The sequence below is a fragment of the Amycolatopsis sp. WAC 01375 genome (genome assembly GCF_003947325.1).
GTDB lineage: Bacteria > Actinomycetota > Actinomycetes > Mycobacteriales > Pseudonocardiaceae > Amycolatopsis.
Window position 1 is genome coordinate 115,344 of record NZ_QHHW01000037.1, and the last position, 115,343, is coordinate 230,686.

At 69.0% G+C, this 115,343-nt stretch carries 91 protein-coding genes and 2 tRNA genes (2 of these 93 cut by a window edge); 63 read left to right on the plus strand and 30 right to left on the minus strand.

Annotation, left to right across the window (positions count from 1 at the left end; all coding sequences use genetic code 11):
• The 6 genes from DL991_RS26510 to DL991_RS26535 all read left to right on the plus strand — a co-directional run.
• A protein-coding gene (locus DL991_RS26510; protein ID WP_125787063.1) for a DUF6801 domain-containing protein crosses the window boundary here: on the plus strand, positions 1-931 show its 3' portion. The gene continues 185 nt to the left of window position 1, outside the view; 931 of the gene's 1,116 nt are visible here — the last part of the coding sequence; its start codon lies off the left edge, out of view; it ends in the stop codon at positions 929-931.
• Positions 932-1,271: 340 nt separating this feature from the next.
• Positions 1,272-3,500, plus strand: a complete 2,229-nt coding sequence (locus tag DL991_RS26515; protein WP_125787064.1) for a cation-translocating P-type ATPase — start codon at positions 1,272-1,274, stop codon at positions 3,498-3,500.
• 46 nt (positions 3,501-3,546) lie between these two features.
• Positions 3,547-5,430 (plus strand): serine/threonine-protein kinase, encoded by a 1,884-nt coding sequence (locus DL991_RS26520; protein WP_125787065.1) that lies wholly within the window; start codon positions 3,547-3,549, stop codon positions 5,428-5,430.
• A gap of 9 nt (positions 5,431-5,439) precedes the next feature.
• Positions 5,440-7,281 carry a serine/threonine-protein kinase gene (locus DL991_RS26525; protein WP_125787066.1) on the plus strand — a complete coding sequence of 614 codons (1,842 nt, stop codon included), beginning with the start codon at positions 5,440-5,442 and terminating at the stop codon, positions 7,279-7,281.
• 90 nt (positions 7,282-7,371) lie between these two features.
• Positions 7,372-7,446 (plus strand) — tRNA-Val (locus tag DL991_RS26530).
• A gap of 35 nt (positions 7,447-7,481) precedes the next feature.
• A tRNA-Val gene (locus DL991_RS26535) sits at positions 7,482-7,553 on the plus strand.
• Positions 7,554-7,692: 139 nt separating this feature from the next.
• Here the strand turns inward: DL991_RS26535 and DL991_RS26540 are convergent.
• The gene (locus DL991_RS26540) at positions 7,693-8,277 is read right to left on the minus strand and encodes a TetR/AcrR family transcriptional regulator (protein ID WP_125787067.1); all 585 of its coding nucleotides are present in this window, start codon (positions 8,275-8,277) and stop codon (positions 7,693-7,695) included.
• 87 nt (positions 8,278-8,364) lie between these two features.
• Here DL991_RS26540 and DL991_RS26545 point away from each other — a divergent pair, with 87 nt between their 5' ends.
• Entirely contained in the window at positions 8,365-8,784 is a 420-nt protein-coding gene (locus tag DL991_RS26545; protein ID WP_125787068.1) for a VOC family protein, read from the plus strand.
• Here the strand turns inward: DL991_RS26545 and DL991_RS26550 are convergent.
• From DL991_RS26550 to DL991_RS26565, 4 genes are read right to left on the minus strand one after another with little or no spacing between them, the layout of a single operon-like run.
• Positions 8,759-10,249: an MFS transporter gene (locus DL991_RS26550; RefSeq protein WP_125787069.1), complete on the minus strand. Its 1,491-nt coding sequence runs from the start codon at positions 10,247-10,249 to the stop codon at positions 8,759-8,761. The two genes, DL991_RS26545 and DL991_RS26550, sit on opposite strands and share 26 nt — an antisense overlap.
• On the minus strand, positions 10,246-14,448 hold the full coding sequence (locus DL991_RS26555) for a type I polyketide synthase (protein WP_125787070.1): 4,203 nt from the start codon (positions 14,446-14,448) through the stop codon (positions 10,246-10,248). The genes DL991_RS26550 and DL991_RS26555 overlap by 4 nt, the downstream gene beginning before the upstream one ends.
• The gene (locus DL991_RS26560; RefSeq protein ID WP_199754057.1) at positions 14,445-16,187 is read right to left on the minus strand and encodes a fatty acyl-AMP ligase; all 1,743 of its coding nucleotides are present in this window, start codon (positions 16,185-16,187) and stop codon (positions 14,445-14,447) included. The genes DL991_RS26555 and DL991_RS26560 overlap by 4 nt, the downstream gene beginning before the upstream one ends.
• A gap of 26 nt (positions 16,188-16,213) precedes the next feature.
• Positions 16,214-16,873 (minus strand): hypothetical protein, encoded by a 660-nt coding sequence (locus DL991_RS26565; RefSeq protein ID WP_125787071.1) that lies wholly within the window; start codon positions 16,871-16,873, stop codon positions 16,214-16,216.
• 447 nt (positions 16,874-17,320) lie between these two features.
• On the opposite strand from DL991_RS26565, the gene DL991_RS26570 reads away from it, so the two are divergent.
• From DL991_RS26570 to DL991_RS26590, 5 genes are all read left to right on the plus strand, one after another.
• Positions 17,321-18,355: an alpha/beta hydrolase family protein gene (locus DL991_RS26570; protein WP_125787072.1), complete on the plus strand. Its 1,035-nt coding sequence runs from the start codon at positions 17,321-17,323 to the stop codon at positions 18,353-18,355.
• The gene (locus tag DL991_RS26575) at positions 18,352-19,185 is read left to right on the plus strand and encodes an SDR family NAD(P)-dependent oxidoreductase (RefSeq protein WP_125787073.1); all 834 of its coding nucleotides are present in this window, start codon (positions 18,352-18,354) and stop codon (positions 19,183-19,185) included. Before DL991_RS26570 ends, DL991_RS26575 begins: the two co-directional genes overlap by 4 nt.
• Entirely contained in the window at positions 19,182-20,432 is a 1,251-nt protein-coding gene (locus DL991_RS26580; RefSeq protein WP_125787074.1) for a glycosyltransferase, read from the plus strand. The genes DL991_RS26575 and DL991_RS26580 overlap by 4 nt, the downstream gene beginning before the upstream one ends.
• A 225-nt stretch (positions 20,433-20,657) precedes the next feature.
• Positions 20,658-21,461: an LLM class flavin-dependent oxidoreductase gene (locus DL991_RS26585; protein ID WP_125787075.1), complete on the plus strand. Its 804-nt coding sequence runs from the start codon at positions 20,658-20,660 to the stop codon at positions 21,459-21,461.
• A gap of 156 nt (positions 21,462-21,617) precedes the next feature.
• On the plus strand, positions 21,618-22,601 hold the full coding sequence (locus tag DL991_RS26590; RefSeq protein WP_125787076.1) for a TerC/Alx family metal homeostasis membrane protein: 984 nt from the start codon (positions 21,618-21,620) through the stop codon (positions 22,599-22,601).
• A 111-nt stretch (positions 22,602-22,712) separates the two neighbouring features.
• Here the strand turns inward: DL991_RS26590 and DL991_RS43455 are convergent, their stop codons facing one another.
• The gene (locus DL991_RS43455) at positions 22,713-23,360 is read right to left on the minus strand and encodes a hypothetical protein (RefSeq protein WP_233598993.1); all 648 of its coding nucleotides are present in this window, start codon (positions 23,358-23,360) and stop codon (positions 22,713-22,715) included.
• Positions 23,361-23,688: 328 nt separating this feature from the next.
• Here DL991_RS43455 and DL991_RS26600 point away from each other — a divergent pair, with 328 nt between their 5' ends.
• Positions 23,689-24,471: a hypothetical protein gene (locus DL991_RS26600; protein WP_125787077.1), complete on the plus strand. Its 783-nt coding sequence runs from the start codon at positions 23,689-23,691 to the stop codon at positions 24,469-24,471.
• A complete protein-coding gene (locus tag DL991_RS26605; protein WP_125787078.1) occupies positions 24,468-26,135 on the plus strand; it encodes a serine/threonine-protein kinase in 1,668 nt (555 codons plus the stop codon). Before DL991_RS26600 ends, DL991_RS26605 begins: the two co-directional genes overlap by 4 nt.
• 42 nt (positions 26,136-26,177) lie before the next feature.
• Here DL991_RS26605 and DL991_RS26610 read toward each other — a convergent pair whose 3' ends face one another.
• Positions 26,178-26,972: a DUF2382 domain-containing protein gene (locus DL991_RS26610; RefSeq protein WP_125787079.1), complete on the minus strand. Its 795-nt coding sequence runs from the start codon at positions 26,970-26,972 to the stop codon at positions 26,178-26,180.
• Positions 26,973-27,350: 378 nt separating this feature from the next.
• Here DL991_RS26610 and DL991_RS26615 point away from each other — a divergent pair, with 378 nt between their 5' ends.
• On the plus strand, positions 27,351-28,952 hold the full coding sequence (locus DL991_RS26615) for an ABC-F family ATP-binding cassette domain-containing protein (protein WP_125787080.1): 1,602 nt from the start codon (positions 27,351-27,353) through the stop codon (positions 28,950-28,952).
• A gap of 4 nt (positions 28,953-28,956) precedes the next feature.
• Here the strand turns inward: DL991_RS26615 and DL991_RS26620 are convergent, their stop codons facing one another.
• The 3 genes from DL991_RS26620 to DL991_RS26630 form a co-directional block, all read right to left on the minus strand.
• Entirely contained in the window at positions 28,957-29,781 is an 825-nt protein-coding gene (locus DL991_RS26620) for a class I SAM-dependent methyltransferase (protein WP_125787081.1), read from the minus strand.
• 345 nt (positions 29,782-30,126) lie between these two features.
• The gene (locus DL991_RS26625) at positions 30,127-31,140 is read right to left on the minus strand and encodes a YdcF family protein (RefSeq protein ID WP_125787082.1); all 1,014 of its coding nucleotides are present in this window, start codon (positions 31,138-31,140) and stop codon (positions 30,127-30,129) included.
• A 102-nt stretch (positions 31,141-31,242) separates the two neighbouring features.
• Positions 31,243-32,862, minus strand: a complete 1,620-nt coding sequence (locus tag DL991_RS26630) for an ABC-F family ATP-binding cassette domain-containing protein (RefSeq protein WP_125787083.1) — start codon at positions 32,860-32,862, stop codon at positions 31,243-31,245.
• A 63-nt stretch (positions 32,863-32,925) separates the two neighbouring features.
• On the opposite strand from DL991_RS26630, the gene DL991_RS26635 reads away from it, so the two are divergent.
• The 3 genes from DL991_RS26635 to DL991_RS26645 all read left to right on the plus strand — a co-directional run bounded on the left by DL991_RS26635 (position 32,926) and on the right by DL991_RS26645 (position 34,742).
• Positions 32,926-33,282: a DUF6412 domain-containing protein gene (locus DL991_RS26635; RefSeq protein WP_125787084.1), complete on the plus strand. Its 357-nt coding sequence runs from the start codon at positions 32,926-32,928 to the stop codon at positions 33,280-33,282.
• 69 nt (positions 33,283-33,351) lie between these two features.
• Positions 33,352-34,152 carry a membrane protein insertase YidC gene (gene yidC / locus DL991_RS26640; protein ID WP_125787085.1) on the plus strand — a complete coding sequence of 267 codons (801 nt, stop codon included), beginning with the start codon at positions 33,352-33,354 and terminating at the stop codon, positions 34,150-34,152.
• A gap of 20 nt (positions 34,153-34,172) precedes the next feature.
• Entirely contained in the window at positions 34,173-34,742 is a 570-nt protein-coding gene (locus DL991_RS26645; protein ID WP_125787086.1) for a hypothetical protein, read from the plus strand.
• A 63-nt stretch (positions 34,743-34,805) separates the two neighbouring features.
• On the opposite strand, the gene DL991_RS26650 is transcribed toward DL991_RS26645, so the two are convergent.
• Complete coding sequence (locus tag DL991_RS26650) at positions 34,806-37,154, minus strand: excinuclease ABC subunit UvrA (protein ID WP_233598994.1); 2,349 nt, start codon at positions 37,152-37,154, stop codon at positions 34,806-34,808.
• A gap of 57 nt (positions 37,155-37,211) precedes the next feature.
• Between DL991_RS26650 and DL991_RS26655 the strand changes: the two genes are divergently transcribed.
• Positions 37,212-38,186, plus strand: a complete 975-nt coding sequence (locus DL991_RS26655) for a YafY family protein (RefSeq protein WP_233598995.1) — start codon at positions 37,212-37,214, stop codon at positions 38,184-38,186.
• A gap of 84 nt (positions 38,187-38,270) precedes the next feature.
• On the opposite strand, the gene DL991_RS26660 is transcribed toward DL991_RS26655, so the two are convergent.
• On the minus strand, positions 38,271-38,741 hold the full coding sequence (locus DL991_RS26660; RefSeq protein ID WP_125787087.1) for an Lrp/AsnC family transcriptional regulator: 471 nt from the start codon (positions 38,739-38,741) through the stop codon (positions 38,271-38,273).
• Between the two features lie 162 nt (positions 38,742-38,903).
• On the opposite strand from DL991_RS26660, the gene DL991_RS26665 reads away from it, so the two are divergent.
• The 5 genes from DL991_RS26665 (at position 38,904) to DL991_RS26685 (ending at position 51,874) form a co-directional block, all read left to right on the plus strand.
• Positions 38,904-42,353 carry an indolepyruvate ferredoxin oxidoreductase family protein gene (locus DL991_RS26665; protein WP_125787088.1) on the plus strand — a complete coding sequence of 1,150 codons (3,450 nt, stop codon included), beginning with the start codon at positions 38,904-38,906 and terminating at the stop codon, positions 42,351-42,353.
• A 324-nt stretch (positions 42,354-42,677) separates the two neighbouring features.
• The gene (locus DL991_RS26670; RefSeq protein ID WP_125787089.1) at positions 42,678-43,799 is read left to right on the plus strand and encodes an HAF repeat-containing protein; all 1,122 of its coding nucleotides are present in this window, start codon (positions 42,678-42,680) and stop codon (positions 43,797-43,799) included.
• Between the two features lie 111 nt (positions 43,800-43,910).
• Positions 43,911-44,807, plus strand: coding sequence for an aminoglycoside phosphotransferase family protein (locus DL991_RS26675; protein WP_125787199.1), 897 nt, complete (start codon positions 43,911-43,913; stop codon positions 44,805-44,807).
• 1,167 nt (positions 44,808-45,974) lie between these two features.
• Positions 45,975-49,271 carry a fibronectin type III domain-containing protein gene (locus DL991_RS26680; RefSeq protein WP_125787200.1) on the plus strand — a complete coding sequence of 1,099 codons (3,297 nt, stop codon included), beginning with the start codon at positions 45,975-45,977 and terminating at the stop codon, positions 49,269-49,271.
• Positions 49,272-49,450: 179 nt separating this feature from the next.
• Positions 49,451-51,874, plus strand: a complete 2,424-nt coding sequence (locus tag DL991_RS26685) for a glucan 1,4-alpha-glucosidase (RefSeq protein ID WP_125787090.1) — start codon at positions 49,451-49,453, stop codon at positions 51,872-51,874.
• Positions 51,875-51,941: 67 nt separating this feature from the next.
• Here the strand turns inward: DL991_RS26685 and DL991_RS26690 are convergent, their stop codons facing one another.
• Positions 51,942-53,144 carry a phosphatidylserine/phosphatidylglycerophosphate/cardiolipin synthase family protein gene (locus tag DL991_RS26690; protein ID WP_125787091.1) on the minus strand — a complete coding sequence of 401 codons (1,203 nt, stop codon included), beginning with the start codon at positions 53,142-53,144 and terminating at the stop codon, positions 51,942-51,944.
• A 254-nt stretch (positions 53,145-53,398) separates the two neighbouring features.
• On the opposite strand from DL991_RS26690, the gene DL991_RS26695 reads away from it, so the two are divergent.
• The 6 genes from DL991_RS26695 to DL991_RS44025 all read left to right on the plus strand — a co-directional run bounded on the left by DL991_RS26695 (position 53,399) and on the right by DL991_RS44025 (position 59,059).
• On the plus strand, positions 53,399-54,988 hold the full coding sequence (locus DL991_RS26695; protein ID WP_125787092.1) for a helix-turn-helix domain-containing protein: 1,590 nt from the start codon (positions 53,399-53,401) through the stop codon (positions 54,986-54,988).
• 450 nt (positions 54,989-55,438) lie between these two features.
• The gene (locus tag DL991_RS26700) at positions 55,439-56,371 is read left to right on the plus strand and encodes a hypothetical protein (RefSeq protein WP_233598997.1); all 933 of its coding nucleotides are present in this window, start codon (positions 55,439-55,441) and stop codon (positions 56,369-56,371) included.
• On the plus strand, positions 56,353-56,661 hold the full coding sequence (locus DL991_RS43460; protein WP_233598998.1) for a hypothetical protein: 309 nt from the start codon (positions 56,353-56,355) through the stop codon (positions 56,659-56,661). Before DL991_RS26700 ends, DL991_RS43460 begins: the two co-directional genes overlap by 19 nt.
• Positions 56,658-57,092, plus strand: coding sequence for a hypothetical protein (locus DL991_RS26705; protein ID WP_233598999.1), 435 nt, complete (start codon positions 56,658-56,660; stop codon positions 57,090-57,092). Before DL991_RS43460 ends, DL991_RS26705 begins: the two co-directional genes overlap by 4 nt.
• 210 nt (positions 57,093-57,302) lie before the next feature.
• A complete protein-coding gene (locus DL991_RS26710; RefSeq protein ID WP_125787093.1) occupies positions 57,303-57,641 on the plus strand; it encodes a type VII secretion target in 339 nt (112 codons plus the stop codon).
• Complete coding sequence (locus DL991_RS44025; RefSeq protein WP_158634451.1) at positions 57,638-59,059, plus strand: hypothetical protein; 1,422 nt, start codon at positions 57,638-57,640, stop codon at positions 59,057-59,059. Before DL991_RS26710 ends, DL991_RS44025 begins: the two co-directional genes overlap by 4 nt.
• A gap of 223 nt (positions 59,060-59,282) precedes the next feature.
• Here the strand turns inward: DL991_RS44025 and DL991_RS26720 are convergent, their stop codons facing one another.
• Positions 59,283-60,254 (minus strand): sensor histidine kinase, encoded by a 972-nt coding sequence (locus tag DL991_RS26720; protein ID WP_125787202.1) that lies wholly within the window; start codon positions 60,252-60,254, stop codon positions 59,283-59,285.
• Positions 60,255-60,513: 259 nt separating this feature from the next.
• Between DL991_RS26720 and DL991_RS26725 the strand changes: the two genes are divergently transcribed.
• From DL991_RS26725 to DL991_RS26750, 6 genes are all read left to right on the plus strand, one after another.
• Positions 60,514-63,264, plus strand: coding sequence for a LuxR family transcriptional regulator (locus tag DL991_RS26725; protein ID WP_125787094.1), 2,751 nt, complete (start codon positions 60,514-60,516; stop codon positions 63,262-63,264).
• 207 nt (positions 63,265-63,471) lie between these two features.
• Positions 63,472-65,019 carry a S8 family peptidase gene (locus DL991_RS26730; protein ID WP_125787095.1) on the plus strand — a complete coding sequence of 516 codons (1,548 nt, stop codon included), beginning with the start codon at positions 63,472-63,474 and terminating at the stop codon, positions 65,017-65,019.
• Positions 65,020-65,044: 25 nt separating this feature from the next.
• Positions 65,045-66,505: a trypsin-like serine protease gene (locus DL991_RS26735; RefSeq protein WP_125787096.1), complete on the plus strand. Its 1,461-nt coding sequence runs from the start codon at positions 65,045-65,047 to the stop codon at positions 66,503-66,505.
• Positions 66,506-66,532: 27 nt separating this feature from the next.
• Positions 66,533-68,062, plus strand: a complete 1,530-nt coding sequence (locus tag DL991_RS26740; RefSeq protein ID WP_125787097.1) for a S8 family peptidase — start codon at positions 66,533-66,535, stop codon at positions 68,060-68,062.
• Between the two features lie 323 nt (positions 68,063-68,385).
• Positions 68,386-68,592 (plus strand): heavy-metal-associated domain-containing protein, encoded by a 207-nt coding sequence (locus DL991_RS26745; RefSeq protein WP_125787098.1) that lies wholly within the window; start codon positions 68,386-68,388, stop codon positions 68,590-68,592.
• A gap of 20 nt (positions 68,593-68,612) precedes the next feature.
• Positions 68,613-68,810, plus strand: coding sequence for a CDGSH iron-sulfur domain-containing protein (locus tag DL991_RS26750; protein WP_233599001.1), 198 nt, complete (start codon positions 68,613-68,615; stop codon positions 68,808-68,810).
• 51 nt (positions 68,811-68,861) lie between these two features.
• Here DL991_RS26750 and DL991_RS26755 read toward each other — a convergent pair whose 3' ends face one another.
• Complete coding sequence (locus DL991_RS26755; RefSeq protein ID WP_125787100.1) at positions 68,862-69,143, minus strand: metal-sensitive transcriptional regulator; 282 nt, start codon at positions 69,141-69,143, stop codon at positions 68,862-68,864.
• Positions 69,144-69,320: 177 nt separating this feature from the next.
• Here DL991_RS26755 and DL991_RS26760 point away from each other — a divergent pair, with 177 nt between their 5' ends.
• Genes DL991_RS26760 through DL991_RS26775 form a run of 4 tightly spaced genes read left to right on the plus strand, consistent with a single transcriptional unit; the run spans position 69,321 to position 73,142 of the window.
• Positions 69,321-69,602, plus strand: coding sequence for a metal-sensitive transcriptional regulator (locus DL991_RS26760; RefSeq protein WP_125787101.1), 282 nt, complete (start codon positions 69,321-69,323; stop codon positions 69,600-69,602).
• 31 nt (positions 69,603-69,633) lie between these two features.
• A complete protein-coding gene (locus DL991_RS26765) occupies positions 69,634-69,840 on the plus strand; it encodes a heavy-metal-associated domain-containing protein (protein ID WP_125787102.1) in 207 nt (68 codons plus the stop codon).
• Between the two features lie 51 nt (positions 69,841-69,891).
• Positions 69,892-70,860: a hypothetical protein gene (locus DL991_RS26770; protein ID WP_125787103.1), complete on the plus strand. Its 969-nt coding sequence runs from the start codon at positions 69,892-69,894 to the stop codon at positions 70,858-70,860.
• Between the two features lie 26 nt (positions 70,861-70,886).
• The gene (locus tag DL991_RS26775) at positions 70,887-73,142 is read left to right on the plus strand and encodes a cation-translocating P-type ATPase (protein WP_125787104.1); all 2,256 of its coding nucleotides are present in this window, start codon (positions 70,887-70,889) and stop codon (positions 73,140-73,142) included.
• Between the two features lie 126 nt (positions 73,143-73,268).
• Here the strand turns inward: DL991_RS26775 and DL991_RS26780 are convergent, their stop codons facing one another.
• The 4 genes from DL991_RS26780 to DL991_RS26795 form a co-directional block, all read right to left on the minus strand.
• Positions 73,269-74,069 carry an alpha/beta fold hydrolase gene (locus tag DL991_RS26780; RefSeq protein ID WP_125787105.1) on the minus strand — a complete coding sequence of 267 codons (801 nt, stop codon included), beginning with the start codon at positions 74,067-74,069 and terminating at the stop codon, positions 73,269-73,271.
• A gap of 9 nt (positions 74,070-74,078) precedes the next feature.
• Entirely contained in the window at positions 74,079-74,579 is a 501-nt protein-coding gene (locus DL991_RS26785; RefSeq protein WP_125787106.1) for a DUF4396 domain-containing protein, read from the minus strand.
• Positions 74,569-75,126 carry a carboxymuconolactone decarboxylase family protein gene (locus tag DL991_RS26790; RefSeq protein WP_125787107.1) on the minus strand — a complete coding sequence of 186 codons (558 nt, stop codon included), beginning with the start codon at positions 75,124-75,126 and terminating at the stop codon, positions 74,569-74,571. The genes DL991_RS26785 and DL991_RS26790 overlap by 11 nt, the downstream gene beginning before the upstream one ends.
• A gap of 88 nt (positions 75,127-75,214) precedes the next feature.
• A complete protein-coding gene (locus DL991_RS26795; RefSeq protein ID WP_125787108.1) occupies positions 75,215-76,369 on the minus strand; it encodes an FAD-binding oxidoreductase in 1,155 nt (384 codons plus the stop codon).
• Positions 76,370-76,469: 100 nt separating this feature from the next.
• On the opposite strand from DL991_RS26795, the gene DL991_RS26800 reads away from it, so the two are divergent.
• Entirely contained in the window at positions 76,470-77,183 is a 714-nt protein-coding gene (locus DL991_RS26800; protein ID WP_125787109.1) for a GntR family transcriptional regulator, read from the plus strand.
• 15 nt (positions 77,184-77,198) lie between these two features.
• On the opposite strand, the gene DL991_RS26805 is transcribed toward DL991_RS26800, so the two are convergent.
• The gene (locus tag DL991_RS26805; RefSeq protein ID WP_125787110.1) at positions 77,199-78,875 is read right to left on the minus strand and encodes a hypothetical protein; all 1,677 of its coding nucleotides are present in this window, start codon (positions 78,873-78,875) and stop codon (positions 77,199-77,201) included.
• 139 nt (positions 78,876-79,014) lie between these two features.
• Here DL991_RS26805 and DL991_RS26810 point away from each other — a divergent pair, with 139 nt between their 5' ends.
• A complete protein-coding gene (locus DL991_RS26810) occupies positions 79,015-79,842 on the plus strand; it encodes a hypothetical protein (RefSeq protein WP_125787111.1) in 828 nt (275 codons plus the stop codon).
• 306 nt (positions 79,843-80,148) lie between these two features.
• On the opposite strand, the gene DL991_RS26820 is transcribed toward DL991_RS26810, so the two are convergent.
• Together DL991_RS26820 and DL991_RS26825 are read right to left on the minus strand one after the other, a co-directional pair.
• On the minus strand, positions 80,149-80,871 hold the full coding sequence (locus DL991_RS26820) for a dienelactone hydrolase family protein (protein ID WP_125787112.1): 723 nt from the start codon (positions 80,869-80,871) through the stop codon (positions 80,149-80,151).
• Positions 80,872-80,881: 10 nt separating this feature from the next.
• On the minus strand, positions 80,882-82,228 hold the full coding sequence (locus DL991_RS26825) for an MFS transporter (RefSeq protein WP_125787113.1): 1,347 nt from the start codon (positions 82,226-82,228) through the stop codon (positions 80,882-80,884).
• 328 nt (positions 82,229-82,556) lie between these two features.
• Here DL991_RS26825 and DL991_RS26830 point away from each other — a divergent pair, with 328 nt between their 5' ends.
• The 8 genes from DL991_RS26830 to DL991_RS26865 are packed head-to-tail and all read left to right on the plus strand — an operon-like array spanning position 82,557 to position 89,451.
• Positions 82,557-84,026, plus strand: a complete 1,470-nt coding sequence (locus DL991_RS26830) for a 2-hydroxymuconic semialdehyde dehydrogenase (RefSeq protein WP_125787114.1) — start codon at positions 82,557-82,559, stop codon at positions 84,024-84,026.
• Positions 84,023-84,814, plus strand: coding sequence for a 2-keto-4-pentenoate hydratase (locus tag DL991_RS26835; protein ID WP_233599002.1), 792 nt, complete (start codon positions 84,023-84,025; stop codon positions 84,812-84,814). Before DL991_RS26830 ends, DL991_RS26835 begins: the two co-directional genes overlap by 4 nt.
• Complete coding sequence (locus tag DL991_RS26840; protein ID WP_125787116.1) at positions 84,811-85,743, plus strand: acetaldehyde dehydrogenase (acetylating); 933 nt, start codon at positions 84,811-84,813, stop codon at positions 85,741-85,743. Before DL991_RS26835 ends, DL991_RS26840 begins: the two co-directional genes overlap by 4 nt.
• A complete protein-coding gene (gene dmpG / locus DL991_RS26845) occupies positions 85,740-86,747 on the plus strand; it encodes a 4-hydroxy-2-oxovalerate aldolase (RefSeq protein WP_125787117.1) in 1,008 nt (335 codons plus the stop codon). The genes DL991_RS26840 and dmpG overlap by 4 nt, the downstream gene beginning before the upstream one ends.
• Entirely contained in the window at positions 86,744-87,511 is a 768-nt protein-coding gene (locus tag DL991_RS26850; RefSeq protein WP_125787118.1) for a 2-keto-4-pentenoate hydratase, read from the plus strand. Before dmpG ends, DL991_RS26850 begins: the two co-directional genes overlap by 4 nt.
• A complete protein-coding gene (locus tag DL991_RS26855; protein ID WP_125787119.1) occupies positions 87,508-87,936 on the plus strand; it encodes a RidA family protein in 429 nt (142 codons plus the stop codon). Before DL991_RS26850 ends, DL991_RS26855 begins: the two co-directional genes overlap by 4 nt.
• Complete coding sequence (locus DL991_RS26860) at positions 87,933-88,454, plus strand: 3-hydroxyanthranilate 3,4-dioxygenase (protein WP_125787120.1); 522 nt, start codon at positions 87,933-87,935, stop codon at positions 88,452-88,454. Before DL991_RS26855 ends, DL991_RS26860 begins: the two co-directional genes overlap by 4 nt.
• Before the next feature lies 1 nt (position 88,455).
• On the plus strand, positions 88,456-89,451 hold the full coding sequence (locus DL991_RS26865; protein ID WP_125787121.1) for an amidohydrolase family protein: 996 nt from the start codon (positions 88,456-88,458) through the stop codon (positions 89,449-89,451).
• A 5-nt stretch (positions 89,452-89,456) separates the two neighbouring features.
• Here DL991_RS26865 and DL991_RS26870 read toward each other — a convergent pair whose 3' ends face one another.
• Positions 89,457-90,380: a LysR substrate-binding domain-containing protein gene (locus tag DL991_RS26870; protein ID WP_125787122.1), complete on the minus strand. Its 924-nt coding sequence runs from the start codon at positions 90,378-90,380 to the stop codon at positions 89,457-89,459.
• A 26-nt stretch (positions 90,381-90,406) separates the two neighbouring features.
• Between DL991_RS26870 and DL991_RS26875 the strand changes: the two genes are divergently transcribed.
• The 5 genes from DL991_RS26875 (at position 90,407) to yicI (ending at position 97,079) form a co-directional block, all read left to right on the plus strand.
• The gene (locus DL991_RS26875) at positions 90,407-91,582 is read left to right on the plus strand and encodes a carboxylesterase family protein (protein ID WP_125787123.1); all 1,176 of its coding nucleotides are present in this window, start codon (positions 90,407-90,409) and stop codon (positions 91,580-91,582) included.
• 283 nt (positions 91,583-91,865) lie between these two features.
• Positions 91,866-93,143 carry an ABC transporter substrate-binding protein gene (locus tag DL991_RS26880; RefSeq protein ID WP_125787124.1) on the plus strand — a complete coding sequence of 426 codons (1,278 nt, stop codon included), beginning with the start codon at positions 91,866-91,868 and terminating at the stop codon, positions 93,141-93,143.
• Complete coding sequence (locus tag DL991_RS26885) at positions 93,140-94,024, plus strand: carbohydrate ABC transporter permease (RefSeq protein ID WP_125787125.1); 885 nt, start codon at positions 93,140-93,142, stop codon at positions 94,022-94,024. The genes DL991_RS26880 and DL991_RS26885 overlap by 4 nt, the downstream gene beginning before the upstream one ends.
• Complete coding sequence (locus DL991_RS26890) at positions 94,021-94,833, plus strand: carbohydrate ABC transporter permease (RefSeq protein WP_199746693.1); 813 nt, start codon at positions 94,021-94,023, stop codon at positions 94,831-94,833. The genes DL991_RS26885 and DL991_RS26890 overlap by 4 nt, the downstream gene beginning before the upstream one ends.
• Positions 94,830-97,079: an alpha-xylosidase gene (yicI, locus tag DL991_RS26895; RefSeq protein ID WP_125787126.1), complete on the plus strand. Its 2,250-nt coding sequence runs from the start codon at positions 94,830-94,832 to the stop codon at positions 97,077-97,079. The genes DL991_RS26890 and yicI overlap by 4 nt, the downstream gene beginning before the upstream one ends.
• 81 nt (positions 97,080-97,160) lie before the next feature.
• Here yicI and DL991_RS26900 read toward each other — a convergent pair whose 3' ends face one another.
• Positions 97,161-98,168 (minus strand): LacI family DNA-binding transcriptional regulator, encoded by a 1,008-nt coding sequence (locus tag DL991_RS26900; protein ID WP_125787127.1) that lies wholly within the window; start codon positions 98,166-98,168, stop codon positions 97,161-97,163.
• A gap of 38 nt (positions 98,169-98,206) precedes the next feature.
• Positions 98,207-100,396 (minus strand): glycoside hydrolase family 3 C-terminal domain-containing protein, encoded by a 2,190-nt coding sequence (locus DL991_RS26905; protein ID WP_233599003.1) that lies wholly within the window; start codon positions 100,394-100,396, stop codon positions 98,207-98,209.
• Positions 100,397-100,650: 254 nt separating this feature from the next.
• On the opposite strand from DL991_RS26905, the gene DL991_RS26910 reads away from it, so the two are divergent.
• Both DL991_RS26910 and DL991_RS26915 read left to right on the plus strand, forming a co-directional pair.
• Positions 100,651-103,638, plus strand: coding sequence for a glycoside hydrolase family 3 protein (locus DL991_RS26910; RefSeq protein WP_199754059.1), 2,988 nt, complete (start codon positions 100,651-100,653; stop codon positions 103,636-103,638).
• Between the two features lie 38 nt (positions 103,639-103,676).
• Positions 103,677-104,372 (plus strand): hypothetical protein, encoded by a 696-nt coding sequence (locus tag DL991_RS26915; protein WP_125787129.1) that lies wholly within the window; start codon positions 103,677-103,679, stop codon positions 104,370-104,372.
• A 145-nt stretch (positions 104,373-104,517) separates the two neighbouring features.
• Here DL991_RS26915 and DL991_RS26920 read toward each other — a convergent pair whose 3' ends face one another.
• Positions 104,518-106,131, minus strand: coding sequence for a peptide chain release factor 3 (locus tag DL991_RS26920; RefSeq protein WP_125787130.1), 1,614 nt, complete (start codon positions 106,129-106,131; stop codon positions 104,518-104,520).
• A 245-nt stretch (positions 106,132-106,376) separates the two neighbouring features.
• Between DL991_RS26920 and DL991_RS26925 the strand changes: the two genes are divergently transcribed.
• Complete coding sequence (locus tag DL991_RS26925) at positions 106,377-107,831, plus strand: SulP family inorganic anion transporter (RefSeq protein ID WP_233599004.1); 1,455 nt, start codon at positions 106,377-106,379, stop codon at positions 107,829-107,831.
• Here DL991_RS26925 and DL991_RS26930 read toward each other — a convergent pair.
• Complete coding sequence (locus DL991_RS26930) at positions 107,815-108,225, minus strand: helix-turn-helix transcriptional regulator (protein WP_199746695.1); 411 nt, start codon at positions 108,223-108,225, stop codon at positions 107,815-107,817. The genes DL991_RS26925 and DL991_RS26930 overlap by 17 nt on opposite strands.
• 128 nt (positions 108,226-108,353) lie before the next feature.
• Here DL991_RS26930 and DL991_RS26935 point away from each other — a divergent pair, with 128 nt between their 5' ends.
• The 3 genes from DL991_RS26935 to DL991_RS26945 are packed head-to-tail and all read left to right on the plus strand — an operon-like array spanning position 108,354 to position 110,917.
• A complete protein-coding gene (locus DL991_RS26935) occupies positions 108,354-108,758 on the plus strand; it encodes an arsenate reductase ArsC (RefSeq protein ID WP_125787132.1) in 405 nt (134 codons plus the stop codon).
• Between the two features lie 33 nt (positions 108,759-108,791).
• A complete protein-coding gene (arsB, locus tag DL991_RS26940; protein WP_125787133.1) occupies positions 108,792-109,859 on the plus strand; it encodes an ACR3 family arsenite efflux transporter in 1,068 nt (355 codons plus the stop codon).
• Entirely contained in the window at positions 109,856-110,917 is a 1,062-nt protein-coding gene (locus tag DL991_RS26945) for an ArsO family NAD(P)H-dependent flavin-containing monooxygenase (RefSeq protein WP_125787134.1), read from the plus strand. Before arsB ends, DL991_RS26945 begins: the two co-directional genes overlap by 4 nt.
• A gap of 31 nt (positions 110,918-110,948) precedes the next feature.
• On the opposite strand, the gene DL991_RS26950 is transcribed toward DL991_RS26945, so the two are convergent.
• Entirely contained in the window at positions 110,949-111,803 is an 855-nt protein-coding gene (locus tag DL991_RS26950) for an alpha/beta fold hydrolase (protein ID WP_233599005.1), read from the minus strand.
• Between the two features lie 406 nt (positions 111,804-112,209).
• Between DL991_RS26950 and DL991_RS26960 the strand changes: the two genes are divergently transcribed.
• Positions 112,210-112,392, plus strand: coding sequence for a hypothetical protein (locus tag DL991_RS26960; RefSeq protein ID WP_125787136.1), 183 nt, complete (start codon positions 112,210-112,212; stop codon positions 112,390-112,392).
• Here the strand turns inward: DL991_RS26960 and DL991_RS26965 are convergent.
• Positions 112,375-113,706, minus strand: a complete 1,332-nt coding sequence (locus DL991_RS26965; protein ID WP_125787137.1) for an FAD-dependent oxidoreductase — start codon at positions 113,704-113,706, stop codon at positions 112,375-112,377. The genes DL991_RS26960 and DL991_RS26965 overlap by 18 nt on opposite strands.
• A 103-nt stretch (positions 113,707-113,809) precedes the next feature.
• Between DL991_RS26965 and DL991_RS26970 the strand changes: the two genes are divergently transcribed.
• Positions 113,810-114,655, plus strand: coding sequence for a GNAT family N-acetyltransferase (locus DL991_RS26970; RefSeq protein WP_125787138.1), 846 nt, complete (start codon positions 113,810-113,812; stop codon positions 114,653-114,655).
• Between the two features lie 378 nt (positions 114,656-115,033).
• Here DL991_RS26970 and DL991_RS26975 read toward each other — a convergent pair whose 3' ends face one another.
• A protein-coding gene (locus DL991_RS26975; RefSeq protein WP_125787139.1) for a hypothetical protein crosses the window boundary here: on the minus strand, positions 115,034-115,343 show its 3' portion. 62 nt of this gene lie beyond the right edge of the window; the window shows 310 of its 372 coding nt (coding positions 63-372); its start codon lies off the right edge, out of view; it ends in the stop codon at positions 115,034-115,036.

Here is a 115,343-nt window from a genome sequence, read left to right on the forward strand (position 1 = left end):
CGACTTCGAGGTCCCGACGGCGCCCGGCGGCACACTCACGACCTCCGGGCTGACCATCACCGTGACCGTGCCGGACAAGGCCGCTCGCGGGCTGAACCTGGTCGGCGCCGCCACCATCGAGGGCACCGCGGCTGCGGGCGTGACACTGGTCAACGGTGACGCGAATCCGCTCCCGGTGCGCCTCCCGCTGAACGTCGCCAAGACCGACCTCCCGCCGTCCGGCACATTCAGCACGGTGGCGACGGGTTCCGTGCCCACGATCACGCTGGCGAAACCGGGCAAGACCACCCTGACCATCGGCGACTTCACCACCCGCCTCACCCCGAAGAAGGCCGACGGCTCGTTCACCGGCATCGGTTCGTTCACTTCGGACTGCGCGCTCGACCCCGGTCAGGACCCGGTGCTGCTCTCGTTCGAACTCGGCGACAAGCCTGCCGGCCATCGATACACGGTCGCCGGCAAGACCGGACTCAAAGCACTCGGCACCGCCGCGCCGCTGGCCGGCTCGTTCGACCTGAGCCCCACCGCGGCCACGGTGTTCAGCGGCGGCCCGGTGTTCGACAAGGCGCACGCCGACTTCCGGCTCTTCGGCTTCCTGCCGGGCTCGGCGGATCTGGAGTTCGTCGCCGACGGACCGCAGGGCGGCGATCTCGCCGGGACCGGTTTCGTCGCACGGCCCCGCTTCACCGCCGTCCTGCCGCTCGTCACACTCGTCGGGATGCCGGTCAGCAGCGGGCCGGGCTGCCGGACGTCGGCCCCGTCGACGGCGGAACTGCGCACCGGTGACGGCTTCACCATGGCGGCGGGCGGCACGCTGACCGGAACCTATTCGCTGGCGCCCCTGACCGGCTGCGGCGCCTTCACCTCGTACGTGAGCTCGCTCGTCCAGGGCGACGGCAACACCTTCGACCTCACACTGACCCCGCGATAGTCACGCACCTGCGCTCGCGTGAAGTACATGAAGGACCCCTTCCTGTACCTAGGCGCAAGGAAGGGGTCCTTCATGTACCGAGGAAGTGCCCTTCACGCACAGAGGTTCGTGTGATTGGACGGACGACACGCGTGTCGTCCGTCCAGACACGCGAAACCGCCACGGCGCTCCGGCACCCGAACACTCACGACCGGCTCTCCCCGGCACCTGTTCCCACCACCACCGCAGTAGTCGGGCCGACGGCGGGTCCGGTTCCCGGCGGCGGTAATCTGCCTCGCGACACCACCGGACACCTGTTCCGCCACCAAGGAACCATTGGTGAACCCGGGAGTGCCACGAAATGACGATTTCCGCGCCGGAGGCCGCCGTCCGCACGGTGGAACTGACCGTATCGGGGATGACCTGCGCCGCTTGTTCGGCGCGGGTCGAACGCACGCTGAACAAACTGGACGGGGTGCGCGCGTCGGTGAACTACGCGACCGAGCGCGCCACCGTGCAGGTGCCCGAATCGCTGGCCGACGAAGTGCTCATCGAGCGGGTCCGCAAATCCGGTTACACGGCCGAGGTCCGCGGGGAAGAGGATCCGGACAGCGGCTTCGCCCGGGTCCGGGATCTCCGTCGGCGGCTGGTGGTCGCCGCGTTGCTGGCGATCCCGTTGGGGAACCTGTCGATCACACTCGCCCTGGTGCCGAGGCTGCGGTTCCCCGGCTGGGAACTGCTGTGCCTCGCGCTGGCCGTTCCGGTGGTGTTCTGGTCCGCACTGCCGTTCCACCGCGCCACGTTGCGGAACCTTCGCCATCGTTCGTCCAGTATGGACACCCTGGTTTCGCTGGGTGTGCTCTCGTCGTTCGCGTGGTCGGCGTGGTCCGCCTTCGCGGGCGGCTCCGAACCCGGGTACTGGATCGGCTTCGGCCCGACGGCGGCCGGCGCCGACGCGATCTACCTCGACGTCGCCGCCGGGGTGACCACCTTCCTGCTGGCGGGCCGGTACTTCGAAAGCCGGTCCCGGCGCAGTGTCGCCGGGCTCCTGGCGGCACTGGACGCCTTGGCCGCCAAGGACGTCCGGGTGCTGCGGGACGGAGCGGAGCGGATGGTGCCGATCGGCGAACTGGCCGTCGGCGAGCTGTTCGTGGTCAAGCCGGGGGAGTCGATCGCCGCCGACGGCGTCGTCCACGGCGGACTGTCCACTGTGGATGTCAGCGCGGTGACCGGTGAGCCGGTGCCCGCGGAGGTCGGTGAAGGAGACCGGGTCATCGGCGCTTCGGTGAACCGGGACGGCAGGCTGGTCGTCCGCGCGACCGCGGTCGGCACGTACACCCAGCTCGCCCAGATGACCGCGCTGGCCGAACGCGCGCAGGCCCGCAAGGCGGCGGTGCAACGCCTGGTCGACCGGATCTGCGCGGTGTTCGTCCCCGCCGTGCTCGGCGTGGCGGTGGTGACGCTCGCGGTCTGGCTGCTCGGCGGGGCGCCCGTCCGCGAAGGTTTCGCGGCCGCCGTCGCCGTCCTCATCATCGCTTGCCCGTGCGCGCTCGGGCTGGCGACACCGACCGCGCTCATGGCAGGGGTCGGCCGCGGCGCCCAGCTGGGCATCCTCATCAAGGGACCCGACGCGCTCGAGGCGAGCCGCACGGTGGACACCGTCGTGCTGGACAAGACCGGCACCGTCACCACCGGGAAGATGACCGTCACCGCGTGCCGCCCCGCCGACGGGTTCATTAACGGCGAGCTACTGCGGTTCGCCGGAGCCGTGGAGTCCGGTTCAGAGCACGCCATCGCGGCGGCCGTGGTGACCGCGGCGAGGGCCGAACTGCCGGACCTGCCCCCTGTCGAACGCTTCGCCGCCCTGCCGGGGCTCGGTGCGAAGGGCGAGGTCGAGGGGCACGAGGTCCTCGTCGGCAACGCGCGGCTGTTCGCCGAACGGGGGATCACCGTCCCCGGCGGCTTCACAACGGCGGACGGCGCCACGGCGATCCTCGTCGCCGTGGACGGCAGGGTCGCCGGACAGCTGGCGATCCGGGACGTCGTGAAGCCGTCGGCGCGGGCCGCCGTCGACGCCTTGCACGCGCTCGGCCTGCGGACCGTGCTCCTGACCGGTGACAACGAAACCGCCGCTCGCGTGGTCGCGGACGAGATCGGCGTCTCCGACGTGCGCGCCGGCGTGCTGCCCGCGGAGAAGGCGGCGGTCATCGAAGAACTGCGGGCCGGGGGAGCGCGGGTCGCGATGGTCGGCGACGGGATCAACGACGGTCCGGCGCTGGCCACCGCGGATCTCGGCATGGCGATGGCACAGGGCAGTGACATCGCGTTGCGCTCGGCCGACATGGTGCTGGTCCGCGAAGACCTGCGCGTGGTCCCCGACGCCATCCGGCTCGCCGACCGGACCCTGCGGATCATCCGGGGGAACCTGGTCTGGGCGTTCGGCTACAACGTCGCCGCGATCCCGCTGGCCGCGCTGGGCCTGCTGAACCCGCTGATCGCCGGTGCCGCGATGTCGCTGTCCTCCGTGCTCGTCGTGTCCAACAGCCTCCGGCTCAAGGACTTCGGCCGCGCGGACCGACGCGCTGCGTGACACTTCCGGGTGGTTTTGTACCATCGCCCCGGACAAGGGGGCCTTCGTGAAGCCGTTGAACACCGGCGAACCCACCGGCGTGGGGCGCTACCGGGTGTTCGCCGCGCTCGGTGAGGGCGGGATGGGCCGGGTGCTGCTCGGGATCTCCTCCGACGGGCGCCTGGTCGCGATCAAGCAGGTCCACCCGGGTTTCGCGCACGACCCCGGCTTCCGCGAGCGGTTCCGCCGGGAGGTCGAAACCTCCCGTCTGGTGTCCGGCGCGTACACCGCCCCGGTCATGGACGCCGATCCGCACGCGCCGACACCGTGGCTGGCCTCGGTGTTCGTCCCGGGACCGGCCCTTTCCGACGCGGTCTCCGCGGGTGGGCCGCTGCCGCCGATGGCGGTCCGGCACCTCGCCGCGGGGCTCGCGCTGGCGCTGGGCGACATCCACCGCGCCGGGCTGATCCACCGGGACCTGAAGCCGAGCAACGTCATCCTCGCCGGTGACGGCCCCCGGGTGATCGACTTCGGGATCGCCCGCGCGGTCGAAGGCGACTCCGAACTCACGCACACCGGCGCCGTCATCGGTTCGCCCGGGTTCATGTCGCCTGAGCAGGCCGAGGGCAAGCCGCTGACCGCGGCGAGCGACATGTTCTCGTTCGGCGCGCTGCTGGTGCTGGCCGCGACCGGGAAGAGCCCCTTCACCGGGACGTCCACTCCGCACACTCTGTACAACGTCGTGCACGTCCAGCCCGATCTGCGATATCTGGCGCCGGAGCTGCGGCAGATCGTCGAGCCGTGCCTCGCGAAGAACCCGGCGGACCGGCCGTCCCCGGCCTGGGTGCTGGAGCGGCTCGGCCCGATCCCGCCGGTGACCAGCCCGTGGCCGCCGGTGGTGTCGCACCTCATCGAGACACAGCAGGCCGAAGTCCGGCGGCTGCTGAACCCGCCTCCGCCGAAGCGATCCCGGCGCGGCCTGTACGCCGGACTGGCCGCGGCCGCCGTGGTGCTGCTGGCCGGTGGCACCGTCGCGGCGGTCTCGCTGTCCGGGGAAGACCCGCCTCCGGCCGCCATCGCGCCGAGTTCCTCGCCGCAGCCGGACGAACCGGTCGCCACCCCGGTCAACCAGGATCCGCTCGGCCCGGACAACCTGCGCCGGGTCGACCTGTGCAAGGTGCTCGCGGGCCGGGACGTGCCGGGGTTCGGCAAGCTGAGCACGGAGATGGACATTCATTTCGACTCGTGCACGTACTCCTCGCCCACGGGGAAGTGGCTGGACCTGGAGATCGGCGGCGATCTGGTCGAAGGCGTGGCGGGCGGTGAGCTCGAAGGGCTTCCGCTGCGCATCAAGGGCTCCGACGACGCGTGCGCGGTCGCCGTCCCGGTCGCCGGCCTGCCGAACACCAAACTCAGCGTCGACGTCAACTCGATGTCCACAAAGGACGAGGCGTGTTCGGTGGTGAAGGCCGCGCTCTCCGACGCGGTCAAGCGGATCCGTGCCGGAGGCCACGAGCGCGCGCTTCCGGCGGGCACCCTGGCTCCACTGGACCCGTGCGCGCTGCTCGGACCGGCGACCACGGACCGGCTGATCGGCCCGGTCGTCGAAACGATCCGCGAACATCTGCACCAATGCCGGTACGACACGACGGGCAGTGTCCGGCTGAGCTTCGTGCGGGCGTACCCGCCGGCCCAATCGAAGGACTCGTACTACACGGAGACCGCCACCCTGGATCTCGGCGGTGCCAAGGTGTACCTGGCGAGAAGGGACGACGGCGCCGCCCGCTCGACCTGTTCGCTGACCTGGCAGCATCGGTCCGTCAGCGACCGCGACGGGGAGAACGTCGAGCTGACCGTCGGGACCAGCGGTGCCGAGAAGACCGCCGAGCAATCCTGCGAGAAGGCGAAGGCCTTCGCCGGGGCGTTGTTGCCGAAACTTCCGAAACCCTAGGGCTGACCAGTGAAACCGTTGAACCCCGGGGAACCCCGGCAGATCGGCCCGTACCGGATCATCGCCGAGATCGGCGAAGGCGGTATGGGGCGCGTCGTGCTCGGCCTTGCCCCGGACGGCAGGCTCGTCGCGGTCAAGCAGTTGCACGCCCAGTTCGCGCACGATCCCCGCTTCCGTGAACGGTTCCGGCGTGAGGTCGCCACGTCGCGGCTGGTCTCCGGCGCCTACACCGCCGCCGTCATGGACGCCGACGCGGAAGCGGAAACCCCTTGGCTCGCCTCGGTCTTCGTCACCGGCCCGTCGTTGAAGGAGGCCGTGGACGCCGCCGGACCGCTGCCCGCCGAGTCGCTCCGGGTGCTGGCGTCCGGACTCGCCGCGGCGTTGACGGAGATCCACCGTGCCGGGCTGATCCACCGGGATCTCAAGCCCAGCAACATCATCCTGACGAGTGACGGACCCAGGGTGATCGACTTCGGCATCGCGCGGGTGGCGGAGGAGGCGCAGGAGCTCACCGGGACGGGCGCGATCATCGGATCGCCCGCGTTCATGTCGCCGGAACAGGCGGGCAGCGGGCAGGTCACCGGCGCGAGCGACGTGTTCTCCCTCGGCGCGATCCTGATCATGGCGTCGACCGGACGCGGCCCGTTCACCGGCCCGACCGCTCCTCAGACGCTGTATAACGTCGTTCACGGCGCGGCGGATTTCAGCGCGGTTCCGGACGAGATCCGGCGGCTCGCCGAACCCTGCCTTGCCAAGGATCCGGCGCGACGGCCGACACCGGAACAGATCCTGGACTTCCTCGGCCCGGTCCCGCCCGGCGCGGCGCCATGGCCGCCCGCCGTGCACGCCCGGATCCAGCGGCAGGACGCCGAGGTGCGCTCGGTGCTGGCGCTGCCGTTGCCGTTCTTGCGGCCGACGCCGAAGAAGATGGCACCGAAGACGAAGAAGATCCTGTTCGGCGCGCTCGCCGCGGCCGTCCTGCTCCTGATGTCGGCGATGGTCGCGCTCGGTCTCACCATCGCCGACCACGCCAAGCCGGAGAACCCCGGAACGACTTCGCTGTCGGCGACCGACGCACTCGGCCCGGAACGTCTGCGGCTCGTGGACCCGTGCAAGGTGCTCGCCGGCCGGTTCGTACAGGAGTTCGGCACGCTGAAACCGGACACGCATCTGACCCACCCGGCCCGCTGCAAGTACACCGGTCTCAACGGCGTCACCTTCGAGCTGCGGCTCGGCGAGGGCGTGACCGCCGGCAGCCTCGAACGGACCGACCGCACCGTCGAGGGACTTCCGTTGCTGCGCAGCACGATCAGCGGCGGATGCGACTCGGTCGCGCAGCTGCCGGCAGACCGGCGGCTCGGTGTCGTCGTCTCCCATCTCGGCCGGGACGGCGATCGCTGCAAGGGCGCCGACGACATGCTCACGGCCGCCATCACCCGGCTGCGCACCCACGAGGCCGACCGTGGCGGCGACCCGGCGAGCATCCTGCCGCTCGACCCGTGCGCGGCCGCCGATCCGGCCGTGCTCGGCAAGAACATGGCAGGCGCGAAGGCGGCTCCGCGGACCTTGCGGATCTGCGAGTGGGAGGGCGGAGGGGACACGCTGACCGTCGAGTTCCAGCGGGGTTCGTACGCGCCCGAAGGTTCGCCGGTGGACCTCGGCAGCGGAGTCACCGGCGACATCCGGGAGTTCGGCGGCTCGAACTGCGCCGTGACGTGGCAGCACCGTCCGCTGCCGGACCGCGAGGCCGAACACGTCGCCGTCCGGCTGCTCGCGCGCGAGGGCGGAAGCCCCTGTGACCGGGCGAAGGAGATCGCGGTCTCGGTCGCCTCCAAGCTGCCGAAACCCTGAGCCGACCGGGTGCCGATCGCGAAGGGGAACCCCTGTGCGCGCCCGGAAACGGGTCCGCTAAGCTAGCTTCAGTACGAACAACTTCACCACGCGCGTTTAGCTCAGCGGGAGAGCGCTTCCCTGACACGGAAGAGGTCACTGGTTCAATCCCAGTATCGCGCACCAGGTTCACTTCCCCGGTGAACCGAGGTTCGTACCGCGGGCGATTAGCTCAGGGGGAGAGCGCTTCGTTCACACCGAAGAGGTCACTGGTTCGATCCCAGTATCGCCCACCGCAGTGAAGGCCCCACCCGGCTCGGGTGGGGCCTTTCGCGTTGCGTGGAGACGCTCACCGGTCCGTGAAGGCCTCCTTGAGGGACCCAGGGTCCCTCAAGGAGGCCTTCACGGACCGACCACCTGACACGACACGCCTCAGCGCAGCGACTCGATCATCGGCGTGAGCGTGTCCATCGTCGCGGCGAGGTCGGTCTTCGGGTCGGGGGAGTGGGCGAGCCAGACGGCGGCCTCGTTCATCGCGCCGGAAAGCAGGCGTACCAACGGTTCCACGGGCCGCTTCGCGAGGACGCCCTCGGTCATCAGTCCGGTCAGCGCTTCGGCGAGGTGCCGGGCGGAGGACTCGGCGTCCAGCTCGCGCCAGTCCTGCCAGCCGACCACCGAAGGCCCGTCCAGCAACATGATCTGCTGGATCTCCGCATCGGTCGCCGCGGCGAGGAACGCGCGGCATCCGGCCAGCAGTCCCGCCCACGAGTCCGGCGCGGCGTCCGCGGCCCGCGCGATCTGCTCGCCGACATCGTGCTGGACGACGCCGAGCACGTGCCGGAACAGGTCCGCCTTGCTGCTGAAATGGTGGTAGAGCGCGCCTTTGCTCACGCCCGCGGTCTGCGCGATGGTCTCCAGCCCGACCTTGCCGTATCCGTGCTCGGCGAACAGTCGGCGGGCGGTGGCGGTCAACGCCTCCATCGTCTCTTCGCGCTGCTGCTGTTTCGTGCGGGCCATGACCCGATCTTGACATACCGACCGTCGGTTGGCTAACGTCGAAAAACAAACCGACGGTCGGTATTATTCACGAGACAAGGCGGCACCATGCGTCTGACCAGCTTCTATCCCGTTCTCATGACCGAGAAGATCGCCGAGACGAGGGACTTCTACTGCGGCCACTTCGGCTTCGAGCTCACCTTTGAGGCCGACTGGTACGTCAGCCTCAAACGCGGCGAGTGGGAGCTCGCGATCCTCGCTCCCGGGCACGACACCATTCCCGCGGGGGCGGGCAAACCCGTGCAGGGACTGTTGCTGAACTTCGAGGTCGAGGACGTCGATGCCGAACACCGGCGGCTGGTCGTGGATGCGGGGTTGCCCGAGGCACGTTCCTTGCGCAGCGAGGAGTTCGGGCAGCGGCACTTCATCGTCGCCGACCCCAACGGCGTGCTGATCGACGTGATCCAGGAAATCCCGCCGACCGGGGAGTTCGCCGAGCAGTTCACCGACGACGCCCGCCCGCGCTGACGAGGACTGCCACCAAGAACAGTCCACACGCGACGGCCGCTGACACCTGAAGCCCGGTGGTGCAAGCGATCCGAGCGGCGTCGAGCAACTCGCCGGCCAAACGCGACGTCAAGCCCGCGGCAGCCGCTTCGGCTTGAGCGGGCCCCGACAAGGCGAGCACCCGCGCCGGTTCGGGCACCCCGGCCGGGACGGCTAGGTGCCCCGCGTACACCGCGGCCGCCAGGGAACCGAAGACCGTCGTCCCGAAACCGGCGCCGAGTTCGTAGCCGGTCTTCTCCACCGCCGCGGCGCCGCCCGCCTGGTCCGCCGAGGTCGCCGAAAGGAGGGTGTCGGTGCTCGAAGTGAGCGCGAGCGCCATACCCAGCCCCAGTCCCGTCATGCCGATGCCGAGCAGCACCGGCGACGTCAGCGCGACCGAACCCGCCGCCGGGGCCAGCAACGACAACGCCGTCACCGCGAACCCGGCCGTGCGGACCCGCGCGTTGCCGAGCCGTCCCAGAAGGGAAGGCGCCACGACGCTGCCGACGGCCGACGCGCCCAGCACCAGGAGCAGCCGGGACGCCGCCGCCGTCGGCGAGAGACCGAGCACCACCTGGAGGTACTGGGCGAACAGCAGACCGAGCCCGACCAGCGTGCTCATCACCAGCAGCACCCCGCCCACCGCGGCCCGCACTCCCGGCCGCCGGAACAGGGTGAGGTCCAGTAGCGGCGGATCGGTCCGGCGCTGGCGGCGCAGGAACAGTCCGATGAGGACACAGCCGGTCACGCCCGAAACCGCGGCCGTCATCCAGGAACCCGGCTGCCCGACGGCGAACGCGATGCCGAGGACACCACCCGCCGCGAGGGCGGCGCTGAGCGCGTCCCACGGCCGCCGCCCCGGCGGGTTGCGGGGGAGCCACCGCAGCGCCAGGACCACCGCCGCCAGGATCACCGGCGGGTTCAACAGGAACGTGGCCCGCCAGCCCCATGCCTCGACGAGCACCCCGCCGAGGATCGGCCCGAACACCGAGCCGGTCCCGGCGATCCCGCTGCACACCGCGATCGCCGTTCGACGGTGCCGCTGATCCGGGAAGAGCTCGCGGAGCAGCGACATCGTCACCGGCATGATCATCGCGCCGCCGCAGCCGAGCAGCGCGCGGAAACCCAGCAGTACCGGGACGTTCGGCGCGAACGCGCAGCCGAGCGACGCGACCCCGAACACGACGTACCCGGAGACCAGCACACGCCGTCGCCCGTACCGGTCGCCGAGGGTGCCGAACGGCAGCAGCAGTGGCGCGGCGGTCAGCGGGTAGATCGCCACGATCCACACCTGTGCCGCCGCGCCGGGCCGCAACTGCCGGACGAGGTCGGGCAACGCCACGTGCAGCACGGTCGCGTCCACCGCCACGAGGAAGAGCCCGGCACCGAGTACCGCCAGCAGCGGCCAGGCGCGGATGACCGCTCGCTCGGCCCGGGCCGTGGTCACAGGAGTCCCGTCAGATGCCTCGCGACGACGTCGACGTGAGGCGGGTCGACCACCGACAGGTGATGCGCCTCGACCGGCACGATCTCCAGCCCTGGGCACAACTCCGCCCAGCCCGCCGCGAGATCCGTGCGCGAATACCGGGGTTCCATCGCCAGCCCGGCCGCGTACTGTTCGGTCGCCCGGTAGAGCACGACGCGGCCGTCGTAGCGGCGGGGCGTACCGCGTTCGGCCGCCAGCGTGTCCAAAAAGGACTGGCGTTGGTGCCGGAGCACGCCGGGGCTGAGCAGGCCCGCTTCGGCGACCCGCCGCATGGTCAGCTCGATCTGCTCCTCTTCGGGCAGCGGCGCCAGCTCCTCGTGCCCGAGTCGCACTTCGCGGCCGTAAGTCCCTTCGACGTAGCCGGTGAACCGCAGGAACCGCCGGGCGGACGATGCGCGCGGATCGAGATCCGGCTCCGGAAGCGGAAGCATGGTGTCGATCAGCGCGACGAACTCGACCTCTTCGCCTTCCTCGGCCAGCCGCGCGGCGACGCCGTAGGCCAGCGCCCCGCCGAACGACCAGCCCGCCAGCCGGTACGGCCGGTCGCGACCCTGTTCCCGTACCAACGGCAGGAGCTGTTCGACGCGTTCCTCGATGCCGACACCGGGGACGCGTTCGAATCCGACGCACGGCACCGAGGTGGGGAGCCGGTCCAGCAGCGGCCGGTACACGGTGCAGGTGCTGCCTCCGGGGTGGAACAGCAGCAGCGGCGCGGCCCTGGTTTCACCACGAGTGAGGACGTGGACCGGCCCCCGCTCCTCCCTCGTGTCGAGGACGGCGCGGGCGACGTCGGCGATGGCCGCGAGGGAGTCGTGCCGCCGGAGTTCGGCGGCGTCGACGGGCGTGTCGAGTTCGGCGCCGAGCCCCTCGGCGAGCAGCTCGGCCAGCCGGTCCGGGGTGCCGGTCTCGGTCAGCCGGACCTGCGTGCCGCCCGCGTCGGTCCCGGTGTGCTCCTGCCACAGGCGCAGGACCAGGCGGTCGGCCGCGTCCCAGGCACGGCCGCGGGCCGGGAGCGGTTGTTCGTCCTCGCGCGGCGTGAGGTCGCGGCTGAGATCCGCGAGAGTGGCACCGCGAAGCACGCCGACGGCGTCGGGTTCGGTGCCGAACTCCCGGCGGACGGCCTCCCGGATCCGGTTCGCCATCAGGGAGTCCAGTCCGAGTTCCACCAGCGGGACGTCGGCGTCGATACGGTCGGGCCGCAGTCCCATGACGGCGGCGACGATCTCGGTCAGCCGGTCACCTCCGCCACTCCGTACGGGTTCGGGTTCCGGCGTGCGCGCCGCGAACGACGGCGGTTCCCCGGCGGCGGTGTACCAGTGCCGTTCGTGCCGCCACGGCATCGGAGGGACGTCGACCAGGCGGGCGCCGTCGTCCGGATCGGCGGGGGTGATCCGGGTACCCGCGCAGTACAGTTCGGCCGCCGCGGCGCCCAGCGCGCGGACCTCGTCCTGGCCCCGGCGCAGCGTCCCGGTGACGACGGCGTCGTGGATCCCCTCGGCTTCGAGCGTCCTCGCCACCGAACCCCGCAGGATCGGATGCGGCGACACCTCGAGGAAGACGCGGTGCCCGTCCGCGGCGGCGGCCGCCACGGCCTGCCGGAACCGCACCGGACGGCGCAGATGCGCGGCCCAGTACCCGGCGTCGAAGTCCGGCAGCTCTCGCGGATCGGGGAGAACCGTGTCGTACCAGGACACCGTCGGACGGCGGCCCCCCAGCTCGTCGAGCGCCTCCCGGAGCGCGGGCAGGATGGGGTCGACGCGGGCGGAGTGCCCGGCGACCTCGACCGGCAGCAGCCGCGCGGTCAGGCCGGCGGTTTCGAGTTCCGCGACGAGCAATTCGAGCACGGTCGCGTCCCCGGCGACGGTCAGCTGACCCGGCGCCGATTCGACGGCGAGTTCGATGTCCGGGTACAGGTCGAGTTCCTCCGGCGCCAGTTCCACCGCGGCCATCGCCCCTCCCCGGCCGATGGTGCCCAGGAGCCGGGCGCGGGTCGCGACCAGGTGGACGGCCTCGTCGGGGGTGAGCACGCCGCTCACCACGGCGGCCGCCGCGGAGCCGAGCGAGTGCCCGACGACGGCCGCCGGCCGGACCCCGAGCGCCTCCCATTGGGCGGCCAGCGCGAGCTGCGTCCCGAAGATGGCGGCCTGGGTTCCGGGCAGCGAAAGCGGCTTGGCGCTGGTGAGCAGGGCGCGCAGCGATCGGCCGGTGTGCTCGGTGAACAGATCGTGGAGCTTGTCGACCTGGGCGGCGAAGGCGGGCTCGGCGGCCAGCAGCCCGCGTCCCATCCCCGCCCACTGGGAGCCGTGGCCGGAGAACACGAACACCGGGCCGTCGCCGCTCCGCGGGGTGCCGGCGACAGCGCCCGCGGGCAGTGGATCGGCGCCGGTGCCGACGGCGCGCAGCAGCACCGCGAGCTCGGCGGTGTCCCCGGCGACGACGGCGGCGCGATGCGGTCCGCCGTTGTCGCGCCGGAACAGCGTGTGGGTGACGTCGGCGAGGGAAAGCGACGGCGTGGCTGAGGACTCCAGCCAGTTCGCCAGCTGGGTCGCGCGTTCGGTGAGACGGTCGCGGGTACGGGCGGCCAGCAGCCCGATCCGGACGTCCTTGCGATCCGGGGACGGTTCCAGGGCAGGGGCCTGTTCGAGGACGACATGCGCGTTGGTCCCGCCGAACCCGAACGCCGACACCCCGGCCGTGGCGCGGCCGGACCGGCGTGGCCACGGCGTCGGTTCGGTCACCACCTTCAGGCGCAGATCGTCGAACGGGATGTGCGGGTTGGGGGCGGTGAAGTGCAGCTGGGGCGGCAGTTCGTCGTGGGTCATCGCGAGCACGACCTTGATCAGCCCGGCGATCCCCGCCGCCGCCTCCGCGTGCGCGATGTTCGTCTTCACCGAGCCGATCAGCAGCGGGGCGTCGGCCGGGCGGTCCTTACCGAGGACGGCGCCGAGGGAGCGGGCCTCGATCGGATCGCCGAGCAGCGTGCCGGTGCCGTGCGCCTCGATGTAGTCCACAGTGGACGGATCGAGCCGGGCGCCGTGGTACGCCGTGCGCAGCATGTCCTGCTGGGCGACGGGGTTCGGCGCCGCCATGCCCTGGGAACGGCCGTCGGAGTTGACCGCGGTCGAGCGGATCACCGCCAGCACCCGGTCGCCGTCGTACTCGGCGTCCGCCAGCCGCTTGAGCACGACGACGCCGCAGCCTTCGGCACGCGCGATCCCATCGGCGCCCGCGGCGAAGGTCTTGCACCGGCCGTCCGCGGCCAGCAGTCCCGCGGCGGCGAACGCGGCCGTCGGCCCGGGCAGCAGCATGAGGTTCACCCCGCCCGCGAGCGCCAGATCCGCCTCGCCGTCGCGCAGCGCGCGCACCGCGTGATGCACCGCGACCAGCGACGAGGAGCAGGCGGTGTCCACCGCCATACTCGGCCCGCGCAGGTCGTAGACGTAGGAGAGCCGGTTGGCCGAGATGCTTCCGGCCGCACCGGTCGCCGTCCACAGGTCGACCTCGCGACCCGCCATCGTGAGATGCCCGTAGTCGTGGGTGGAGATCCCGGTGAAGACGCCGGTCCGGCTGCCGCGCAGGGAAGCCGGGGCGATCCCGGCGTGTTCCAGCGCCGCCCAGGCGACCTCCAGCAGCATCCGCTGTTGAGGGTCCATTGTGGACGCTTCACGCGGGGTGATGCCGAAGTGCTCGGCGTCGAAACCGGCCACGTCGTCCAGGAAACCGCCGACGATCGGCGCCGCGTCGGCGTTCCACCGGCCCGGCGGCGCGGTCCGGACGGCGTCCCGTCCGCTGCGCAGCAGGTCCCAGAACTCGTCGAGGCCGTCCGCGCCCGGCCAGCGGCAGCCGAGGCCGACGACGGCGATCGGGTCGGTCCGGCGCCGGTCCGTGCCCGGCGATTCCGGTTCCGGTTCGGCACCACCGGTCAGGGAGCGGGCCAGGTGGTCGAGGGTCGGGCTTTCCCACAGCAGGGTCGCCGGAAGCGGGGTGCCGAGCAGGTTTTCGAGATCGCCTGCGATACCGACGGCCTGGCGGGAGGACAGGCCGTAGTCGCTGAGCGGACGATCGGCTTCGAGCCGCGCCGGGTCGACGCCGATGTGTTCGGCGACGGTGTCGAGCAGCCAGCGGCGCAGTGCGGGGGTGTCGAGCGTCGGGTTTCTCATCGCACCAAGGCCTTTCCGTAGTCGCCTGCGAGGTAGCGGTCGCGGCAGGCGGCGCGCGCGATCTTGCCGCTGGAGGTCCGCGGGACCAGCCCCGCCGGAACGAGCACGACGGCGCGCAGTGCGAGGCCGTGCGCGTCCGAAACAAGTCGCCGGATCACCGCGGCGAGCGCCCGTTCGTCGTCGGTGGTGAGTGCGGTGTGACCGCGGTGCTCGGCGACGACGACCGCGGCTTCGGTGTCGGTGCCTTCGACGGCGAACGCGGCGACACTGCCGGGACGGATGTCGCGGTCGGCCGACGCCGCCGTCGCTTCGACGTCCTGCGGATAGTGGTTGCGGCCGTCGACGATGAGCAGATCCTTGATCCGGCCCGCGATGTAGACCTCGCCGTCGTGCCGGACGCCGAGGTCGCCGGTGCGCAGCCACGGCCCGTCGGGCAGTCCACTGTGGTTCCCGGTCAGCCGGGCGCCGAAGGTTTCAGTGCTCTCCAAGGGTTTCTGCCAGTAACCCGCGCCGACGTTGGGCCCGTGGACCCAGATCTCACCGACCGAGCCGTCTTCCAGCGCGACACCGGTTTCCGGGTCGACCAACGCGACGTGCTGGCCTACCGGGACGCCACAGCCGACCAGCCGGAGACCGGTGTCCGCCTGGCGCGCCGTCCCCGCGCCCAGCGCGGCGCGATCGAACGTCGTGACACGCGGGGGAGTGGCGGGGCCGGTGGTGACGAAGACCGTCGCCTCGGCCAGCCCGTACGCGGGACGCGTCTTCTCCGGCAGGTAACCGGAATCGGCGAAGGCCGCGTGGAACCGGTCGAGAACGCCCGCGTTGATCGGCTCCGCGCCGTTGACGATCGCGGCCACCCGGTCGAGGCGGAGTTTGGCGCGGTCCTCCTCGCGCACCCGGCTCGCGGCGTAGTGGAACGCGAAGTTCGGGGCCGCGCTCCAGCTCTTGTTGTGGTCGCCGAGCAACTCCAGCCAGCGCACCGGGCGCTCGATGAAGGCCAGCGGATCCATCAGCACCGACCGCATGCCCAGCGCCAGCGGCGTGATCAGGCCGAGCACGAGACCCATGTCGTGGAACAGCGGCAGCCACGACACCGTTGTCCCCGCCGGATCCATGCCGAGCCCGCGCACCGCCTGGCTGACGTTGGCCAGCACGTTCGCGTGGGTCAGCACCACTCCCGCCGGGCTGCGGGTCGAGCCGGACGTGTACTGCAGGTACGCCACATCGTCGGGTGCCGGCGCCGGGGCGGGCCACGCGCGGGCCGGCCCCGCGACGGGCTTGTCGGCCGTAACGACGGCGACGCGCTCGCCGCCGGGCAGACCGGCCAGGAACGCGCGGACCGCGTCCTCGGCCGCGGTGGTGGTGATCACCGCGGTGGGGGAGCAGTCGGTCAGCACCGCGGCGAGCCGTCCGGCGTGCCCAGGCAGCCCGGGGTCGAACAGCGGCACGGCGATCGCGCCCGCGGTGATCGCGCCGAGGAACGCGACGACGTACTCGGCGCTCTGCGGGCACAGCACCGCAACCCGGTCACCGGGCCGGACGGGCAGCGCCCCCGCGACGGCGTCGACGCGCTCCTGGAGCTGTTTCCAGGTCAGGGTCCGCCGCCGCCCGGCGCGGTCGGTCGCGAAGTCGGCGAAGGTCACCGCGGGCCGGTCGCCATCGGTGTCCGCCCAATGCCGGAGGCAGGCGGGGAGGGTGGGGCCGGCCGTGGCGGGCAGGTTTTCGGGGGCCAGGGACATGGCTTCTCCTCAGGGGGTCGGGGGATTCAGCGGCCGAGCGGACCGGCGGCGTGCCGCCAGGCGGCCACGGCGAGGGCGTCGAGATCGAGGCCGGTGGTCCCGGCGTCACGAAGCACGACCAGTACGTCGTCGGCGGCGATGGCGACGGTGCGCAGACGCAGTCCCGGCAGTTCGGGGGGCTGTCCGGGGAGCGTCAGGAGTTGTTGGTAGGAAAGGGTTTTCGCGCCCGGAACGGTGGGAGCGGGATGGACGGTGACGGTCGACACCGCGGTACCGGCCGCGTCGTCGACCGTCACCTTCGAGCACCGCCCGGCCTGCGCGGCCCATGCCGTCAGATCGGGCGGGTTCGTCGTGCGCGCGACGAGTTCGGAGACCTGCCCGCCGGGTACGACGGACTGGAAACCCTGGCCGGTGGCGTCGGTGCCGACCAGTCGGCCGTGTACGACGTCCTCGCAGCCTCCGACGTCGACCCTGCTCTGCGCGCGGTCCGAAGTGGACAATGTCGAAGTCAGGTCGAAACCGTCGCGCGCGGACGCGTGCGGGACGGTCTCCGGCGGCAGCAGCGCTGCGGGGGGAACGGCGAGTGCAGGCGGCGCGGCGGCCGCCGGTATCGATTCTCCCGGTGCTCCGGAAATGGTCGCCACCGCGGCGGCGGAGACGACGAACGCGCGAATTCGGGCAGCCATGAATAGCCCTTTCGGAAGGGTCCTGATGGAGTCGCGGTCCCCTCGGTGGGACGCAGGCGCCGGGGTCACGTCAGTGGACGCCGAACCCGGGCGGCACGACGAAGGCTACGACGGGAAATCGAATACCGGAAGGTGTCAAGAGAACGTAAATGTCCTTCGTGTACAGGCGGTGACCTGCGGCTTCCGGGATATTCGCTGGTGCATGAGCCGGTTTGGTACCACCGTGCCACAGTCGCTCACTGTCCGTGAGTGGCGGGTCACCCTGATGGGGGAGGTGGGGGCATTTCTTGTTTCCCTGGCATTCATATTGTCCTCCCGGATTGTGGACAGGACAATTGCCTGGAAGGGTCCCGTCCGCTTAATGTGTCGACACCTCCGGATTTCATTTGCGGGTAATCGCCGTCACATTTTCGAATTCGATCGAACGACCGGGACAAAGGATTGCGTATGCGCACTACTTCGAGGCGGCTGCGGGCCGTGGCGTCGCTGGCGGCCGTGGCGTGTTTGCTGCCCGCCCCGGCGCGGGCCGAGAGCGGTGTCCCGGACGTCCGCGCCGACGACGGTTCGCACGTCGTCGCGCAGACCACTGTGGACGGTGACCCGCGGATGCTGGATCTCACCGTGCGCTCGGTCGGCGTCGGGAGCTACGCGATGGTCCGGCTGATCCTGCCGTCGCGGTGGGCCGCCGAACCGGACCGCAAGTGGCCTGCCGTGTACCTGCTCGCCGGGGAGACACGGCTGCAGGACTATCGCGGCTGGACGGCCAACACCGACATCCGGAAACTCGCCGACGACTCCGGCGTGATGGTGGTGATGCCGGGCTCCGGTTCCGCGGGGTTCTTTTCCGACTGGTGGAATTACGGCAAGGATGTCGTGCTCGACCAGTGGGAGACGTTCACCGCGGTCGAGATCCCGCAGCTGATCGACCGCGGCTATCGCGGGGACGGACGGCGGGTCGCGGCGGGGCTCTCCCTCGGCGGATACGGCGCGGTGGAACTCGCCGCCCGGCGGCCGGGAGTGTTCCGCTTCGCCGGGTCGTTCAGCGGCAATCTCAACCCCACCGGCCCGTACGGCGAGCTGCTGACCAGCGCGATCGTCGCTTCGGCCCGGCAGGATCCCGAAGCGCTCTGGGGCGACCGACGGCGCGAGGCGTCCCGCTGGGACGCGCACGATCCGCTGGTGAACGCCGACCGCCTGCGCGGCACCGAGCTGTACCTGTCGACGGGCAACGGCCTGCCGGGACCGTTCGACGGGAAACTCCCGGTCGACGTGCTACCCGGCGCGATGCTGCTCGAATTCCTCTGCGCCGGCCAGACCACCGCGATGGCGGACCGGCTGAACCGCCTCGGCGTCCCGGTCAAGACGGATTTCTACGGGCCGGGCACGCATCACTGGGCGTACTGGCAGGACCAGCTGCACAAGACCTGGCCGTTGATGCTGAGCGCGCTCTCGGCGCCGGCGAAGGCGGGGGAGGCGTCGTGACCCGTCCGTCCTTTGTGGTCACCGGTGCGTCGAGCGGGATCGGCAGGGCCTGTGTGACCGAACTCGTCCGGAGGGGCGCCCATGTCTGGGCCAGTGTGCGCACCGACGCGGACGAAACGGAACTTGCTCGCAGGTACGGCGAAGCGGTCACCGTGCTGCGGATGGATCTCCGGGACGCGGCGTCGATCGCGGCCTGTGGGGAGAAGGTCGCGGCGGCGGGGCCGTTGCGGGGCTTGGTGAACAACGCCGGGATGGCCAGGCCCGGACCGCTGGAACACGTGCCGCTCGAGGATTTCCGGCAGCAGCTGGAGGTCAACGTCACCGGTCAGCTCGCCGTCACGCAGGCGATGCTGCCCGCACTGCGTGCCGCGTCCGCCGCCAGGGTGGTGACCGTCGGATCGATGGGCGGGCGCATCGCCGGGCCGATGGTCGGGCCGTATCACACGTCGAAGTTCGCCCTGGTCGGTTTGACCGACAGCCTGCGCGCCGAACTGGCCCCGTCCGGGATCGGCGTCGTCCTCGTCGAGCCCGGCGCGGTCGCCACGTCGATCTGGCCACGCGCCCGCGCCGCCGCCGAGGAGGTGCGCGCCGCCCTTCCGGAGGCCGCGCGCGAACGGTATGGGGCGCAACTGGAAGAGGCCGAACGCAGCGCGGAGCGGTCGGCGCGGAACGGTGTGCCGCCCGAGCGGGCGGCGCGGGTCGTGGTCCACGCGCTGACCGCACGGCGTCCCGCGCCGCGATACCTGGTCGGCCGGGACGCACGTGTCGCGGCGGTGCTGGCGAACCTGCCGTTCCGCCTCCGCTACCGGTTGACGGCGGCGAAGCGGTGACCCGGCTCGTGGTGATCGTCGCTCCCGGTTCGCGGGGCGACGTCCAGCCGTGTATCGCCTTGGGGCGTGGTCTCGACGGTGATCGGGTACGCGTGCTGGCGGCCGAGCGGTTCCGGACGCTGGTGACCGGGCACGGCCTGGACTTCGCGCCGCTCTCGGCCGACCCCGGCGAGGTCCTCGGTTCGGCCGGTGGACGCGAATGGACCGAGGGCGGGCGCGATCCCGCGACCTTCCTGCGTGGACTGCGAGGTGCGCTGGCCCCGGTGCTGGAGCGGCTGCTGGCCGACGTCCACCGGGGGGCGGAGGGAGCGGACCTCGTGCTCGCCCCGACGCTGGGCTTCCTCGGCGCGCATCTGGGCGCCTCGTTCGGCGTCCCCGACGTCGAACTGCACTATCAGCCCAGCGTGCCGACGGGGGCGTTCGCGCATCCGCTGCTGCCGTGGGCGGCCAAGACCGGGCCGTGTGGCCGCCGGTTGAGCTTTCGCGCTGTCGACACCGTCGCGTGGCAGGTGCTGCGTCCCGAAGTGAACCGGTGGCGGGAGCGGTCGCTCGGCCTGCCGAGGGCAGGCATACGCGGGCCGCGCCGGGCGGAAACCCCGGTGCTGTGCGGATTTTCCGACGCCGTGGTGCCCCGGCCGAACGACTGGCCAGCCAGGATCCACGTCACCGGGTACTGGTTCCTCGACACCCCCGCCGAGTGGCGGCCGGACCCGCGCCTGCGGGACTTCCTCGCCTCCGGGCCACCACCGGTGTACGTCGGTTTCGGCAGCATGCGGCCGTCGGAGGCGGAGCGGACGTTCGCCGCCGTCCGCACGGCGTTGCGCCGCGCGGGGCTGCGCGGCCTGCTCGGCACCGATGCCGTGGCCGACGAACACGATCTGCTGACGATCGGGGACGTCCCGCACGCGTGGCTCTTCCCGCGCACCGCGGCGGTGGTGCATCACGGAGGCGCGGGCACGACCGCGGCTGCGTTGCGCGCGGGCGCCCCGTCGCTGGTCTGCCCGGTCTTCTCCGACCAGCCCTACTGGGGTGACCGGGTCTCCCGGCTCGGCGCCGGACCACGTCCGCTCCCGTTACGGGAACTCACCGAGGACTCCTTGACCGCGCGGCTGCTGGAACTGTCAGGCAACCTCCTGTTCCGCCGCGGCGCGCAGTACGTCGCCGGCCGGTTGCGCGACGAGGACGGGGTGGCGCGAGCCCGGGAGGTGCTGCGGGAAGGTTCTCCCTTTCTCCGCCGGAAGGCGTGATTCACGTGTCCAGACACGGAACTCGCGTGATCGGAGGCGTAACTCACGTGATTGGAGGCGTAACTCGGTTGAGGCCGGACCGCACGAGTCTTCCGGCTCCGCACACGTGAGTTACGGCTTCAATCACGCGAGTTGCGGCTTCAATCACGCGAGTTACGGCTGGAGACACGCGTGTGCCGTCTTGGAGCACGCCGTGGCTGGGGATTTCCTCGTACGGTCGCAGGCATGAACCTGCGCTCAGCACTTTGGCTGCCGATCTTCGACGAACTGGCCGATCCGGTGATCATCGCGCGCCTCGCCGCCGAGGCCGAGGAGGCGGGCTGGCACGGTCTGTTCGTCTGGGACCACGTCCGCTGGCGCGAGCCGGTGCGCGCCGTCGCCGATCCGTGGATCACCCTCGCCGCCGTCGCCTCCGCCACCGAGAACCTCGTCTTCGGTCCGATGGTCACGCCACTGGCCCGTCGCCGCCCGGTCAAGCTCGCCCGCGAGACGGCCACCTTGGACCGGTTGGGTGACGGACGGCTGATCCTCGGCGCGGGGCTCGGCAGCGACCGCTTCGGCGGGGAGTTCTCGAAGACCGGCGACGAGCCGGACGACCGCAAACGCGGCGAGATGCTGGACGAATCGCTCGAGATCCTCACCGCCGCCTGGTCCGGTGAGCCGGTGCGGCATCACGGCGCGCACTACACGGTCGACGACATCACCTTCCTGCCTCGTCCCGCGCGCCCGATCCCGGTCTGGCTGGCGGGCTTCCCCGGGAAGACGAAGCCGATGCGCAGGGCCGCGCGGTACGACGGGTTCTTCCCGGTGCACCTGCCGCACGCGGACGAGTTCGCCGAAGTGGTCGAGACGATCACCGGATGGCGCCAGGACACGGAGAAGCCGTACGACTTCGTCATCGGCGTCCCCGCGGGCACGGATCTCGCGCCGTACGAGCGGGCGGGGGCGACCTGGTGGATGGCCGAATTCCCGTGGGACGACCTGTCCGTCGACGTGGTGCGCGGTGTGCTGCGGGAGGGCCCCGCTTGACCCGGTCTTTAATAACTCTTTACCAAGTGCGATACTGGACCGGCGAGGGGAGTACTTCCCAAGGGTCTGCCCGGTCAATACGGACACTCCGCTGTGTCCCCGGGAGGCCGCCCATCGGGTGAAGGAGACCTCGAACTTCGAGTTCGAGGAGGCTTCATGCCCGAGTCCGTGGCAACCGTGGGATCACCGGGGTTGTGGGCGATCAGCATCGCCGTCCTGCTGGGACTGCTCGTCGCCGATTTCGCCGTCACCCGCCGCCCGCACGAGGTGTCGATGCGGGAGGCCGTCGGCTGGTCGGTCTTCTACTTGGCGCTCCCGGTCGTGTTCGGGCTCTGGCTGTGGCTCGAGTTCGGTGGCGGCCAGGCGCTCGAGTTCATGACGGGTTTCGTCGTCGAGAAGTCCCTGTCGGTGGACAACCTGTTCGTCTTCATGCTGCTGCTCGCCGCCTTCGCGGTCCCGCCCGCCGTGCAGCAACGCGTGCTGCTGTACGGCATCGTGGGCGCGCTGGTGCTCCGCGGCGTGTTCATCGCGGCCGGTGCCGCGATGCTGTCGGCCGGCACCTGGGCGTTCCTCGTTTTCGGCGTGATCCTGCTGGTCTCGGCGCTCAAGATCCTGCGCGAGGCCATGTCCGACGGCCCGGCCGAGATGGATCTCTCGCAGCTGCGGTCGGTCCGGTTGCTGCGCAAACTGATGCCGGTCACCGACGACTACCGCGGCACCCGGTTGACCGTGCGTGAACACGGGCGCCGTGCGCTCACCCCGCTGGCCGTCGTGGTCGTCGCGGTCTTCGCCACCGACGTCGTGTTCGCGGTCGACTCGGTGCCCGCCGTCTACGGCATCACCGAAGACCCGTACCTCGTGTTCGCCACCAACGCCTTCGCCCTGATGGGGCTGCGTGCCCTGTACTTCGTGCTCCATTCGGCGCTCGCGAAGCTGATCCACCTGAACCACGGCCTCGCGATCATCCTCGCCTTCATCGGGGTGAAGCTGGTCCTGCACTGGGCACACGGGATCTGGCCGGAGGTGCCGCAGATCCCGACGCCGGTCTCGCTGGGCGTGATCGTCGCCGTCCTCGTCACGGTCTCGTTCACCAGCCTGTACGCACGCCGTCGCGAAGCCGCCCGGATGGCAAAGGAGTGAGCGATGATCACCGGACTAGTCGTCGGCTTCCTGATCGACGTGGCGGTCGCCGCCCTCTTCCTCGCCGCGTTGCTGCTGGTCTTCGCGGCGATGCGGCCACCGCGCTGAGGGTCAGGGGAAACGGATCACGGTGATCCCGGCCAGCACGAAGAACACCAGCACCACCATGGTGCCGCTGTGCCCGCCGGACGAACTGGTCACGACCTGCTCGACGGCGCCGGTCAAGCGCACGCCGCAGTCCGCGACGACGGTGTGTTTGCCCGCCTCGATCCGGGTGAACTCCACATCCGCGGTGAAGGCGCCGGTGCCGTCGGCGTAGGCGCCGCCGACGCGCTCGCCGTCCGACGTCAGGGTGACGCGTTCGCCGGGGGTGCAGCCCTTGCCCGTCGCGGACAGCCTGTCGCCGGGCTGCACGCTCGGGCGGTCGAGGACCAGGTCGTTCGGCCCCGGCGGCGGGCTGCTGCTCGACGAAGGGACGCCGGTCGGCGGCGGGGGAGTGTCCGTTGTGGACGGCGGTGTCGTCGTGGGCGGGGTCGTCGTGGTGACCGGGGTGGTCGGTGTGGTGGTCGTCCCCGGCCGGGTCGGTGTGGTCACCGGGACGGTCGGCTTCGTCGTCGGAGGCACCTTCGTCGTCGGCGGCGCCGTGGTCACGGTGCCGGTCACCCGGAAGTTCGCGCCGCCGGTCAGCGGCTGACCGGTCCGCGCGTTCGTGCAGGTGCCCGAGACCGCGTGACTGCCGGGTGTCGCGTTGCCCGGCACCGTCGCCGCCACCTGTCCGCTGGGGGCGCCGACCGACGTAATGGCCGCCCCGTCCCACGAGAAAGAAATCGGTCCTTTGCACGGGGAGAAATTCCAGGAAATGGTGAAAGAACTCCCCGCGGGGCCGCTCGAAGGTTTCAAACCAACCGTGGACTGATAAGGGGACTGCTGCGCGTTTCCCGCTCCCACCTGGGAAACCAGGAACAACAACCCGGTCACGATGCCGAATATCAGGCGAACCATGATACGCATTGGGACGTCCCTCTCCGGTAAGTACTCGCTGTAGCATTCCGGACCAGTCGGATTACGCAAACAGGGGATGCGCAAAATGGGACGTGTCATCGCGGCAGGGGTTGCGTTGGGTCTTTGCGCGGTCCTCCTCGGCTCACCACCGGCCAGTGCGGACGGTGCCGGCAGTGCCAGGCTCGACCTCGCGGTCACCCTGGACGACCGGCCGATCACCAACGCCACGGTCATGATCGACCCGGCGAAGCAGATCGAACTGACCGTCACGGCGACCAACAGCGGCGGGACCTCGGTCAAGGTCCGCAGCGTACGGGTGTCCGGCGTCGCGCTCGCTCTGACGTTCTTCGCCTATGACACCACGGCACCGTTCGAAGTCCCCGCGCACAGCCGGGTCACGCGGACCTTCGTGCTGGACATGGCCGACCTGTCCGGCCAGGCGATCGGGCTGCTCCCGTCGACCGTCGAACTGCTGGACGCCCAGCGGGGCACGCTCGGCGAGGCGTCCACGGTCGCCGACATCCGTGGGTCCTTCTGGTCCGTCTACGGCGCCTTCGGGCTTGCGATGCTCGTGCTCACCGTGCTGGCGTGGCTGACCGCCCTGCTCGCGCTCGCCCGCCACCGCCTCCCCGCCAATCGGTGGCGCCGCGGCCTGCGCTTCCTGCCCGCCGGTTTCGGGACCGGACTCGTCGCCGTCGTCTCGCTGTCGGTGCTGCGGCTCGTCCCGCCGGAGCCGTCGATCGAGATCCCGGTGGTCCTCGGCGCCGCCGTCCTCGCGTTCCTGCTCGGCTATCTGACCCCGCATCCGGCGCCCGGTGCCGACGAGACGGTGCGCTTTCCCGATGCCACCAAGGAATTCAACCGATGAGCGCACCCGTCGAGGTCGTCGCCGCACTGCCGCAGTACGAGATCGGGGCCGCGATCGGCCAGGGCGGGATGGGGGTCGTCTTCGCGGGCGTCCACCGTTCGCTGCGCCGTGACGTCGCCATCAAGCAGCTGCCGTGGGACGTGCTGAACCACGCCGTCAGCAGCGAGCTCTTCGACCGTGAAGCGCGGGTGCTGGCCAGCCTCGACCACCCGCACATCGTGCCCGTCTACGACTACGTGCGTACCGGTCGCGAGCACCTGATGGTGATGGAACGCCTCGACGGCGGCACGGTGCACAGCCGATTCCGAAGCGGGGCGATCAGCGGGGAACAGGCCTGCGCGATCGGGCTGGCGACGCTGGCCGGACTCCACGCGGCGCACGAAGCCGGCGTGCTGCATCTCGACGTCAAGCCGAAGAACTTGCTCTTCACCACGCAAGGCGTGATGAAGGTGGCCGACTTCGGCATCGCGAAGGTGATCAGCGAGGGCGCCACCCTCGTCACGCACGGCGGCGAAGTCCTCGGCACACCCGCCTACATCGCACCCGAGCAGGCGATGGGCAACGCGCTGAGCCCGGCCGCCGACGTCTACTCGACGGGCACGGTGCTCTACGAGCTGCTGTCCGGGAAACTGCCGTTCGACAACACCCGCGGCGCGATCAGCATGATGCGCCAGCACATGTTCACCGATCCGCGCCCGATCGAGGGCGTGCCGTCACCGCTCGCCGACGTCGTCATGCGCGGCCTCGCGCGCGAACTCGACTCTCGTTACCGCGACGCGGAAACCTTCGCGGCCGACCTCGCGTCGGCCGCCACCGCCGTGTACGGGCCGGGCTGGCTGGAACGCTCCCGGGTGCCGGTCCGGCACCTCACCCCGCGGGTGATCTCCGCGCTCAGCACGCCGGTCCCGGCCGGGGACGGCCCGACACGGCCGGTGCACCGCGCCACACCGGATCCGACGCTGTCGGCGACCCGCGCGAGCTTCCAGCCGGCGTCCCGGTCCGGTGCGGTGCTCTGGTTCCGGCTGGCCGCGGCGGCCGCCGCGATCGCGCTCGTGGTGCTCACCCTGCTCACGCCGGAACGGCTGCCGCACGAGGCGACAACGGTGAGAATCGACGGTGCCGCCGCCTCGTCGGCGCCCGTGGACCTCAGCAAGACGTTGACCGTGATCGGTGAGGGCAGTCCGAGACAGGTCACCCTGGACCTTTCGGCCGCCGGGATACCGCTCGGATCCGCGTCGGCGGTGCCGAAACCCGACGGTGACGGTTTCCGTGCCGACCTTCGGTTCCCCGGACTCACCCGCTGGATCGCCGGGGGTGCCGTCACCGCGACGATGACGGCGGACGGCGTTCCGCGGGCCTTCACGGTCGTCACCCGGCAGCATCCGCTCGCGAGCGCGCTCGGCGCGGGCAGCCTGATCCTCGCCCTGTTCGCGTTGGCGTACTTGGAATCCGGGTTGCGGACCATTCGCAACGGTCATCGGTGGCGGGGCGCGCTCGTCGGCGGGCCGATCCTCGGCCTGCTGTTCGGCGCGACGGCGTGGCTGTGCGTCTCGGTGCTGCGAGTGCACGAGCCCGCGGTGTCGTTCGGCGTCGGCTGCTCGATCGCGGGCGCGGTGGCGACGGGCTTCGTGGTCGCCGCCGCACGCGCCCGGCGCGCACGCTGAAACCCCCGGGGGCGGCCGTCGATGGCCGCCCCCGCTCAAGGGTCACGACTTGCGGTGCTTGCCCTCGTCGTCCGTCACCTCGAACTGTTCCTTGCGCACCTTGCCGGAGATCGTCTGGTCCTCGGTGACGGTCTCGGTCTTGAGCCTCGCCCGCTCGACCGCGACGGTTTCCTTGTTCACCACCGGTTTCTCGGCGTGCAGTACGACTTCCTGTTCGTCCTCGGTGATCTCCGCCCGCTCGCCGCCCGGCTTCGTGATCGGTTCCCGTTCGATCCGCACTTCTTCGTGGCTGACCGGAACGGTGACCTGCTGCTCCTCGGTGACGACGTACTTGCGCAACCGGACATGGCCGGTCTCGACCTGCTCGGTGCCGACGTTCAGCCGCTCCTCGGAGCGCGTCATGGTGGGCTCGCTGTCCCGATCCTTCATACCTGCGCCCGCGTTCATCGCGGCCTTGTCGCGACCGGTGCCGCCAGGTCGCGCCTGCGCCCGGTCGTCCATCCGGCCGTCCGGCGACGTCCGCGGCATCGGCAGCCCGTAGTGCTTGTAGAGCTGCGCGCTCTCCTCCGCGGACAGGTGCCCGTCGGCCTCGATCCGGGGCGCGTCGGTGACGGCGTCCTTGTCGACGCGGACGTGCACGCCGTCGCGGTCCGCGTGAGCGCCCGAGAGCGGGACGAAACTCTCCTTGGTGCCGAAAAGACCCGTCTTGACGGTGATCCACTCCGGCTGGCGGGTCGCGTCGGCGAGATAGACGTTGCCGACCTTCCCGAGTTTGTTCCCGGTCGGGTCGACCACGGCGCTGTCGATGAGTTCCTGCGGCTGCATGGTCTTCGCCATCGGCCTTCTCCTCTCGAACGATGCTGCTGAGAAGTCCACCGTCAGCCGGACCGGTGATCACGGCAACCGCCGTGGTGCACCTGTGGGCGACCCTCGAAAGTGGTGGTTTGAAGGCGCTCTCACGGGCTAGGAACGGCGTGTCGTCGCAGGTGGAAGGGGGTCTGCGTGGCGTGACCGCCGGGTCCGGATTGGTGCGAAGGTGTGGATCTCCCGCCGTCCGAAAATCGGCTGCGGGGAGCTGCGGACCTGGCCTACCCTGGTGATCGTGATGCAGCAACTGCTGTTCCTCTGAGGAACGACGCCTCCACCGGTACCGCGAGCCGCGGTACCGGAGTTCGTTCTTCCTGCTCATCACTTTTCGCTGGAGGCAGTTCCTTCATGTCATCCCCTCTTTCGCCCGCGCCTGTGCGCGCGGCGCATGTCCGCCTGTCCGGCGTCCACCTCTCCTTCGGGGGACGGCCCATCCTTTCCGGGGTCGACCTCGCCGCCGCCGCCGGTGAGCGTGTCGCCATCGTCGGGGAGAACGGTCGCGGCAAGACCACCCTTCTCCGGGTGCTCGCCGGCGACCTCGCCGCCGACCGCGGCGAGGTGCACCGCTCGGGTTCGGCCGGTGTCGCCGACCAGCAGATCCCGCTCGGCGCGAACGACACCGTCGGCGCGTTGATCGACCTCGAACTGGCCGCCGTCCGCGCCGCGCTGGCTCGCCTGGAGGCCGCCACCGAGGCGCTCAGCGACGGCCGTCCCGGCGCGGACGACACCTTCGCCGCCGCACTGGAGGAGGCCGAGGCCCTCGACGCGTGGGACGCCGACAGGCGTGTCGAAGTCTCGCTGGCCGCCTTGAACGCCGTCGACGACCGCGATCGTCCACTCGGGACACTCTCGGTCGGGCAGCGGCACCGGGTGCGGCTGGCCTGCCTGCTCGGCGCGGGGCATCCCGTCCTGCTGCTGGACGAGCCGACCAACCACCTCGATGCCGCCGGACTCGACCACCTCACCGAACGGTTGCGCGCTCACCCTGGCGTGGTCGTCCTGGTCAGCCATGACAGGGCGTTGCTCGCGGACGTGGCCACCACGGTGATCGACCTCGATCCGTCGAGTGACGACCGGCCGCGGGTCTACGGCGGTGGTTACGCCGCCTACGTCGAGGCCCGTCGAGCCGAACGTGCCCGCTGGGAAGCGGCGCACGCCGAACAGATCGCCGAACGGCAACGCTTGGCGGACGATCTGTCCGCGGCGCGGAACCGGCTGCGCGACAACTGGCGGCCGCCCAAGGGCACCGGCAGGCATGTCCGGGCCACTCGCGCGCCGGGGCTGGTCCGCGCGGTCCACCGGCGGCAGGAAGAGCTGGCCGGGCACGTGGTGGCGGTTCCGCCGCCGCCCGCCCGGTTCGCCATGCCCGAACTGCCGTCGCACGGCGGCGCGACGCTGCTCCGTGCCGCCGGGGTGACGGTGGCCGGACGGCTCACGCGATCGGTCGATCTGGCGCTGGAAAGCGGTGACCGGCTGGTGATCACCGGCCCCAACGGCGCGGGTAAATCGACGCTACTGGCCGTACTGGCCGGGGAACTGGAGCCGGGAACCGGCACGGTCACCCGTTCCCGGTCGGCGCGGATCGGCAGGCTGGGGCAGGAGTCCGACCTGCCTGCCAGGCGGACGGCGATCGAGCTGTACGACGAACAGCTCGCCAGGGCCGGGATCCCGGGGCCGGGGCTGGGCGAGCTGGGTCTGCTCTTCGGCTACGACCGGCACCGTCCGGTGGCCGAACTGTCGGTCGGTGCCCGGCGACGGCTGGACCTGGCACTGGTGCTGGCCTGCCGTCCGCACGTGGTGCTGCTGGACGAGCCGACCAACCACCTGTCCGCCACGCTTGTCGACGAGCTGACCGCCGCACTCGAGGTGACTCCGGCCGCGGTGGTGATCGCCACGCACGACAGGCAGCTGTCGCGGGACACCGAGTCCTGGCCGAGGCTCGCGCTGTGAGCCGTCAACCGCGGTGGGCGACGGTGTAGCGCACGGTCTGCGCCAGCACCACGCTCCCGTCGTCGGGTTCGCGCAGCGGCTCGAGCTCCGCGAGCACGGCCCGGCGCACGGCGTCGAGGCGGTCTTCCGGGATCAGTTCCCAGAACATCCGCTGGCCGTGCGACCAGGACCAGGTGATCCAGTGCCCGGGGTCGGCGAACTTCACCGGATAGACGCGTTCCACGGACGTGACACCGGTGAAGCCAGCCGACTCCACGGCCTGGCCGAAACCCTCGACGGTGGCGAACAGGCCGGACCTGACGGCCAGGGTCCAGGCCAGCTCCGGCGGTACGAACGGTTTGAACACCTCGCGAACGGCCGCCCACCGAGGATCGTCGGCGCCGAACGTGGTCACGCCCATCCGGCCGCCCGGCGCGAGCAGACGATGCCACGACCGCAGACCGGCGACCGGATCCGGCAGGAAGAACACCACGAACGACGCGAGGAGGACGTCGAACGCGGCCTCATCCAGTGTCGGTTCTTGGGCGTCCATAAGGGAAACCGAGGCGTTGGCTCCGCGATCCTCGATATCTTTCGCGGTGCGGCCGATCATTTCCGCGGACAGGTCGATACCCAGCACCGATCCGCCCGCGCCGACCCGCTCGGCCGCCGGGAACAGCACCGCGCCCCGTCCGCAGCCGACGTCCAGCACCCGCTTACCGGGGACGAGCCCGACCCGGTCGAGCAGCTCCGTGGCGAACACGCCGAAGAAGTCGACGCCGAGCGCGTCGTAGGTCTCCGCCGTCCGGTCGAACAGCCGCGCCATCGCCTGCCGCGTGTAAGCGCTCATGCGCAGGACGATGCCCCGGCGAAAACGGCGTTGTCAAACGGATGCCGGGGTTTTGTCAGGTCGCTCCGGTCGGTGATGCCGGGAATTCGTTCCGGCGTCTCAATTCTTCGGGAGGGCTGCGGGGCCGGCCCCTCAAGTCCGTGAAGGCCTCCTTGAGGGACCCAGAGTCCCTCAAGGAGGCCTTCACGGACTTCCGGAGGGCCTGGTGTCACCAGGGATCACAGTGGCGGGTAGTGAGGGCCTCCATCACTACCCTCAAGGTAGGTAAGGAGGCCTTCACGGACAGGGTGAGCGCCGACCCAGGCGCCACTTTTGTCTTACCCCTCCACAGAACGAACCAAAGACTCACGCCCAGGCGCGCGACACTTGCGAAAGAACGATGAGTCCGCAGAAGACCAGGTTCTTGTACTTGTGCTCGACCAGGATGGCGACGAATTCGCGGATGGTGGCGCTCGGCCAGAAGTACCACGCCGTCGGCGACCCGATGACCTGGCCGTTCACCTTCGCGCGGCGGGCGATGAGGGCGGCGCGGAGCACGTGGAAGTTGTTCGTGACCACTGTGCAGCGGTAGCCCGGCTTGCGCTGCTCCATGATCTCGGCGCTGAAGGTGAGGTTCTCGAAGGTCGTCCGTGACCGGTCCTCCAGGAGGATCCGCTCCCTCCCCAGCCCGTTCTCGACCAGATAGCCGGCCATGGCGTGGGACTCCGGCAGGTCCTCGTCAGGCCCTTGCCCGCCCGAGGTGACCACCATCGGCTCTCCGCCGCGGCGGGCTTCCGCCTCCACGACGCGTTCGGCCCGCTTCAGGCGGCCGGCCAGCAGCGGTGGCACCTGATGACCGTCCAGCAGTCCCGAGCCCAGCACCACGACGAAGTCCACGCCTTTCTCGGTGCGGATGCGGCCGTAGACGATCGAGTACAGGAGAAAGCAGACGAAGAGGAACGAGACGTAGACGACGATTCCGTTGAGGCTGCCGCGAAGGATGTCGAGCGGCTCCCACGCCAGTTGCGTGACCGTCGCGTTGAACACGATCAGTGCGCAGATGCCGACCCCGGTCAACAGCGACAGCACGTTGGCCAGCCTGCGTCCTTCGCGGCGGAGCATGGTGATCCCGTTGCAGATCAGGAAGATCGTCAGCGCGAGGACCGTCGGGATGATCAGCAGGATCACGCCGACCGCGACGAAGCCCGCCGCCTCCGACGACACCGAGGCGAGCAGCGCGATGAAGGTCACGCCGAGGAACAGAAGCGCGAAGAAGAGGTAGAAGCCGTTCCGCAGCCGGCGCCGGTCGCGAAGGAAGCTCACCAGGAAGGCCGCGCAGCACAAGGCCGCGATGGCGAAGGGAATTGCGGCGGCCCTCACGAGATCTCCAGCCTTCGGACGATGCGGCGGCATTGAATCATATGACGCGGACACCTGTGGTGCCGTCGGTGGGTGTGTCGCCTTTCCTTGCCCGACAGGGTGTTACCGCGCCCGCTGCACCGGCCGCTCGTCCCACACCGGTTCCGGCGTCTCCCGCACCTGCCCGTCCGAGCCGAACACGAGGAACCGATCGAACGAGCGCGCGAACCACCGGTCATGCGTCACCGCGACAGTGGTGCCTTCGTACGCTTCGAGCGCCAGTTGCAATGCCTCCGCCGAGGCGAGGTCGAGGTTGTCGGTCGGCTCGTCCAGCAGCAGGATGGTGGCGCCGCCGATCTCCAGCAGCAGGATCTGGAACCGCGCCTGCTGGCCGCCGGACAGCTTCTCGAACCGCTGGTCGCCCTGGCCGTCGAGTTCGTAGCGGCGCAGGATGTTCATCGCGGGCCCGCGGCTCCGCGCGTAGCCGGTCCAGAGGATGTCGACGAGCGTGTGCCCGAGCAGTTCGGGATGGGCGTGTGTCTGCGCGAAATGGCCGGGGATGACGCGGGCGCCGAGTTTCCACAGTCCGTCGTGCGCGACGTCCTCGCCCGCCAGCAATCGCAGGAAATGCGATTTGCCGGAGCCGTTCGAGCCGAGCACCGCGACCCGTTCGCCGTAGAAGACCTCCAGGTCGAAGGGTTTCATCAGGCCGCGGAGTTCGAGCCCCTCGCAGGTGACCGCGCGGACACCGGTCCGGCCGCCGCGCAGCCGCATGGTGATCTTCTGTTCACGCGGGGGAGCGGCAGGCGCTCCGGCCTCCTCGAACTTGCGCAAACGTGTCTGTGCGGCGTGGTAGCGCGAAGCCATTTCGTCGCTGCGCGCGGCGTACTGACGCATGTCGGCGACGAGCTTCTTGAGCTGGGCGTGCTTTTCGTCCCAGCGGCGGCGGAGTTCCTCGAAGCGTTCGAAGCGCTCCGCGCGTGCCTGGTGGTAGGTGTCGAAGCCGCCGCCGTGCACCCAGACGTCTCCGCCGGCGGGCCCGGGTTCGACACTGACGATCTTCTTCGCCGCCCGCGCGAGGAGTTCCCGGTCGTGCGAAACGAACAGCACGGTCTTCTGGGTCTCACGCAGCCGCTCTTCCAGCCACTGCTTGCCGGGGACGTCGAGGTAGTTGTCGGGCTCGTCGAGCAGGAGGACGCCGGAACCGCCGAGCAGCAACGCCTCCAGCACCAGCCGCTTCTGTTCGCCGCCGGACAGGGTGCGCACCTCGCGCCAGCGTGCCTTCTCGTACGGCAGGTTGAGCGCCGCCGTCGTGCACTTGTCCCACATGACTTCGGCCTCGTAGCCGCGTGCGTCACCCCAGTCGCCGAGCGCCTGGGCGTACGCCATCTGGCTCGCTTCGTCGTCGCGTTCCATCAAGGCGAGTTCGGTCTCGTCGACGGCGCGGGCGGCGGCGCGGAGCGCTTCCGACGACACGGACACGAGCAGGTCCCGCACTGTCCGTTCGTCACGCACCGATCCGACGAACTGGGGCATCACGCCGAGCCCGCCGCTGATGGTCACCGAGCCGCCGTCGGGTGTGATTTCGCCCGAGATCAGCCGCAGCAAGGTCGTCTTGCCCGCCCCGTTGGCGCCCACGAGCGCGCAGACGCTGCCTTCCCCGACCCGGAACGAGACGTCGTCGAGGAGCAGGCGCCCGTCGGGTAGGTAGTACTCGACGTGCGCGACTTCGACGTGGCCCATTTCGACAGCCTGCCCGCGGCCGCCGGAATCACGCAACGCAATATCTCCGGTAGTGTCGGTGACGTGGAGCGAACCTACTTCGGCGTGCGGCTCAAGCTGATGCTTGCGCTGTTCCTGCCCGAGTTGTTCGTCGTGCTCCCGGTCGTCGGCGGGGTCAACCCGCTGAGCCTGGCCACCGCGCTGACGGCGTCGGTGGCGGTCGCCAACCCGCTCGGGCTGGCCGCCGCCCTCACCGCGTCGCTCGCCGTCATCCTGCTCGCGCTCGCGGCGCATTTCCGCCTCGAACCGGCGGCCGCCGCGATGAAGGTGCGCGCCATCAGCCTGCGCGAACGCGCGCAGCTGTACTTGAGCCTGCGCGATCCCGACGCGCGTGGCCGCGTCCGTCCCCGAGCTCCGTCACCGGGCATCGTGGCTGCCTGATCTCTCCTCGTTCGAAGGTGAGGCAGTCACTCCTGCCCATGCACCTTCAACCGACGGAGTGACCCGGTCATGTTCGATGTCTTCCTGTACCCCGTTTCCGCCATTCTCTGGTTCTGGCACAAGGTTTTCGGCGCCATTTCGAGTCCCGACTCGGGCGTGGCCTGGGTGCTGTCCATCGTGTTCCTCGTCTTCACCCTGCGCCTGCTGCTGGTCAAACCCGCTCTCAGCGCGCTGCGGGCGGGCCGCCGCATGCAGGCGCTCGCGCCGCGGATGCGGCAGCTCAAGGAGAAGTACGGCAAGGATCGCCGGCGGATGGCGAAAGAGATCCAGAAGCTGCACGCTGAAACCGGGGTGAGCCCGCTGGGCGGTTGTCTCCCGGCACTGATCCAGCTGCCGGTGTTCCTTTCCCTGTACTGGGTTCTGCGCGATTTCACCCCGGGAGCCGCGTCGAACCACGTCTTCGACCGGGCCGGGGTGGAGTCGTTCCTGAACGCCGACCTGTTCGGCGCGAAGCTCGGCAACTGGCTTTCGCAACCGGCGGCGGAGCTCGCCGCGTTCGGCACCGATCACGTCCACATGATCGCCGTCGGGGTGCCGTTGATGCTGATCGCGAGCCTGGCCACGTTCTTCTCGCTGCGCTCGGGACTCACCCGGCAGACCGCGACCGCCCCCGAGACGGCGGGGATCGCCAAGCTGATGATGTACCTGGCGCCGGTCGGCATGCTGGTCTCGGGATCGTTCTTCCCGGTGCCGATCGGCGTGCTGTTGTACTTCCTGGCCACCAACGTGTGGACGCTGGGACAGCAGCATTTCCTCACCAAGATCGTCGACAGGGCGGCGATCGAGCAGCGGGGGACCGGTCCCGCGTGACAGGGTTTACCCTCTGCCGGATGAAGATCCGGACGGCAGCGCCCATTCGAGCGACCATGGCGCTTGTCGCCGGCTGCCTGCTCGCGGCATGCGGTGCGAATCCGCCGGAGCCGGCGCCCGCGCCGTCGACGGCGGCCCCGGCTCCGACCGGTCCGGATCCCGCCCTCGTCTCCTGGGCGGGCGGCTACTGCGGCGCGGTCAAGGACATGCAACTGATCGTCTACACCCTGGCCAAGGGGTTCGAGATCAAGACCGAGGCGGATCTGCCGAAGGCGGCGGCTTCGCTGACCAAACTGGACACCACGCTGGCGGCGGCGATCGGAGGACTGGAGAAGCTGCCACCGGCATCCCCGCCGGCGCAGGAGGCCAACACGCTCTCCGCCGGAGAGCTGGACTTCTACCGGAAGCTGCGGAAACAGGTCACCGAGTCGCTGGCGCTGCTTCCGAAGGGCGGGGTCGACTACGCCCAGTCTTCCCTCCAGGTGATCGGAATCGACTTGGTGTCGCACAGGTCCGTCGTCGAGACCGGTAAGATTCCCGGCCTCGACGCGGCGATGAAGGCCGACAAAGCGTGCGAGCTTGTCGGCTAGATCACGGAGAATCTGGCGAAGAACTGTTCGGTACCGGCGTGTCGGGCAAAGCCGAATCGGGAATCATCGCGCTCGCCCGGGAACTGTTCCCGGGCGGGTGGGTGTTCCCGGCGCCGTCCGGCGCCGGGAACGCGTTCGCAGATGACGGCCGGTGAGCGACGCGGAGTCCTCGGCCAGAGCCGACGGCGTGCCCTCGAACACGACCGTCCCGCCGTCGGCGCCCGCGCCCGGTCCGATGTCGATGACGTGGTCGGCGTGCGCGATCACCCGCTGGTCGTGTTCGATCAGGACGAGCGTCGCGCCGCCGTCGACCAGCTCGTCGCAAAGGGTGAGCAGCCGGTCGACGTCGCTGCCGTGCAGTCCGGCGGTGGGTTCGTCGAGGATCAGGCGCAGTTCGTCCGCGGGACCCGCGTCGGCGAGGTGACGGGCGAGCAGCAGCCGCTGCCGTTCGCCGCCGGACAGGGTGTCGAGGCTCTGCCCGATCGTGAGGTAGCCGAGCCCGACCCGGTCCAGCCAGCGCAACCGCTGCGCGATGGGGGACCCCTCGCCGAACAGGGCGGCGGCGTCCGACGGGTTCATCGCCAGGACATCGGCGATGGTCCGGCCGCTCAGGCGCGCGTCGAGAGCGGCCGGGTTGAACCGGGTGCCGCCGCAGGCGTCGCAGGCGGTCTGGACGTCGTCGAGGAACGCGAGATCGGTGACGATGACGCCCTTTCCCTTGCAGACCGGGCAGGCTCCCCGGCCGTTGGCGCTGAACCACGACGGATTCTTTCCCGTGGCCTTGCCGAAGGCTTCGCGGACGGGTTCGGCGACACCGAGCACCGTGGCGGGCGTGGAGCGGATGCCACCGCGCAGCGGAGCCTGTTCGACGACGAGGAAGTCGGGATGCCGCCGGGGAAGCTCGCCCGTGATCAGGGTGCTCTTTCCGGAACCGGCGACACCGGAGACGACGGTCAGGACGCCCAGTGGAACGTCGACGGTGACGTCACGGAGGTTGTGGCTGCGGGCGCCGGAGATCGTCACGGCCCCGCGGGCGGTGCGGGGCCGCTCGCGGAAGTGAAGCGGGGCAGCGAGAATCCGTCCGGTTTCGGTGGCGGCCGTGGTGAGCTCGCGGGGGTCGCCTTCGAACTGGACGCGTCCGCCGCCGTCGCCGCCGGACGGTCCGAGATCGATGACGTGATCGGCCGCCGCGATGACCGCGGGATGGTGTTCGACCACGAGGATCGTGTTGTGCGCGTCGCGGAGTTCGGCCAGCAGTTCGAGCAGCCGGTGCACGTCATGCGGATGCAGGCCGGTGCTGGGCTCGTCGAACACGTAGCAGACGTCGCTGAGCGCGCTGCCGAGATGGCGGACGATCTTGACGCGCTGGGCTTCGCCGCCGGAAAGCGTCCTCGATTCCCTGGAGAGGCTGAGGTAGCCGAGGCCGACGGAATCCAGCGCGTCGAGGCGTTCCTTGATCGCCTGCACCAGCGGCGCCACCGACGGATCGCGTACCGCCGCGACGACGTCACGCAGCTCGCCGACCGGCATCGCCGACCAATCCGCGATGGACCGCCCGTCGATCAGGCTGCCGCGCGCGGCTTCGGAAAGGCGGGTTCCCTCGCACTCCGGGCAGACGCCCCGGCTGACGACCCCGGCGAGTCCCTCCTGTTCCTCGGCGGTGAGGCGCGACGGTGTCTTGCGCAGGTACGAGTCCCGCAGCCGCGGGACGATGCCGTCGAAGACGCCGTGCTTGGGATAGTCGGAGCCGGGATCGTCGAGGCGTAGTCCTTCGGCGTGCAGCAGGGTTTCGAGCTTCGCCGCCGGTAACCGTCCCAACGGGACATCGGGGTCGACGAGTCCGGCGTGGACGAGCCGTTTCCACCGGTAGGTCCCGGGGGCGAAGGTCGGGAAGCGCACGGCGCCTTCGCGCAGGCTCCGCGAGCGGTCGAGCAGCCGGTCGAGATCGATGTCGTCGACCATGCCGAGCCCTTCACAGCGCGGGCACATCCCGGCGGGATCGTTGAACGAATAGGCGGGCGAGAAGCCGGCGCCCGGCTTGCCGAGGCGGGAGAACAGCAGGCGCAACAGCGGCCCGATGTCGCTCGCCGTGCCCACGGTGGATCGCGCGTTCCCGGTGAACCGCCGTTGATCGACGATCGTGGTGAAGACCAGCCCGTCGATCCGGTCGACGTCGGCGGGCGGATGCTGGGGGAGCCGGTTCCGGACGAAGGCGGGATAGCTCCCGGTGACCAGGCGCTCGGCTTCGGCCGCGATCGTGTCGAACGCCAGCGACGACTTCCCCGACCCCGACACGCCGGTGAACACGGTCAGCCGGTGTTTCGGCACCCGCACGGACACGTCGCGGAGGTTGTTCGTCCGGGCTCCTTCCACCGTGATCCACCGGCCACGCTCATCTCGAACTTTCGCCATGAACCGAGGCTACGATGAGATGTGGCCGGTTTACGGCCACAATTAGCGGGAGGCGTCATGACGGCACCACGGGAACGGATGTTGCGGCTGTTGTCGCTCCTGCAGTCCGGCCGCCAGTGGCCCGCCGCCGAACTCGCGACGGCCATGGAAGTCCCGCCTCGCACGCTTCGCCGGGACATCGACCATCTCCGTGGCCTGGGCTATCCCGTGGAGAGCAGCCGCGGCCCGGGCGGCAACTACCGTCTCGTCGCGGGCACCGCGCTGCCGCCGCTCATGCTGGAACACGACGAGGCCATCGCCACCGTGCTCGGGCTGCGGCTCGCCGCGGCGGGCGGCACGGGCGTCGACCTGACCGCCGAATCGGCGGACCGCGCCGCCGCGAAACTCCGGCGTGTCCTGCCCGCCGCGCTGCGAAAACGGACCGACGCGATGCTCGCCGCGGTCGAGTTCGGGACCGGCGAACCACCGCGGGTCACTCAGGACGTCCTGAACGTCCTTGCCGCGGCGATCGCGGCTCGCCGGTGCCTCGAGTTCGCGTACACGGCGAAGGGCGGCCCGTCGTCGCGGACGGTCGAGCCGATGCGCCTCGTCCAGCTCGGCAGGCGGTGGTACCTCTACGCGTGGGACCTCGGCAGACGGGATTGGCGCAGCTTCCGCCTCGACCGGATCGCCGAGCCGAAGTCGGCCGAGGTGGCCTTCGAGCCCCGCACCCTGCCCGTGGACGACGTCGCGGCTCATCTCCAAGAACGCTTCCACAGCCCGAAATCGCTCCGGATCACGCTGACCCTGGACGTCGGCGCGGAGGAGGCCGCGGCCCGGCTCCACCGGATCGACGGGAGTTTCGAAGCCCTCGGCGACCACCGCTGCCGCTATGTCGCGTACGTCGATTCCTTCGAATGGCTGGCCGTCGTGCTGACCCTCACCGACATCGAGTTCGCGGTGGAGGAACCGGCGGAGTTCGGGGAGTACGTCGCGCGGACAGGGGAACGGCTGGTCCGGGGAAGCAAGGGGCCAGACGGCGATCACGCGTGATCAGAGGGCGATCACGCGTGATTGGAGGCGTAACTCGCGTGATTGGAGGCGTAACTCGCGTGATTGGAGGCGTAACACGGCGGCTCAGGTGTCGCCGGGGTGGGGCCACTGCTGCCCGCGTGTCCAGGAGTCCAGGACCATCAGGGTCTTCGTGCCCGTCACCTGGTGGTGCCGCCGGATCTCGTCGATGGTCTGCTGCAGGTGGCCCATGTCCCGCACCCGCAGCCAGACGAGCGCGTCGGGGTCGCCCGCGATGGTGAACACCGCCTGGGCCTCGGGCATCCGGGTGGTGGTGCGGACGATCTCGCCGACCTTCGTGGTCCCGGTGAAGCGTAGTTCGGTGAACGCCTCGATGGCCCAGCCGAGTTTGGCGTGGTCGATCTGGACGGTGTAGCCGACGATGACGCCGGCCTCCTGCATGCGGTCGATGCGGCGTTTGACCGCCGCGGTCGAGAGCGTGACGCGGGCCCCGATGTCGCCGAGGGTGCGCCGGGCGTCCTCCCGCAGCAGTTCGAGGATTTCGCGATCGGTCTCGTCGATGAGCTGGTCCGCCATGAGCCAGGATGGTACGCAGACGCAACAGATATCGGCCAGCGGTCAGGATGGGCCGGATCTTTTGCGTGCTGTTGGTCAATAGACTGCCGCTTGTTGCGGCGGCCCGCGCGGTCGGGTCTCCTGTCGTGACATCGCACGGGGGTGCCGAAGGAGGCAGGTCTGGTGGAGCAGTTCACGTTGGAGGACCGGTATCTGCGGGAAGACGGCACCGTCTACCTCAGCGGGGTCCAGGCCCTGGTCCGGATGCTGTTCGACCGGGTGCGGCACGACCGCGCCGCCGGGGCGTCCCCCGCCGTGTTCGTCTCCGGCTACGAGGGTTCCCCGCTGGCCGGGTACGACCTCGAGCTCGGCCGCCGCTCCGTCCTGCTCGAGAAGCACGACGTCGTGCACCGCCCCGGCCTGAACGAGGAGCTCGCCGCGACGGCGGTGATGGGCAGCCAGCTCACCGCGTCGGTCGGCTCGTCGCGCGGCGGCGTCACCGGCTTCTGGTACGGCAAGGCACCCGGTCTCGACCGGGCGACCGACGCCCTGCGGCACGCCAACCTCGCGGGAACCGATCCGGCGGGCGGCGCGGTGGCGCTGGTCGGCGACGACCCGAACGCCAAGTCCTCCTCGGTGCCCTGCGCCTCCGAGCTCGCGCTGGCCGACCTGGCCATGCCGGTGTTCTTCCCCGCCGACTCGCAGGACGTGCTGGACTTCGGCCTGCACGCCGTCGAGCTGTCCAGGGCGAGCGGGCTCTGGTCGTCGATGAAACTCGTGGCGAACGTGGCCGACGCCGCGGGCACCGCGCACGTCCGGCCGCGGTGGACGGCGCCGGAGCTGGCACTGCCCGCCTACCGGCACAAGCCCAGCTCCCGGCTGCTCGGCACCACGTTGATGGCGCTCGAACGCAGCCTGTACACCGAACGCCTGCCGCTGGCCGTCGAGTACGTGCGCGCGAGCGGGATCAACCGGATCGTCCAGGAAGGACCCGCGGACCGCGTCGGCATCGTCACCGCCGGAAAGTCCTATTTGGACCTGATGCAGGCGCTGCGGCTGCTCGGCCTGGACGCCGACGCGTTGTCCCGGCACGGGATCCGGATCCTCAAACTCGGCGTCATCCACCCGCTCGAACCGTCGATCGTCCGCCGGTTCGCCGACGGCCTGAGCGAGATCGTCGTGGTGGAGGAGAAGCGTTCCTTCGTCGAGTCGGCGATCAAGGAGGTGCTGTACGGCACCGCCGGCGCGCCCGCCGTGCACGGCAAGACCGGTCCGGACGGCCGCACCCTGTGCACCGAACTCGGCGAACTCGACCCGGACGCCATCGCCAGGGTGCTGGCCGCGCGGCTGAGCGAGCACCACGAGATCCCGTCGGTGACCGAGTGGCGCCAGCGACGACGCCGTGAGCGCATCTCGGTGCCGTTGCTGACCAGGACGCCGTACTTCTGTTCCGGCTGCCCGCACAACTCCTCGACCAAGGTGCCGGAGGGCACGGTGGTGGGCGGCGGCATCGGCTGTCACGCGATGGCGTTGTTCATGGAACCGGAACAGGTCGGGGACGTGGTCGGCCTGACCCAGATGGGCGGCGAGGGCGCGCAGTGGCTCGGGATGGAGCCGTTCGTCGACGCCTCGCATTTCGTGCAGAACATCGGCGACGGCACGTTCACCCATTCCGGCAGCCTGGCGGTGCGGGCCGCGGTGGCCGCCGGGGTGAACATCACCTACAAGATCCTCTACAACGCGACCGTCGCGATGACCGGCGGACAGGACGCCGTCGGCGGGCTGCCGGTGGAGCGGCTCGCGTCGCTGCTGCTGGTCGAAGGCGTCGCCAAGGTGGTCGTCACCAGTGACGAGCCGAAGCGGTTCCGCGGCGTGCGGCTGCCCGACGGCGTCGAGGTCCGGCACCGCGACGAATTGCTGAGCACCCAAGAGGAACTGGCCCGCGTTCCCGGGGTCACGGTGCTCATCCACGACCAGGAATGCGCCGCGGAAAAGCGCCGCAAACGCCGTCGCGGCAAGCTGGAGACCCCGGCCGCCAAGGTCGTGATCAACGAGCGGGTGTGCGAGGGATGCGGCGACTGCGGTGAGAAGTCGAACTGCCTGTCCGTGCAGCCGGTCAGCACCGAGTTCGGCCGCAAGACCGCGATCCACCAGTCGTCGTGCAATGTGGACTATTCGTGCCTGGCGGGCGACTGCCCGTCTTTCATGACGGTGCTGCCCACCGGGCGCAAACACCGGGCGCGGCTCGCGGAGATCACGGCGGCCGAACTGCCGGAGCCCGAGACCACCGGCACCGACTTCACCGTGCGGATCACCGGTGTCGGCGGGACGGGCGTGGTCACCGTCGCGCAGATCCTCGCCACGGCCGCCGTGATCGAGGGCAGGCAGGTCCGGACCCTGGACCAGACGGGGCTCGCGCAGAAGGGCGGCGCCGTCGTCTCCGATCTGAAGATCACCGCGGAGCCGACACCACAGGCCCCGAAACTCGCGGCCGGGGAATGCGATCTCTACCTGTCCTGTGACGTCCTCGTCGGCGCGGACCCCGCGAATCTGACGGTGACCGACCCCGGCCGGACCACCGCGGTGGTCTCCACGACCGAGGTGCCGACCGGCCGGATGGTCGTCGACACCACCGTGTCCTTCCCTGACGCGGCGGCCGTGCGGGGCGCGATCTCGGAGAGCGCGGCGCGCACCGTGGCGCTCGATGCGCGGGCACTGGCGGAAACCCTGTTCGACGACGACCAGTTCGCCAACATCCTCCAGCTCGGCGCGGCACACCAGACCGGCGCCATCCCGCTGGACGCGGCCAGCCTGGAACGCGCGATCGAACTCAACGGCGTCGCCGTCGCGGGCAACCTCCAGGCGTTCCGGCGCGGCAGGCAGCTCGTCGCCGATCCCGACGGACTGCACGCCGCTGTCGCCCCTCCCGCCGTCGCCGCGACCCCGGCCCCGTCGGCGGCCGCCCTGCGTGCCCGCGCACTCGTGCACGCGGAGCCGGGTTCGGAACTGGCGCGCCTGCTGGACATCCGCGTGCCCGAACTCGTCCAGTACCAGGACGCTCGCTACGCGCGGGAGTACGCCGAGTTCGTCGAGCGCGTCCGGGTGCTGGAAGGGGAGTCGACCGCCGTCACCGAAGCGGTGGCCCGCAACCTGCACAAACTGATGGCCTACAAGGACGAGTACGAGGTCGCGCGGCTCTCGCTCGATCCAGCCGTGCTCGCCGGGATCGAGGCGGAGTTCGGGGTGGGCAGCCGCTACGCCTACCGTCTGCACCCGCCCGTGCTCCGCGCGCTGGGGATGAAGCGGAAGATCGCACTGGGCCCGAAGTTCCGCCCGGTGTTCGTCGCGCTGCGTGCCGCGCGGAAACTGCGAGGCACGCGCTGGGACCCGTTCGGCAAGGCACACGTCCGGAAGGTGGAGCGGGAGCTCGTCACGCAGTACCGGGAAACGATCCTCGCCGCTTTCGGTACCGAGGGCGCCGATCGCGGCAGGCTCCTGGCGCTGGCCGAGTTGCCCGATCTGGTCCGCGGCTACGAAGACGTCAAACTGGCGAACGTCGAGGCCTACCAGAGGGAACAGTCCGCGCTCCTCGCCGGGCTCGTGCCGGGAGAGCGGCTCGGCGTGAGCGGCTGACGGATTCAGGTGTTGAGGAAATCGCGAACTTTGTCACCATTTTATGTTTCCGGCAGCGTTTTCCGGGTTCCGCGCGGTTCTTGTATCACGAATTTGCGTGGTTTCGAGGACGAGACAACCGGATAGCACTATTCGCGTACAGGCCACAAGGGTTGACTTCCCGGCGGAATCGGGTCGGCTGTTCGTGTGTAACGACATCACGACGCGAGCAATTCGTGAAGGAAATGCATTACTGTCGCATCGGGGGCTGCACATCGCATACCACCGGATCGGGATTGGGGAGTCATCGTGCTGAGAAATCGTGTGCCGACAGGGCGAAGACGGATGTTGTCGCTGGTAGCGGCGGTTGTGGTGATCACGGGCGCGGTGACGGGGACCGCGCGGGCCACCCCGGTGGGGCCGGTGGATCTCGGGACGTTGCCCGGCGACGACGAGAGCACGGTCCTGGCGGTCAACGAGGCGGGGGAGATGATCGGCCTGTCGTTGTTCGGCCCGACCCCGAAGCGCAGTCATCCGGTTCGCTGGAGCGCGGACGGTCAGATCATGGCGCTGCCCACACCGGGCGGCACCGAGGGCCAGGTGCGTGACATCAACAGTCTCGGGGTTTCGGCCGGCTACGTGCTGACAGCGACCACCGCCGTGCCGGTTCGCTGGGACGCGGCGGGCCAGGCGACCGCGCTGCAGCTTCCGCCGGGCTACCACAACGCCACCGCGTGGGCGATCAGCGACACCGGCGTCGTCGTCGGCAACTGGCTGACGCCGGACAACCACTATCACGGCTTCCGCTGGGATCCGGATGGCGTGGCCACGGATCTGGGTACGTTGCCCGGCGAGACCTGGAGCATGGCCGAGGGCATCTCCGCCGACGGCACCATCATCGTCGGCAGCGCCGTCCGCTCCGCGGCGAACCAGGCCGTGCGGTGGGTGAACGGAGGGCCGATCACCGAGCTGGCGCCACTGGGCGCGAGCAGCGGGGCGAGCCGGATGAACGAGGACGGGGTCGCCGCTGGAACCATGCGCCAGGCCGGCGGGACGCCGATTCCGGCGAAATGGGACCGGGACGGCGTGGTTCACCCCATGGAATGGCCCAGCCCGCACTCCGTCTGGGTCTACGGGATCAGCTCCACCGGCTACGTGGTCGGTTCCGGCTATCTCAACCCGCCTCGCCGCTCGGCCGTGATCTGGGATCCCGCCGGTGACGTCGCCGTCCTCGCCGACGACGGCCTCGGCGCCGACGCCGAAGCGGTCAACGCGCAGGGCACCGCGGCGGGCACCTTCCAGAGTCAGGCGACGGTCTGGTTCCAGAGCGGGGAACGCAGGCAACTCGGCAAGCTGCCCGGCGGCACCCGCAGCCAGGCCTACCGGATCAGCGACAACGGCCGCGTCGTCGGTGTCGCCGGCACCGCTGCCGGAAAGTCCCACGCGGTTTACTGGACACTCGACTAACGTCTCGGCGATCCCGGTCGCGCCTGCCAAGTTGCTCCTCGGCAGGCGCGACCGGTCAAGACCTCGTCGACCAAGGATGTCGTGTTGAGCAGTACGCCGGATCTCGGTCCGATGCCGCGGCGAGTCGCCGTCGACGTGGCGCAGGTGCGTGGACTGGTCGCCGAGCAGTTCCCTCGGTGGGCCGGGCTCCCGATTCGGGTCGTGGCCGAATCCGGTTGGGACAACGTCACTTTCCGGCTCGGCGAGGAAATGGTGGCGCGCCTGCCGAGTGCGGCCGAGTACGCATTGGCGGTGGACAAGGAACAGCGGTGGCTTCCTGCTCTCGCGCCCAGGCTGCCGCTGCCCATTCCCGTGCCGCTGGCGAAGGGCCTGCCCGGCGCGGACTACCCGTTCCCGTGGTCGGTTTACCGGTGGCTCGACGGCGAACCCGCGAGCGCGGGCCGTATTTCCGACCCTGTCCGGTTCGCTCTCGACCTGGCCGGTTTCCTGGCGGCGTTGCGGAAGGTCGATGCCGCGGAAGGTCCACAGCCGGGCAGGCACAATTGGTTCCGGGGTGCCACCCTGCGCACCTATGACGCGCCTGCCGAGCGCGCACTCACGGCGCTGGACGGCGACATCGACGTCGGCTTGGCCCGCGAGATCTGGCAGACGGCCTTGGACGCTCCTTGGGACGGAGCGGACATTTGGTTCCACGGCGACGTCGCGCCGGGGAACCTGCTGCTCGACGGCGGGGAACTGGCGGCCGTCATCGACTTCGGGACCTGCGGTGTCGGCGACCCGTCCTGCGATATCGCCATTGCCTGGACCTTGCTGAGCGCCGACGGCAGGCAGGCTTTCCGCGAACGGCTTTCGGTCGACGACGCGGCGTGGGCGCGAGGGCGTGGTTGGGCTCTGTGGAAGACGCTGGTCGCCTGCGCGCGGACCAGAGGCCGCGCCGACGAGGAAGCCGCGGACGCGCGGCGCGTTCTGGGCGAGATCTTCTCGGAGCCTTCCGGCATTGAGGGGTAAGGCAAACGTGGCGTATGGGTCACCGCGCTCACCGGTCTGGGAAGGCCTCCTTGCCTGCCCTGAGGGGCCGGTGGCGCTCCTGGTGATGTGAACGGACATCGTCGACTGTCCGGAGGGACTTCTGCCAGGGTCATGAGTGGCGATTCGGCTTACTCGCGGAATGAGTCAAGACTATGAGTGTCCACAAGGGACACCTCCGAGTCGTGAAATGCCTGGTTTATGCCTACGTAGTCGCAAGGATGGGGCTTCACGCGCTGTCGCTGTAGCGCTGAGGCACACGGTGGCGTTCCTGCCCGCCCGTGGCAGCGGGGCCCGCCTCGGCCCGGGCTGATGCGGGCCGGCGTGTAGTGAGGGGCTCCTTCCCTGCTCTCAGGGTAGGGAAGGAGTCCTTCACGGACCTGCGATCCCGACCCGCCCGCCACTTGGTACCTAGCTTCAGTGCTTCCGATGGCCTGGCGTCGAACTCGCATGTCGTGAAGGTGCCCTTTGAGACGATGATCGTCTCAAAGGTGCCCTTCACGACATCTCCACGGACCGGGGCCTGGCACCAACCGCGGCCGGAACCCATGCAGGTACCTAAGACACCTTTGGCTCTAACCGTCATTGCCACTCACGACCCCACGTAAGGTGCCCAAAAAGGACACCGTCGTCGCGGAATGTTCCTTGCGGACCGGTTATGCAACATTGCCAGAACCCTGTCCTCAAGGCGGTGAAGGGGTCCTTCGCTGGCGGCGGGTGATGCGTGGCGAGGCGTGGTCATCGCCCGGTCGCGGATATCGGCGGGCCGGATACAGCCAACCTCCGACCCGACCGCGCCCCTGTTGGCGAGTAACCACCTTCGACGACGTGATGACGGACGTTTTGGACGCGCGGCTGACAGATTCGCGAAGGGCGAATCGATCGCGTGTGACAAAGACATCGAATGGTCTCACGGGCTTTGTGATTTTGCTTGCCTGGCGTGCCCGGCGGGTGTGTTAATTCCCTGTGGCATAACCGTAAACGTGCACATGCGCCCGCTGAAGATGAACCCCGCTGAAGCGGGTGTCATTCGTTTTCGGCGATTTCGGCGAGCGTGGTCTATGTGTTGGAGAGGGACCTGTGAAACACAGAAGACGTAGTCGAAGACTGGCCACTGGGGGCATCGCCGTCGTCAGTACGGCGGCCTTGGTGGCGCTGGGTCTCACGATAGGCTCGGGCACCAGTGCCGCGGCTCCGGGTGAGCTCACCCAGAATTACTCGTGCCCATTTCCGTTGATCGGTGATCAGAACGTTTCGGTCACCATCAAGACCACCCAGCCTTCGACGATCGAGGCCGGGAAATTGACGCCCGCCATCGAGATCACCGCCGTGTCCAACGCGGGCAAAACGGCGACCGAGGGCCTTCGTCTCGTCGGCGCCGAAACCATCAAGGGCACCGCGAAGGCGACCTCGACCGTCACGATGCCCGGCAGCCAGGGCACGATGACGGTGAAGGTCGACTCCGACGTGCCGAACCAGCCCATTCCGCCGGTGGGCAACGACCTCGTCGTCAACGCCACGGGCAGCGCTCCCGCGCTGCGGTTCGACCAGCCGGGCACCGCGTCGCTCGCCGTGACCGGCCTCCAGCTGGTGATGACCCCGCTCAAGGCCGACGGAACCCCGACGGGCCTCGGCACCTTCACCTCGGACTGCGTCCTCGCGCCGGGGCAGGAGACCGTCCTCCAGACCTACACGGTGACCGGTTCGCCGGTCGCCCCGGAAGCCGTTGTCGGCACGGGTAATCACCCGCCGCTGCGGCAGATCTACAGCTGCCCGTTCCCGTTGATCGGCAACCAGGACGTCACGGTCGACGTCAACGCGACGCTGCCCGACACGATCCCGGTGGGCCAGTTCACCCCGAAGATCGACATCACGGCCGTGTCCAACGCGGGCAAAACGGCGACCGAGGGTCTTCGTCTCGTCGGCGCCGAAACCCTCAAGGGCTCCGCGCTGGCCACCTCGCTGGTCTCCAGTCCGCAGGGACATCTCGCGGTCGGCGTGCCGACGGCCATCCCGCTGCAGCCGATTCCGCCGAAGGGCAACGACCTGATCGTCAACGCGAGCGGTTCCGCGCCGGCGTTGCGGTTCGACCAGCCGGGAACGGCGACGCTTTCGGTGCACGATCTGGTGCTGACCATGACGCCGTTGACGGCTTCCGGTGCGGAGACCGGCCTCGGCACGTTCGTCGCGGACTGCACTCCGGCGAACGGTCAGGCCAACGTCCTGCACACCTTCACCGTCACTCCCGCCGCCGACACGGCCGCTCCTTCGGCGCCCGGTGCCGTGACGGTCGGTGAAGTGACTCAGGACAGCGTCGCGTTGTCCTGGGGCGCCGCCACCGACAACGTCGGCGTGGCCGGCTACGACGTCTACGCGGGAGCCGATCTCGTCAAGTCGGTGACCGGCACGTCGGCCACGGTCGACGGCCTGACCCCGGACACGGAGTACGCGTTCACCGTCAAGGCCAAGGACGCGGCGGGCAACGTCTCGCCCGCCACCGCGCCCGCTACCGCCAAGACCGCGAAGGCTCCTGACACACAGGCGCCCACGACACCCGCGAACGTGCACTCGACCGGAACGACCCAAACCAGCGTGACGCTGGCCTGGGACGCTTCGAGCGACAATGTCGGTGTCACCGGCTACGACGTACTGAAGGGCGCCGAGGTCGTCACGTCGGTCACGGAACCTCAGGCCACGATCGACGGTTTGACGGCCGATACCGAGTACGCCTTCACCGTCGTCGCGAAGGACGCCGCCGGTAACGCGTCGCCCGCCAGCGCCGCGGTCACGGCGAAGACGCAGGCCGCGCCCGACACGCAGGCGCCCGGTGTGCCGGGCAACCTGCACGCGACCGGTACCTCGGCCTCCAGCGTCGGCCTGGCGTGGGACGCTTCGAGCGACAACGTCGGCGTTGTCGGTTACGACGTCTACAGCGGCACCACATTGGTGAAGTCGGTGACGGAGGCCAACGCCACGGTCGACGGTCTCACCGCCGACACCGAGTACAGCTTCACTGTCGTCGCGAAGGACGCGGCAGGGAACAAGTCGGAGCCCAGTGCGCCGGTGACCGCTCGGACGGCCACGGTCCCGGACACCGAAGCACCTGGTGTCCCGGCAGGTCTCGCCGCGGCCGAAGTCACCCAGTCCAGCGTCGCGCTGTCCTGGAACGCGTCGAGCGACAATGTGGGCGTTGTCGGTTACGACGTCTACAACGGCACCACGTTGGTGAAGACGGTGGCCGGGACTTCCGCGACCGTGGACGGTCTGGCGCCGGGCACGGAGTATTCCTTCACCGTGGTCGCGAAGGACGCCGCGGGCAACGCGTCGGCTCCCAGCGCCGCGGTCACGGCGAAAACGCAGGCCGCGCCCGACACGCAGGCTCCTGTCGCGCCGGGCAACCCCCGTTCCGCCGGCACCACGCAGACCAGCGTGAGCCTCGAATGGAACGCGGCGACGGACAACGTGGGCGTCACCGGTTACGACGTCTACAACGGCGGCACCTTGGTGAAATCCGTGACCGGGACTTCCGTGACGGTGGACGGTCTCACCTCGAACACGGAGTACTCGTTCACCGTGGTCGCGAAGGACGCGGCGGGCAACATGTCGACCCCCAGCGCCGCCATCACCGTCCGGACGCAGGCCGCGCCCGACACGGAGGTGCCCGGTGCGCCGGCCAATCCGCGTTCCACCGGGACCACGCAGACCAGCGTGAGCCTCGCGTGGGATGCCGCGACCGACAATGTCGGCGTCACCGGTTACGACGTGTACAACGGCAGCACCTTGGTGAAGACCGTGACGGGGACTTCCGCGACCGTGGACGGTCTCGCCTCCGACACGGAGTACTCGTTCACTGTCGTGGCCAAGGACGCCGCGGGGAACAAGTCGGCCGCGTCCTCGCCGGTCACGGCGAAAACCCAGCCGAACACGTCTCCGGTCGTCAAGTACAGCTACGACCTGACCGGCAAAACGCAGCTGAAGAAGCTCGCCGGCCCGATCGACCTGCGTGGCGGTATCAACGCCGCGATCACGCTGGCGAACGGGACCTTCGACGCGGACCTCACGCTGAACCCGACGAGCGCGAACCTCACGCTCTGGGGCTTCGTCCCGGTCAACGCGAAGATCGAGTTCGCGTCGGCGGGCAAGACCACCGGCACGCTGGCGGCCGGGGTGCTCAAGTCGACCTCGGCGGTGACCGTCAAACTGCCGCGGATCAGCATCTTCGGCTTCCCGGTCTCGGCGAGCCCGGCCTGCCAGACGAAGACGCCGGCCCAGATCCCGCTCCAGTCGAAGGCCGGTTTCGACCCGCTGGCCGGTGGCAAGCTCACCGGTTCCTACACCCTGCCGCCGTTGCAGGGCTGCGGGTTCCTCAACGACATCGTCAGCGGTGTCGCCTCCGGTCCTGGCAACACGGTGGAGGTGAACCTCAAGCCGCGCCCGGTCGGCTGATCCCTCGGAAACCCTGATCCGGCCCCGTCGCACCTCGCGGCGGGGCCGGATCCATGACCGGACCACCCTCGCGATTGGTCCGGGTTACTCCGATCGGCCCTGCCGGTGAAGACGGACAGCGAATAAGTTGCCGCTAACAACAAATCCTGCCGTCGATGAAGCCTGTGGGAAGGATCGACATGAAATCTCCGAAGCGGCGTCGCGCGACAATCGCGCTGGTGACCGCGGCAGCTCTCGTGGCACCCGTGCCGGCGAGCGCCGCGCCGCTGGCGGACGCTCCCGGCGCGCCGGGCACCGGGGCGGCCTGGACGACCGGGGGTAAAGAAGGTTTCGGGACCGCCACCGACGCCGCGTCGAAGGTGTGGTTCACCCTCGGCCAGGGCATCAGCCACGAGATCTATTACCCGACCGTGGACGTCGCCAACGTCCAGGATCTGCAGTACGTGGTGTCCGACGGCGCCGGTTTCACCCAGCTCGAACGCGATCACACCACCAAACAGCTGGTGCTCTCCGATCCGCGTTCGCTGAGCTACCGGCAGATCAACACCGCCACCAACGGCCGTTACCGGATCACCAAGACCCACACCGCCGACCCGGCCCGGTCCACCGTGCTGATCCAGACCCGGTTCGAGGTGCTCAGCGGAGGCCCGCTGCAGTTGTACGCGCTGTACAACCCGTCCCTGAACAACAGCGGCATGGGGGACACCGGCGCCACTTCCGGCGGGCAGCTGGTCGCTTCGGACGGGCCGGTGTCCAGCGCCTTGGCCGCTTCCACCGGTTTCGTCAAGGCGACCAGCGGCTACAGCGGGTCGGCGAGCGACGGCTATGTCGACCTGAGCGGTGATCACGTCCTCGGCACGCAGTACGACTCGGCCTCCACGCCGGGGAACCTGGTGCAACTGGGGCAGATTCCCGTGGGCACCGACACCACCTTCACCCTCGCGGTCGGTTTCGGAGGCGATCGCGGCGCCGCGTCGGCGAACGCGTCCGCCTCTCTCACGGGTGGTTTCGCGGCGGCGGAAACCGCGTACCGGTCCGGCTGGAACGGCTATCTGGCTTCGCTGGCCGCGGTGCCCCGTTCGATCACCGGAGCCGGCTTGACCACGCAGTACAACGTCGCGCTCATGACCCTCAAGGCCCACGAGGACAAGACATATCCGGGAGCGAACGTCGCGTCGCTCACCAATCCGTGGGGTGAGGCTAAGGACGCGAACACCACCGGGGACTGCGGATACCACGCCGTCTGGTCCCGCGATCTCTACCAGGTTTCGACCGCGCAGATCGCGGCGGGCGATTCGGCGGCGGCCAACCGTTCGGTCGACTATCTGTTCACCGTGCAGCAACGGCCGGACGGCTCGTTCCCGCAGAACACCCGGCTCGACGGCACCAACTGCTGGACCAGTCTGCAGATGGACGAGGTCGCCTTCCCGATCGTGCTCGCGTGGCAACTGGGCCGGTTCGACGCGGGGATGTGGGCGAAGGTGAAGAAGTCCGCGGACTTCCTCGTCGCACGCGGCCCGTCCACCCCGCAGGAACGCTGGGAGGAGAACGGCGGCTACTCGCCCTCCACCATCGCCGCGGAGATCGCCGGGCTGATCTGCGCCGCCGACATCGCCCAACGGAACGGGGACACCGCCGGCGCCGCTCGGTACCGCGAAACCGCCGACCGGTGGCAGTCGCAGGTCAGCGCCTGGACGTTCACCAAGTCCGGGCCGCTCGGTGACGGCTGGTACTTCCACCGCATCGACGGCAACGGGAATCCCGACGACGGCCAGAACATCTTCCTGCAGAACGGGGGCGGCAACCACGACGAGCGCTCCATCATCGATGCCGGCTTCCTGGACCTCGTGCGCCTTGGCGTGAAACCGGCGGCGGATCCGGACGTCGCCGCCTCGCTACCCGAGGTGGACTCGACGCTCAAGGTGAACACCCCGAACGGTCCGATGTGGTACCGGTACAACCACGACGGGTACGGCGAAACCGCTTCCGGCGGGCCCTACACCGGTGCCGGTGTCGGACGGCTGTGGCCATTGCTCACCGGTGAACGCGGCGAGTACGAACTGGCCAACGGCCGCCAGGCGACAACGCATCTCGCCGCCATGGCCGCCGCGGCGAACCCCGGCTATCTGATCCCCGAACAGGTCTGGGACCGGCCGAGCACGGGTGGCTTCACCTTCGGCGAAGGCACCGGCGGGGCGACGCCACTGGCCTGGTCGATGGCGCAATTCGTCCGGCTGGCGCACTCGATCGACGCGGGTGCCCCGGTCGAGACACCGTCGGTGGTCAAGCAGCGGTACAGCGCCGCTTGCACCGGTGTGTCGGCGAAGTTCACGGTGAACGCCACCACTTCATGGGGCCAGAACATCTTCGTCGTCGGCGACCGCGCGGAACTCGGTGCGTGGAATCCGGCGAACGCCGTCCCGATGGCCTCGGCCGACTATCCTTTGTGGACGGCGAATGTCACGCTGCCGAAGGATGCCGCCTTCCAGTACAAGTACATCCGCAAGGAAGGCGGCAACATCGTCTGGGAATCAGGGGCGAATCGTGCCGGTACCGCTTCGGGTGGCTGCACGCTGGCGCTGAACGACACCTGGCGGCCCTGACCCTCTCGGTCACTCGGGCGCTCAGCGTCTCCAAGGTGACATCGGAGACGCTGAGCGGTTCCCCTCTTTACCCTTCGGCAGGGTCGGGCTCGTTGGGTGGGAGCATCTTCACGCAGTCCGCGGGGGACTCGATCTCCTCGTCGGCGGCGTCGGCCACCTGCTCGAAGTTCTTCACGAAACTCCGGTAGATCCCGTCGTTGTCCAAGATCCGGATGACGTTCTCGTCGTTCTCGTGCAAGGACGGGTTGTTGAAGTTCTGGCTGCCGGTGAAGACCACCTTGGTGCCCGGCTTGAGATAGTCGCCCTCGATCATCATGTTCTTCTCATGGATGCCGTGCTCGTTCCCGGCTTTGAAGCCGCGAAGCCGCACTCGATCCGGCTGCCCCTTCATCAGCGTTTCACAGGCGCCCGCGGTCATCCGCAAAGCGACGATGTCCACGGTGCAACCCAGGGCTGCCAGGAACCGCAGCCGTTCGATGATCTTCATCCGGGTGAGTGACCATACCCCGATGCGGATCTTGCTCTTCTCCGACAAGCAGCCGACCTCCTTCAAGGAGTTCTCGACGGTGTCGTTCCCCTCGTCCTTGAGCCTCGGGTAGAAGTAGCTCTTGGTGTTCCCGGTGACGACGGGCGGGTTGGCTTCGTAGTAGTCGGGGTTCGCCGTTGCCCCCTCCGCGACCTTGCGCAAGTCGGTGAAGTAGTCGTTGTACCTGGCGAACAGGCCGGCGTTCCCGACGTCGGTGTAATAGCTGTTCCAGCCACCCTTGCCGCCCGTCGTGTTCTCGCTGAAGTTGGCCGATCCGGTCGCGACCACGGCCGCCGCGCCCAGCGTTCGCTCGAACAGGAAGAACTTGTTGTGCATCGCGTTCCCGCCGTTGCACCCTCGGCCGTCCGCGCAGCTCTTCGCCCACGATTTCTTGTCGCCGGTCTTCTTCAGCCGGTTCTTCAGGTCCTGGTAGTTCGGATGACCCGTCGCCCGCCCGTTGACCAGGACCTGGACATGGACGCCACGTTCCGCCGCTTCCGCGAGCGCGTCCGTGATCGGCTCGTCCCGCAGAAGGAACTGCGCGGTCCTGATGGTCGAGTTCGCGGGTGCGCCATCGATCAGCTTTCGCAGGTGCTCGACGATTTGCCCGCCGCCCGGAGTGTTGAAGTCCGCTCTGGTCGTCAGTTGTGGCGGCGCGGACGCGGCGGCGGCCGGGACGCCTGCCGCGCCCGTCATCAGCAGCGCGGCCGCCAGCGCGCCGATCCGTTTCCCGTGCGGTTTCATGTCGATTCCTCCCCTGTATTGCCTCCGGGGCCACGCTGCTCAGCGCGACGTGTCCAGGCAAGCGAAAACGCCAGGAACGAGACGGTGGGATGAAATCCGGCCTCTGACCTGCGATGACGTCGGAGCCGGGAGATGTGATCACGTGAACCCACGGCGATGGGAGGCGGGCGGTGGGACACTGTTCTCCGTTCAGGGGCTCCCGGCAGGCGGCTGAATCGGGAGACCGGCACGGCACGCGGAGGGGGCTCAGCGGTATGGCGAGCGAGGCGGTTGCCGCGCTGACGGCACTTCTCAGCGAGCGGAAACAGCAAAGCGGGCTCAGCTACGAACTGCTCGGACGCAAGGTGCACCTGAGCCGGTCGACGGTGCACCGCTATTGCACCGGGCGAAGTGTTCCCACGACGTTCGCGCCGATCGAGGCGATCGCGACCGCGTGCGGGGCGGACCGGGAGGAACTCGCGAAGCTGTACCGACTGTGGGAGCGCGCGGACCTGGGCGACGCCGCCATCCCGGACGTCGTCGTCCGGCACACCGACGCGCCGTCGGACACGCGGACGTCGCCCGGGCGCAGGCGGCCACTGGCGAACCTCGCGCTCGTCGCGGTCCTCGGGGTCGTCCTGCTCGCCGGGGGCGCCATGGCCACCCCGACCGATCGGCAGGCACCCGCCACGATCCAGGCGTCGATGTGGACGAACGCGCCACGCACCATCGATCCGGAATTCGTCGGGGTGACGGCGAATTCGAACACCGGGCGGATGCCGTCCTTCGAGGTCGGGTCCGTCCGGTTGTGGAACACGCGCACCCGGTGGCAGAACCTGGAGCCGACTCGCGGCCGGTACGACTGGAACACGCTCGAACGGCTCGTGACCGGCGCCCGCGGCGCAGGACTCCCGGTGACCCTGACCTTCGGCGGCACCCCGTCGTGGGCGAGCCCGAACAGCCCGAAATCGGTCTACACCGACGACTCTCGCTCCGGCCCGCCCGACGACCTCGCGGATTGGGAGCGTTTCGTGCGCACCGTCGTCGAGCAGTACCGCGGCCGGATCGACGCCTACGAGTTGTGGGACATGGCCAATCACCAAGACTTCTTCAGCGGTTCGACGGCGCAACTGGTGGAGATGACCCGCCGGGCGAGCCAGGTGATCAAATCCGTCGACCCGGCCGTGACCGTGGTGTGCCCGTCGATGGGCGAGCTCTGGGATCCCGTGGCGTTCGACAAATTGCGGCAGTTCGCCAAGCTCGGCGGTTACGACCATTGCGACGCCGGCGCGGTGAAGCTGGCTCCCCGCAACGACTCCGACCCGCCGGAGACGATGCTGCCACTGGCGAACGAGATCGAGAAGGCACTGCACGAGGCCGGTGCCGGCATCAGGCTCTGGAGCACCGGCTCGGCGTACGACGTGAACAGGCAGCGGCCCGTGGACGCCGATCGCGGCGCGCAGCACGCGGTCCGGTTCTTCCTGTCCGGGCTTTACGCGCAATACCGCCGCATGTACTTCTACAACTGGGGCAGCGCCAAGATCCCCATCGTGTTGCAGCCCGTCGGCGGCCCGCACACGAAGGCGGCCCGCCACGTGGAGCGCCTGCACCGGTGGCTGGCGGGCAGCCGGATCCATTCCTGCGGGCAAGGTCGCACGGCCGGGCTGCCCGATCACCTGTGGCAGTGCCGGTTCGATCAGGGCGGCCGGACGTTCCTGATCTGGTGGACCATCGACCGGTCCGCGCGGATCCCGGCGGCCCACGGCACCACCTCGGTCGAACAACTCGACGGGACGAGCGCGCCGGTCACACCCGGTGCCGACGTCACCGTCACCGGGAGCCCGGTCCTGCTCAGGCTCGCTTGAGAGCAGTGCGTCGGACACCGCGACGTAGATGTGGCCGGACGCGAATCACGGGAAATCTCCGCTTGCTCCACGTACTTACCTGCTCGAGCCAGCACGAAAACCGCCGGATCGCGAACACTCGACCGGCCTTGAGCTCCTGGCATCGACCCTCAAGGCAGGCAACGAGGCATTCACGGACCGACTAACGCCGCTGGATCCATACGCCACCTGCCTTCCGCCGCGAGTCGTTCGTCTGAACACGTGTGCCGTCCGTCCGATCACGCGATAACGCCACCCGCGCCGACTGGACGTCCGAGACATGACGACACCTACGTGAATACCGGACAAAACGGCGAATTCCGCACCGAGAGCGCCACTCCGTGTACTCCATTCCAGTGATGTGACATTTCGCGGCAACCTGTCAAACTTCAGCTACGTCGAAGGGGTACTTCCGGAGCAACAGGGGGACGGATGGGGCAGGGGTTCTCAGTCGAGCCGGCCGCGGTGCGCGCGCTCGGAGACCTGGTCCTGCGGGCGGGGGCGGGCGTCGACACCTATCGCCAGTGGTTCGACCGCCTGGTCGGCGCCGGAGCCGGATTCGACACCGAAAGCGGCGAGGGCTTTTTCGCCGCCGCCTGGCCGAAACTGGACGAGTGGCAGCGCACGGCGCTGAGCCAGACGCGGTTCGCGGCCGATCTCGCCGCGGGCGGCGGACACGAACTGCGCTGTGTGGCGCACTGGTACGGCGTGGTGGACGCGCGGGCGGCGGAATTGCTGGACCGGCTCAACCCGGAGCCCGACGCCGCACGGGTCCCCGCGGACGAGGTGCGTGACCCGGCCGGTGCCGCGGCGTTCCGCGACGCCCTCCCGGTGGGTTACGGCGGGCCCGATCCGGCGGCCGTCGCCGACCCGGCCTGGTGGCCGGTGAAAGCCCAGGCGGAGCGCGAGAAACTGCTCGATCTCGGCGGATCCCTCGGCGACGTCGCCGAGGTGATCAAGATGCTCACCGGTTCCGACAAGGACTTCATCACCATGATCGCCGACCTGCTCGTCGGTGACTGGACCGTGCTGCAGCGGCAGGCGGTGCTCTACAACGACGCCGCGCTCGGTCTGGAGAACACCGCGGTCAACATCGACCAGGGCCGGTTCGGGATCCAGGGCGCGTGGGAGGGAGAGGGCGCCGACCGGGCCAAGAACTGGCTGGTCGACTACCGTTCCAGTCTGCTGCAGCTGGCTCGGTACTTCCGTGGCGCGAGCCTGGCGATCCAGGCGCTGGCGAAGCTCGCCTACCACCTGATGCAGGAGATCCGGCACGGCTACAGCTCGGCGATCGACATCGCGCTGCTGATCCTCACCAAGGGCAAGAAACTCGGCCTGGAAAAGGGATGCGCGTCGTGGAGGTGATCAGCGAAGCGCTGTCCCAGCTCGGCCGTCGAGGCAAGCTCGTCGAAGTCGTGAAGGAAGGCGAGATGCTGGACATCATCCATCTCGTGCTGTCCTTCAACGAGATCGTCGGGATCATCCAGACGCTGATCAGCGCCGCGTACGGGCTGGCGCACATGTTCGCGGGGGAGAAGGCCCTCGACGAGGTGCTGGAAACCACCATCGCGATGGGCGATCCGCCGCAGTGGCCGGAGGGCTACGAGCACCGGGACGCCGAATGCCCGGCCAAGCGCAAGCGGGTGCTGCTGTGACGGGAGAACGCGCGATCCACGATCCGTTCGACTCCGCCGAGGGGGACCGGGCACGGCAGACGGTCATGCGGCTGCTGGCGGCGACCGGCGGCGCCGCCGGGGACTTCGCGGGCGAGGTCGTCGCCGGTCGACGGCAACCGTACGAATTGCTGGCGCACGGCCCGGTGCTGGACGAGTTCGTCCAGGAGGCGCGAGGCTGGTGGCAGGTCATCGACGCGCTGCCCGCCGAGGATCGCCGACGGCTGGCAGCGGAAGCCTGGACGTCCTTGGAACGGCAGGTCGGCGAACTGGCCACTATGGACGTCGACGCCGTCGTCGCCGAACTCGAGCAGCTTTCCGCGGTGGCACCGGATCCACCCGCGCCGAGCCGTCCGCCTCGCGACGACGAGGACGACGATTGGTCCGAGAGGTCTTATCTGGAGCCACTCTGACAAAGGACCGTGCCCTTTCGTGCAAGGAACACTGTCCCTTCGCACAGAGCTTTCTCGCGGGCGGGAGCCCGATGGCATCGTGGCCGCGTGAACTCCCCGGCCCCGACGGATGGCGAGCGTTTTCCGTTACGTGCCAACGTCGAAGGCCGGGTGACGATGGTCAAGCGGAAGCGGCGTGCCCGAATACGGGACGTCTCGAAGGGGTGACGGATGAACTTCCAGGTCGTACCGGCGGAAATCGGGAAACACGCGGCGAACGTCGACGGGATCGCCGAGCGGCTGGGCACCGTGCTGGCGGCGGCGAACACCGCGGCCATGTCCGACGAGGCCTACGGTCTGATCTGCGCGTTCGTCCCGCCGTTCATCAATCCGGCGGAGGAGAAGACGATCGACTCGATCAAGGCCGCGATCGACGGCGTCCGGGCGACCGCCGCCAACCTGCGCACCGCCGAACAGTCCTACACCGGGCAGGACGCCGCGGGCGTCGACATGTTCAAACAGTACGAGGCCGTGATCCCGGCGACTCCGATGGAGAAGGCCGCGCGATGACCAACCCCCTTGTCGCCACACCGAAGGATTCCACCACCGCGGTGTCCGGCGTTCCCCTGCTCGAATCCGCGACCGAACTCAAGGCGTCCATCGAAAGCGGTGACTGGGCGTCCGTCGCGGTCGGCGCGGTCGGCACCGCCATGGACGCGGTGTCCGCCGCCCTCGACCCGTTCGGCACCATCCTCGCCGCCGGGGTCGGCTGGCTGATGGAGCACGTCGGACCGTTGAAGGAAGCGCTCGACGCGCTCGCCGGAGACCCGGACGAGATCGCGGCGCACGCCGAGACCTGGCAGAACGTCGCCGAGGAACTCGGCACGCTCAGCGCCGACCTCGACGCGATGGTCGTCGCCGAAACCGCGAACTGGGCCGGTGACGCCGGTGACGCCTACCGCACCAGGGGAGCGGATGTCGCGGCCCTGATCGGTGCCTGTCAGCAGGCCGCCGGCGGCGCGTCCTCCGGCACCCGGATCGGCGGTGAGGTGGTCACCGCGGTCCGCACCCTGGTCCGCGACACCATCGCCGAACTGATCGGCAGGCTGATCAGCTGGGCGCTGCAGGTGCTGGCGACGCTCGGCCTCGGCATGACCTGGGTGCTGCCGCAGGTCACCGCCGCCATCGCGAAGACCGCTTCCAAGATCGCCACCGTCGTCACCAAGCTGGTCAAGGCGATGAGCGCGCTCGCGCCGCTGATGAAGAAGGCGAAGAACATCTTCGCCGAAGCGGAAAAGGCGCTCCGTAAGATCGACACCGGCAAGACCGGACCGGCCGGGAAACCCCGCGGCCCGAAACCGGGCGGCGAGTACAGCGGCACCCGCGGTGGAGGCGGTGGAGGCAAGGGGAAGAAGCCCCAGCCCCAGCCCCAGCCGCAACCCGATCTTTCGCCGAACCTCGGGAAGTTCGACGAGCTCACCCAGGCGCAGAAAGACGCCGCGCTCAAGATGAAACGGTGGATCCTCGACCACAAGGACAGCGGCCAGTTCGGTGCCTGGCACAACAGCGTGGACAACGACAAGCTCAACTCGCTCGGCTTGGGGAACAAGCCCACCCCCGGCCCCGGCTCGACCTGGGGCGGCAGGATCTACGGGAACCACGGTCAGGCAGGCGGCAAAGTCGGGAACGAAGGCAGGCTTCCGCACAACGGCAAGGTGAGCGGCAGCAACAAGCCCGCTGATCAACCGTTCGGTCCGGACGGTAAGCCCACGAAACCGTACGACGGCAACTACTACGAATTCGACGTTCACCCGACACCGAAGTACGAGAACAAGAAACCCATCAGGGACGCTGACGAGTACACGGACTTCAACGGGAAGCCGTTGCCGGACAACCAGAGGCCGAAGCCGGACCGCATCGTCAAGGACGACAACGACAAGTTCTATTACGCGCCGGGTCACTACGACAAGTTCTACGAGGTCCCTTGATTTCCGCCGAGTGAAGGGCCCCGGCGAATCTCGCATACCTTCTGGTCGAGTGGATCGTGACTGGCGATTCGGCTAGGGCAAAGGTGTCGCGCCGTCGAGCGACCTGACCGCCGGGCGAGCAACGTTCACCGGTCCGTGAAGGCCTCCTTGAGGGACCCAGAGTCCCTTAAGGAGGCCTTCACGGACCGACCACCCGACACGACACTTGGAGCCGCACCGAGCGTCAGTGACACTCGGTGGTGAAGCAGGCGCGGATCGTGGTGCCCTGCGGGCCGGTGTGGACGCGCACGAGGTCGGACAGATGGTTGACCAGCAGGAGCCCGCGGCCGCGTAGCTGGCCGGGGGAGGCGGGCCGCCGTCCGGCCAGCGGGTCGGTCAGGCGGCCGGTGTCGTGGACCTCGCAGACCAGCCCGTCCGCCTCGGACCAGATGCTGAGCCGTCCCTGCCCGCCGCCGTGGTCCACGCTGTTGGCCAGGAGTTCGGCGACCACGAGCTGGACGTCCGCCACTTGATCGTCGGTGAGGCCGGCACGCTGGGCCTGATCACGGGCCACGGCGCGAGCGTGGGCCAGGGACGCGGCCTCGCCGGTGACGGCGTCGAGGATGCTGTACCCGGCCGTCTCGGTCAGGGCCGGTTCGGGCAGCGGGGTGTTGTACCCGGTGATGATGCGGTCGGGGTCGTAGCGGGTGCTGGCGCGCTCTCCGGTGGAGTCGATCAGGACCGGGTGGGTGGCTTCGGCGTCGGACAGGGCGCGGGCGTCGAGGCGGGTGACGTCGTAGGGGCAGAGAATGGTGACTTCGCGGCCGGTGAACGCGTGGTTGATCAGCGCCTCGTGTTGGGCGCACGCCGGGTACTCCAGCTCGGACCGTTCGGCCCAGATGGGCTCGCCGATGATGCGGACCCGCCGGGTGGTGTGGTCGTCGGCGAAGGCACGGAGAACGCCGGGGATGATCCGGCCCGGGTTGCGGCCTTCCTCGGTCATGTCCAGCAGTCGTACCCGCTCGGCGTCCTGGCCCAAGGCGGTCCGCAACAGTTCGAGATTGGGGCCGGGCACCGAGACCGCGACCGGCTCGCCGCTCTCCAAACCCTGCTGGATGAACGGGACAGTGCCCGCCAGGTAGTCGTCCGGCCCCTGGTAGAACAGCGCCGGGTGGACGAACGGGTCGGTGCCCGTCGCTGTCGTGGTCGCCTTCACCTTGACCGGGTACCCCCGTTCAGGAGGTTGACGCACGGCGCGCCACCGGCATGTCCCAACCCTGCTCCCACACTGACCCCGTACTGCAGACTTCTCCGTACCCAGTCTAGTCGCGGCGATACCGGGGCACGTCCGCCCTCGGCTACGGGAGCAGTCCCAATCACTACGTGCCCTCACTTATTGCGCACAAGCTGGCGACCACTGCGGTCCGGGGTGATGCTTGCCAGCCGGGGTCGTTCACGCTGAAGTAAGGGGCGCCGTGGTGGAACTGTCCTGGGTGGAACGGGAGATCGCCAAGCCGTTCGCCTTCGTCGTGGTCGAAGGCGAACCCGGTTCCGGTAAGACGGAGCTCCTCCGCCGGGTGGCGCGTTCCTCGGCTGCTCAGGAGCGGACAGTGATCGAGCTCCGTTGCGTGCGGGTGCCCGATCCGACGCCGCTCGCACCGCTGCTCGACGCGCTGGGAGCCGCCGCGGACAGGTGGACGGGGATGGCCGGTCGGCTGTCGCCGCTCGCCGGGGTCCTGCACCCCTTGCTCCCCGAACTCGGCGCCTTACTGCCGGAGCCGATCGGCTCCGATCGCCACCTGGTGCACCGTGCGCTCCGCGAACTGCTGACCTTGCCGGAGCGCACCGTCCTGATCGTCGACGACGCGGACGAGGCCGACGAGGAGACCCAGGACTTCCTCCGCCTGCTGGCGGCCCGGCCGTCCGAACGGCTGGCCGTCGTGACCGCCTCCGCCCTCCGGCTGCAGCAACGGATCCTGCGCGATGTCTGGTGGCCTCCCCGTTCCGGGGTGACGGCGCGATGCACCCTGAAGCCGCTGCGGATCGCGGACGTCGTGGCGAAGACCGGTTCGCGCGAGCTCGCCGAGCGGGTCCATCGCCGGACCGGCGGGGTGGCCGCCGCGGTCACCGCGGTCCTGGAGGCGATCTCCGGACTCGACGCGCAGGCCGCCGTGAAGCTCTCGGAGAAGGTCGTCCCCGCCGCCTGGGCGGCGGACCTCGCCGCGAGGTTCGCGGTGCTGGAGCGAGGCGCCGCGGCGGTCGTGGCGGCCGCGGTGATCCTCGGCAGGCCGGCGGGCGGCATGGCGCTCGCCGCCGTGGCGGGCTCGGACGGCGCCGGAATCGTCGACGACCTGCTCCAGGCGATGGCCGCGGGGTTCCTGCGTGACCTCGGGAACGATCGTTACGCGGTGCGCAGTCCGCTGGTGGCGGACGCGGTCCGCGCCGCCGTCCCGGGCCCGCGGCGGTCTCAGTTGCACTCCGGCGCCGCGCGGCTGCTTGCCTGTTCGGACGAGCCGGAACCGCGGAGGGTCGCGTACCACCACCGGGAGGCCGGTGAGCTCGACGAGTGGGCGCGGTATGTCTCGGAATCCGTGGACCAGGCGGCGGCCGAGGGCAGGCCGGACGAAGCCGTGCGGTTGCTCGAGGCCGCGCTCGGGGACTCCGCTCTCTCTAGGGCACGCAGGGAGAACTTCGCCGTCCGGCTCAGCCGGGAGACCGCATACGGACTGATCGGCGAATCCACGCTGCGGCTGCTGCGCACGGCGGCGCACGACTGGCCGATGAGCAAGGCCGCTCGCGGCGAGATCCGGATCAACCTCGGCCGGGTCCTGATCAACCAGGTCGGGCAGGTCGACGCGGGCCGTTCCGAGATCGAGCTGGCCATCGCGGATCTCGACGGGCGGCGTGCGCTCCTCGCCCGCGGGCTGATCACCTTGGCGCTTCCGCACATCGGGCCGGTGCCGGTCGAGGAGAACCTACGCTGGCTGGACCAGGCCGAACAGGCCAGCAAAGGCACCCGCGACGTCGAACTGATCGCCGCGGTCACCGCGAACCGGGTGTCCGGCCGGATGCAGGTAGCCGATCCCGGGGTCTGGCAGGACGTCGGCGCGCTTCCGGCCTCGCCCCGGTCCGCCGAGGTTCGCAGGCAGGTCAGCCGGACCTACATCAACCTCGCCGACGCGGCCGCCTGGAACGGGTACTACCCGGTGGCGAGGACGTATCTCGCCACCGCCCGTCGGCTGGTCCACGACGAGGAACAGCCCTATCTGGAAGCGCTCGCGGCGGGGACGGACCTCCGGCTCGACGTCGCGATGGGCATCTGGCCGGAGGTGGAGGCCGAGGTCCTCGGTCTGGTGGGCCGCGTCGGCCAGGACAGTTCGCTCGCCGCGGAACCCTTGCTCGCGCTGGCTTGGTACCAGCTGGGCAACGGACGTCGCAAAGAGGCGTCACGGAACTTCGACACCGCCTTCGCGCTCGCGGCCGGGAACGTGCCGCAGCGGGCGTCGGCGTTCGCGGGGCGGGTGGCCATCCTCCTCGCGGCCAAGGAACTTCCCGCCGCCGCGCGGCTCGCGGAGAGCGGACTCGAGAGCGTGCGCCGAAAGAACAACTGGGTCTGGGCGGCCGAACTCCTCCCGCCCGCCGTCCGGGTTCTCGTCGACAGAGGGGAGACCGACGCGGCGGAACGCCTGGTCGCCGAGTATCAGGAGGGGATCGCCGGACGGGACGCGCCGCTCGCCCATGCGGCGGCTCTCTTCTGCCGGGGGCTGCTCGCCAGGGCCCGGCCCGCCGACGCGGTCGAATTGTTCAGCCAGGCGGCGTTGTCCTATCAGGCTTTGCCGCGCCCCCATGCCGCCGCCGGTGCGAGCGAACTCGCCGGTGAGTGTTATGCCGAACTCGGCGACCACCGGAAACTGCTGGGCGCGTTGACCTCGGCCGAAACCATCTACCGTTCCCTGAAGTCGGTCGCCGACGCGCAGCGATGCCGCCGGATCCTGGCGCGCCACGATCCCACCACTCCGTCGCGTGGTCGCCGTGGCTACGGGCAGGCCCTGTCTCCGCGCGAACTCGAAGTGGCGCGTCTGGCCGCGCAGAATCTCAGTAACCGCGAGATCGCGGAACGGCTTTTCCTGTCCGCGCGAACGGTCGAGGTCCATATCAGCCGGGCGTTGAACAAGCTCGATCTGCCTTCGCGGGCGGTGCTCAGCGAGCATTTGTCTCGCTTATGAACCAGTGAACGACTCCGATTTGGCCTCGTCACGTATTTTTTCTTTGATGAGGTCACTTATTTAATGGGCTTACGGCACTGATTATAGAGACTTTGACATTTAATTGAGTAGTCCGCCGAACGTGATACTTATTGTTCTCGCCTTCCGGATAACTCACTGTTGTCACCACGTCTCCGGTGTTGATTCCCCACTTTCAGGAGTGACTAGATGCGTGAAAGTCTCCGCCAAGGAAGGGCTGTGGTCATTGCCTGCCTGGCACTCGCCCTCGGCTTACCGGCAGTACCCGCCCTTGCCTCGCCTGCCGGGCCCATTGTCCAGGCGTGGCCGCCGGACGCGATTCCAGGTTCCTATCTCGTCACTTTGAAGACCGGGCCGTCGCCCGCCGCCGAGGCTCGGTCGCTGGCGGCGGAATACGGCGGGCAGGTCACCCGCACCTACGACGCCGCGCTGCGCGGTTTCGCGGGCCGGATGACCGAAGCTCAGGCTCGGCGGCTGGCCGCGGATCCGGCCGTCGCCTCGGTCGAACCGGACGGCCTCGCGCACGCGACCGAGACCCAGAACGATCCCACCTGGGGTCTCGACCGAGTCGACCAGAAGGATCTTCCGCTCGACAAGAAGTACGACTACGCCAACAAAGGCGACGGTGCCACGGTCTACGTGCTCGACACGGGGACGGACTACCGGCAGTCCGAGTTCGGCGGGCGCGCGAGCAGCGGTTACGACTTCGTCGACAACGACAGTGACGCCTCGGACTGCCACGGCCACGGTACGCACGTCGCCGGAACCGTCGGCAGCACGACCTACGGTGTCGCGAAAGGCGTGAAGATCGTGGCCGTCCGCGTGCTCGGCTGCAATTCCAGCGCGCCGTGGTCGACTGTTGTGTCCGGTATCGACTGGGTCACCAAGAACGCCAAGAAGCCGGCGGTGCTCACGATGAGCATCGGCGGCGGCGCGACGTCCACTGTGGACCAGGCAGTCCAGGGCGCGGTCCGGGCCGGGATCACCGTCACGGTCGCGGCCGGCAACGAGGGGCAGGACGCCTGCAACGTTTCGCCTGCCCGGACCCCGGAAGCGGTCACGGTCGCCGCGAGCGACATCCAGGACAAGCGGTCGATCTTCAACTCCTCGCAGTCGTCGAACTACGGGACCTGCACCGATCTGTTCGGACCGGGCAGCAACATCACCTCGACCCGCAACGGCGGCGGCACACAGCAGATGAGCGGCACGTCGATGGCCACCCCGCACGTCGCCGGCGCGGCCGCGCTCTACCTGACCGCCAACCCATCGGCCACCCCGGAGCAGGTCACCAAGGTGCTGCTCGACAACGCCACCCCCGGCAAGATCTCCGACCCGAAGGGGTCGCCGAACAAGCTGCTGTACACCGGTTTCCTCGGCGGAGGTACGCCGTCCTGCGCGGGCGGCACCAGCACCGACGACGTCGCCGTCCCGGACGCCGGTGAAGCGGTGGGCAGCACCGTGACCATCGGTTCTTGCGACGCGAAGGGAACCTCCGGCACTTCGGTGGCCGTGGCGATCAAACACCCGTACACGGGCGATCTGAAGATCGACCTCGTCACGCCGAGCGGCAAGGTCGTCAACCTCAAGCAGGCGGGTGGCGAAAGCACCGTCGACCTTTCGAAGACCTACACCGTCGACACCTCGGGTGAGAACCGTTCCGGCGACTGGAAGCTGCGTGTCCAGGACGTCTACCGGTTCGATACCGGCGTGCTCGACAGCTTCGGCCTGACCTTCTGATTTCCTCCCTGCTGAAAGGAATACCGTGAAAAGGAAAAGAGCCCTCGGACTGCTGGCACTGGGTGTGGCGGCCCTGTCGATCCCCGTGGCCGGCGGAACCGCCGGGGCGGCGCCCCAGCCGACCGCGTCGGCGATCGCCCCCACCGGTGACGTCCAGGTTCCCGGCGGTGCCCATGCCCTGGGGATCGGCGGCGTGCCCGCTTCGGTGAAGGACTATCCCTTCGCCATCGCGGCCCTCCGTGAGGGCGGCTCGCGGCCCAAGGGGCAGAGCTGCAGCGGGTCCGTCGTGGCGCCCCGCAAGGTGATGGTCGCGGCGCACTGCAAGGAACTGGCAGGCGAGAAGTCCGTCCTCTATGGACTGGACGATCTGGTGAGCACCGGCGGCACCCAGCTCAAGGCCGTCGACTACCAGCTGCACCCGAAGTTCACCCAGCCCTGGAACGGCTACGACGTCGCGATCATCACCACCGACGGCGACATCCCCGTCCCCGCCGGCGGCTACGCGAAGGTCGCCACCTCCGCCGACACCGGCCTCGAGGCGCCGGGCAAGGACGGTTTCAGCCTGGGCTACGGCAAGAAGAGCTACAACGACAGCCCCGCCGACGTCACTTTGCAGAAGCTGACGCTGCCGATCGTCCCCGCGAACCAGTGCACCGGGGTGGAGAACGGCGTGGACCCGGCGACGATGATCTGCGCCGGGTATTCCGACGGCCGCAAGACCGTGCTTCCCGGCGACAGCGGTGGCCCGTTCGTCGTCAACGGTGTCGTCGTCGGCATCACGTCGTGGAGCCGGAGCGACTTCCGGTGGTACAGCGTTTACAGCCGCCTGAACAACGAAATGGGCGACTGGGTCAAGCAGCAGATCGGCGAGGTGCCCAGCACCGACAAGTTCACCCTCGCCGCCTCGCCGGGTTCGGTGAAGGTCGACCCCGGCAAGTATGTCTCGACGTCGATCACGAGCAAGCCGGGCAAGAACGGCGCCGAGGACGTCGCGCTGACCGCGTCCGGGCTGCCCGACGGTGCCAAGGCGACCTTCCAGCCGTCGTCCATCAAGTCCGGAGACACCGCGAAGCTGACGATCGAGACCGCGGCGGGCACACCGGAACGGGACTACACGATCACCGTGTCCGGCAAGGGAACGACCGACACCGTGACCACCACGCTGACGCTGACCGTCGGCAAGGGCGGCACCGAACCGGGCGATCTCAAGGTGACGCTCAACCCCGCCTCGGGCAGCACACGCTCCGGTTCACTGGTCAGTACGACGGTCTCCGCGACCGGCGGCAGCGGCTCCATCACTCTGTCCGCGTCCGGTTCGGGCCTGCCGATCGCGCCGTTCTTCACCCCGCAGACCATTTCCAGCGGCGGCAGCTCGACGATGCAGATCTTCGCACCGTTCCAGGCGGGAACCTATCCGATCACCGTGACGGCGAAGGACGGCTCCGGCAAGACTTCGACCGCCACGTACACGCTCACCGTCCAGTGACCGTACTCATCACCGAGGTGACAATCCATGCGTAAATTACTGCTGACTCTGGGCGCGTTGACCCCCTTACTGGCGTTGGGCATCGGAAACGCCGTCGCAGCCGAAGCCGAAGGTGTCGTGGTGCAGGCGAAACAGCACTACGGCGACCAGTACATCGTGGTACTGAAGGACGGCCTCGTGACCGCGCAGGCGGCGTCGGTCTCGCTGACCGAACGCTTCGGCGGCGAGGTGCGGTCCACCTGGTCCGCGGCCCTGAACGGCTTCTCGGTCAAGAAGATGACCGAGCAGCAGGCTCGGCGGCTCGCGGCGGACCCGTCGGTCAAGGCCGTCTACCAGGACGGCACCGCCCGCGGCACCGACACGCAGGCCAACCCGACATGGGGTCTGGACCGCGTCGACCAGAAGGCCCTGCCGCTGGACAAGAAGTACACCTACAACAACAGCGGTGAGGGCGTCACCGCGTACGACCTCGATACCGGGATCAACCCCGACAACCCGGAGTACGAAGGCCGGGCCAGCATCGGCAAGGACTTCATGGGTGGTGACGGAAAGGACTGCGCGGGCCACGGCAGTCACACCGCCGGCACCATCGCCAGCAAGACCTATGGAGTCGCGAAGAAGGTCAAGATCGTCGGGCTTCGAGTGCTCGGCTGCAACAACAGCGGACCGGATTCGGGCATCATCGACGCCGTCGACTGGGTGACGGCCAACGCTAAGAAGCCGGCCGTGGCGAACATGAGCCTCACCATGGACGCGCCCGGTGTGGGTGACGACGCGCTCAAGAAGTCGATCGCGTCGGGCGTCGTCTACGGCGTCGCGTCCGGCAACGCGTCGACCGACGCCTGCAACACCAGCCCCGCGCGGGTGCCGGAAGCCATCACGGTGAACGCCACGGACTCCAGCGACAACCGGTCGTCGTTCTCGAACTACGGTTCGTGCACGGACATCTTCGCGCCGGGCTCCAACATCACGTCGCTGAGCCCGAGCAACGGCGGGACCGCGGTCATGAACGGCACCTCCATGGCGACGCCGCATGTCGTCGGCGCGGCCGCGCTCTACCTGGCGGCCAACCCGTCGGCGACGCCGAAGCAGGTGCGGGACGCACTGGTCGGCAACGCGTCCGACGGCGTCGTCAAGAATCCCGGCAGCGGCTCGCTGAACAAACTGCTGAACGTGTCGTTCATCGGTGGCGGCGGCCCGGCGCCGACGTGCGGCGCGAAGTCGAACACCACCCCGGTGGCGATTCCGGACGCCGGTGCCGCGGTGACGAGCTCGATCACCCAGGAAGGATGTGACGGGAGGGCGTCCTCGACGCTGCCGGTCAAGGTGGACATCAGCCACACCTACTCCGCAGACCTGGCGCTGGACCTGATCGGGCCCAGCGGCAAGACCTACCGCCTCAAGAACTCGGGCGGCACGGGCAGTGCTTCGGGAGTGCACGAGACCTACACGGTCGACGCCTCCGGCGAGAACGCCAACGGGACCTGGAAGCTGAGCGCCCAGGACGTCTACAGGTTCGACACGGGTTCGATCGACGGATTCACCCTCACGTTCTGACCAGGGTGGGGTGAGAGAGGTGCGCCCAATGTGGCATTGGGGACGCTCAGCGCCACCAATGCCACATTGGGCGCACCGGAGAGACCATGATCGCCTCATGGGGGAGTCGGCTTGAGCGTGTTGTGAAAGCCACTTTCGCGACCTTCAAGGTTGCGAAAGTGGCTTTCACAACACGGGTGACCGGTCAGCCGGCCTTCCGCGTACTCGGCGTCCTAAGTAGACAGCAAGCTTCTTTGCATACCCCCTGGGGGTAATGCTACGGTGACGGCACGGCGGCGAACGGATCGCCGCGAGATCGAGTTGCCGAACCGAAGGAAGAGCTGATGAGCACCACTGTGTACACGGTCAAGGGCATGACCTGCTCGGGTTGTATGACCAAGGTGACGACGGCGGTGAACGGCGTCGCCGGGGTCAGTGACGTCGATGCCGACATCGCCACCGGGGAGGTGACCGTCGTGAGCGATCAGCCGCTCGACGCGCGATTGGTGCGGTCCGCGGTCGAAAAGGCGGGCTATGAGGTGGTCGGCTGACGTCGATGGCCGAGGAGAACGTGGCTGAGCCGGCTGTCGTCGTCAAAGTCGTGAACAACGGGCCGTATCAGGTGAAAGGGCCCGTCCGGCTGGTCGACCACGACAACAACGAATACGAGATCGGCGGGCGTACTCAACTGCTGTGCCGGTGCGGACATTCGGCGAAGAAGCCGTTCTGTGACGGCGCCCATGTCCGGGTCGGGTTCAAGGGCGATTAGCGAGCGGGCGGGTGACATGAAACGTCACCCGCCCGCTCGCTGCGTTGAACCTTAGGAGCGGACCAGGCGCGCGATCGCTTCGGAGGCTTCGCGGATCTTCCGGTCCGCCTCGGCGCCGCCCTTCGCCGCGGCGTCGACAACGCAGCTTGCCATGTGCTGATCGAGGAGTTCGAGGGAGAACGACTTCAGTGCCCGGGTCGCCGCGGAGACCTGAGTGAGGACATCGATGCAGTACTTGTCCTCTTCGACCATTTTCTGCAGTCCGCGGATCTGCCCCTCGATGCGCCGAAGGCGCTTGAGCTGGCTTTCCGTGCCGGCGCCGTGACCAACCACGCTCACTCCTCGAGTCCGGAATCCGTCAACGCCCCAATCATGCCCGCTGAAGGGTGGCCCGCGCTGCCGGGTGAGCGGGGTGACGACGTCCGAAGCGCCCCGTGACATACGCCACGGGGGTATGCTGGTTGCCCTACCCCCCTAGGGTATGTAGAGTCGGTTTCAGGAGGACGAGAGATGCACGGATACACGCAAGGCAAAGACGAATACCTGACCCGGCTACGGCGGATCGAAGGGCAGATCCGGGGCCTGCAGCGGATGGTCGAGGAGGACAAGTACTGCATCGACATCCTCACGCAGGTGTCCGCGGCCACCAAGGCGTTGCAGTCGGTGTCGCTGGGGCTGATGGACGAACACCTCAAGCACTGCGTGTCCGACGCCATCGCCAAGGGCGGCGCCGAAGCCGACGAGAAGATCCAGGAGGCGAGCGACGTCATCGCCCGCCTCGTCCGTTCCTGAAGCAGTGCGACGAATCCGGAGGAGAACCACGATGAGCGAGACCACCTACACCGTCACCGGCATGACCTGCGGCCACTGCGTCAGCTCGGTCACCGAAGAGGTCGGGAAGATCGGCGGCGTCACGGATGTCCGTGTCGACCTGCCGACCGGCGCGGTGACCGTCGTCAGCGCGGAGGAACCCGCGGTCGCGGATGTGCGCGCGGCCGTCGAAGAAGCCGGATACGAGCTGACCGCCTGATTCGCGGTCCGGCTCCTTGACCGCGGGCACGGCCCGCACAAGGGACTCGAGATGAACACAGTTGCGAAGCTCTCCGCCTACGGTGTGGCGCTTGCCCTGGTCGCCGGTGGCGCCTGGGCCGCAGGCACCGCTGTCGGTCCTTTCGCCGGCGCCGCCGGCCTTCCCGGTGGCGAGGACGCCGGGCATGGGGACGCTCACAGCGGCACCGTCGCGGAGGCGGCGCCGACCGACGAGCCCGGCGGGCCCGCGTCGTCCAGGGGCGGCTACACCCTCACGCCCACCACCACGACGCTCACGCCGGGGACCGACCAGCACTTCTCCTTCAAGGTTCTCGGACCCGCCGGCGCGCCGGTCACCGGATACGACGTCGAGCACGAAAAGCGGATGCACCTCATCGTCGTCCGCCGCGACACGGCGGGTTTCCAGCACATCCATCCCGAGCTGGGAGCGGGCGGCCTCTGGACGGTGCCGCTCGCACTGCCGCAGGCGGGTTCGTACCGCGTCTTCGCGGACTTCAAGCCGACCGGCGGAAGCGCCACGACCTTGGGCGTCGACGTCGCCGCGGCGGGGGAGTTCAAGCCCGTCGAGCACCAGCCGTCACGCGTCGCGAACGTCGATGGCTACCAGGTTCGCCTGGACGGGGACCTGACCCCGGGCCGGTCGTCGAAGGTCACCCTGACGGTGACCAAGGACGGCCGCGAGGTGACCGATCTGGAGCCGTACCTCGGCGCTTACGGACATCTCGTGGCCCTGCGCGGCGGCGACCTCGCGTACCTGCACGTCCACCCGGACGGCGAACCCGGTGACGGCCGTACGAAACCCGGCCCCGCGGTGACCTTCTTCGCCGAAGTCCCGTCGAATGGCACTTACCGCCTGTTCCTGGACTTCCAGCATCAGGGCAAGGTCCGCACGGCCGAGTTCACCGTCGCCACCGCGGGCACCCCCGCCCCGGCCCCTTCGGCCACCCAGAACCAAACCCCACCTCCGGCGGCCGATGACGGCCACGGCGGACACGGCTGACCGCGAGCCGGAAAGGAGTGACCACGATGACTTCCGATCTGGACCAGGCCACCACGGCCGAGGTCGAACTCGCGATCACCGGGATGACCTGCGCGTCGTGCGCGATGCGCATCGAGAAGAAGCTGAACAAGCTGGACGGTGTCACCGCCACGGTCAATTACGCCACGGAGAAGGCGAAGGTCACGTACAGCGGCGACATCGAGCCCCAGCGGCTCATCGAGCAGGTGGAAGCGGCAGGCTACACCGCCGCCCTGCCCGCTCCGCCGAAGCAGGAACAGCCGGACGGGCCCGCCGAGGAGGCCGATCCGATCGCGCCGTTGCGGCAGCGGCTGGTCGGCTCCGCGGTGCTGTCGGTGCCGGTGATCCTGCTGGCGATGGTGCCAGCGCTGCAGTTCACCTACTGGCAGTGGATTTCGCTGACGCTCGCGGCGCCGGTGCTGGTGTGGGCGGCATGGCCGTTCCACAAGGCGGCGTGGGCGAATCTGCGCCACGGCGCGGCCACCATGGACACGCTGATCTCGATGGGCACGCTCGCCGCGTTCCTGTGGTCGCTGTACGCCTTGCTGTTCGGCAGCGCGGGTACGCCGGGGATGACGCACGCCTTCGAGTTGACCGTGGAGCGGATGGCCGGTGACGGCAACATCTACCTCGAGGTCGCCGCCGGGGTGACGACGTTCATCCTCGCCGGGCGGTACTTCGAGGCGCGTTCCAAGCGACGGGCCGGTGCCGCGCTGCGGGCGTTGCTGGAGCTGGGCGCGAAGGACGTCGCCGTCCTCCGGAACGGCGAGGAAGAGCGAATCCCGGTCGACCGGCTGGCCGTCGGCGATCTGTTCGTCGTGCGGCCGGGGGAGAAGATCGCCACCGACGGCGTGATCACCGAAGGCAGCTCCGCGGTGGACGCGAGCATGCTGACCGGGGAAAGCGTGCCGGTGGAAGTCGCGCCGGGTGACGCGGTGGTCGGCGCGACGGTCAACGCGGGCGGCAGGCTCGTCGTGCGGGCGACCCGTGTCGGCGCCGACACGCAGCTGGCGCAGATGGCGAAGCTGGTGGAGGACGCGCAGACCGGGAAGGCGCAGGTCCAACGGCTGGCGGACCGCGTGTCGGCGGTCTTCGTGCCGATCGTGATCGCGCTCGCCGTCGGCACCCTGGCCTTCTGGCTCGGCGCGGGCGGCACTGCGTCGGCCGCGTTCACCGCCGCGGTCGCCGTGCTGATCATCGCCTGCCCGTGCGCACTGGGCCTGGCCACCCCGACCGCGCTGCTGGTCGGCACCGGCCGGGGCGCGCAGCTCGGGATCCTGATCAAGGGTCCGGAAGTGCTGGAATCCACCCGCGCGGTCGACACGGTCGTGCTGGACAAGACCGGCACGGTCACCACCGGACGGATGGCGCTCGTCGAGGTCCACGTCGCCGACGGCGTCGACGCCGACGAGGCGCTGAGGCTCGCGGGTGCGCTGGAGAACGCTTCCGAACACCCGATCGCACAGGCCATCGTGGCCGGCGCGCGGGACCGGGTTGGCGAACTCCCGGCCGTCGAGGACTTCACGAACGTCGAAGGCCTTGGTGTACAAGGGATCGTCGACGGCAAGGCGGTGCTGGCCGGACGCAGCTCGCTGCTGGAGGACTGGGCACATCACCTGCCGGAGGATCTCGCCGAGGCGAAGGCCGCCGAAGAGAAGGCGGGCCGGACCGCGATCGTCGTCGGCTGGGACGGCGCGGCCCGCGCGGTCCTGGTGGTGGCGGACACCGTGAAGCCGACCTCCGCCGAAGCCATCACGCAACTGCGGGCCCTCGGGCTGACGCCGGTCCTGCTCACCGGGGACAACGAGGCCGTGGCCCGCGCGGTGGCGGCGGAGGTGGGGATCACCGAGGTGATCGCGGAGGTCCTGCCCAAGGACAAGGTCGACGTGGTCAAGCGGCTCCAGGCCGAGGGCAAGGTGGTCGCGATGGCGGGCGACGGCGTCAACGACGCGGCCGCGCTGGCACAGGCCGACCTCGGCCTGGCCATGGGCACCGGAACGGACGTCGCCATCGAGGCGTCGGATCTCACCCTCGTCCGCGGCGACCTGCGGGCGGCGGTGGACGCGATCCGGCTCTCCCGGCGGACCCTGCGCACCATCAAGGGCAACCTGTTCTGGGCCTTCGCCTACAACGTCGCGGCGCTGCCACTGGCCGCGGCGGGGCTGCTCAACCCGATGATCGCCGGCGCCGCGATGGCGTTCAGCTCGGTCTTCGTGGTCACGAACAGCCTGCGGCTCAAGGGATTCCGTAGTACCGCCGGCTGACATCCGGTTCGAGGCGCTCGTGCGGCACTTTCGGTGCCGCACGAGCGCCTCAGTGGTGGGCCGGGCAGACTGACGTTGTCCTCAATGGACAGTCCTGGCGACACGGCAGAGCCACCAGGCCGTCGGCTAATGACCGTGCTGTTCGGCGAGGAACCGGCGGATCGCGGGCGCGAACGCGTCGGCGAGATCTTCGGCGGTACGCAGAGTGCTCGACAGGGAAACCGGCGCGAGACGCCCATCGGGTATGACGCGGGCGGCGTTCTCCGCCAGCGCTGCCGGATGCCGTTCGTCCATGCCGGGGAAGACCAAGGTGGGGGCCGTGATCGCGGCGAGTTCGTCGACGGACCGGAACGAGCGGTCGTGGCCGATGGCGGCCGCGGCGGCGATGCTCGCGGGATCGGAGCGCGGGATGGCGTCACGCACGAGCGCACCGATGACGGGAGCGAGCCCTGGCAGAACCGGCGCCCACGCCGCTTCGATACCGCCGGTCCGGACACGTTCGGCGAACGCGTCCATGAACGCGATCTCGGCTTGCTTCGCTTCGTCGTCTTCGATGTCTTCGACGCTGATCAGGATGGCGGCGCGGACCCTGCCGGGATGTTCGAGGCAGGCGCGCTGGGTGATCGTGGCGCCGAGTCCGGTCCCGCCGACGACGGCGCGCTGTTCGCCCAGGTGGTCGAGAAGCGCCGCGACATCGTCGGAGTACTGGGGCCAGGTGTGCCGGGCCGGGTCGGCACACACCGATCGGCCGTATCCGCGCACGTCGGGGAGAACGATCGTATGCCGGTCCGCCAGCCGCTCGGCCAGCGGGACGAGGCTGTGATGATCAGGGCCACCCCCGTGCAGAAGCACAAGGGGTGGCCCGGAACCGAGGGAGACCGCGTAGAGCGGACAGCCGTCGAAGCCGTGGTACGTGATGGTCTCCATCGGGCCTTCCTAATGGTGGTAGGCGTGTACCACCGCGTGCCCGGAGCCGCGGCCGATGAGCCACTTGTTGACCGGGGTGGTGAGCACGAACGCCACGGCGAGCGCGAAGGCGAGCGCGCCCCAGAACAGCCAGCTCGCGAGGCCGGCTTCCATCGCGCCGGGGACGACGACCATCACCGCGTTGTCGATGATCTCCATGACGAGAATCGACACGGTGTCCGCCGCTAGCGCGACCTTGAGGGCCTGCTTGAAGCCGACGCCCGCGCGGAGCACGCCACGCATGGTCAGGGCGTAACCGAAGACGAACGCCAGCGCGACGGCGAGCACGATGGTCGCGACGTTGCCCCACCCCAGTGCGGTGCCGATCACCATGCCGAGCACCTCACCGATGGCGCAGCCGGTGAGGCAGTGCAGGGTGGCCGACGCCGCCATGCCCCACGACGCCTTGGCCGCGTGGTGTTCGTGGCCACCGTGGTGTTCGTGGCCGTGGTGTTCGTGCTCAGTGGACATGAGCGGGTTTCTCCTTTGTGGACTGCTCGGCAGGCGCGGGTTCGAGTCCTGCGACGAGATTGAACGAACCGGTCAGCAGGTTGAGTGCCACCAGTCCCACCGTGTCGGCGATGATCCGATCGCTCCAGCCGTGCTCTCGCAACTCGGCGACGTCCTCGTCGCGGATCGAAGCCGGTTCGGCGAGTACACGGACCGCGTACGCCATCAACGCCGCCTCACGCTGGTCGGTCGACGTGCCTTGCCTGGCCAGGGAGACGTCGGTCTCGCTGAGCCCGGCCTTCAGCGCGGCCTGGGTGTGCGCGTCGAGGCACAGTGCGCACCCGATCCACTCCTGCAAGGCGAGCGAGACTTTTTCGCTCAGCGCCTGGGAAAGCTTGACCCGCTTCATGGCCCTCGAGAGGTCGAGGTATCCCTGAAGGAGCGCGGGGGAGTGGGCCATCGCGGTCACCATCGGGCCTGCCGAGCCGTGCCGTCCGATGATCTCGCCGAGCAACTCGGCCGACTTGGCAGGCGCGTCCGCCGGGTCGAGCGAATCAAGACGCCGCACGGCTCCTCCTGATGCTGTCGGTTGATCGCCAGGAACACTATACGGGTAGGGGGTACATGTCCAGGCGTGGTGTTGTCGTGCAAAGGATTCACTGCTCACCGAGGCGACTGGGAGGCTTGATCGCGGGTTCCGGGCGCGGCGCTCCCGCGAACCGGGCCGGGCGGAAGGCGGCGAGGGCGTCCTGCGCTGTGTCGGTGACGATCTCCGCCGCGGCCAGCCGGGCGAGGACCGGGGCGAGCGTGATCCCGCTGTGGGTGACGAGAAAGTAGATCCGTGCGCTCTCCGGCGGGTATCCGGCGATGGTGTGCCCGTCGGCCGGCATGGACCGGATCGCCACCCGGAAGTCGATTTCCGGGGACGCACGACCGGTCAGGGCCGTGAACCGCGCGGCCACGGCGGCGCTGATGTCACCGTCGACGTCACTGTCCACGGGGTCGACGGAGGAGCTCAGATCGAGCGCTTGCGCCACGACGGCGCCGTCCGCGTCGGGGCGGAGGTTGAGGTCCGGGGTGTGCAGGACGCAGCGGAGGTCGATCGCGGGGGAGCGTACGTACCCGAGCAGGCCGACGATCGGGGAGCCGCGACGGGCGTCGGTCACCATGGGGATGTCGAAGCCGCTGCGCGCGGCGAGCCCGTCGGTCCACCGGCCGGTGGCGACCACGACCCGGTCGGCGCCGAGGACTGTTCCGTCGGCGAGCGTGACGGACGCGCCCTCCGGCCCGTCGTCGACGGTCACGACCTCCCCGATCGTCAGCGTCGCGCCGTGCCGGCGGGCATCGTCGAGTACCGCGGCGACGAGGCGTTCCGGGAATACGTAGCCCTCGCTGGGGAAGTGCGCGATCGCCGTGGTGGTTTCCGGAATCCGCACGTCGCCGGCGATCCGCCGGGCTTCGTCGCGCTCGACCCACTGTGCCGGGTAGTCCCGCGACCGCAGCCGCTCGACGTTCTCGGCCAGCCACGATTCGCCGCGCGCGTCCGCGCAGTGCAGGCCGCCAGCACGGAAGTACGTCGGCGTGCCGCCGAGTTCCTTGGCGAGCTTCTCGTGTTCTTCCATCCCGGCGACGTTGAGCCGTTGATAGGCGGGATCGGGTTTGCGGTTCGCGTTGGTCCACGCGAACGTCGTGGCGGTCGTCCCGCGTCCGGGGCTCCATCGGTCCAGCAGCACCACGTCCGCCCCGGCGACGGCGAGTGCACGCGCCACGCTCACGCCGACGATTCCGGCGCCGACAACGATGGTCTTCATTCGCTCTCTCCTCCCGGGCCTGCAAATGACCGTACAAAACACGCTTAGACCGGTCAATAGTCCGATTGACCGATCGAATCGCGATTTGTATGGTTCGATCATGGCCACGCTGTTGCATCTGAAGATCCGGCGTGAGCTGGAGGAGAAGATCCAGCGTGGCGACCTCCCGCCCGGCGCGAGGTTGCCCACCGAAGCGGAACTGCAGAGCCAGTACGGGGTCAGCAGGGCCACGGCGCAGCGAGCACTCAACGAGTTGGCCAATGCCGGGCTGGTCGTGCGAAGGCGACGGCACGGAACGTTCGTCGCCGACGTCCGGCAACAGATCAACCTGCTGAACTTCGCCGCCCCCGGCGCGGCAGAGAAGGGTGTGCCGGGCAGGCACCAGGTGGTGTCCCAACGGATCGTGCGGGCAGGCGACGCGGTCGTCGAGATCCCTGGCGTGGACCCGGATGCCGCGGTCGTCGAGCTGGTGCGCGTCAAGCTCGACCTCCAGGAGCGGCCGCGCACTCTCGAACGGCACGCGATCCTCTTCTCGGTCGCGCCGAACCTGCTCGACGAGGACCTCGCCGACTTCGTGAGCCTGCGCTATTTCGCCGCGAAGAAGATCCCGCTGGGCCCGCTCCGGGTCTACCTCGAACCGGTCGTGCTCGGCGCGCGCGAGGCCGAGCTGCTCGAGAGCGAGGCCGGTGTGCCCGCCATGCAGCGCCGCCGGGAAACCCGGACGGAAGACGGGACCGTGATCGAGGCCGTCGTCACCGTGGTCCGCCCGGGATCCGCGCAGTTCTTCGTGGAGTTGCCGCCTCCCGCGCTGTGACGCGGCGGAGAGCGATCAGCCGGTCGGCTGCCGCTCGGTCTCGTAGTCACCCTCGTCGTTCCGGGTGGGGTTCTCCCCAGGGTGCAACCAGGGCGGCAGTGCCGTCGGCTCGATCTCGTCCCGATCCGTTCGGGCGGTGTCGGCACCGGAACCGGGTGCCGGACGGTGCGGGACGGGATTGCCCTGCTTCCCCACGCGCTCCCAGTCGGCCAGGATCCTGTCCGACGCCTCCTTTGCGGCCCGGTCGGTCTTCCCGTAGGCCTTGGCGGCGGCCACGGTGTTGTCTCCCGCCAGTGCGTAGCGGGCGCAGGTGGTGCTCAGGAATCCTGCCAGCGCGTCCCGGATATCGGCCAGCTCGATATCCGCCCAGGTCTGTTTCCCGTCCTCGTCCGCGAGATGCTTGTCGGCCACCTCGGTGTGCTTGATGATCCGTAGCAGCGGCTCATAGAGTTCGGCCGTGTCATAGCAGCATTTCGCCATTTCCAGCACAGTGCTGATGTCGACGGTGAAATGGCCGCCGTGTGTCTTCGGGTCACCGGTCGCCGTGTTCAGGCTGAGATCGTACAATTCGAGGTTGAAGCTTTTGATCTGGCTGATCCGCGACCGCAACTCGCTGACCTTCCCGGTGTAGTCACTCTCCAAGACGGTCAATTCGTTGTTGAGTTCGTCGATATCGCCGCCGAGCCGGAACACGACCTCCCGCACGCTGTGCGCGTATCCTTCCCGTTCGCCGGGTTTCAGCAGGTTCTCGCCGAGGAAACCGACCAGCCCCACCACGGCGCCGACACCGCCTGCCGGCGGGAACCAGATGCCCGCGACACCGAGGACCGCGCCTGCTCCGGCCACCACCTTCCAGGTGCTCGCCAGATCGGTGGTGATCGTCTCGGTCTCGCCGAGTGCCTTGGTGGCCTGCTGGATGGCGAACAGCGCGTCGTTACGCGCCATTTCCACAATCGCGGCGCGCAAAGAATACAAGTTGGCCAGCGCGCCGGTGATACCGGACTGATTTTGCAGTGTCGGCCCGACGGAGGCGAAGAATCCGTCTTTCGCCCGGTTGGCGGACAAACCGGTCCAGCTCGCCCACCAGTCGGTGTAATGCGTGCGCTCGCTCCAAAGCGCCTCGACATTGCTTCCCAGTTCGCGACCGTCGGCCTTGCCGAGGTTGCTGACCGGAGAGCCTTCCAGCGCTTCCAAGCCCAAACTCTTGCCGAGGCTGAGGAAGTCGTTGTGGGCGGCTTCGAGGAGGCTCAGATCGTGTGCGTCGAACATGGGCAGCTTGGTGAAAAGGGTGGTCCGCTCGTCCCATGCCCAGGTCTCCACCTGAGCGAGAATGGAACCGACGCCGCAGACGATCGGCTCGTCCTTGGGCGGATTCCGGTCACCGAGCACGACGAGGTGACCGGTTTTGCCCTCACAGGTCACCGCGCTGAGTTCACCCTGCTGCCCGTCTTCCACCCAATCGAGGTAGGAGCACGTGCCGTAGTCGATATGCGCTCGCGCGGAGGGCGACTTGTAGTCCCAATGCTCGTTCGGCCCGGGCGCGTAGCAGCGAAGGATTCCCTGCGTCAGGTCACTCTGCACCTCGATCGCCGTCGCGGTGTCTTCCCGCCAGCGCTTGGTGAGAGCCTTGTGGAAAGTGTTCATCGCGGCGGTCAGCCGAGCGGTGTGACCAGGCCCGAGATAGTCGACCACGGTCGTCCCCCTTCATCTCCCCGATTTCGTCGAGCCTAACGCAGCGCCGGACGACCACGTGGGGAACGGAGATTCCCGCTGAGGCAACCACGGGCCGGTGCCACGCGTACATCCCGTACGCGGACGAGAGGGACAGGGTATGGGGACCAAACGGGGCGAACCCACGCCTGAGGAGATCGAGGCCACCCGCGCGTGGCTGGGCGAACGTGGTGTCGAGGTGGAAACGCCGGCCAGGCTGATCGCCGTCCGGGTCGGCGCGCGCCAGTCGGCGAACACCGCCAGCAAGATGATCTTGTCCGCTTGCTTCGGGATTGTCGGGTTGGGACTGTTGATCGCCTTCGGGGTCCAAGAATTTCTCCTGGATCCGGACGGCGAGACGACTTACAGCCGGTATGCCTTCGTCGTGTTCGCGACGACCCAGCTCGGGTCCTGGGTGTCGTCGCTGTACCGCGAACGGGAACTGGGTGGCCTGCCGGCGGCGGACCGGCGGCCTTCGGCTTTACGGGTCCTGGGCGGCTGGTATCTGACGACCTACGTGATCACCTTCGGCGGTGGCGCCGCACTGGCCGCGGCGATGTACGCCGGCACCACGGCACAGACCTTCGCGGAGAATTGGCTGATCGCCCTCGGCTGGGCGGCGTTGTCCACCGGCACGATCCTCGCCGGCTCGGCCTTCCGCCGGACTCGCGCGGAGGACGTCGCGTCGATCGCCGTCGATTCCGAACTGCGGTTCCAAGACAGCCGTCTCGCCGAGCCCGCCATCTTCGCGGTGGCGATCCTGGTCGACGTGGTGTTCACCAGCCGGGTTCCGGCCGAATTCACCTGGTGGTTGGTCGGCTATGCCGCGCTGGCGGTCAGTGCGACGCTGGTCGCCCGTCGGCGGTCCGGGGACCGTCCGGCCTTTCCGCCCGGCGACTACGGCACCCCCGTGCGCTCCGACGTGGATCTTCCCTCGGAAACTCGGTGAGCCGAAAGCGTCCGTGCCGAGGGTAGTGAGGGCCTCCTTGGATTCCTCGGCGGCTACGGCGCCATGCTCGCGCTCGCCCCCCCCCGTGCCCGCGAAGGCGGGTCGTACCGCGTCCAGGTCTCGTTGTGCCGATCCTCGATGCTGGTGCAACGCCAAGGATCGATCGAAGAGAACACGGTCTACGGCGACCTCAAGAGTCTCGGCCCCGTCATCCGGATGAGCGAGACACCACCGCGCTGGCCGTCACCCACCCCTCGGCTCGGCAGTTCGCCCGCGGAATGGCTTGAGAGGTAAGGCGAAGACGGATCACTCCGGCACGGGCAGGCATTCGGCGAGCAGGCCGACGACGTCGTGCCAGGCCCGCTGCGCGTGGCGCTCGTGGTAGCCGACGCCGGGAAGCACGGTGTGGTCGACCGTGGGGTGGTGGAAGGCGTGCAGCGCGCCGCCGTAGACCACGAGCCGCCAGTCGACGCCCGCCTCCTGCATTTCGGCGGTGAACGCCTCCCGTTGCGCGGGCGGCATGATCGGGTCTTCCGAGCCGACACCGGCCCAGACCGGGCAGCGGATGTGCGCGGCTTCGCCCGGCCGGCCAGTGGTCAGCGCGTTCACCGTCGCGATCGCGCGCAGGTCGACGCCGTCCCGCCCGAGTTCCAGCGCGATCGCGCCTCCGGTGCCGTAGCCGATGGCGGCGATCCGGTCCGGGTCGGTCCGCGGCTCGGCGCGCAGCACGTCGAGGGCCGCGTGGCCGATCTCCCGCATCCGGCCGTGGTCGTCGAGCAGGGGCATCACGTGCGCCAGCATCTCGTCGGGATCGTCGAACCAGCGTCCACCGTTGATGTCGAAAGCCAGCGCCACGTACCCCAACTCGGCGAGAGCGTCGGCCCTGCGACGTTGGAAATCGTTCAGCCCCGGCCCCTCCGGCCCGATCAGGACCGCGGGACGGCGGTCGGCACCGGCCGGGAGCGCGAGGTGCCCGATCATCGTGAGTCCGTCGGCGGGGTATTCGACCGTGCGTGTGGTGACCGGCATGAAACGGACTCTAATGATCGTCGAGCCCGGCCGGGCGGGTGTTCACGGACAGCGGAACCGCGTCGCGGCGTCCGTCCATTGTGGATTTCGTGGCGCGGGACGGGATCAGCCGGAACAAGGCCATCGCGCTGATCATGCTGACGCCGCAGATCGCGGCCAGGTACCAGGTGATGCCGGTGGTCGAGCCGGTGGCGTTGAGCACCGCGGTGGCGATCATCGGAGCGAGCCCGCCGCCGAGGATCGCGCCGCCCTGCAGCAGCAGTGACATACCGGAGAACCGGACGTTGACCGGGAAGGTGTCCGCGATGATCGCGCCCTGCACGCAGTGGGTGATCGGGACGACCAGGCCCATGCCCGCCAGCGCGAGCATCGCGAGCCCCGTGTTGCCGGTGTTCAGCAACGGGAAGAACGCGAGGCACCACAGTAGAAGCGCGGCCGACCCGGCGACGAACATGGTGCGCCTGCCGTGGCGGTCGGCGATGCGCGTCCAGATCGGGATGGTGGCGAACCACAGTACGGCCGATCCGGTCACCGACAGGATCAGGAACTGACGGTCGTAGTGCAGGTTCTGAGTTCCGTAAGACAGGGTGAAGACCATGAACACGTAGGCGACCGCCGAGTTCGCGACGCCCACCAGCAGCGTCAGCGCGAGCCTGCCGAAGCCGACCTTGAGCGCCGCGCCGAGCGGGAACCGGACCACCTTGTCGTTCTTGGCCGCCTGGGTGAAGGACGGTGATTCGGTGATCCGCAGCCGGATCATCAGGCCGATCGCGACCAGCACGAAGCTCAGGAGGAACGGGATCCGCCAGCCCCACGCGGCGAACGCGCTCGCGGGCATCACCGCGCTGCTGCCGAGGAACAGCAGATTCGCCAGCACCAGCCCGGCCGGGGTGCCCATCTGCGGGAACCCGGCATACCGGTTCCGTTGATCGGCCGGCGCGTGTTCCATCGACATCAGGGTCGCTCCCGCGCCTTCGCCGCCGAGCCCGATGCCCTGCACGATCCGCATCGCGACCAGCAGGATCGGCGCCCAGATGCCGATCGCCTGGTAGTTCGGGATCAACCCGATCAACGTCGAGCCGATGCCCATCAGCATCAGCGAGACCACCAGCGTGGACTTGCGGCCGATCCGGTCGCCGAAGTGACCGAACACCAGACCGCCGAGCGGGCGGGCGATGAAGCCGACGGCGAAGGTGCTGAACGCGGCGAGGGTGCCGACTGTGGGGCTCAGCGAGGGGAAGAACTGTTTGTTGAAGATCAGCGCGGACGCGGTGCCGTAGAGGAAGAAGTCGTACCACTCAAGGGTGGTCCCGGCGAGCGTGGCGGCGGCGATTCTGCGGGGCGCGGGTGCGTTCATCTGCGAAAACCCAATCGACTCGGGCGACAGCCGATCGCGGCTGCTGGCGATTGGGCAGAAGCCTGACACCGTGAGGCATAGGCCACAAATGCCGAATTGCCGGTCTGCTATGTCCGAACTGATATACCTCCCAGCCGTCACGCGTGATCGGATGGCCGTCACGCGTGATTGGACGGCCGACACGGCTCCCGCCACGTGCCGTCCGCCTGATCACGAGTGTCGGCCATCTGATCACGCGTGTCGGCCGGTTCCGATATGTGCGTATGGGTATGGCTGGCGAGCAGATATGCATTTGTTCCGCATGGCGCGGCCGGTCAGAGTGAACGGCATGACGCAGTCAGTGCGGTGGATCCGCAACTTCGTGGACGGTGAGTTCGCCGAGCCGGACGGGCCGGGGTTCCCGGCGGTCGATCCGGCGACCGGCGCGGAGTTCGCCAGGGTGCACGAGGCCGACCGGGAGCTGGTGCACCGCGCGGTCACCGGTGCGCGCGCGGCGTTGCACAACGGCTGGGCGGACACCCCGGTGCGGGAGCGGACCGCGTTGCTGCGCCGGGCGGCCGACCGGATCGAGGCCCGGTTCGAGGAGTTCGTCGCGGCCGAGGTCGCGGACACCGGGAAGCCGATCACCCAGGCCCGCGAACTGGACGTCGCCCGCGCGGTGGCGAACTTCCGCACGTTCGCCGACGTGATCGCGGCCGCCGGCCAGGAATCGTTCGTCACCGATCTGCCCGGTGGCGCGCAGGCGCTGAACTACGCGGTGCGCAAGCCGCTCGGTGTGGTCGCGGTGATCGTGCCGTGGAACCTGCCGCTGCTGTTGCTGACCTGGAAGGTCGCCCCCGCGCTCGGCTGCGGCAACGCGGTCGTCGTCAAGCCGAGCGATCAGACTCCGTCCACCGCGACCCTGTTGGCCGAGGTGCTGGCCGAGGTCGGTTTGCCCGCGGGTGCCTACAACGTGGTGCACGGGTTCGGCGGCGACTCGGCGGGGCAGTACCTGACCGAGCATCCCGGCATCGACGGGGTGACGTTCACCGGCTCGTCCGCCACGGGAACCCAGGTGATGCGCACGGTCGCGCCCCGGGTCCGGCCGGTGTCGTTCGAACTGGGCGGGAAGAACGCCGCCATCGTGTTCGACGACGCCGATCTCGACGAGACGCTCGCCGGGCTGACCCGGTCGGTGTTCGCGAACACCGGGCAGGTGTGCCTGTGCACCGAGCGGGTGTACGTGCAACGCTCGGTGTTCGATGACGTGGCGGCCGGACTGGTGGAGCGGGCGCGCGGATTGCGGCTCGGCGACCCGTCGGCGGAGCGGACCACCACCGGCCCGCTGATCTCGCCGGAGCACCGGCGCAAGGTGCTGGACTACCTCGCGCTGGCCGAGGAGGCCGGCGCCAAAACCCTGACCGGCGGCGGGATTCCCGAGCTCGGCCCGGAACTCGACGGCGGCTCGTGGCTGGAGCCGACCCTGTGGACCGGCTTGACGAACAAGGACCGGCCGGTGCGGGAGGAGATCTTCGGCCCGGTGGCCGCGCTGATCCCGTTCGACACCGAGGACGAGGCGATCGCGTTGGCCAACGACACCGAATACGGGCTCGCGTCCTCGGTGTGGACCCAGGACCTGCGCCGGGGACACCGGGTCGCGCAGGCCATGCACGTCGGCATGTCCTGGGTGAACACCTGGTTCCTGCGCGATCTGCGCTCGCCGTTCGGTGGGATGGGGCTTTCCGGGATCGGCCGGGAGGGCGGAGCGTCTTCGCTGCACTTCTACACCGAACCGACGAATGTGTGCGTGCGGCTGTGAGCGCGCCGATCGAGGCGGCCGCCGCCCGGCTCGCGACCGCGGCGAGCACCGCGACCCCGTGCCCGCCGGTGCGCGAACTCCTTGGCGCGCAAGATGTCGACGCGGCGTATGCGGTGCAGCGCAGGCTGCGAGACGAGCGGGTCGCGGCAGGCGCCAGGGTCGCCGGGGCGAAGATCGGGCTGACCGCGCCCTCTGTGCAGCGGCAGTTCGGCGTGTATCAGCCGGACTTCGGCGTGCTGTTCGACGACATGCTGTACGCGCATACCGAACCCGTTCCGTACCGGCGGTTCCTGCAACCCCGTGCCGAGGGCGAGATCGCGTTCGTACTCGGCCGCGATCTGGACGTGCCGGGCGCTTCGGTCGCGGACGTGGTGCGGGCGACCGAGTTCGTGCTGCCCGCGATCGAGCTCGTGGACTCCCGGATCGACGCCTGGGATCTGTCCATCGTGGACACGGTGGCGGACAACGCGTCCAGTGGCGCGGTGGTGCTGGGGTGCACGCCGTTCTCGTTGACCGGCCGGGATCTCGCCGCGACCGGGATGACCTTGGAACTGGACGGGGAACCGGTGTCGTTCGGCGCGGGCCACGCCTGCCTCGGCTCGCCGGTGGTCGCGGTCGCGTGGCTGGCTCGTGCGCTGGCCGCCCGCGAGCAGCCGTTGCGCGCGGGCGATGTGGTGATGTCCGGGGCGCTCGGCCCGATGGTTCCGGTCACGGGAGCGGGCCGGTTCCGGCTCCGGCTCGACGGACTCGGCGAGGTCGACGCGGTGATCGAGGAGGAGACTCAGTGACAGCAACGGTTCCGGTCGCCGTCATCGGCTCCGGCAACATCGGCACCGATCTGATGATCAAGGTGCTGCGGTTGTCGAAGACGCTGCGGATGGCCGCGATGGCGGGTATCGACCCGGCCTCGGACGGGCTGGCCAGGGCGGCCAGGCTCAAGGTGGCCACCACCCACGGCGGTATCGACGGCCTCGCCGCGCTTCCGGAGTTCGCCGACGTGCGGGTGATCTTCGACGCGACGTCGGCCGGCGCGCACCGGCGGCACGCGGAGGTGGCCGAGGCACACGGCAAGCTTATGATCGACCTGACCCCGGCCGCGCTCGGTCCGTTCGTGGTGCCGCCGGTGAACCTGGACGAGCATCTCACCGCACCGAACGTGAACATGGTGACCTGCGGCGGGCAGGCCACGATCCCGATCGTGGCCGCGGTGTCCTCGGTCGCACCGGTCGCGTACGCGGAGATCGTCGCGTCGATTTCGTCCCGCTCGGCAGGGCCGGGAACCAGAGCGAACATCGACGAGTTCACCGAGACCACCGCGGCCGCGATCCGCGAGGTCGGCGGCGCCGCGATGGGCAAGGCGATCATCGTGCTGAACCCGGCCGACCCGCCGATCGTCATGCGGGACACGGTGTACTGCCTGGTCGAAGGCGAGCCGGACCGGGAGAAGATCGCGGCGTCGGTCCGGCTGATGGCCGAGCGGGTGCGCGAGTACGTGCCCGGCTACACACTGAAACAGGAAGTGCAGTTCGACCCGGTGTCCCGGCAATGGGTGCCCGAGCTAGGCCGGGAGATCTCCGGGCTCAAGGTCTCGGCGTTCCTCGAAGTGCTGGGCGCTGCCCACTATCTGCCGGACTACGCGGGAAATCTCGACATCATGACCTCGGCGGCGCTGCGCACGGCCGAGCGGATCGCCGAACTGAGGGGGTGGCTCGGATGAAGGTCTACCTCCAGGACGTGACCTTGCGCGACGGCATGCACGCGATGGGGCACGCGTACACAGTGGACCAGGTCCGGCGGATCGTGTCCGCTGTGGACAAGGCGGGCGTGGCGGCGATCGAGGTCGCGCACGGCGACGGTATCGGCGGGTCCAGCGCGACGTACGGATTCGGCGCGCACACCGACGAGGAGTGGATCGCCGCGGCCGCGGAGGTGATCGAGAACGCCACGCTGACCACGTTGCTGCTGCCCGGTATCGGCACCATCGGACAGCTGCGCCGCGTCCACGACCTCGGGGTGCGCAGCGCACGGATCGCCACTCACTGCACCGAGGCCGACGTGGCCGCACAGCACATCGCCTGGGCTCGCGAGCAGGGCATGGACGTGTCCGGATTCCTGATGATGAGCCACCTTTCCACGCCGGCGGCGCTCGCCGAACAGGCAAGGCTGATGGAGTCCTACGGCGCGCATTGCGTGTACGTCACCGATTCCGGCGGGCGGTTGACGATGAACGGGGTCGCCGAGCGGATCGACGCGTACCGCCAGGTGCTCGATCCGCAGACCGAGATCGGCATCCACGCGCACGAGAACCTCTCCCTGTCGGTGGCGAACAGCGTGACCGCGGTCGAGCACGGCGCGTACCGGGTGGATGTCGCGCTGGCCGGACAGGGCGCGGGGGCGGGCAACTGCCCGGCCGAGCCGTTCGTCGCGGTCGCCGACCTGCTCGGCTGGGAGCACGGTGCGGACCTGTTCGCGTTGCAGGACGCGGCGGACGACCTGATCCGTCCGCTGCGGGAACGGCCGGTCCAGGTGGACCGCGAGACGCTGACCCTCGGTTACGCCGGGGTGTACTCGAGCTTCCTGCTGCACGCCGAGCGCGCGGCCGCCCGCTACGGACTGGACACCCGGCGGATTCTCACCGAGGTCGGCAGGCGGAAGCTGGTCGGCGGGCAGGAGGACATGATCGTGGACATCGCACTCGACCTGGTACGGAGCGGCACATGATGGCCACCGCGGAGATCTCGGCGCTCGCCGACCGGCTGGACACCGCGCAGACGTCGCGCGCGGACACGCCGAGCCTCGCCGACGATCACGAGTTCGACATCGCCGACGCGTACGCCATCCAGGCCGCGCTGGTGGCCCGCCGGGAGAGTCGTGGCGAGCGGGTGCTCGGCGTCAAACTGGGGCTGACCAGCAAGGCGAAGATGGCGCAGATGGGCGTGTCGGAGGTGATCGCCGGCAGGCTCACCGACGCGATGAGGGTCGCCGACGGCGGTGAGGTCTCGCTGGCGGGCTTCATCCATCCGAAGGTGGAACCGGAGGTCGCATACCGCCTGGCCCGCGACGTCGACCTCGCCGACCCCGCGTTCGACGTGGAGTCCGCTGTGGACGCGATGGCCCCGGCGATCGAGATCATCGACTCCCGGTACCGGGATTTCCGGTTCACCCACACCGATGTGGTCGCGGACAACACCTCGGCCGCCGGGTTCGTGCTCGGCCCGTGGCGCGCGTTCGGCGAGGTGGCGAACCGGGCGGTGCGGCTGCGGTCCGGGGATCGCGAGGTGATCGGCTCGACGGCGGCGATCCTCGGCGATCCGGTGCGCGCGCTGCACGCGCTGGTCGAGCTGTGCCGGAAACGGGACATCCCGTTGCGGGCCGGGCAGGTGGTGCTGGCCGGGGCGGCGACCGAAGCGGTGCCGTTCGCGCCCGGCGTCGCCGAGGCGGACATCGCCGGGCTCGGCCGGGTTTCGGTGCGGGGGCTGGCATGAGCGGGCGAGTGATCTCCGGGCTGGCCAAGCCGAGGGGCCGGTTCCCCCATGTGAAGGTCGCGGGAGACCTGATCTTCGTGTCCGGCACCAGCTCTCGACGCCCGGACAACACCTTCGCCGGCGTCGAGGTGGACGAACTCGGCGCCACGAACCTCGACATCCGGGCGCAGACCCGCGCGGTGATCGAGAACATCCGCGGCATCCTGCACGAGGTCGGCGCCGACCTCGCCGACATCACGCAGATCACGACCTTCCTGGTTTCGATGAACGATTTCGGCGGCTACAACGAGATCTACGGCGAATACTTCGACGAAACGGGCCCTGCACGCACCACGGTCGCCGTGCATCAGCTGCCGCATCCGCATCTGCTGATCGAAATCCAGGCAATCGCTCATCTACCGAAAAGCACGGAGGTCTCTCGATGACCCGCATTCCCGACGTCGTCAATTTCCAGGCATGGATCGCCGAGCACGAGCATCTGCTCAAGCCGCCCGTGAACAACCGGACCATGGCGCTCGGCAAGGATTTCATCGTGCAGATCGTCGGCGGGCCGAATCAGCGCACCGACTTCCACGTCGACCCCTATGAGGAATGGTTCTACCAGCTCAAGGGCAACATGCACGTGAACATCATGACCGACGAGGGCCAGAAGACCGTCCGTATCTCCGAAGGCGACACCTGGCTGCTGCCGGGCGATATCCCGCACTCGCCGCAGCGCCCGGAAGCCGACTCGATCGGACTGGTCATCGAACGCGTCCGCGAGGAGGGCACGCTGGAGAAGTTCCAGTGGTACTGCCTCGAATGCGCGTCGCTGGTGCACGAAGTCGAACTCCAGGTGCGTGACATCGTCGAGGATCTGCCGCCGGTCTTCACCGCCTTCTACGGCGACGAGAAGGCCCGCACTTGCGGCCGCTGCGGTGCCCTCCACCCCGGGAAGGGTTGACATGACCGGCCTGATCGACATCCACACGCATTACGTGCCGAACGGCTGGCCGGATCTGCGCGCGGACGCCGGACCGGACGCGCCGTGGCTGCGCGCGGAGACCGAGTCCGAAGCGATGATCATGATGGGGGACAAGGAGTTCCGCCGGATCGCCGCGGACTGCTGGGACGCGGAGACGCGGCTGCTGGACATGGACGCCGACGGCGTGCGCACCCAGGTGGTCTCCCCGACACCCGCGTTCTTCAACTACGGCCGGACCGGCGAGCAGGCGGGCCGGATCGCGCGGATCTTCAACGACCTGGCGCTGGAGATCGTCGCACCGGCGCCGGACCGGCTGATCCCGTTCTGCCAGGTTCCGTTGCAGGACCCCGATGCCGCGTGCCGCGAACTGGAACGCTGCCTGGCCGCGGGGCATCGCGGGGTGGAGATCGGCAATCACGTCGGCGACCAGGATCTGGACAGCGCCGGGGTGGAGACCTTCCTGCAGCACTGCGCGTCGCTCGGTGTCCCGGTGTTCGTGCATCCATGGGACATGGCCGATTCACCCCGGCTGGACCGGTGGATGGCGCGGTGGCTGACCGCGATGCCCGCCGAAACGCATCTGTCGATTCTGGCGCTGGTGCTCGGCGGGGTCTTCGACCGGATCGACCCGAGCCTGAAGATCTGCTTCGCCCACGGCGGCGGGTCGTTCGCGTTCTGGCTCGGCCGGATGGAGAACGCCTGGCATCGGCGGAACGACGTGATCGGCACCTCGGAGTTCCCGCCGTCGCACTACCTCGACCGGTTCCACGTCGACTCGGTGGTCTTCGACGAGCGGGCGCTGCGGCTGCTCGTGGACACGCTCGGCGCCGAGCGGGTGATGGTCGGCAGCGACTACCCGTACCCGCTCGGCGAACGCCCGGTCGGCGAGGTGGTGCGCAAGAGCGGGTTCCTGAGCGAGACCGAGCGGCAGCTGATCACCAGCGGGAACGCCGAACGCTTCCTGTCCCTGTCGTGACCGTCCTAAGGGGACATTCCGGTAGCGACGTCGGTCAGGCTGCGGATCAGCGCGTCTACCGACGGGCTGAGCGTGCGCTGGGCGGGCAGGGTGAGTCCGACGCTGTGGCCGATGGGTTCCAGCGCCAGCGCGACCCTGGTGATCCTCGGATCGTCCTTGGTGATCAGGCTCGGCAGCGCGGCGATCACATCGGTCTCGAGCAGCAACTGCCGCACGGTGAGGAACGACGTGGTCTCCACCCGGTTCGCCGGGAGCGGGAAGCCGTTGCGGGTGAACAACTGTTCCAGCTCGCGGCGCAGCGCGGTCTCCGCTCCCGGCAGGATCCACGGATACTCGGCGAGGTCGGCCAGCTCGACGCCGGTGGCGCCCGCCAGCGGATGCGCTGTGCGCACCACCAGATCCACCGACTCGTCGTACAGCTTGCGCCGTTCGATCCGCTCGTCCGAAGGCGCTGTCAGCCTGCCGATGATCAGGTCGACCCGGCCCGCCTCCAGCTCCACCAGCAGTGCTTCGGGAGAGCCCTCGCGGACCACGATGGTCAGGTACGGCCGCTCGGTCTTGATCGCCGAGATCGCGCGCGGCAGCAGCATGTTCGACCCCGCGAGATGGGTGCCGACCACCACCGTGCCGCGCTCGGCGTCGGCCAGCTCGGCGACGTGCCGCCCAGCCTGCTCGAGCTGGGCGAGCACCGCGCGAGCGTGCCCGGTGAACGCCTCGCCGAACACGGTCGGGGTGATGCCGCGCGGGCCGCGTTCGAACAACCGCACGTCGAGGATCTCTTCGAGTTCGTGCAGACTTCGGGTGGCCACCGGCTGCGTCACGTGCAACTCGGCGGCGGCCCCGACCACGGTGCCCTGCCTGGCCAGCGCGTCGAGCAGGACGAGATGGCGGAATTTCAGTCGGCCGTCCAGCAGGCGAGGCAAGATCACCAGCCGATCCTACCCGCGAGGTGCGTATGACCACGATTGTCCGAACCGGACCGATTCGCTATGCCACAGCGGCGCGGTTCGCGCCGCCGGTCGCCGTTTCGGCGCGGACGCCGTCCAGCGGGGAGATCAGTCCGCAACCGCCGTCCCGGCTGGACCGCGTGATGGGACCGCCGCGCGATCGCCTGCCGCAGGGCGAGGACTGTCTCAACCTGACGATCAGCACCCCCGGCCTGGATGACGGACGCAGGCCGGTGCTGGTGTGGCTGCACGGTGGCGGATTCTCCAGCGGTGGCGGGTTGCTGGACTGGTACGACGGCGGCGCGCTGGCGGCCGGAGGCGACCTGGTGGTGGTCGGCGTCAACTACCGGCTCGGCGCGCTCGGCTACCTGTACCTGGACGGCGTCAGCCCCGGCAACCTCGGGCTGGCCGACCAGCTCGAGGCGCTGCGCTGGGTACGGGCCAACATCGAGGCCTACGGCGGTGACCCGGACAACGTGACGGTCGCCGGGCAGTCCGCGGGCGGCATCTCCATCCGGCTGCTGATGGACCTGCCCGAGGCACGTGGCCTGTTCCGGCGGGCGATCCTGCAGAGCGCGCCGCTCGGCCTCGGCTCTCGCTCGCCCGAGCGGGCGGAGAAAGTCGGCCAGGTGTTCGCCGACGCGCTGGGCACCGACCCGCGCACCGCCGGAATCACGGAAATCCTTGCGGCGCAGAGGGAAACCGCCTTGACCAACCTGCGGCTCACCGGTGACCCGATGGAGCCCGCGTTCATTCCGGTGGACACGCTCGACAAGGCGTCGTTCGCGGACAACGTGCGCGACCTCGAAGTGCTGTACGGCTGGAACGCCGACGACATGACCGCGTTCCCCGGCGCCGCCGGTACCGACGAGATCTACGTCGAACCGCTGGCCGCTTTCGGCGACCGGCTGCGCTCGGCCGGGGCCGATGTCTTCTCGTATCGCCTGGACTGGCGGCCCGAGGGGTCCGAGTTCGGCGCCACCCATTGCCTGGAACTGCCGCTGCTGCTCGGCACCGAGCGGGCCTGGCAGGACAGCCCGATGCTCGGCAAGGTCCCGTGGCCCGAGGTCGACGCCTTCGGCGCCGCCCTCCGTGCCGTCTGGGCAACCTTTGCCCGCACCGGCACCCTCGACCCCACTCCGGTCGCGGACCATCCCGTCCGGTTCGGCCCGCAACTCGCGTGATCAGAGACGCAACTCGTGTGATTGAAGCCGTAACTCACGTGATTGGAGGCGTAACTCACGCATCGCGTGTCATACGCCTCCAGACACGTCAAGGGGCTTTCGCGGGGCCGGCGAAAAGGGCCTGACAGTAGAGGTGGGAGCGCGCCCGGTCAAGACGTTGTGCTGACCGGGCGCGCGGTCCTATCGTGTCCATCGAAGCGCTTCGACAGTTCGGGTCACCGCGGATTCCGAAGGAGGCCACGATGGCCGGCGGGTATCACCGACTTCTCTGGAGGGACCTCTGATGTCGAAGCGAGTACTGGCCGCCGCGATGGTCGCCATGCTGGCCATCGCGGGCTGCGGGTCCGGATCCGGCAGCGGTGACCCGAAGACCCTGAAGCTGTGGCACTACGAGGCGCCGGACAGTGCGATGGGCGTGGCCTGGGCCGAGGCGATCAAGCAGTTCGAAGCGAGCCATCCCGGCGTCAAGGTCGCCTTCGAAGAGAAGGGCTTCGAACAGATCCAGAAGACGGCGCCGATGGTGCTCAATTCGGGCGACGCGCCGGATGTCCTGGAGTACAACAAGGGGAACGCCACCGCGGGACTGCTGTCCAAACAAGGACTGCTGACCGACATCAGCGAAGAGGTCGCCAAACGCGGCTGGGACAAGCAGCTCAACCCGGCCCTCCAGACCACCGCCCGTTACGACGAGAACGGCGTGATGGGATCCGGCAGCTGGTACGGCGTCCCGAACTACGCCGAGTACGTGAAGATCTTCTACAACAAGGACATGTTCGCGCAGCAGGGCCTCGAGGAGCCGAGGACCATCGAGCAGCTGACCGCGGCCATGGCCAAGTTCGCCGGTGCCGGGGTCACGCCGCTGGCCGTCGGCGGCTCGGAGTACCCGGCGCACCAAGTCCTGTACCAGCTCGCCCTCACCAAGGCCGACCGCGGCTGGGTGGACCGCTACCAGCGCTACACCGGCAAGGTGGACTTCCACGACGCCGCGTGGACCTACGGCGCGACGACCTTCGCCGATTGGGTGAAGAAGGGCTACATCAGCAAGGATGCCGCCGGCGTCGACGCCGAGGCGATGGGCATGTCGTTCATGCAGGGCAAGTACCCGATCATGATCAGCGGCAGCTGGTGGTACGGCAGGCTGGTCCAGAGCATCAAGGGCTTCCAGTGGGGTTCGGTCCCGTGGCCGGGGATGACCTCCGGTTCCGCGGGCAACATGTGGGTCATTCCCAAGGGCGCGAAGAACCGCGACCTCGCGCTCGACTTCATCGCGATCACGATGTCCCAGCCCGTCCAGGACAAGCTCCGTGAGGCAGGCGGTGTCCCGGTGGTGAACAGCCCCACGCCGCCGGCCGAGCCGCGGCTGAAGGATCTGGTGGAGGACTTCACCACTCTGTCCACACAGGACAGGCTGGCGTTCTATCCCGACTGGCCCGCTCCCGGATACTACGACGTCCACGTTTCGGCGACGCAGAAACTCATCACCTCGAGCGCCCAGCCGTCGCAGGTGCTCGACGAACTCGCCAAGCCCTACGAGGAGAATCTGGCGAACGTCGGCAAATGACCAGGGGACGGGGAAACTACCTGCTCTTCCTGATCCCCGGCGCGGTGCTGCTGGTCGCGGTGATCCTGGTGCCGTTCGCGATGAACATCGGCATCAGCTTCACCCAGTGGTCCGGCGCCGGCGATCCGAAGTGGACAGGGCTGGACAACTACCGGCGGTTGTTCGCGGACGACGTCTTCTGGGCGTCGTTCCGCCACAACCTCGGGCTGGTGGTGGCGATGGCCATCGTGCCGACCGTGGCGGGGCTGGTGATCGCGGCCGCGCTGTTCGACTTCGTGGCCAAACGGTTCGGGACGCGGGCGGCCAGCGTGCTGCGAGCCTGCGTCTACCTGCCGCAGGTGCTGCCGATCGCGGTCGCCGGGATCGTGTGGAGCTGGATACTCGCGCCCGAGGGCGCGGTGAACGAACTCCTCTCCGCCGTCGGGCTCGGCTCGCTCGGCCAGAACTGGCTGGGCGATCCGGATTTCGCGCTGTGGAGCGTGATGGGCGTGATGGTGTGGATCCAGGTCGGCTATCCGGTGGTCATCTTCATGGCGGGGATGCAGCGTGCGGATCCCTCGCTGCACGAGGCGGCGGAACTGGACGGCGCGTCGTGGTGGGGCCGGTTCTGGCATGTGACGGTGCCACAGCTGCGGCCCGAGGTCTTCGTGGTCCTGCTGACCTGCACCATCGCCGCGCTGAAGGTGTTCGGGCCGATCTACGTGCTGACCAGGGGAGGCCCGGGAGGGTCGACCAACGTGCCGTCGTACTACTCGTTCCAGAACTTCTTCGAGAAGACCCAGGTCGGCTACGGCGCGGCGATCGCGACCGTGCTCACGGTGCTGATCCTCGTGCTCACCACGGTGTTCCTCCGTGTCCAGAGGCGGGGTGAGCACGCGTGAAACGGCAGGTGACGCTCTGGTCGTTGATCGTTCTCGCGGTCGTGATGCTGGCGCCGTTCCTGGTCGTGGCGCTGAACGCGCTGAAGTCCCCGGCCGAATACGCGGCGGACGGCCCACTGTCCTTTCCGGACGGGGTGTACCTGCAAGGGCTGATCGACTTCTGGGTCCGGGTCGGGTTTGGGCAGAAACTGCTCAACAGCGTCGTGATCAGCGGGTCGGTCGCGGTGCTCGCGGTGGTGATCTCGGTGCTGAACGCCTACGCGCTGGGCATCGGCAGGGTCCGCGGCCGGACGTGGATCCTGGTCGCCTTCCTCATCGCGAACACGCTGCCGCAGGAAGCATTGGCGTACCCGCTGTACTTCCTCGCCAACGAGACCGGTCTCTACGACACCCAGCTCGGCGTGATCATCATCTTCACGATCATCCAGGCAGCGTTCGGCACCTACCTGCTGTCCTCGACGTTCGTCGGATTCCCGCACGAACTGCTCGAGGCCGCCTATCTCGACGGCGCGAACAAATGGCAGACCCTGGTGCGGATCGTGGTGCCGATCAGCAGGCCCACTCTCGGCGTGCTGTTCGTGTTCTTCTTCATCTGGACGTGGAACGAGTTCTTCCTGCCGCTGATCCTGCTGATCTCCAACGACACCCAGACCGTCCCGGTCGCACTGGGTGTGCTGCAGGGCCAGCGGATGATGGACGCGACCATGACCAGTGCCTCGGCGTTGCTCGGGGTCATCCCGGCGATCGCCTTCTTCCTGATCTTCCAGCGGACGTTGACACGTGGCATCACGGCAGGGGCGGTCAAATGAAGTTCAGCAACGGCTACTGGCTGCTGCGCGACGGGGTACAGGCGGCGCATCCGGTGGAGGTGTACGACCTCACCGCGGAGGACGGCCGGATCGTGGTGCACGCGCCGACCCATCCCGTCCGCCACCGCGGCGACCTGTTGAAGGGACCGGTGGCGACGGTCGGATTCTCCTCGCCGATGCCGGACGTGATCGGGGTGAGCGTCACGCATTTCGAGGGCGGGCTGCCGCGAGAGCCCCGCTTCAGGCTGTCGACCGTCGGCGAGGAGGCGAAAGTCTCCGAGGACGGGCACACGCTCACCGCGGGCGCACTGTCGGTCCGGCTGCATCGCGGCGAGGGGTGGAAGGTCGACTTCGTCGCGGACGGCAAGGTGCTCACCACCAGCGGGGCCAAGGGGATGGGCTTCATGAGCCTCGACGGCGAGCATCATGTCCGCGACCAGCTGGACCTCTCCGTGGGGGCCCAGGTCTACGGGCTCGGCGAGCGATTCGGACCGCTGGTGCGCAATGGGCAGGTCGTCGACATCTGGAACGCCGACGCCGGCACGAGCAGTGAACAGGCCTACAAGAACGTCCCGTTCTATCTGACCAACGCCGGCTACGGCGTGTTCGTCAATCATCCGGGGCACGTGTCCTTCGAGGTCGCCTCGGAAGCGGTGTCGCGGGTGCAGTTCAGCGTCGTGGGCCAGTCGCTGGAGTACTTCGTGATCTACGGTCCGAGCCCGAAGGAGATCCTGCGCAAGTACACGGCGCTGACCGGCAGACCGGCGCTCCCGCCCGCGTGGTCCTTCGGGCTGTGGCTGTCGACGTCGTTCACCACGTCCTACGACGAGGAGACCGTCTCGGGATTCGTCGACGGCATGATCGAACGCGACCTGCCGCTGAGCGTGTTCCACTTCGACTGCTTCTGGATGCGCGAGTTCAACTGGTGCGACTTCGAATGGGACCCGCGGACGTTCCCGGACCCCGTCGGCATGCTGGAGCGGCTGAAGGCCCGCGACCTGCGCATCTCGGTGTGGATCAACCCGTATGTGGCGCAACGGTCACCGTTGTTCGCCGAGGGCGTCGCGGGCGGGTACCTGCTGCGGAAACCGAACGGCGACGTGTGGCAGTGGGATCTCTGGCAGCCGGGGATGGCGCTGGTCGACTTCACCAACCCCGCCGCGCGTGAGTGGTACGCGTCCAAATTGGACGCTCTGCTCGAACAAGGCGTGGACTGTTTCAAGACCGACTTCGGCGAGCGGGTGCCGACGGACGTCGTCTACTTCGACGGATCCGATCCCGAGCGGATGCACAACTACTACACCTATCTCTACAACCAGACCGTCTTCGACGTGCTCCGCGAACGGCGCGGGGAGGGCGAAGCCGTCGTGTTCGCGCGCTCGGCGACCGCGGGCTCGCAACAGTTCCCGGTGCACTGGGGCGGCGACTGCGAATCGACGTACGAGTCGATGGCCGAGAGCCTGCGTGGCGGCCTTTCGCTCGGCCTGTCCGGTTTCGGGTACTGGAGCCACGACATCGGCGGCTTCGAGGGCACCCCGGATCCGGCGCTGTTCAAACGCTGGATCGCGTTCGGGATGCTGTCCTCGCACAGCAGGTTGCACGGCAGTTCGTCCTATCGGGTGCCCTGGCTGTTCGACGAGGAGGCCGTCGACGTCCTACGGGTGTTCTCCAAGCTCAAGGCGCGGCTGATGCCGTACCTGTGGCAAGCGGCGGCACAGGCGGCGGCCGAGGGCACGCCGATGATGCGGGCGATGGCGCTGGAGTTTCCGGCCGATCCGGCGTGCGTCCACCTGGAGCGGCAGTACATGCTCGGCGACTCGCTCCTGGTGGCGCCGGTGTTCTCGGACGAGGGAGAAGTGACGTACTTCGTCCCGGACGGTGTGTGGACCGACTTCTTCACCGGCGACGAGATCCAGGGGCCGAGGTGGGTGACCACCGTCTGCGACATGCTCACCGTCCCGCTGCTGGTGCGTCCCAACACCGTTCTGCCGCTGGGCGCCGTCGACGACCGGCCGGACTACGACTATGCCGCCGGCGTCACGTTGCGGCTGTACCGGCTGGAGGACGGCACCAGGATCACCACCACCGTCGGCGGCTCGACGTTCCGCACCCGTCGGGAGGGCGACAGCGTCCATATCGACGTCGACTCCGCACCCGACGGCTGGCAGGTGGCCTTTCCCGAGGATGACGAGCCAATCGTGGCGGCGGGAAGTGCCTTGACCATCCGCGGCGCCGGCTCCCCGTAGGGCAGCAGGAGTGCGCGCCCAATGTGGCATGGGGGACGCTCAGCGCCTCCAATGCCACATTGGGCGCACGCCACGCGACACCTAGGAAGGGGCCGGGCCGGTGCTGCCCCGTTCGGTCAGGCGGGGTGACAGCAGCCGGACCTCGGCCTGGCCTCCGTCGTCGAGACGGCGCATCGCCATCTCGACGGCGAGGCTGCCGAGTTCGGCGGCGGGGATGGCGATCGACGTGAGCTGGACGGACTGCGCCTCGGCCATGTCCTCCGGGCAGACGGCCAGCACCGAGATGTCCTGGGGAACCTGCTTGCCGCGATGGTTCAGTTCGGACAGCAACGGGCCGAGGATGGCCTCGTTGTGCACGACCAGCCCGGTGACGCCAGGGTGTTCGGCGAACACGTCGTCAAGACAGTCACGCAGCGCGTCGTAGGAAGGCGCGCAGGGGAACGAACCGGCGCGGACCTTGCGTTTCGTGGCCGTCTGGCGGAAGCCGCGCAGGAAACGTCCCGCGTAGCTCGTGCCGCGTTTGTAGACCGCGGGGGAGGGGCCGATCAACGCGACCTCGCGATGGCCGAGGTCGGCCAGATGCGTGACGCTCGCGGCGCCGGCGGCGGTGAAGTCGAGATCGACGCAGGTCAGGTCGCCGGGGTCGGAGGGAACCCCGATCAACACCACCGGCCGGTGCAAGGATCTCAGCACCGGGAGGCGGGGCTCGGAGGTTTCGACGTCCATCACGATCAGCGCGTCCGCGATGGCGGACGCGGCGATCCGGCGCAGGCCGTCCGGACCTTCGTTCTTGGTCAGCAGGAGGACGTCGTGGTCGTAGGTGCGTGCCTCGGTGACGGTGGCCGCGACGAACTGCATGACCACCGGGACGTTCAGGTCCGTCCGCAGCGGGACGACGAGCGCGAGCACGTTGGTGCGGCTGCTGGCCAGCGCGCGGGCGCCCGCGTTCGGGTGGTAACCGAGTTCGCTGATGCTGTGCTGGACGCGGCGGCGGGTGTCCTCCGAGATCGAACGCCGTCCGGACAGCACGTAGGACACGGTGCTCGGGGAGACCCCGGCCGCCCGGGCGACGTCTGCGATGGTGACCATCAGCCGATGATAGAGGGAGTCGAATCGATTCGACGGGCTCAGCCCTTGCTCAGCTCGATCAACCGCGGCAAGGCGTCGGTGGGCAGGTCGACACCACGATAGGCCATGAGTTTGGTGAACTGGCGCATCGGCATCGAAGCGACCATCCGCATCCAGTCCACGCTGCTCTCGACCCGGTTGCTCTGCCCGGCGAGCAGCTCGCCGAGCTCGGGACCCACGATCGGGTGGCCGAACCACTCCTCGACCGTCGAGTCGATCGACAGGACCGGGATGATGACGTCGCCGGCCAGCGTGATGGGCGCTTCGGCGACGACGTGCGCGGCGCTGAGGCCGATCTGGACGGTGTACTCGCCGGGCGAGACCACCCATCGGCACAGTTCGATGTCGTACCAGGCGAAAGCGCGGCGATCGAGGGCGAGCTCGACCCGCCGGGTCTCGCCAGGTTCGAGCAAGATCTTGGCGAACGCGCGGAGCTCCCGTGCCGGGCTGCGGACGGGAGCCGCGCCGGTGGCGACGTAGACCTGGACGACGTGTTTACCGGTCCGGGTTCCGGTGTTGGTGACGTTCACCGCGACGGTGGCGGAGTCGTCGCCCGTCGCCGTGACCGTCGGTTCGCCGGTTTCGAAAGTCGTGTAGGACAAGCCGTGGCCGAAGGGGTACCGGACCGCGACCTCGGCGGTTTCGTAGTAGCGATAGCCGACCATGACCCCTTCGCCGTATCGGACGTGGCCCGACTCGCCGGGGAAGTTGAGATAGCTGGGGTTGTCCTGCAAACGCAACGGAATGCTCTCGGCGAGATGCCCCGACGGGTTGGTGACGCCGAAGATGAGGTCGGCGAGCGCGCTGCCGCCTGCCTGGCCGAGCAGCCAGCCGTCGAGAACGGCGTCGACGTCGTCGTGCCAGCCCTCCAGTGACACCACGCCGCCGTGGGAGAGGACGACCACGGCGCGCCTGCTCGCCGCCGCGACCGCCTTGATGAGTTCCACCTGCGCCGCGGGGAGGTCGATGGTGTCCCGGTCGAAGCCCTCGGATTCGTCCCTTTCGCCCAGACCGGCGAAGACCACCGCGACGTCCGCCTCACGGGCGATCTCGACGGCGTTGTCGGCAAGGCCGCTCGCGTAGGTCACGGATTCGCCCAGTGCCCGGATCGCGTCGAGCGCGGTGTCGACCCGGGTGGGATTGACGTGGGAGCTGCCGCCGCCCTGGAAGCGGGGGTTCGCGGCGAACTCGCCGATGACCGCCACCGCCGACCGCGTGGTCAGGGGCAGCGTGTCCCGGTCGTTCTTCAGCAGGACGGCGCAGTCGGCGGCGACCTCTTTCGCCACCCGGTGCTGCTCGCCGGGGTCCACGTCGCCGCTCGGCGGCAACGCCCGGCCGGTGAGGGCGAGAACCCGGCGGACACTCCGGTCGACGACGGCCTCGTCGAGTTCTCCGCTCCGCACCGCTGCCACGATCTCGGCGTCGCCGCTGCCGCCGGTGCCCGGCATCTCGAGGTCCAGCCCGGCCACGAGCGCGGCGACCCGGTCGTTCACCGCGCCCCAGTCCGAGACGACGGCGCCGTCGAAACCCCATTCGTCGCGAAGGACGTCGGTGAGCAGACGGCGGTTCTGGGAGGCGTAGACGCCGTTGACCCGGTTGTACGAGCACATCACCGTCGCCGGATGCGCTTCGGTCACGACACGTTCGAACACCGGGAAGTAGATCTCGCGCAGGGTCCGCTCGTCGACCTCCACGCTGACCCGCATCCGGTCGGTCTCCTGGTTGTTGGCCGCGAAATGCTTCACCGACGCGCCCGCGCCTTCGGCCTGCATGGCCCGCACATAGGCGCTGGCGAGCACCCCGCTCAGCAACGGGTCTTCGGAGTAGTACTCGAAATTCCGGCCGCACAACGGGGACCGCTTGATGTTCACGCCCGGACCGAGTACCACCGAGACCCCGGCCGCGCGGGCTTCCCTGCCGATGGCCGCGCCGATCCGCGCGGCGACCTCGGGATCCCAGCTGGAACCCACCGCGACCGACGGCGGGAAACACGTGGCGGACACGCTGTCGTGGACGCCGAGGTTGTCCGCCTCGCTGTCCTGCCTTCGCAGGCCGTGCGGGCCGTCGGAGAGCAGGATCGACGGGATCCCCGCGGCCTCGATCGCCTCGGTGTGCCAGAAGTCGCGGCCGGACAGCAGTGAAGCCTTCTGTTCGAGCGTGAGGCCGGTGGGTTCGATCTGGGAGGTCAACGGGGATTCCTTCCGGGCGGGAACTGTCCACTGTGTTCGAGAGTGCCAGACGGATACGCCGACGGCACGAGACGGCCGAGCGAGCATTGTCTCGCCGTGTCCTGTCCGCTAACATCGCCTTAACGCGACTGTCGAATCGTTTCGACAATCGAATCTCTCGCTCGATCGCCCCACGATCACCACCGCACGAAACTCGCCGAGTATCGCCGCCCCGTTTCGTCGAAGCGCTTCGATTATCTCGCGATGGAGTCTTCATGAGCAGAGCAGCTCTCCTTGTCCGCCCACGCCGGATGGGCATGGTCGCCACGACGATCGCCCTGGTGCTTGGCCTCGCCTCACCCGCGGTCGCGGACGAGCTGAACGCTCTTCCGTTCCGTGATCCGGGCCTTCCACTGGCCACGCGGGTGGACGACCTGGTGGGGCGGCTGACCCTCGCGGAGAAGGTGTCCTTGCTGCACCAGTTCCAGCCGGCGATCCCGCGGCTGGGCATCCCCGAATTCAAAACGGGAACCGAAGCCCTCCACGGCCTCGGCTGGACGACGGAGCGCACGAACGGCGCCGTCGTGACCGCGAACGCCACGGTCTTCCCCCAGGCGATCGGGCTCGCTTCGACCTGGGACCCGGCCTTGATCGAACAGGTCGGCGCGGTCGTCGGTGACGAGGCGAGGGGTTACCACTCGCAGGATCCCGGATTCTGGGGGCTTCAGCTGTGGGCGCCGGTGGTGAACCTGCTGCGTGATCCGCGATGGGGGCGCAACGAGGAGGGGTACTCCGAAGATCCGCTGCTGACCGGGGCCATCTCGACGGCGTACGGCAAGGGGATGACCGGCGACCATCCGGAGTACCTCAAAACCGCTCCGGTACTGAAGCACTACCTGGCCAACAACAACGAGATCCGCCGCGACACCACGTCGTCCAACCTGCGCCCGCGAGTGCTGCGCGAATACGACGAGCAGGCGTTCAAACCGGCCATCGCGGCCGACGCGGCGACCGGCGTGATGGGGTCGTACAACCTTGTCAACGGAAGGCCCGCGACGGTCAACCCCGACCTGAACGACGTCGTGCGGACCTGGACCGGCAAGACGCTCTACAACGTCAGCGACGCGTCCGCCCCGTACAACCTGACAGGTTCCGAGAAGTACTACGCGACCAACGAGGAAGGCTTCGCGGCCACCCTCAAAGCCGGTCTCGACGGCTTCACCGTCGACAACCAGAACCCCGGCCCCACCATCAAGATCATCACGTCCGCGCTCGCCAAGGGGTTGCTCGCCGAGGCCGACATCGACAAGGCGGTGAAGCACGTCCTGAGCATCCGCTTCCGGCTCGGTGACTTCGATCCGGACGGCGGCCCGTACGCCAAGATCGGCAAGGACGTGGTCAACAGTCCGGCGCACCGGCAGCTCGCCCGCAAGTCGGCGGGCGAGGCCATGGTGCTGCTGAAGAACGACCGCGGTGCCCTCCCGCTGGACCCGAAGCGCGGTGTCGCGGTCATCGGGCCGCTGGAGAAGACCCTGTACACCGACTGGTACTCCGGCGGACTGCCGTACAAGGTGACCCCGCTGGACGGGATCCGCGCGCGGCTCGGCGGCGGGGCACAGGTCACCGACACCGAGGCCGTCGACCGGATCGCCTTGCGCGACGCCACCACCGGCAAGTACCTCGGCGGCGGCGCCGGCGATGCGGGCGCGGTGCTCAAGACCGGCGCCACCAGCGTCGGGGCCACGGAACAGTTCGACGCCTTCGAGTGGGGCGACGGCGTGCTGACCTTGCGCAGTGTCGCGAACGGGAAGTACGTCGAGCGCCAGAATCTCGCCGATGCCACCAGCCCGTTCCTCAACCAGGCGCCGCAGCCGCGGGACTGGTTCGTCCACCAGCAGTTCGAACTGGAGGACGCGGGTGACGGCACGGTCGTGATCAGGTACGCCGGTTACGAGCTCCCGAACGACTGGGACGGGCCGAACAGCTACCTCACCGTCGCCGCCGACGGCACGCTGACCTTGGGCTCGCCGAACGCGGCGGGAGCGACCAAGTTCCGCAAGGAGCAGCTGACCTCAGGCATCGACAGCGCGGTGAAGGCGGCGCGATCGGCCGAAACGGCGGTCGTGGTCGTGGGCAGCATGCCGTTCATCAACGGCAGGGAAGACCACGACCGCACCTCGACGGCGCTGGCGGGCAGCCAGAGCGAGCTGATCAAGGCCGTGCGCGCGGCGAATCCGAACACCGTCGTGGTGGTGGAGAACAGCTATCCCACGACCTTGAACTGGGAGCAGGAGAACATCCCGGCGATCGTGTGGACCTCACACGCCGGTCAGGAGACCGGCAACGCGCTCGCCGACGTGCTGTACGGCGATGTGAACCCGGCGGGCCGCCTCACCCAGACCTGGTACCGCTCGGACGACGAACTCCCGGACATCCTCGACTACGACATCATGAAACGCGGCAGCACCTACCAGTACTTCACCGGTGACCCGCTCTACGCCTTCGGACACGGCCTGTCCTACACGAACTTCCGCTACAGCGACCTGCGCCTCGGCAAGCCGGGTCCACAAGGGACGTTCGAAGCGACGGTGAAGGTGACCAACACCGGGAAACGCGTCGGCGACGAGGTGGTGCAGCTCTACACCCATCAGCTCGTCTCCCGCGACAAACAACCGCATCAGCGGCTCCGTGACTTCGAGCGGGTGCGCCTGGAGCCTGGGCAGACCAAGACTGTGCGCCTGTCGGTGCCCGACCTCCGGCATTGGGACGTCACCCGGGGCAAATGGGTGCTGGAATCGTCCGTCCACGACGTGATGGTCGGCGCGTCCGCTTCCGACATCCGGCTGCGCTCGGTGCTTCCCGTGCGTGGCGAGCAGATCCCGCCGCGCGACCTGACGCGGGACACCAGGGCGATCGACTTCGACGACTACTCGGGTGTCGAACTGGTCGACGAAAGCAAGGTCCGCGGCGACGCGGTCGGTGTCGGCGCGGGAGACTGGCTGCGCTTCAGCGACGTGGACTTCGCGCCCGGGGCGAGGACATTCACCGCCAGGACGGCTCGCGCCGAAACGGGAACGTCCACTGTGGAAATCCGGCTCGGCGGCCCGCGCGGCAGACTGGCGGGAACCGCGCGGATCGCCAGTACCGGCGACAAGTACACGTACTCGACGACCACCACGACGTTGTCCGGGCTGAGTGGACGTCACGACGTCTACCTGGTCTTCACCTCCGATTCGAGAATCAGCACGTTTTCTCTGCGGTAGCGGTCCATTTGGTGAAAAGGCACGGAAGGAACCCGGCTATGCGTAGGCAAACGCGATCCTTGATGGGCAGTGTCGTCCTGGCGTTGGTCGCCACACTGGTGATAGGAGGGACGGCACAAGCTGCCACCTGGAACTCTTCGGACAAGTGGGGGAGCTGGTCGAACGGCGGCTACACCGTCCGCAACAACGTCTGGGGCGGAGGCGCCGGCCCGCAGTCGATCTGGGCGAACTCCTACAGCAACTTCGGCGTCTGGGCGAACCACCCGAACACCGGTGGGGTGAAGTCGTATCCGCATTCGGCGAAGAACGTCGGCCGCCAGTTGAGCGGACTGCGGAGCCTTTCCAGCAGTTTCAACGTCTCCAGGCCGGGTGGCGGCGCATACGCGACGGCGTACGACATCTGGGCGAACAACAACGCCTACGAGATCATGCTGTGGATGAACAAGCAGGGCGCGGTGGGCGCGATCGGCTCGAAGGAGACCACGGTCTCCGTGGGCGGCCACACCTGGGACGTCTACCGGGGGAGCAACGGCGCCAACGCGGTGTTCTCGTTCCTGCGCACTTCCAACACGAACGCGGGTTCGGTCGACGTGCTCGCCGTGCTGAACTGGATCAAGAACCGCGGCTGGTACGGCGACGTGACGGTCGGTGAAGTGCAGTTCGGCTTCGAGATCACGTCGTCCAGCGGCGGGATGAACTTCTCGTCGAACAGTTATTCCGTTTCGTCGTCCTGATCGGCGAGCGAGTGGGGTGACGTAGTACCGCACTCGCGTGATCAGACACGGTTCTCGCGTGTTTAAAGACGTATCTCGCGTGTTTGGAGACGTATCTCGCGTTCGCTCTGCTTGCCTGGCCGCGCGCAGCCGGGGGCGGCGTCGATCAGCCGCCCTCGGCCACCAAGGGCTCCAGCGCCAGGTCGGGATTCGCTCGCATCACGAGCCGCAGTGCCAATTCGTCGGCGAAGAGGGCAAGGTCGGCGCCGTCGAGGCGAGTGAGGACCTCGCTGTTTCGGCCCTTGTCCACGAGGGGACGCTGGCTGGGGTCGGTGAGGCGCCGGGCCACCTGGTAGGACAGATGATCCAGCCGGATCGGTGAGCCGAATTCGGCCTCCATGCGGTGGGCGGCGACCTCGAACTGCATAGGCCCGACAGCGGCGAACACCGGTGCGGCGTCACCGCGCAGGTCCGACCGCAGCACCTGTACCACGCCCTCCGCGCCGAGCTGCTCGACACCCTTGCGGAACTGCTTGGCGCGGCCGAGATCGGTGGGCCGGGCGACGGCGAAATGAGCGGGGGCGAAGCTGGGCAGGCCGGGGAACCGCACGGCGGGCTTGCCGGAGTGCAGCGTGTCGCCGACCCGCAGCGCGGTGGCGTTGACCAGCCCGATGACGTCCCCTGGATAGGCGGTGTCCACTGTGGAGCGTTGCTGGCCGAACACCTGCTGCACGTATTTGGTGGCGAAGGGTTTGCCGGTGGTGGCGTTGGTGACGACCATGCCGCGTTCGAACACCCCGGAGCACACGCGGGCGAACGCCACCTGGTCGCGGTGCGCGGGGTCCATTCCGGTCTGGACCTTGAACACGAACGCCGAGAACGGCGCGTCCAAGGCGCGGATCCGGCTCTCGGCGTCCGCGCGCGGGGCGGGCCGCGGCGCGAGTTCGACCAGTAGGTCCAGCAGATGGCGGACGCCGAAGTTGCGGACGGCCGCGCCGAACAGCACCGGGGTCGCGGTGGCGGCGAAGAAGCGGGACGCGTCGAACTCGCCGTCTGCGGCGCGCAGGAGCTCCGATTCCTCCTGGGCCTGCGTCCAGTCGGCGCCGAGGTCGGCCTCCGCCTCCTGGGCGCCGAGACGCTCGTCCAGCGCGAGGGTCGTCCCGTGCGCGGTGGGAAGGTAGCGAACGAACTCCCCGCTCGAGACGTCGAGGACGCCGCGCAGGTGTCCGGCCGTCCCGACCGGCCAGGTCAGCGGCATGGGTTGCAGGCCGATCCGGTCGGTGAGCTCGTCGCACAACTGCAAGGCTTCCCGGCCCGGCCGGTCCCACTTGTTGATGAAGGTGATCACCGGGATCCCGCGGTAGCGGCAGACGTCGAACAGTTTCAGCGTCTGCGGCTCCAGTCCCTTGGCGGCGTCGAGCAGCATGACGGCGGAGTCGACGGCCGAGAGGACCCGGTAGGTGTCTTCGGAGAAGTCCGCGTGCCCCGGCGTGTCCAGCAGGTTGATCACGGTGTCGCCGTAGACGAACTGCAGCGCGGCGGAGGTGATGGAGATGCCGCGTGCGCGTTCCATCTCCATCCAGTCCGAGGTCACCCCACGTCGTCCGGCCTTGCCGTGCACGGCGCCGGCCTGCGAGATCACCTGTGCGTGGAGCGCCAGTGCCTCGGTCAGCGTCGACTTGCCGGCGTCGGGGTGGCTGATGACGGCGAACGTCCGGCGACGGCTCGCCTCGGCGATCACCTCGGGCCGTTCGGCCTGGACTGTGTTGCCTGCCGTCACACTCGACTCCTCCGGACTGCGATCATCAGCGTCTGCCGCTGGGTCCAGTTCACCTCACCGGCTTTCCCCGTCCGAAACCGGGGTTGCCCGGCCGACGTGATCACGGCCTCATTCGGCGGGGGAGGTTCGACGCCGGGGCGATTCGCTCGACTAACGTCAAGCGCTCATCAAGCCTCCAGCGCGCCGTGGCAGTGATCGCGCCCGAGAAGTCAGGTCGTCGGTCTGTGTCGAGTCTCGTGACCCAGGTGTTCACGCGCCCCTCGTGGCTGTCACCCAAGGTCGCCCGCACCGAAATCCTCGCCGGTCTGGTGGTCGCGCTCGCGTTGATCCCGGAGGCGATCTCCTTCTCGATCATCGCGGGTGTGGACCCGAGCGTGGGGCTGTTCGCGTCGTTCACCATGGCGGTGGTGATCTCGATCGTGGGCGGACGGTCGGCGATGATCTCCGCCGCGACCGGTGCGATCGCGCTCGTGGTCGCGCCACTGGCCCGTGAGCACGGGCTGAGCTACCTGATCGCCACGGTGATCCTGGGTGGTCTGTTCCAGATCGTGCTCGGCTCGCTGGGCGTGGCGAGGCTGATGCGGTTCGTGCCGCGCAGCGTGATGGTCGGCTTCGTCAACGCGCTGGCGATCCTGATCTTCCTGGCGCAGGTGCCAGAACTGATCGATGTGCCGTGGCCGGTGTACCCGCTGTTCGCCGGCGGTCTCGTGCTCATGGTGCTGTTCCCGAAGCTGACCAAGGTGGTTCCGGCGCCGCTGGTGTCCATCGTGGCCTTGACGGTGCTGACGATCGCCGCCGGTATCGCGGTTCCGACCGTAGGCGACAAGGGCGCGCTGCCATCCTCGTTGCCAGTGCCGGGTATCCCGGATGTGCCGTTCACGTTCGACACCCTCGCGCTCCTGGCCCCGTACGCGATCGCGTTCGCGCTGGTGGGGCTGATGGAGTCGCTGATGACCGCGAAGCTGGTCGACGACATCACCGACACCCACTCCAACAAGACCCGCGAGTCCATCGGCCAAGGCATTGCCAACATCGTCACCGGCTTTTTCGGCGGCATGGGTGGCTGCGCGATGATCGGTCAGACCATGATCAACGTGAAGACCGCCGGTGCCCGGACCCGCTTGTCGACGTTCCTGGCCGGGACGTTCCTGATGATCCTGTGCATCGTCTTCGGTCCGCTGGTCTCACAGATCCCGATGGCGGCCCTGGTGGCCGTGATGGTCCTGGTCGCGTTCGGCACCTTCGACTGGCACAGTGTCTCCCCGGCCACGCTCAAACGGATGCCGTGGGGCGAGATCATCGTCATGGTCGTCACCGTGGCCGTCGTGGTGGCCACCGGCAATCTCGCCATCGGTGTGGTCGTCGGCTCGATCACCGCCATGGTGATCTTCGCGCGCCGCGTCGCGCACCTGGTCGAGGTGACCGCCGTGGTCGATCCGGACGGCACCCAGGTCGTGTACGCCGTCACCGGCGAGCTGTTCTTCGCCTCCAGCAATGATCTGGTCTACCGGTTCGACTACGCGAACGACCCGGAGAAGGTCGTCATCGACCTCACCGACGCTCATATCTGGGACGCCTCCACCGTCGCCGCGCTCGACGCGATCACCACCAAGTACGAGTCACGGGGCAAGACCGTGGAGATCGTCGGGTTGAACAAGCACAGTGCCCGCATGCACGCGAAACTCACCGGCGGTCACTGACACGCCGTCCGGTGAGGCGGGCCGGTCGATCGGCGAGCGGGCCGCCTGAGCGAAGCAGGCTTTCGAGGGTTTCGAGCGGTTCGGGGACGACGGTGTACCAACTCCAGGTGCCGCGCCGCTCCCGGTCGAGGATGCCGGCGGAGACCAGCACGCGCAGATGATGGCTGAGCGACGGCTGGGGCATGTCGAACTCCTCGGCCAGGTCGCAGAAGCACGCCTCGCCGCCGGGGGAGTACCGCACCAGCGACAGCAGGCGGATTCGCACCGGGTCCGACAGCGCCTTGAAGAGCTTCGCCGCCGCCTCGGCGTCGCCGGGGTCGACGACCGCGGCGGGTTCGGCCATCAGCAGGGTCACCGCGATCGGTTTCCGGGTTCGGCCGTTCTCGCTCGCCACGGGGCCTCCTTCGCTGCTGACGTCCGCCGAAGCCCACCATACCCGTTGAATTGACAAAGCTCGATCCAAGCTCTTCAATTGCATCGGCATACTTCGATTCAGTCAGGGACCGGCGAAAGGAAACGGGTATGACCCGCACGCCCGAGGTGTTGTTCGTCTGCGTGCACAACGCCGGCCGCTCGCAGCTGGCCGCCGCGCTGTTGCAGCACTACTCCCTCGGACGCATCGCCGTCCGGTCCGCGGGCTCCGAGCCCGCGGAGAAGGTGAACCCGGCCGCCGCCGCGGCACTGGCCGAATGGGGTCTGGACATCACCGCCGAGGTGCCGAGCAAACTGTCCACAGAGGACGTCGAAGCCTCCGATGTGGTGATCACCATGGGTTGCGGCGACACCTGCCCGGTGTTCCCCGGCAAGCGGTATCTCGACTGGCCGCTGGAGGACCCGGCAGGGCAAGGCGTGGAGGCCGTTCGCCCGATCCGCGACGAGATCGACCGGCGGGTCCGCGGCTTGGTCACCGAAATCCTCGACGCCTGATCCTCGCTTCCGACTTTCTGGAGACCAGCCCCCGTGACTCGAACCGCAGACAAGGCCGACGCCGACGTCCTGCACAAACTGTCCTTTCTGGACCGATTCCTCCCGGTTTGGATCATCGTCGCGATGGGCGCCGGGCTCCTGCTCGGCAGCGTGATCCCTGGTCTGCAGGGTGTGCTGGACGCGGTGAAGATCGGGCAGGTCTCCTTGCCGATCGCGCTCGGTCTGTTGCTGATGATGTACCCGGTGCTGGCGAAGGTCCGCTACGACAAGCTCGACACCGTGACCAAGGACAAGCGCACGATGGTGCTCTCCTTGGTGCTGAACTGGATTCTCGGCCCGGCGCTGATGTTCGCGCTCGCCTGGCTGATGCTGCCCGATCTGCCCGAGTACCGGACCGGGCTGATCATCGTCGGCCTCGCCCGCTGCATCGCGATGGTGATCATCTGGAACGACCTCGCCTGCGGCGACCGGGAGGCCGCGGCGGTGCTGGTCGCGCTGAACTCGGTCTTCCAGGTGGTCATGTTCGGCGTGCTCGGCTGGTTCTACCTCGACCTGCTGCCGGGATGGCTCGGCCTCGATACCGCCAGCATCGACTTCTCGCCGTGGGAGATCGCGCTCAGTGTCGTCATCTTCCTCGGTATCCCGCTCGCCGCCGGATACCTCTCGCGCCGCATCGGGGAGCGGAGCAAGGGGCGCGACTGGTACGAGGGTGAGTTCCTGCCCAAGATCGGCCCGATCGCGCTCTACGGCCTGCTGTTCACCATCGTGATCCTGTTCGCCCTGCAAGGCGACAACATCACCTCCCGCCCGTTCGACGTCGCCCGGATCGCGCTGCCGCTGCTGGTGTACTTCGCGATCATGTGGATCGGCGGCTACCTGCTTGGCAAGGCGTCCGGTCTGTCGTACGAGCGCACCACGACACTGGCGTTCACAGCCGCGGGCAACAACTTCGAGCTGGCGATCGCCGTCGCCATCGGCGTCTTCGGCGTGACGTCGGGGCAGGCGCTCGCCGGGGTGGTCGGGCCACTGATCGAGGTGCCGGTGCTGGTCGCGCTGGTCTACGTGAGCCTCTGGCTGCGGAAACGCTGGACCGCGGAATGACCGGAGCCGCGCAGGTAGTGGTCATCGGCGGGGGACAGGCCGGTCTCGCCGCGGGCTACCATCTGCGCCGCGCGGGCTTGGACTTCGTCATCCTCGACGCTCAAGCCCAGCCGGGCGGCGCCTGGCTGCAAGGCTGGGACTCGCTGCGCTTGTTCTCCCCGGCGCGGCACAGTTCCCTGCCAGGGTGGCCGATGCCGCCTTACCCAGGCCCCGGTTATCCGACCGCCGAGCATGTCGTCGAGTACCTCGCCGCGTACGAGAAGCGCTACGAACTCCCGATCCGCCGAGGGGAGACGGTGAACGCCGTTTCCCGGGACGGCGACCGTTTCCAGGTGAGCACCGATACCGGGGACTGGAGCGCCGAGGCGGTCATCAGCGCCACCGGAACCTGGTGGCGTCCCTTTCTTCCGCTGATGCCCGGCGGGTTCACCGGTCGCCGGCTGCACACCGTGGACTACCGCGGTCCGGACGAGTTCGCGGGCCAGGACGTCGTGGTGGTCGGTGGCGGGAACTCCGGCGCGCAGATCGCCGCCGACCTCGCGGGCACGGCGAACCTGACCTGGGTCACCCGCCGCCCGCCGCGCTACCTGCCCGACCACATCGACGGCAAGGCGCTCTTCGACGTCGCCACCCGGCGCCGCCAAGCCCTCGAGACCGGACAGGCCGACACGGCCGGAGTCGCCGGGCTGGGTGACATCGTCGCCGTCCAGCCCGTTCGCGAGGCCCGTGACGCGGGGCTGCTGCGGCCGCGTGAGATGTTCGCGCGACTCGACGGCGACGGTCCCCTGTGGACAGACGGCACCCGTCAGCACGCCGACGCGGTCATCTGGTGCACCGGGTTCCGCCCCGCACTCGGCCATCTCGCGCCGTTGCGGTTGCGTACCACCCGCGGCCGCATCCCCACCGAAGGCACCCGCGCCGAAGCCGAGCCCCGGCTGCACTTTCTCGGCTACGGAGACTGGACCGGCCCGGCGTCGGCCACGATCATCGGCGTCGGCATGACCGCGCGGGCAGCGGTCACCGACCTCAAGGCCGCGCTGGACGCCGACAGCGCGTGACTCGTTGCCCCGGACCAGCGTCGCCTGGGTTTCAGGCGGCGAGGAAGTCGCAGATCTTGTCGCTGATCGCCGGCCAGTCGTGGCCGAGCCAGATGAAGTGGCTGTCGGCGTTGCTCTCGATCAGGCAGCCGTACTTGATCGTCGACGCAAGCCTCTCTGCGTGGGCAAAGGGTACGGAGCCGTCGTTGCGGCCGGCGATCACGAGGGTGGGCTGGGTGACGTCGTCGACACCTTCTCTGTCGGCGGCGAGGTCGTTGCGGAAGCCGTGACCGGACCGCATCCGGGAGAACAGCTCGATCAACATCGTGCGTTCGTCGGCGGAGAGCGCGGTCATGACTTGCCGGGCAGGCAGAGCGGTGAGGTCGCCGAACAGCATGCGCAGTCCGATGTCTGGAGCGGTGCGCATGATCGCGCGCACCGCCGACCAGGTGAGGCGTTCGGTCGCGGGGCCGAAGGCGAGTCGAGCGGCCAGGCGGGTCCGCTTATCCGGCCAGGGAAGAGGGCCCACCGCGCTTTGGAGGATGACTCGCTCCACGAAATCCGGGTGTCGGGCCGCCGTCGCCACCGCGGTGCGTCCTCCTGCCGAGATGCCGACGACGGCGGCGACCCGAGTGATGCCGAGGTGGTCACACAGCGAGCGGACGACATCCGCGAATCCACTGGTCGTCGTGCCGGTGGACAAGGGTGTGCGGCCGTAGCCCGGCCGCGAGGGCACGAGGACCGAGTAGCCGGCATCGACGAATGTCTCCTCACCGAGCGCGAGTCCGGCGTGCATGTGTCCACCATGGAACATCACCACTGTAGAACCGCCACGCCGGTCGAACCGATATTCGAGCGTCCCGAGATCCAGGGCTGCGGTCGTGGTGGGACGTGCGATGGTGGCCATGCCTGCCATGATGCTCTATCGGCGCGGAAGGCGTTTTCGCCACGTAGCAGGCGTCGCGCCGACGCCGCGCAGAGTGGCGGAGGCGAAGTTGCGCTGCCATTCCGGCCCGACGTAGCCGTGGTGGACAGGCCGCGATCCTGCAGTGGGTGCCCGTCGGAGGCGAGTGCGCCGCGAGTGTCCAGATAGGACAGTCCGGGTCGGAAGCCGGTGGCGAGCAGGATGGTGTCGACGCGTTCGCGGGTTCCGTCCGGCCACTGCACGGTGTCGCCGTCGAGGGCGGCGAGGACCGGATAGGTTCCCGCCGATCCAGGTATGCCGTGACCAGCGCGGTCAGCGGTGCGAACACCGTGCTCGCCAAGCCGGCCTCGATCAGCAGCCAGGCCGCGGTGAACCACACCAGGGTTCCGTGCCGGCCGCGACCACCTGCCCGGCCGAGAACGCCGCGACCACCCAAGCCGTCGACCCGCCCGTGGTCTGGCTGATTTCCGGTGCCGGCACGGGAAAGGCGGCCGGCGCGCGGCGTAGCCCGGACGTGGTCGACCCGGGCGACGCCGCGCCGGTCGCGACCGGCTCAGCGCACCGCTGCTGACGGCGCGGACAGCGTCAGGACTTCCGGTTCCGCGCAGCAGCCACCGGCGGCCGGTGCGTCGTCCGGCTCGTCGAACAGGCCGGCGCCGCCGCAGACGCCGGTCTCGGCCATCCGCAGCTCGACCCGTGCGGCCGCCTCGTGGTCCCCGGCCAGTTGGGCGGCGATGCTGCGCACCTGCTCGTAACCGGTCATCGCCAGGAAGGTCGGCGCCCGGCCGTAGCTCTTCATTCCGGCCAGGTAGAAGTCCTTCTCCGGATGCGCGAGTTCCTTGGCGCCGTGCGGATACACGGTTCCGCACGAGTGGACGTTCGGGTCGATCAGCGGCGCGAGCGCGACCGGTGCTTGCAACGTCGGGTCCAGCTCCAGCCGGATCTCCGACAGCCAGGTCAGGGCGGGCCGGAAACCGGACAGGGTCACGACCTCGTCGACCTGCTCGATCCGCTGTCCGCCGGAGGAGATCAGGGTCAGCCGTCCGTCGGTGTCGCGTTCGACGACCTCGGTGCGGAATCCGGTCGCCACCGTGATCTGCCCGGACTCGACCGCCGCCCGCGCCCGCAATCCGAGCGCGCCCCGTGCCGGCAGCTGGTCGGCGTCGCCGCCGCCGAAGGTGTCACCGACCGCGCCGCGGCGCAGCACCCAGCTGATCCGCGTGCCGTCGTCCGCCAGGCCGGACAACGCGACCAGCGCCGTCAACGCCGAATGACCGCTGCCCGCGACCACCACATGCTTGCCCGCATACCGTGCTCGCACGGTCTCGTCAGCCAGATCCGGGACCCGGTAGCCGATCCGGTCCGCCGCCGACCGTTCGCCGACGGCGGGAAGTCCTTCACCGCCAAGGGGATTCGGCGTCGACCAGGTCCCGGAAGCGTCGACCACCGCCCGGGCGATGACGCGCTCTTCCGAGCCGTCGGCGGCGCGAACGTGGACCGTGAACGGTTCTTCGTCCCGGCCGCTGTCCACGACTCGGTCGCGTCCCCGGCGTGCCACTCCGATCACCTCGGCGCCGAAGCGCACCCGGTCACCGAGCGCCGCGGCGAGCGGGCGTAAATACAAGCCGGCCCATTCCGAACCCGTCGGATACGTCTCGCCGTCGGGCCGGATCCAGCCGGTCTTCTCCAGCAACCGCCCGGCCGCGGGGGCGACGAGTTCGGTCCACGGCGAGAACAACCGCACGTGGTTCCACTCCGCCACATCCGCTCCGGCCCGCGCGCCACGCTCCAGCACCAGCGGCTCGAAACCCCGCTCCACCAGCTCGGCGGCGGCCGCCAGCCCCACCGGTCCCGCTCCGATCACCACGACGGGCAGCTCGTTCATCCCCATGCACCTTTCATCGATCCGGCTCGATTGAACCGATGGGGGGAATGTATCGACCGTCGTCGATTGACGCAACCATCGATTCTGGTCGATACTGGGTCGCATGACGACGGCCGTACCCGTTCCACTCGCCGGTCTCCTGCCCGAACGCGAAGCCGCGACCTATGCCGGGTGGTTCGCCTGTCTGGCCGAGCCGACGCGGGTCAAACTCCTGCACGCCGTCGCTACCTCGCCCCGCGGCCTGACCGTCGGCGCGCTCACCGAAATCCTCGGGACCAGCCAGTCCACCTGCTCCCACCACGTGCGGAAGCTGGCCGAGGTCGGCTTCCTGCATCTGCGGAAAGAGGGCACGGCCACGGTCGTGACGATCAATCAGGCATGCTGCAGCGGCCTTCCGCACGCGGCCGACGCGGTCATGGGCCTGCTCGCGCCGCGTCCGTGCTGCCCGGACAACGTGCCGGAGGACGTCACCATCCGCGCCCCTCGCGACGACGATTGGGACGCGATCCGCCGGATCTACGGTGAAGGCATCGCGACCGGGCTCGCCACCTTCGAAACCGAGGCTCCCGATCGCGAGGCGCTCGAAGCGAACTGGCTACCCGGGCATCGGTGGGTCGCCGAGATCGACGGGCAGGTCGCCGGCTGGACGGCGGCCACCCCGGTCTCGGCGCGCGAGTGCTACCACGGGGTCGCCGAGACGTCGGTCTACGTCGCCGAAAGCCATCGCGGCCGCGGCGTCGGGAAGGCCCTGCTCTTCAAGCAAGTCACCGAAGCCGACGCCGCCGGGCTCTGGACCCTGCAGACGTCGATCTTCACTGACAACCGCGCCGGCATCGCGCTGCATCACAGCGCCGGTTACCGCACCGTCGGCATCCGAGAACGCATCGCCCAGCGCGACGGCGCCTGGTACGACACCGTCTTCCTCGAACGACGCAGCCCCGTCAACTAGGCGGTGTCCTGTGAGTCTGTTCGATGGGCCGCCTGGGCGGACGAGCCAGACGTTCGGCAGCCGCCGGGCCAGGTCGGCGGAATTGCGGCTCGGCGCCATCCGGTCCTGGTCACCGTTGGCCACCAGGACGGGATGCCGGATGACCGTCAGTCCGACCGTCGACGGTGTCTCCAGCGGTGGATCGCCTTGAGCTGGTTGCGGAAAGCCGTGACGGAGATGGGCTTGTCGAGGTCTTCGGTGCGTTCCTTCAGCCCCCGGCGTGCTCAACTGGCCCGACGTCATCAGCCAGGTCGGCGCCCGGCACCGTCTCGTATCACCTCGCCGCTAGGCGTTGTACCAGCGGGCCGCCCAGGCGGCGGGTCTGCGGAAAGAAGGCCGCTAGTACGCGGAGCGCAAGGCGGTTTCCCGAGCGGGCCGAATACGGTCCAGCTGGATGAGGCTGAAGCCGAACAGCACGACGCCGAGCGGAACGTGGACGGCCGTCACCTGCGCCAACCCAAGGAACACCTGGGCCAGCGTGAGCGCGAGGAACACGGCCGCGGGCGCGATAGGTTTGGGGGAGCCGCCGCCCGGCCGCCAGACGAGAACCGCGGTGATCACGTGCAGCACCGCCACGACGAACAGCGTGTAAGACGTTGCGCTGTGCAGTGCATGGCCGTACGGCACGGTCAGCAGGAGTCCCGCCGAG

What these genes read in the sequence shown, in the direction of transcription:
- DL991_RS26515 (WP_125787064.1), top strand. Translation starts at nt 1,272, where the DNA reads ATGACGATTTCCGCGCCGGAGGCCGCCGTCCGCACGGTGGAACTGACC.
- DL991_RS26540 (WP_125787067.1), bottom strand. Translation starts at nt 8,277, where the DNA reads ATGGCCCGCACGAAACAGCAGCAGCGCGAAGAGACGATGGAGGCGTTG.
- DL991_RS26545 (WP_125787068.1), top strand. Translation starts at nt 8,365, where the DNA reads ATGCGTCTGACCAGCTTCTATCCCGTTCTCATGACCGAGAAGATCGCC.
- DL991_RS26555 (WP_125787070.1), bottom strand. Translation starts at nt 14,448, where the DNA reads ATGAGAAACCCGACGCTCGACACCCCCGCACTGCGCCGCTGGCTGCTC.
- DL991_RS26560 (WP_199754057.1), bottom strand. Translation starts at nt 16,187, where the DNA reads ATGTCCCTGGCCCCCGAAAACCTGCCCGCCACGGCCGGCCCCACCCTC.
- DL991_RS26565 (WP_125787071.1), bottom strand. Translation starts at nt 16,873, where the DNA reads ATGGCTGCCCGAATTCGCGCGTTCGTCGTCTCCGCCGCCGCGGTGGCG.
- DL991_RS26570 (WP_125787072.1), top strand. Translation starts at nt 17,321, where the DNA reads ATGCGCACTACTTCGAGGCGGCTGCGGGCCGTGGCGTCGCTGGCGGCC.
- DL991_RS26585 (WP_125787075.1), top strand. Translation starts at nt 20,658, where the DNA reads ATGAACCTGCGCTCAGCACTTTGGCTGCCGATCTTCGACGAACTGGCC.
- DL991_RS26590 (WP_125787076.1), top strand. Translation starts at nt 21,618, where the DNA reads ATGCCCGAGTCCGTGGCAACCGTGGGATCACCGGGGTTGTGGGCGATC.
- DL991_RS26600 (WP_125787077.1), top strand. Translation starts at nt 23,689, where the DNA reads ATGGGACGTGTCATCGCGGCAGGGGTTGCGTTGGGTCTTTGCGCGGTC.
- DL991_RS26605 (WP_125787078.1), top strand. Translation starts at nt 24,468, where the DNA reads ATGAGCGCACCCGTCGAGGTCGTCGCCGCACTGCCGCAGTACGAGATC.
- DL991_RS26610 (WP_125787079.1), bottom strand. Translation starts at nt 26,972, where the DNA reads ATGGCGAAGACCATGCAGCCGCAGGAACTCATCGACAGCGCCGTGGTC.
- DL991_RS26615 (WP_125787080.1), top strand. Translation starts at nt 27,351, where the DNA reads ATGTCATCCCCTCTTTCGCCCGCGCCTGTGCGCGCGGCGCATGTCCGC.
- DL991_RS26620 (WP_125787081.1), bottom strand. Translation starts at nt 29,781, where the DNA reads ATGAGCGCTTACACGCGGCAGGCGATGGCGCGGCTGTTCGACCGGACG.
- DL991_RS26630 (WP_125787083.1), bottom strand. Translation starts at nt 32,862, where the DNA reads ATGGGCCACGTCGAAGTCGCGCACGTCGAGTACTACCTACCCGACGGG.
- yidC (WP_125787085.1), top strand. Translation starts at nt 33,352, where the DNA reads ATGTTCGATGTCTTCCTGTACCCCGTTTCCGCCATTCTCTGGTTCTGG.
- DL991_RS26645 (WP_125787086.1), top strand. Translation starts at nt 34,173, where the DNA reads ATGAAGATCCGGACGGCAGCGCCCATTCGAGCGACCATGGCGCTTGTC.
- DL991_RS26650 (WP_233598994.1), bottom strand. Translation starts at nt 37,154, where the DNA reads ATGGCGAAAGTTCGAGATGAGCGTGGCCGGTGGATCACGGTGGAAGGA.
- DL991_RS26655 (WP_233598995.1), top strand. Translation starts at nt 37,212, where the DNA reads ATGACGGCACCACGGGAACGGATGTTGCGGCTGTTGTCGCTCCTGCAG.
- DL991_RS26660 (WP_125787087.1), bottom strand. Translation starts at nt 38,741, where the DNA reads ATGGCGGACCAGCTCATCGACGAGACCGATCGCGAAATCCTCGAACTG.
- DL991_RS26670 (WP_125787089.1), top strand. Translation starts at nt 42,678, where the DNA reads ATGTTGTCGCTGGTAGCGGCGGTTGTGGTGATCACGGGCGCGGTGACG.
- DL991_RS26675 (WP_125787199.1), top strand. Translation starts at nt 43,911, where the DNA reads ATGCCGCGGCGAGTCGCCGTCGACGTGGCGCAGGTGCGTGGACTGGTC.
- DL991_RS26685 (WP_125787090.1), top strand. Translation starts at nt 49,451, where the DNA reads ATGAAATCTCCGAAGCGGCGTCGCGCGACAATCGCGCTGGTGACCGCG.
- DL991_RS26690 (WP_125787091.1), bottom strand. Translation starts at nt 53,144, where the DNA reads ATGAAACCGCACGGGAAACGGATCGGCGCGCTGGCGGCCGCGCTGCTG.
- DL991_RS26695 (WP_125787092.1), top strand. Translation starts at nt 53,399, where the DNA reads ATGGCGAGCGAGGCGGTTGCCGCGCTGACGGCACTTCTCAGCGAGCGG.
- DL991_RS26700 (WP_233598997.1), top strand. Translation starts at nt 55,439, where the DNA reads ATGGGGCAGGGGTTCTCAGTCGAGCCGGCCGCGGTGCGCGCGCTCGGA.
- DL991_RS43460 (WP_233598998.1), top strand. Translation starts at nt 56,353, where the DNA reads ATGCGCGTCGTGGAGGTGATCAGCGAAGCGCTGTCCCAGCTCGGCCGT.
- DL991_RS26710 (WP_125787093.1), top strand. Translation starts at nt 57,303, where the DNA reads ATGAACTTCCAGGTCGTACCGGCGGAAATCGGGAAACACGCGGCGAAC.
- DL991_RS44025 (WP_158634451.1), top strand. Translation starts at nt 57,638, where the DNA reads ATGACCAACCCCCTTGTCGCCACACCGAAGGATTCCACCACCGCGGTG.
- DL991_RS26730 (WP_125787095.1), top strand. Translation starts at nt 63,472, where the DNA reads ATGCGTGAAAGTCTCCGCCAAGGAAGGGCTGTGGTCATTGCCTGCCTG.
- DL991_RS26740 (WP_125787097.1), top strand. Translation starts at nt 66,533, where the DNA reads ATGCGTAAATTACTGCTGACTCTGGGCGCGTTGACCCCCTTACTGGCG.
- DL991_RS26745 (WP_125787098.1), top strand. Translation starts at nt 68,386, where the DNA reads ATGAGCACCACTGTGTACACGGTCAAGGGCATGACCTGCTCGGGTTGT.
- DL991_RS26760 (WP_125787101.1), top strand. Translation starts at nt 69,321, where the DNA reads ATGCACGGATACACGCAAGGCAAAGACGAATACCTGACCCGGCTACGG.
- DL991_RS26765 (WP_125787102.1), top strand. Translation starts at nt 69,634, where the DNA reads ATGAGCGAGACCACCTACACCGTCACCGGCATGACCTGCGGCCACTGC.
- DL991_RS26770 (WP_125787103.1), top strand. Translation starts at nt 69,892, where the DNA reads ATGAACACAGTTGCGAAGCTCTCCGCCTACGGTGTGGCGCTTGCCCTG.
- DL991_RS26775 (WP_125787104.1), top strand. Translation starts at nt 70,887, where the DNA reads ATGACTTCCGATCTGGACCAGGCCACCACGGCCGAGGTCGAACTCGCG.
- DL991_RS26780 (WP_125787105.1), bottom strand. Translation starts at nt 74,069, where the DNA reads ATGGAGACCATCACGTACCACGGCTTCGACGGCTGTCCGCTCTACGCG.
- DL991_RS26785 (WP_125787106.1), bottom strand. Translation starts at nt 74,579, where the DNA reads ATGTCCACTGAGCACGAACACCACGGCCACGAACACCACGGTGGCCAC.
- DL991_RS26795 (WP_125787108.1), bottom strand. Translation starts at nt 76,369, where the DNA reads ATGAAGACCATCGTTGTCGGCGCCGGAATCGTCGGCGTGAGCGTGGCG.
- DL991_RS26800 (WP_125787109.1), top strand. Translation starts at nt 76,470, where the DNA reads ATGGCCACGCTGTTGCATCTGAAGATCCGGCGTGAGCTGGAGGAGAAG.
- DL991_RS26810 (WP_125787111.1), top strand. Translation starts at nt 79,015, where the DNA reads ATGGGGACCAAACGGGGCGAACCCACGCCTGAGGAGATCGAGGCCACC.
- DL991_RS26820 (WP_125787112.1), bottom strand. Translation starts at nt 80,871, where the DNA reads ATGCCGGTCACCACACGCACGGTCGAATACCCCGCCGACGGACTCACG.
- DL991_RS26825 (WP_125787113.1), bottom strand. Translation starts at nt 82,228, where the DNA reads ATGAACGCACCCGCGCCCCGCAGAATCGCCGCCGCCACGCTCGCCGGG.
- DL991_RS26830 (WP_125787114.1), top strand. Translation starts at nt 82,557, where the DNA reads ATGACGCAGTCAGTGCGGTGGATCCGCAACTTCGTGGACGGTGAGTTC.
- dmpG (WP_125787117.1), top strand. Translation starts at nt 85,740, where the DNA reads ATGAAGGTCTACCTCCAGGACGTGACCTTGCGCGACGGCATGCACGCG.
- DL991_RS26850 (WP_125787118.1), top strand. Translation starts at nt 86,744, where the DNA reads ATGATGGCCACCGCGGAGATCTCGGCGCTCGCCGACCGGCTGGACACC.
- DL991_RS26855 (WP_125787119.1), top strand. Translation starts at nt 87,508, where the DNA reads ATGAGCGGGCGAGTGATCTCCGGGCTGGCCAAGCCGAGGGGCCGGTTC.
- DL991_RS26860 (WP_125787120.1), top strand. Translation starts at nt 87,933, where the DNA reads ATGACCCGCATTCCCGACGTCGTCAATTTCCAGGCATGGATCGCCGAG.
- DL991_RS26865 (WP_125787121.1), top strand. Translation starts at nt 88,456, where the DNA reads ATGACCGGCCTGATCGACATCCACACGCATTACGTGCCGAACGGCTGG.
- DL991_RS26875 (WP_125787123.1), top strand. Translation starts at nt 90,407, where the DNA reads ATGACCACGATTGTCCGAACCGGACCGATTCGCTATGCCACAGCGGCG.
- DL991_RS26880 (WP_125787124.1), top strand. Translation starts at nt 91,866, where the DNA reads ATGTCGAAGCGAGTACTGGCCGCCGCGATGGTCGCCATGCTGGCCATC.
- DL991_RS26885 (WP_125787125.1), top strand. Translation starts at nt 93,140, where the DNA reads ATGACCAGGGGACGGGGAAACTACCTGCTCTTCCTGATCCCCGGCGCG.
- yicI (WP_125787126.1), top strand. Translation starts at nt 94,830, where the DNA reads ATGAAGTTCAGCAACGGCTACTGGCTGCTGCGCGACGGGGTACAGGCG.
- DL991_RS26900 (WP_125787127.1), bottom strand. Translation starts at nt 98,168, where the DNA reads ATGGTCACCATCGCAGACGTCGCCCGGGCGGCCGGGGTCTCCCCGAGC.
- DL991_RS26910 (WP_199754059.1), top strand. Translation starts at nt 100,651, where the DNA reads ATGAGCAGAGCAGCTCTCCTTGTCCGCCCACGCCGGATGGGCATGGTC.
- DL991_RS26915 (WP_125787129.1), top strand. Translation starts at nt 103,677, where the DNA reads ATGCGTAGGCAAACGCGATCCTTGATGGGCAGTGTCGTCCTGGCGTTG.
- DL991_RS26935 (WP_125787132.1), top strand. Translation starts at nt 108,354, where the DNA reads ATGACCCGCACGCCCGAGGTGTTGTTCGTCTGCGTGCACAACGCCGGC.
- DL991_RS26945 (WP_125787134.1), top strand. Translation starts at nt 109,856, where the DNA reads ATGACCGGAGCCGCGCAGGTAGTGGTCATCGGCGGGGGACAGGCCGGT.
- DL991_RS26950 (WP_233599005.1), bottom strand. Translation starts at nt 111,803, where the DNA reads ATGGCCACCATCGCACGTCCCACCACGACCGCAGCCCTGGATCTCGGG.
- DL991_RS26965 (WP_125787137.1), bottom strand. Translation starts at nt 113,706, where the DNA reads ATGAACGAGCTGCCCGTCGTGGTGATCGGAGCGGGACCGGTGGGGCTG.
- DL991_RS26970 (WP_125787138.1), top strand. Translation starts at nt 113,810, where the DNA reads ATGACGACGGCCGTACCCGTTCCACTCGCCGGTCTCCTGCCCGAACGC.